The sequence below is a fragment of the Henriciella litoralis genome, from assembly GCF_002088935.1.
GTDB lineage: Bacteria > Pseudomonadota > Alphaproteobacteria > Caulobacterales > Hyphomonadaceae > Henriciella > Henriciella litoralis.
On the sequence record NZ_NCSS01000006.1, the window covers coordinates 714407 to 827400 of the forward strand.

At 58.9% G+C, this 112994-nt stretch carries 115 protein-coding genes, 1 tRNA gene and 1 pseudogene (1 of these 117 cut by a window edge); 36 read left to right on the top strand and 81 right to left on the bottom strand.

Annotated features, from left to right (window positions below; translation table 11 throughout):
• Positions 1–615: hypothetical protein (locus B8783_RS18475; RefSeq protein ID WP_169711729.1), on the top strand; the 615-nt coding region annotated here is incomplete at its 5' end.
• Positions 616–640: 25 nt separating this feature from the next.
• On the opposite strand, the gene B8783_RS07055 is transcribed toward B8783_RS18475, so the two are convergent.
• Complete coding sequence (locus B8783_RS07055) at positions 641–1876, bottom strand: acyl-CoA dehydrogenase family protein (protein ID WP_084419439.1); 1236 nt, start codon at positions 1874–1876, stop codon at positions 641–643.
• Between the two features lie 103 nt (positions 1877–1979).
• Here B8783_RS07055 and B8783_RS07060 point away from each other — a divergent pair, with 103 nt between their 5' ends.
• From B8783_RS07060 to B8783_RS07070, 3 genes are read left to right on the top strand one after another with little or no spacing between them, the layout of a single operon-like run.
• On the top strand, positions 1980–2999 hold the full coding sequence (locus B8783_RS07060; RefSeq protein WP_233355703.1) for a Kelch repeat-containing protein: 1020 nt from the start codon (positions 1980–1982) through the stop codon (positions 2997–2999).
• 30 nt (positions 3000–3029) lie between these two features.
• Positions 3030–3656 carry a YitT family protein gene (locus tag B8783_RS07065; protein ID WP_084419443.1) on the top strand — a complete coding sequence of 209 codons (627 nt, stop codon included), beginning with the start codon at positions 3030–3032 and terminating at the stop codon, positions 3654–3656.
• Between the two features lie 34 nt (positions 3657–3690).
• On the top strand, positions 3691–4209 hold the full coding sequence (locus tag B8783_RS07070) for a GrpB family protein (RefSeq protein WP_084419445.1): 519 nt from the start codon (positions 3691–3693) through the stop codon (positions 4207–4209).
• Positions 4210–4218: 9 nt separating this feature from the next.
• Here the strand turns inward: B8783_RS07070 and B8783_RS07075 are convergent, their stop codons facing one another.
• Positions 4219–4764, bottom strand: coding sequence for a hypothetical protein (locus tag B8783_RS07075; protein WP_084419447.1), 546 nt, complete (start codon positions 4762–4764; stop codon positions 4219–4221).
• Between the two features lie 76 nt (positions 4765–4840).
• Positions 4841–5335, bottom strand: coding sequence for a single-stranded DNA-binding protein (gene ssb, locus B8783_RS07080; protein WP_084421960.1), 495 nt, complete (start codon positions 5333–5335; stop codon positions 4841–4843).
• Positions 5336–5703: 368 nt separating this feature from the next.
• On the opposite strand from ssb, the gene uvrA reads away from it, so the two are divergent.
• A complete protein-coding gene (gene uvrA / locus B8783_RS07085; protein ID WP_084419449.1) occupies positions 5704–8631 on the top strand; it encodes an excinuclease ABC subunit UvrA in 2928 nt (975 codons plus the stop codon).
• Positions 8632–8652: 21 nt separating this feature from the next.
• Here the strand turns inward: uvrA and B8783_RS07090 are convergent, their stop codons facing one another.
• The 4 genes from B8783_RS07090 to B8783_RS07105 form a co-directional block, all read right to left on the bottom strand.
• Entirely contained in the window at positions 8653–9615 is a 963-nt protein-coding gene (locus tag B8783_RS07090) for a hypothetical protein (protein ID WP_084419451.1), read from the bottom strand.
• A 49-nt stretch (positions 9616–9664) separates the two neighbouring features.
• Positions 9665–10552, bottom strand: a complete 888-nt coding sequence (locus B8783_RS07095) for a hypothetical protein (RefSeq protein WP_084419453.1) — start codon at positions 10550–10552, stop codon at positions 9665–9667.
• A gap of 140 nt (positions 10553–10692) precedes the next feature.
• A complete protein-coding gene (locus B8783_RS07100) occupies positions 10693–10998 on the bottom strand; it encodes a hypothetical protein (RefSeq protein WP_084419455.1) in 306 nt (101 codons plus the stop codon).
• A gap of 74 nt (positions 10999–11072) precedes the next feature.
• Positions 11073–11789, bottom strand: a complete 717-nt coding sequence (locus B8783_RS07105) for a fused DSP-PTPase phosphatase/NAD kinase-like protein (protein ID WP_084419456.1) — start codon at positions 11787–11789, stop codon at positions 11073–11075.
• 143 nt (positions 11790–11932) lie between these two features.
• Between B8783_RS07105 and B8783_RS07110 the strand changes: the two genes are divergently transcribed.
• Positions 11933–12793 (top strand): fimbrial biogenesis chaperone, encoded by an 861-nt coding sequence (locus tag B8783_RS07110; protein ID WP_084419458.1) that lies wholly within the window; start codon positions 11933–11935, stop codon positions 12791–12793.
• A gap of 1 nt (position 12794) precedes the next feature.
• Here the strand turns inward: B8783_RS07110 and B8783_RS07115 are convergent, their stop codons facing one another.
• The gene (locus B8783_RS07115; RefSeq protein ID WP_084419460.1) at positions 12795–13382 is read right to left on the bottom strand and encodes a Maf family protein; all 588 of its coding nucleotides are present in this window, start codon (positions 13380–13382) and stop codon (positions 12795–12797) included.
• Positions 13383–13384: 2 nt separating this feature from the next.
• Positions 13385–13603, bottom strand: a complete 219-nt coding sequence (gene infA, locus B8783_RS07120) for a translation initiation factor IF-1 (RefSeq protein ID WP_084394245.1) — start codon at positions 13601–13603, stop codon at positions 13385–13387.
• A gap of 178 nt (positions 13604–13781) precedes the next feature.
• Here infA and B8783_RS07125 point away from each other — a divergent pair, with 178 nt between their 5' ends.
• The gene (locus tag B8783_RS07125) at positions 13782–14798 is read left to right on the top strand and encodes a sensor histidine kinase (protein ID WP_169711730.1); all 1017 of its coding nucleotides are present in this window, start codon (positions 13782–13784) and stop codon (positions 14796–14798) included.
• 1 nt (position 14799) lies between these two features.
• Here B8783_RS07125 and B8783_RS07130 read toward each other — a convergent pair whose 3' ends face one another.
• From B8783_RS07130 to B8783_RS18480, 5 genes are all read right to left on the bottom strand, one after another.
• Positions 14800–15288 carry a UPF0262 family protein gene (locus tag B8783_RS07130; protein ID WP_084419464.1) on the bottom strand — a complete coding sequence of 163 codons (489 nt, stop codon included), beginning with the start codon at positions 15286–15288 and terminating at the stop codon, positions 14800–14802.
• Complete coding sequence (gene hisD, locus B8783_RS07135) at positions 15278–16588, bottom strand: histidinol dehydrogenase (protein ID WP_084419466.1); 1311 nt, start codon at positions 16586–16588, stop codon at positions 15278–15280. Before hisD ends, B8783_RS07130 begins: the two co-directional genes overlap by 11 nt.
• The gene (locus B8783_RS07140) at positions 16588–17046 is read right to left on the bottom strand and encodes a DUF2948 family protein (protein ID WP_084419468.1); all 459 of its coding nucleotides are present in this window, start codon (positions 17044–17046) and stop codon (positions 16588–16590) included. Before B8783_RS07140 ends, hisD begins: the two co-directional genes overlap by 1 nt.
• A 12-nt stretch (positions 17047–17058) precedes the next feature.
• Positions 17059–18339 (bottom strand): UDP-N-acetylglucosamine 1-carboxyvinyltransferase, encoded by a 1281-nt coding sequence (gene murA / locus B8783_RS07145; RefSeq protein WP_084419471.1) that lies wholly within the window; start codon positions 18337–18339, stop codon positions 17059–17061.
• A 68-nt stretch (positions 18340–18407) separates the two neighbouring features.
• Positions 18408–18554: a hypothetical protein gene (locus B8783_RS18480; protein ID WP_169711731.1), complete on the bottom strand. Its 147-nt coding sequence runs from the start codon at positions 18552–18554 to the stop codon at positions 18408–18410.
• A 77-nt stretch (positions 18555–18631) separates the two neighbouring features.
• On the opposite strand from B8783_RS18480, the gene B8783_RS07150 reads away from it, so the two are divergent.
• Positions 18632–18706, top strand: a tRNA-Thr gene (locus B8783_RS07150).
• Between the two features lie 360 nt (positions 18707–19066).
• Here B8783_RS07150 and B8783_RS07155 read toward each other — a convergent pair.
• The 5 genes from B8783_RS07155 to B8783_RS07175 form a co-directional block, all read right to left on the bottom strand.
• Positions 19067–19717, bottom strand: a complete 651-nt coding sequence (locus B8783_RS07155) for a hypothetical protein (RefSeq protein ID WP_084419473.1) — start codon at positions 19715–19717, stop codon at positions 19067–19069.
• Positions 19718–20059: 342 nt separating this feature from the next.
• A complete protein-coding gene (locus tag B8783_RS07160; RefSeq protein ID WP_084419475.1) occupies positions 20060–20527 on the bottom strand; it encodes a hypothetical protein in 468 nt (155 codons plus the stop codon).
• Positions 20515–20946 carry a D-Ala-D-Ala carboxypeptidase family metallohydrolase gene (locus B8783_RS07165; protein ID WP_233355704.1) on the bottom strand — a complete coding sequence of 144 codons (432 nt, stop codon included), beginning with the start codon at positions 20944–20946 and terminating at the stop codon, positions 20515–20517. Before B8783_RS07165 ends, B8783_RS07160 begins: the two co-directional genes overlap by 13 nt.
• Before the next feature lie 137 nt (positions 20947–21083).
• Positions 21084–22067, bottom strand: a complete 984-nt coding sequence (locus B8783_RS07170) for an NAD(P)H-dependent flavin oxidoreductase (RefSeq protein ID WP_084419478.1) — start codon at positions 22065–22067, stop codon at positions 21084–21086.
• A gap of 154 nt (positions 22068–22221) precedes the next feature.
• Positions 22222–23520 (bottom strand): NADH:flavin oxidoreductase/NADH oxidase family protein, encoded by a 1299-nt coding sequence (locus B8783_RS07175; RefSeq protein ID WP_084421961.1) that lies wholly within the window; start codon positions 23518–23520, stop codon positions 22222–22224.
• Positions 23521–23718: 198 nt separating this feature from the next.
• On the opposite strand from B8783_RS07175, the gene B8783_RS07180 reads away from it, so the two are divergent.
• Positions 23719–25293, top strand: coding sequence for an ABC-F family ATP-binding cassette domain-containing protein (locus B8783_RS07180; protein ID WP_084419480.1), 1575 nt, complete (start codon positions 23719–23721; stop codon positions 25291–25293).
• A gap of 4 nt (positions 25294–25297) precedes the next feature.
• On the opposite strand, the gene B8783_RS07185 is transcribed toward B8783_RS07180, so the two are convergent.
• Positions 25298–26695: an alpha/beta hydrolase gene (locus B8783_RS07185; RefSeq protein WP_084419482.1), complete on the bottom strand. Its 1398-nt coding sequence runs from the start codon at positions 26693–26695 to the stop codon at positions 25298–25300.
• Between the two features lie 250 nt (positions 26696–26945).
• Here B8783_RS07185 and B8783_RS07190 point away from each other — a divergent pair, with 250 nt between their 5' ends.
• Positions 26946–28982 (top strand): TonB-dependent receptor, encoded by a 2037-nt coding sequence (locus B8783_RS07190; protein WP_084419484.1) that lies wholly within the window; start codon positions 26946–26948, stop codon positions 28980–28982.
• Between the two features lie 54 nt (positions 28983–29036).
• Here B8783_RS07190 and B8783_RS07195 read toward each other — a convergent pair whose 3' ends face one another.
• Positions 29037–29852, bottom strand: coding sequence for an SDR family NAD(P)-dependent oxidoreductase (locus B8783_RS07195; RefSeq protein ID WP_084419486.1), 816 nt, complete (start codon positions 29850–29852; stop codon positions 29037–29039).
• A complete protein-coding gene (locus B8783_RS07200) occupies positions 29849–30412 on the bottom strand; it encodes a carboxymuconolactone decarboxylase family protein (protein WP_084419488.1) in 564 nt (187 codons plus the stop codon). The genes B8783_RS07195 and B8783_RS07200 overlap by 4 nt, the downstream gene beginning before the upstream one ends.
• A 185-nt stretch (positions 30413–30597) precedes the next feature.
• Between B8783_RS07200 and B8783_RS07205 the strand changes: the two genes are divergently transcribed.
• Positions 30598–31338, top strand: a complete 741-nt coding sequence (locus B8783_RS07205) for a pyridoxine 5'-phosphate synthase (RefSeq protein WP_084419490.1) — start codon at positions 30598–30600, stop codon at positions 31336–31338.
• An 82-nt stretch (positions 31339–31420) separates the two neighbouring features.
• Here B8783_RS07205 and B8783_RS07210 read toward each other — a convergent pair whose 3' ends face one another.
• The 12 genes from B8783_RS07210 to B8783_RS07260 all read right to left on the bottom strand — a co-directional run bounded on the left by B8783_RS07210 (position 31421) and on the right by B8783_RS07260 (position 41665).
• Positions 31421–31783 (bottom strand): hypothetical protein, encoded by a 363-nt coding sequence (locus B8783_RS07210; protein ID WP_084419492.1) that lies wholly within the window; start codon positions 31781–31783, stop codon positions 31421–31423.
• A 98-nt stretch (positions 31784–31881) separates the two neighbouring features.
• Entirely contained in the window at positions 31882–32145 is a 264-nt protein-coding gene (locus tag B8783_RS07215; protein ID WP_084419494.1) for a hypothetical protein, read from the bottom strand.
• Positions 32146–32320: 175 nt separating this feature from the next.
• Complete coding sequence (locus B8783_RS07220; RefSeq protein ID WP_084419496.1) at positions 32321–33802, bottom strand: PepSY-associated TM helix domain-containing protein; 1482 nt, start codon at positions 33800–33802, stop codon at positions 32321–32323.
• Between the two features lie 12 nt (positions 33803–33814).
• Positions 33815–34396 (bottom strand): hypothetical protein, encoded by a 582-nt coding sequence (locus tag B8783_RS07225; RefSeq protein WP_084419497.1) that lies wholly within the window; start codon positions 34394–34396, stop codon positions 33815–33817.
• Between the two features lie 19 nt (positions 34397–34415).
• Entirely contained in the window at positions 34416–36599 is a 2184-nt protein-coding gene (locus B8783_RS07230) for a TonB-dependent siderophore receptor (RefSeq protein WP_084419499.1), read from the bottom strand.
• Between the two features lie 171 nt (positions 36600–36770).
• Positions 36771–37037, bottom strand: a complete 267-nt coding sequence (locus B8783_RS07235) for a hypothetical protein (protein WP_084419501.1) — start codon at positions 37035–37037, stop codon at positions 36771–36773.
• A 221-nt stretch (positions 37038–37258) separates the two neighbouring features.
• Positions 37259–37672: a hypothetical protein gene (locus tag B8783_RS07240; protein WP_084419503.1), complete on the bottom strand. Its 414-nt coding sequence runs from the start codon at positions 37670–37672 to the stop codon at positions 37259–37261.
• Entirely contained in the window at positions 37669–38181 is a 513-nt protein-coding gene (locus tag B8783_RS18325) for a hypothetical protein (RefSeq protein WP_139792276.1), read from the bottom strand. The genes B8783_RS07240 and B8783_RS18325 overlap by 4 nt, the downstream gene beginning before the upstream one ends.
• Before the next feature lie 468 nt (positions 38182–38649).
• Positions 38650–39069: a hypothetical protein gene (locus B8783_RS07245; RefSeq protein WP_233355705.1), complete on the bottom strand. Its 420-nt coding sequence runs from the start codon at positions 39067–39069 to the stop codon at positions 38650–38652.
• A 657-nt stretch (positions 39070–39726) separates the two neighbouring features.
• The gene (locus B8783_RS07250) at positions 39727–40245 is read right to left on the bottom strand and encodes a hypothetical protein (protein WP_139792278.1); all 519 of its coding nucleotides are present in this window, start codon (positions 40243–40245) and stop codon (positions 39727–39729) included.
• A gap of 596 nt (positions 40246–40841) precedes the next feature.
• The gene (locus B8783_RS07255) at positions 40842–41177 is read right to left on the bottom strand and encodes a hypothetical protein (protein WP_084419509.1); all 336 of its coding nucleotides are present in this window, start codon (positions 41175–41177) and stop codon (positions 40842–40844) included.
• Positions 41178–41227: 50 nt separating this feature from the next.
• Positions 41228–41665 (bottom strand): hypothetical protein, encoded by a 438-nt coding sequence (locus B8783_RS07260; RefSeq protein WP_139792279.1) that lies wholly within the window; start codon positions 41663–41665, stop codon positions 41228–41230.
• Positions 41666–43087: 1422 nt separating this feature from the next.
• Here B8783_RS07260 and B8783_RS18560 point away from each other — a divergent pair.
• The 3 genes from B8783_RS18560 to B8783_RS07280 all read left to right on the top strand — a co-directional run bounded on the left by B8783_RS18560 (position 43088) and on the right by B8783_RS07280 (position 45148).
• Entirely contained in the window at positions 43088–43507 is a 420-nt protein-coding gene (locus B8783_RS18560) for a hypothetical protein (protein WP_199288157.1), read from the top strand.
• 64 nt (positions 43508–43571) lie between these two features.
• Positions 43572–44204 carry a hypothetical protein gene (locus B8783_RS07275; protein ID WP_139792280.1) on the top strand — a complete coding sequence of 211 codons (633 nt, stop codon included), beginning with the start codon at positions 43572–43574 and terminating at the stop codon, positions 44202–44204.
• Positions 44205–44263: 59 nt separating this feature from the next.
• Positions 44264–45148: a DDE-type integrase/transposase/recombinase gene (locus tag B8783_RS07280; RefSeq protein WP_084419516.1), complete on the top strand. Its 885-nt coding sequence runs from the start codon at positions 44264–44266 to the stop codon at positions 45146–45148.
• Between the two features lie 1611 nt (positions 45149–46759).
• On the opposite strand, the gene B8783_RS18485 is transcribed toward B8783_RS07280, so the two are convergent.
• Positions 46760–47332, bottom strand: coding sequence for a hypothetical protein (locus B8783_RS18485; protein WP_169711693.1), 573 nt, complete (start codon positions 47330–47332; stop codon positions 46760–46762).
• A 141-nt stretch (positions 47333–47473) separates the two neighbouring features.
• On the opposite strand from B8783_RS18485, the pseudogene B8783_RS18840 reads away from it, so the two are divergent.
• Positions 47474–47575: pseudogene (locus B8783_RS18840) on the top strand (pyridoxine 5'-phosphate synthase); the annotation flags it as partial.
• Positions 47576–47581: 6 nt separating this feature from the next.
• Here B8783_RS18840 and B8783_RS07295 read toward each other — a convergent pair.
• The 4 genes from B8783_RS07295 to B8783_RS07310 all read right to left on the bottom strand — a co-directional run bounded on the left by B8783_RS07295 (position 47582) and on the right by B8783_RS07310 (position 49940).
• A complete protein-coding gene (locus tag B8783_RS07295; RefSeq protein ID WP_084419519.1) occupies positions 47582–48007 on the bottom strand; it encodes a hypothetical protein in 426 nt (141 codons plus the stop codon).
• Between the two features lie 314 nt (positions 48008–48321).
• Positions 48322–48747: a hypothetical protein gene (locus B8783_RS07300; RefSeq protein WP_084419520.1), complete on the bottom strand. Its 426-nt coding sequence runs from the start codon at positions 48745–48747 to the stop codon at positions 48322–48324.
• Positions 48748–48809: 62 nt separating this feature from the next.
• Positions 48810–49445, bottom strand: coding sequence for a hypothetical protein (locus B8783_RS07305; protein WP_084419521.1), 636 nt, complete (start codon positions 49443–49445; stop codon positions 48810–48812).
• Between the two features lie 216 nt (positions 49446–49661).
• Positions 49662–49940: a hypothetical protein gene (locus B8783_RS07310; protein ID WP_139792281.1), complete on the bottom strand. Its 279-nt coding sequence runs from the start codon at positions 49938–49940 to the stop codon at positions 49662–49664.
• Between the two features lie 179 nt (positions 49941–50119).
• Between B8783_RS07310 and B8783_RS07315 the strand changes: the two genes are divergently transcribed.
• The 10 genes from B8783_RS07315 (at position 50120) to B8783_RS07360 (ending at position 59242) form a co-directional block, all read left to right on the top strand.
• Entirely contained in the window at positions 50120–52060 is a 1941-nt protein-coding gene (locus B8783_RS07315) for a methylmalonyl-CoA mutase family protein (RefSeq protein ID WP_084419523.1), read from the top strand.
• Positions 52057–52521, top strand: a complete 465-nt coding sequence (locus tag B8783_RS07320; RefSeq protein ID WP_084419525.1) for a hypothetical protein — start codon at positions 52057–52059, stop codon at positions 52519–52521. Before B8783_RS07315 ends, B8783_RS07320 begins: the two co-directional genes overlap by 4 nt.
• A 17-nt stretch (positions 52522–52538) precedes the next feature.
• On the top strand, positions 52539–52721 hold the full coding sequence (locus tag B8783_RS07325) for a hypothetical protein (RefSeq protein ID WP_139792282.1): 183 nt from the start codon (positions 52539–52541) through the stop codon (positions 52719–52721).
• A 3-nt stretch (positions 52722–52724) separates the two neighbouring features.
• Positions 52725–53141, top strand: a complete 417-nt coding sequence (locus B8783_RS07330) for a hypothetical protein (protein WP_084419529.1) — start codon at positions 52725–52727, stop codon at positions 53139–53141.
• Positions 53138–55291, top strand: coding sequence for a methylmalonyl-CoA mutase (gene scpA / locus B8783_RS07335; RefSeq protein ID WP_084419531.1), 2154 nt, complete (start codon positions 53138–53140; stop codon positions 55289–55291). Before B8783_RS07330 ends, scpA begins: the two co-directional genes overlap by 4 nt.
• Positions 55292–55333: 42 nt before the next feature.
• Positions 55334–56296 carry an endonuclease/exonuclease/phosphatase family protein gene (locus B8783_RS07340; protein WP_084419533.1) on the top strand — a complete coding sequence of 321 codons (963 nt, stop codon included), beginning with the start codon at positions 55334–55336 and terminating at the stop codon, positions 56294–56296.
• Positions 56297–56380: 84 nt separating this feature from the next.
• Complete coding sequence (locus tag B8783_RS07345; RefSeq protein WP_084419535.1) at positions 56381–56869, top strand: hypothetical protein; 489 nt, start codon at positions 56381–56383, stop codon at positions 56867–56869.
• Positions 56870–56883: 14 nt separating this feature from the next.
• A complete protein-coding gene (locus tag B8783_RS07350) occupies positions 56884–57285 on the top strand; it encodes a metallopeptidase family protein (RefSeq protein ID WP_084419537.1) in 402 nt (133 codons plus the stop codon).
• 97 nt (positions 57286–57382) lie between these two features.
• Positions 57383–58816, top strand: a complete 1434-nt coding sequence (locus B8783_RS07355) for an amidase (RefSeq protein ID WP_084419539.1) — start codon at positions 57383–57385, stop codon at positions 58814–58816.
• A gap of 30 nt (positions 58817–58846) precedes the next feature.
• Positions 58847–59242 carry a GFA family protein gene (locus B8783_RS07360; protein ID WP_084419541.1) on the top strand — a complete coding sequence of 132 codons (396 nt, stop codon included), beginning with the start codon at positions 58847–58849 and terminating at the stop codon, positions 59240–59242.
• On the opposite strand, the gene B8783_RS07365 is transcribed toward B8783_RS07360, so the two are convergent.
• The 12 genes from B8783_RS07365 to B8783_RS07420 form a co-directional block, all read right to left on the bottom strand.
• Positions 59239–59805, bottom strand: coding sequence for a periplasmic heavy metal sensor (locus B8783_RS07365; protein ID WP_084419543.1), 567 nt, complete (start codon positions 59803–59805; stop codon positions 59239–59241). The two genes, B8783_RS07360 and B8783_RS07365, sit on opposite strands and share 4 nt — an antisense overlap.
• On the bottom strand, positions 59802–60278 hold the full coding sequence (locus tag B8783_RS07370; protein ID WP_084419545.1) for a hypothetical protein: 477 nt from the start codon (positions 60276–60278) through the stop codon (positions 59802–59804). The genes B8783_RS07365 and B8783_RS07370 overlap by 4 nt, the downstream gene beginning before the upstream one ends.
• Positions 60279–60280: 2 nt before the next feature.
• Positions 60281–60817 (bottom strand): sigma-70 family RNA polymerase sigma factor, encoded by a 537-nt coding sequence (locus B8783_RS07375; RefSeq protein ID WP_084419546.1) that lies wholly within the window; start codon positions 60815–60817, stop codon positions 60281–60283.
• Positions 60818–60900: 83 nt separating this feature from the next.
• Entirely contained in the window at positions 60901–61389 is a 489-nt protein-coding gene (locus B8783_RS07380; RefSeq protein WP_084419548.1) for an EF-hand domain-containing protein, read from the bottom strand.
• Positions 61390–61436: 47 nt separating this feature from the next.
• Positions 61437–64166, bottom strand: coding sequence for a bifunctional [glutamine synthetase] adenylyltransferase/[glutamine synthetase]-adenylyl-L-tyrosine phosphorylase (locus B8783_RS07385; RefSeq protein WP_084419549.1), 2730 nt, complete (start codon positions 64164–64166; stop codon positions 61437–61439).
• 13 nt (positions 64167–64179) lie between these two features.
• Complete coding sequence (locus tag B8783_RS07390; RefSeq protein ID WP_084419550.1) at positions 64180–65583, bottom strand: sensor histidine kinase; 1404 nt, start codon at positions 65581–65583, stop codon at positions 64180–64182.
• Entirely contained in the window at positions 65580–66254 is a 675-nt protein-coding gene (locus B8783_RS07395) for a winged helix-turn-helix domain-containing protein (protein WP_084419551.1), read from the bottom strand. The genes B8783_RS07390 and B8783_RS07395 overlap by 4 nt, the downstream gene beginning before the upstream one ends.
• Positions 66255–66275: 21 nt before the next feature.
• Positions 66276–67811, bottom strand: coding sequence for a Do family serine endopeptidase (locus tag B8783_RS07400; RefSeq protein WP_084419552.1), 1536 nt, complete (start codon positions 67809–67811; stop codon positions 66276–66278).
• 121 nt (positions 67812–67932) lie between these two features.
• Positions 67933–69165 carry a bifunctional alpha/beta hydrolase/OsmC family protein gene (locus tag B8783_RS07405; RefSeq protein WP_084419553.1) on the bottom strand — a complete coding sequence of 411 codons (1233 nt, stop codon included), beginning with the start codon at positions 69163–69165 and terminating at the stop codon, positions 67933–67935.
• Between the two features lie 82 nt (positions 69166–69247).
• Entirely contained in the window at positions 69248–69673 is a 426-nt protein-coding gene (locus B8783_RS07410) for a cytochrome c-type biogenesis protein (RefSeq protein WP_084419554.1), read from the bottom strand.
• Positions 69670–71571 carry a heme lyase CcmF/NrfE family subunit gene (locus B8783_RS07415; protein WP_084419555.1) on the bottom strand — a complete coding sequence of 634 codons (1902 nt, stop codon included), beginning with the start codon at positions 71569–71571 and terminating at the stop codon, positions 69670–69672. The genes B8783_RS07410 and B8783_RS07415 overlap by 4 nt, the downstream gene beginning before the upstream one ends.
• Complete coding sequence (locus B8783_RS07420; protein ID WP_233355706.1) at positions 71568–71996, bottom strand: cytochrome c maturation protein CcmE; 429 nt, start codon at positions 71994–71996, stop codon at positions 71568–71570. Before B8783_RS07420 ends, B8783_RS07415 begins: the two co-directional genes overlap by 4 nt.
• 107 nt (positions 71997–72103) lie before the next feature.
• Here B8783_RS07420 and B8783_RS07425 point away from each other — a divergent pair, with 107 nt between their 5' ends.
• Positions 72104–72448: a nuclear transport factor 2 family protein gene (locus tag B8783_RS07425; protein WP_084419557.1), complete on the top strand. Its 345-nt coding sequence runs from the start codon at positions 72104–72106 to the stop codon at positions 72446–72448.
• Here the strand turns inward: B8783_RS07425 and B8783_RS07430 are convergent.
• The 18 genes from B8783_RS07430 to B8783_RS07515 form a co-directional block, all read right to left on the bottom strand.
• Positions 72445–73077, bottom strand: coding sequence for a tetratricopeptide repeat protein (locus B8783_RS07430; RefSeq protein ID WP_084419558.1), 633 nt, complete (start codon positions 73075–73077; stop codon positions 72445–72447). The two genes, B8783_RS07425 and B8783_RS07430, sit on opposite strands and share 4 nt — an antisense overlap.
• Positions 73074–74513, bottom strand: a complete 1440-nt coding sequence (locus B8783_RS07435; protein ID WP_233355707.1) for an ATP-binding protein — start codon at positions 74511–74513, stop codon at positions 73074–73076. Before B8783_RS07435 ends, B8783_RS07430 begins: the two co-directional genes overlap by 4 nt.
• A complete protein-coding gene (locus B8783_RS07440) occupies positions 74506–75189 on the bottom strand; it encodes a response regulator transcription factor (RefSeq protein ID WP_084419559.1) in 684 nt (227 codons plus the stop codon). The genes B8783_RS07435 and B8783_RS07440 overlap by 8 nt, the downstream gene beginning before the upstream one ends.
• Before the next feature lie 10 nt (positions 75190–75199).
• Positions 75200–75511, bottom strand: coding sequence for a PepSY domain-containing protein (locus tag B8783_RS07445; protein ID WP_084419560.1), 312 nt, complete (start codon positions 75509–75511; stop codon positions 75200–75202).
• A 78-nt stretch (positions 75512–75589) separates the two neighbouring features.
• Positions 75590–76450, bottom strand: coding sequence for a DnaJ C-terminal domain-containing protein (locus B8783_RS07450; RefSeq protein WP_084419561.1), 861 nt, complete (start codon positions 76448–76450; stop codon positions 75590–75592).
• A 40-nt stretch (positions 76451–76490) separates the two neighbouring features.
• The gene (locus tag B8783_RS07455; RefSeq protein ID WP_084419562.1) at positions 76491–80171 is read right to left on the bottom strand and encodes a baseplate multidomain protein megatron; all 3681 of its coding nucleotides are present in this window, start codon (positions 80169–80171) and stop codon (positions 76491–76493) included.
• Between the two features lie 5 nt (positions 80172–80176).
• A complete protein-coding gene (locus B8783_RS07460; RefSeq protein WP_084419563.1) occupies positions 80177–80608 on the bottom strand; it encodes an NlpC/P60 family protein in 432 nt (143 codons plus the stop codon).
• Entirely contained in the window at positions 80605–81246 is a 642-nt protein-coding gene (locus tag B8783_RS07465; protein WP_084419564.1) for a DUF2163 domain-containing protein, read from the bottom strand. Before B8783_RS07465 ends, B8783_RS07460 begins: the two co-directional genes overlap by 4 nt.
• Before the next feature lie 11 nt (positions 81247–81257).
• Positions 81258–81878, bottom strand: coding sequence for a DUF2460 domain-containing protein (locus B8783_RS07470; RefSeq protein ID WP_084419565.1), 621 nt, complete (start codon positions 81876–81878; stop codon positions 81258–81260).
• Positions 81875–82252 (bottom strand): phage tail tape measure C-terminal domain-containing protein, encoded by a 378-nt coding sequence (locus B8783_RS07475; RefSeq protein WP_084419566.1) that lies wholly within the window; start codon positions 82250–82252, stop codon positions 81875–81877. The genes B8783_RS07470 and B8783_RS07475 overlap by 4 nt, the downstream gene beginning before the upstream one ends.
• Positions 82253–82254: 2 nt before the next feature.
• Positions 82255–82431, bottom strand: a complete 177-nt coding sequence (locus B8783_RS07480; protein ID WP_233355708.1) for a phage tail assembly chaperone — start codon at positions 82429–82431, stop codon at positions 82255–82257.
• Positions 82415–82705 (bottom strand): GTA-gp10 family protein, encoded by a 291-nt coding sequence (locus B8783_RS07485; RefSeq protein ID WP_084419568.1) that lies wholly within the window; start codon positions 82703–82705, stop codon positions 82415–82417. Before B8783_RS07485 ends, B8783_RS07480 begins: the two co-directional genes overlap by 17 nt.
• Positions 82702–83121: a phage major tail protein, TP901-1 family gene (locus B8783_RS07490; protein ID WP_084419569.1), complete on the bottom strand. Its 420-nt coding sequence runs from the start codon at positions 83119–83121 to the stop codon at positions 82702–82704. The genes B8783_RS07485 and B8783_RS07490 overlap by 4 nt, the downstream gene beginning before the upstream one ends.
• Positions 83121–83552, bottom strand: a complete 432-nt coding sequence (locus tag B8783_RS07495; protein WP_084419570.1) for a DUF3168 domain-containing protein — start codon at positions 83550–83552, stop codon at positions 83121–83123. The genes B8783_RS07490 and B8783_RS07495 overlap by 1 nt, the downstream gene beginning before the upstream one ends.
• Positions 83549–84094 carry a head-tail connector protein gene (locus B8783_RS07500; RefSeq protein ID WP_084419571.1) on the bottom strand — a complete coding sequence of 182 codons (546 nt, stop codon included), beginning with the start codon at positions 84092–84094 and terminating at the stop codon, positions 83549–83551. Before B8783_RS07500 ends, B8783_RS07495 begins: the two co-directional genes overlap by 4 nt.
• 76 nt (positions 84095–84170) lie before the next feature.
• Positions 84171–85346: a phage major capsid protein gene (locus tag B8783_RS07505; RefSeq protein ID WP_084421965.1), complete on the bottom strand. Its 1176-nt coding sequence runs from the start codon at positions 85344–85346 to the stop codon at positions 84171–84173.
• Between the two features lie 13 nt (positions 85347–85359).
• Complete coding sequence (locus B8783_RS07510; RefSeq protein WP_084419572.1) at positions 85360–85767, bottom strand: HK97 family phage prohead protease; 408 nt, start codon at positions 85765–85767, stop codon at positions 85360–85362.
• Positions 85760–85987 (bottom strand): hypothetical protein, encoded by a 228-nt coding sequence (locus B8783_RS07515; RefSeq protein ID WP_084419573.1) that lies wholly within the window; start codon positions 85985–85987, stop codon positions 85760–85762. The genes B8783_RS07510 and B8783_RS07515 overlap by 8 nt, the downstream gene beginning before the upstream one ends.
• 82 nt (positions 85988–86069) lie before the next feature.
• Between B8783_RS07515 and B8783_RS07520 the strand changes: the two genes are divergently transcribed.
• Positions 86070–86582 (top strand): hypothetical protein, encoded by a 513-nt coding sequence (locus B8783_RS07520; RefSeq protein ID WP_084419574.1) that lies wholly within the window; start codon positions 86070–86072, stop codon positions 86580–86582.
• 41 nt (positions 86583–86623) lie between these two features.
• Here the strand turns inward: B8783_RS07520 and B8783_RS07525 are convergent, their stop codons facing one another.
• Positions 86624–87736 (bottom strand): phage portal protein, encoded by a 1113-nt coding sequence (locus tag B8783_RS07525; protein WP_084419575.1) that lies wholly within the window; start codon positions 87734–87736, stop codon positions 86624–86626.
• A 167-nt stretch (positions 87737–87903) separates the two neighbouring features.
• Positions 87904–89142: a DNA-packaging protein gene (locus tag B8783_RS07530; RefSeq protein WP_084419576.1), complete on the bottom strand. Its 1239-nt coding sequence runs from the start codon at positions 89140–89142 to the stop codon at positions 87904–87906.
• Positions 89143–89312: 170 nt separating this feature from the next.
• Here B8783_RS07530 and B8783_RS07535 point away from each other — a divergent pair, with 170 nt between their 5' ends.
• Positions 89313–89933 (top strand): 1-acyl-sn-glycerol-3-phosphate acyltransferase, encoded by a 621-nt coding sequence (locus tag B8783_RS07535; RefSeq protein WP_084419577.1) that lies wholly within the window; start codon positions 89313–89315, stop codon positions 89931–89933.
• 9 nt (positions 89934–89942) lie between these two features.
• On the opposite strand, the gene B8783_RS07540 is transcribed toward B8783_RS07535, so the two are convergent.
• Entirely contained in the window at positions 89943–90962 is a 1020-nt protein-coding gene (locus tag B8783_RS07540; RefSeq protein ID WP_084421967.1) for an NADP-dependent oxidoreductase, read from the bottom strand.
• Between the two features lie 442 nt (positions 90963–91404).
• Complete coding sequence (gene hslO, locus B8783_RS07545) at positions 91405–92325, bottom strand: Hsp33 family molecular chaperone HslO (protein ID WP_084419578.1); 921 nt, start codon at positions 92323–92325, stop codon at positions 91405–91407.
• A gap of 211 nt (positions 92326–92536) precedes the next feature.
• On the opposite strand from hslO, the gene B8783_RS07550 reads away from it, so the two are divergent.
• On the top strand, positions 92537–94492 hold the full coding sequence (locus tag B8783_RS07550; protein ID WP_169711732.1) for a putative bifunctional diguanylate cyclase/phosphodiesterase: 1956 nt from the start codon (positions 92537–92539) through the stop codon (positions 94490–94492).
• 5 nt (positions 94493–94497) lie between these two features.
• Here B8783_RS07550 and B8783_RS07555 read toward each other — a convergent pair whose 3' ends face one another.
• Both B8783_RS07555 and B8783_RS07560 read right to left on the bottom strand, forming a co-directional pair.
• Positions 94498–95700 (bottom strand): serine hydrolase domain-containing protein, encoded by a 1203-nt coding sequence (locus B8783_RS07555; protein ID WP_084419580.1) that lies wholly within the window; start codon positions 95698–95700, stop codon positions 94498–94500.
• Positions 95701–95783: 83 nt separating this feature from the next.
• On the bottom strand, positions 95784–96383 hold the full coding sequence (locus B8783_RS07560) for a YqaA family protein (RefSeq protein ID WP_084419581.1): 600 nt from the start codon (positions 96381–96383) through the stop codon (positions 95784–95786).
• A gap of 146 nt (positions 96384–96529) precedes the next feature.
• Here B8783_RS07560 and B8783_RS07565 point away from each other — a divergent pair, with 146 nt between their 5' ends.
• Complete coding sequence (locus B8783_RS07565; protein WP_139792284.1) at positions 96530–97858, top strand: MFS transporter; 1329 nt, start codon at positions 96530–96532, stop codon at positions 97856–97858.
• On the opposite strand, the gene B8783_RS07570 is transcribed toward B8783_RS07565, so the two are convergent.
• Positions 97855–99084: an AI-2E family transporter gene (locus B8783_RS07570; RefSeq protein WP_084419583.1), complete on the bottom strand. Its 1230-nt coding sequence runs from the start codon at positions 99082–99084 to the stop codon at positions 97855–97857. The genes B8783_RS07565 and B8783_RS07570 overlap by 4 nt on opposite strands.
• 171 nt (positions 99085–99255) lie before the next feature.
• Here B8783_RS07570 and B8783_RS07575 point away from each other — a divergent pair, with 171 nt between their 5' ends.
• The gene (locus B8783_RS07575; RefSeq protein ID WP_139792285.1) at positions 99256–100125 is read left to right on the top strand and encodes a hypothetical protein; all 870 of its coding nucleotides are present in this window, start codon (positions 99256–99258) and stop codon (positions 100123–100125) included.
• On the opposite strand, the gene B8783_RS07580 is transcribed toward B8783_RS07575, so the two are convergent.
• From B8783_RS07580 to B8783_RS07590, 3 genes are all read right to left on the bottom strand, one after another.
• The gene (locus B8783_RS07580) at positions 100122–100664 is read right to left on the bottom strand and encodes a RidA family protein (protein WP_084419585.1); all 543 of its coding nucleotides are present in this window, start codon (positions 100662–100664) and stop codon (positions 100122–100124) included. The genes B8783_RS07575 and B8783_RS07580 overlap by 4 nt on opposite strands.
• Positions 100665–100684: 20 nt before the next feature.
• Positions 100685–102268, bottom strand: a complete 1584-nt coding sequence (locus tag B8783_RS07585) for a flavin monoamine oxidase family protein (RefSeq protein WP_169711733.1) — start codon at positions 102266–102268, stop codon at positions 100685–100687.
• A gap of 114 nt (positions 102269–102382) precedes the next feature.
• Positions 102383–103483, bottom strand: a complete 1101-nt coding sequence (locus tag B8783_RS07590; protein WP_084419587.1) for a Zn-dependent alcohol dehydrogenase — start codon at positions 103481–103483, stop codon at positions 102383–102385.
• Between the two features lie 167 nt (positions 103484–103650).
• Here B8783_RS07590 and B8783_RS07595 point away from each other — a divergent pair, with 167 nt between their 5' ends.
• Positions 103651–105957, top strand: a complete 2307-nt coding sequence (locus tag B8783_RS07595; protein WP_084419588.1) for a pentapeptide repeat-containing protein — start codon at positions 103651–103653, stop codon at positions 105955–105957.
• Between the two features lie 5 nt (positions 105958–105962).
• Here B8783_RS07595 and B8783_RS07600 read toward each other — a convergent pair whose 3' ends face one another.
• On the bottom strand, positions 105963–106817 hold the full coding sequence (locus B8783_RS07600; protein WP_169711734.1) for an SIMPL domain-containing protein: 855 nt from the start codon (positions 106815–106817) through the stop codon (positions 105963–105965).
• Between the two features lie 123 nt (positions 106818–106940).
• Positions 106941–107867 (bottom strand): ornithine carbamoyltransferase, encoded by a 927-nt coding sequence (gene argF, locus B8783_RS07605; RefSeq protein ID WP_084419590.1) that lies wholly within the window; start codon positions 107865–107867, stop codon positions 106941–106943.
• A 223-nt stretch (positions 107868–108090) separates the two neighbouring features.
• Here argF and B8783_RS07610 point away from each other — a divergent pair, with 223 nt between their 5' ends.
• The 4 genes from B8783_RS07610 to B8783_RS07625 form a co-directional block, all read left to right on the top strand.
• Entirely contained in the window at positions 108091–108672 is a 582-nt protein-coding gene (locus tag B8783_RS07610; RefSeq protein ID WP_084419591.1) for a biliverdin-producing heme oxygenase, read from the top strand.
• Positions 108647–111217 carry an HWE histidine kinase domain-containing protein gene (locus tag B8783_RS07615; RefSeq protein WP_084419592.1) on the top strand — a complete coding sequence of 857 codons (2571 nt, stop codon included), beginning with the start codon at positions 108647–108649 and terminating at the stop codon, positions 111215–111217. Before B8783_RS07610 ends, B8783_RS07615 begins: the two co-directional genes overlap by 26 nt.
• Before the next feature lie 161 nt (positions 111218–111378).
• The gene (locus B8783_RS07620) at positions 111379–112293 is read left to right on the top strand and encodes a zinc transporter ZntB (protein WP_233355710.1); all 915 of its coding nucleotides are present in this window, start codon (positions 111379–111381) and stop codon (positions 112291–112293) included.
• Positions 112284–112994: the 5' portion of a mechanosensitive ion channel family protein gene (locus tag B8783_RS07625; RefSeq protein WP_084419594.1), read on the top strand. It continues 810 nt past the right edge of the window; 711 of the gene's 1521 nt are visible here — the first part of the coding sequence; it begins with the start codon at positions 112284–112286; its stop codon lies off the right edge, out of view. Before B8783_RS07620 ends, B8783_RS07625 begins: the two co-directional genes overlap by 10 nt.

The following is a 112994-nucleotide window of genomic DNA, read 5'->3' on the forward strand; positions in this document are numbered from 1 at the left end:
CCCGACAACGAAGCCCTCGCACTTGAAGAGCTGCAAGTGCTCTCATTTGCTATCCGCACCCTCGGAGCGCACCAGAAATGGCCCGACATTCAAAGTTGTCTGAACCGCGTCGCCACACTGCAATCAAACTTCCCCGACAACGAAGCCCTCGCACTTGAAGAGCTGCAAGTGCTCTCATTTGCTATCCACACCCTCGGAGCGCACCAGAAATGGCCCGACATTCAAAGTTGTCTGAACCGCGTCGCCACACTGCAATCAAACTTCCCCGACAACGAAGCCCTCGCACTTGAGGAAGCGACATTGCTTTCAATCAACGTTGTCAGCCTTGGCTTGCACCAGAAATGGTCTGAAATGAAAGACTGTCTAGACCGGATTGCCAAACTACAATCGAAATTCCCCGAACACGGCAAAATCGCAGAAAGGCGGCTGATCGCACTCATAGTTGCTTGCGGCGTTCACTTTAAGGCCGAACACGACAGGAAAGCTTGTACTGAATACGTGCAAAGAACACGCCAGCTTATGTTGAAAATTGGATTAATCGCCGGTGAACACGAAACGCTCTCCGCGTTCGAAGCGGCGTTCGAAGCATTGCAACTTCGCCTTGAAGGCGATTGAGAATGTAAACTAATCGCCGCTTTCCCTAGAGCAAGTCACCGCCCGCGGCTGCGGCTGTCGTGCCATCCTTCTTGAAGGCTTTGATGACGTTCTTGCCGGTGATCCATTTGTGGACCTCATCCGGGCCGTCGACGAGGCGTTGTGAGCGGATATGGGTGTACCAGGCGGCCAGCGGCGTATCGAGGCTGTAGCCGAGCGCGCCGTGCAGCTGGATCGCCGTATCGACCACTTTGTGGACCATGTTCGCGAGGAAGACCTTAGCGATGCCATTCTCCTGACGAAGGTCCATGCCATTCTCGGCCTTGTAGGCGATGTGCATCAGCATGAGGCGGGCGATGTAGAGCTCGCTCGCGCATTCTGCCAGCATGAACTGGACGCCCTGACGGTCTTCGAGGCCCTTGCCGAAGGTGGAGCGGCTCGTGACACGCTCCGTCGCAAGATCGAGCGCCCGCTGCGCCATGGCGACATTGTGCATGCCGTGGCGCAGGCGCCCATAGGCGAGCCGGTGCTGGCCCATCGCAAAGCCCTTGCCTTCTCCGCCCAGCAGATTGTCGGCTGGCACACGCAGATTGTCGATCTTCACCTCAGCATGCCCGCCGCCCATAATCTCGTAGAGGGGGCCGTGGACAGCCATTGTCGGGATATCGCGGACGATGTTGTAGCCGGGGTCTGGCAGCTCGACGATGAAGGTCGAGTATTGCTCGTGACGCGGCGCGTCCGGATTGGTCTTCGCCATCACGACAGCAATATCGGCCACGGACGCGGCAGACGAGAACCACTTCTCACCATTGAGGACATAGTGGCTGTTGCCGTCTTTCTCGGCGACGGTCTGCATGCCTGTCGCATCGGCGCCAGCCGCCTTCTCCGTCATCGAATAACAGACGCGTTTTTCGCCGTTCAGGATCGGCTTGAGGAAGCGTTCCTTCTGGTCCTCGGTGCCATGCGCCAGCAGCGTCAGCATCGTTGCATCATCCGGGCCCTGCGAGTTCATCGAGAGCGCGCCGAGATGGCTCTGTCCGAGCTCCATCTGCACGAGCGCATTGGCCAGCGGCCCAAGCCCCATACCGCCATGCTCTTGCGGGATGAAGGGCAGCCAGAGCCCCTGGGCGCGCGCCTTGCCGCGCAGCTCATTCAGGACGGTCTTGTAGTCTTCGCCAGCCTCAAGGCGCTTTTCGGCTGGAATACACTCGTCCTGCACCCATTGGCGCACACGCTCACGAATTTTCTTGGCGTCTTCCGGAATCGTAAAATCAATCGACATCTCGTCTCTCCCTGTGTTTTCTTGATTGGTAACGGCCAATGATCGGCCTGCACAGCGCCGATCCCCTTAGGTGACGCGCGGTCAGGTCGCGACCGGAGACAAAATGACGATGAATCCATCCCGCAGAATGGCTTTGCAGCTTGTCGGTGCTGGCCTCCTTGCCGCGTGCACCGAGACGCGCGCTGTGGGGACGATCAGCTCAAACACCGACTGGCGCGACGGCCCTTCGCTGCCTGAACCCGTACAGGAAATCTATCCGTGCGCTCATAAGGGAATGATCCATCAGGCCGGGGGCTTCGTCGCCGCAAATGGATCAATCACCGGGCCAACGGATGCGCATTGGGCGTTGGATCAGAGCGATGGCGTCTGGCGACCGCGCGCAGACCTTCCCTCCCCGCGTCATCACCCGCAACTCGTCAGTTTCGCAGGCGATCTTTATTGCATCGGCGGCTTCGAGAGCAGCAAAGACGGCATGTGGCAAATGCAAAGCAGCGTGTGGCGCTATGACGACGGCACCGACAGTTGGGTTTCGACGCCAGAGCTTCCTGCACCGAATGGCGAAAGCACCATCGGCGTCATCGGCAACTCGCTGCACGTGATCGGCGGCCGCCAGCCCAAGGCGGATCGCAATCTCGACTGGTCAGACCATGCCGATGTTGGCGCGCATTTCCGCTTCGACGGAGAAAGCTGGGAGACAGCCGCCCCGCTCCCGACACCCCGCAACAGCACGGCAGGAGGGGTGATAAACGGCAAGCTTCATATTGTCGGCGGGCGCACGGTTGGCGGCGGTAATCTGCCCACCCACGAACTCTATGACCCGGCCAGTGACAGCTGGCAGACCCTCGCCCCTATGCCGAAGGCGCAGGCCGGCCTCGCCGCAGCCGTCGTCGGCCAGAAACTCTACGCCTTTGGCGGGGAGTATTTCGAAAATGGCGGCGGCGTCTTCCCGAATGGCTGGGTGTATGACCCGGCCCACGATGAATGGTCGGCCCTGCCCGATATGCCAAAGCCCCGGCACGGCCTCGGCGGCGTGGCGCTGGACGGCTCCATCTACCTTATCGGCGGCGCGCTGAAAGCCAGCGGCAATGACACAAGCGCAGCCGTCGAAATCTTCACACCTTGACGATGCTCCCACGCCAAGCGAATAGCCCGCATGGCTGATCCCGACACGCAAACAGACACTCTCGAACATCACAAATGGTACGAAGACGTGCAGGCCCTCCTGCTGGGCACGCTGCTTTTGTCCTTTGGGGTGACGATCTATAGCGAAGCCATGCTGATCACTGGCGGCGTTGCGGGCACCAGCCTACTGGTGGAATTTGCCACGCCGCTCTCCTTCGGCCTCGTTTTCTTTGTTCTGAACCTGCCCTTCTACGTGCTGTCGATCATGCGGATGGGCTGGGGGTTCACGCTGCGCACCTTTGTCGCCGTCGCCATGATCTCAGCCGAGACCAGACTGCTGCCCTATCTGGTGGACTTCTCGCTACTTAATGAGATCTTCGCTGCCGTGGCAGGCGCAGCGATGATGGGGGTCGGACTTGTCATGCTATTGCGCCACCGCGCCGGTATTGGCGGCATCACGATCCTGTCGCAATTCCTTCAGGATAAGGGGATCATCCGGGCCGGTATTTTCCAGCTTGGCGTTGACCTCTGTATCCTTGTCGCGGCGCTGTTTATCCTGCCCCTGAAGCTGGTCATCCTGTCGATTGTCGGAGCGTTCGTGCTGAACCTGACGGTCGCGATCAATCACAAGCCGGGTCGCTATCGCGGGATGAGCTAGTCCGGACCAACCTCCGCTGCTAGGCTCGCGGTTCATGGATGAGATTGAAATCGCGCCATATGATCCGGACTGGCCAGCCGCTTTCGAGCGCGAACGAAGCCGCCTAGCCGCGGCCCTATCTGATGTCGCAATCCTCGATCTGGTCCATTTCGGCAGCACCGCAATTGCGGACATGCCAGCAAAACCCATCATCGACATGCTGATGATCGTGCCAGATCTGGCGACCGCCAGGGACGTACTGCCGGAGAGGCTGAACCCGCTTGGGTATGATTTCTGGGCGGACAATCCAAAGACGGACCGTCTCTTCTTCGTGCGGGGGATGCCGCCTCGCGGCGTGAAGCGCACGCACCACCTGCATGTCTGCGAACCCGATAGCGAATTGCATCAGCGCCTTGCCTTCCAGGACTACCTCAATGCACACCCCGGCGAAGCGGCCGCCTATGCCGATCTTAAGAAAGACCTCGCGGTACGCCATCGCATAGACCGGGAGGCCTATACGCGCGCCAAGCAGGGCTTTATCGACAGGATCATGCGCCTCGCGAGCAAAACCTGAAAGGTCAGCTTATTGCGCGTTCTCGCTCGTTTCATCGACGGGCACTGCACGCAGATCACTCGTGGCGATGTGCCATTTGCGCTGTTCGGTGGATGAGCCGGGCACATCATTGACGCGGCGGAGCACGACCGGACCTTCAAGCCGATAGGCATCGCCGTTCTCCAACTCGCCTTCCATCACGACCTGCGTCTCGTAATAGAGCGAGCCAGCGGCCCCTTCCGTGCGGCCTTCACCAACGGTGATCTTGATCGTCTTGTACTTGCTGTAGGCATCGGCGAACTCTTCGGCAGACATGCCGCTATCCTCGCCAGCATTGCCCCAGGCGAGGCGTGCTGCTTCCCAGTCGCGCGATTCAAGCCCGTGGGCCCAGCTCTGCAACACCTCTTCAGGCGTGCCCGGGTCGACAGGCGGCATGCTCTCGTCGAGAGGCGCCTCATCGGACACCGCTGCCGCATCATCGCTTGTCGTTGCTGCCTGGTCCGAGGGCTGAGCGTCCGGTGCGCCGCACGCTGCAAGCCCAAGCACAAAAGCTGGAAAGAGTATTTTCTTGATCATGAGAGATCTCCCGTCGAGGCATAATAACGGCGTTGATCTCAGGTCCGTTCCAGACGGGTGATCAATCCAGTGATTCCTAGAACGGAATCTCGTCTTCGAAATCCTGATTGAAGTCCTGTGGGGGACCATCGAGCTGACGTGGACCGCCGCTACCGCCGCCGCCATAACCACCACCGGACCGGCCGCCGCCGCCCTGACCGCCGCCACCACCAGCACCGCCGGGGCTGTCCAGCATCGTCAGCGTGCCGTCAAAGCCCTGCAGGACGACTTCGGTCGAATAGCGGTCATTGCCGGACTGGTCCTGCCACTTACGGGTCTGAAGCTTGCCTTCGATGTAAACTTTCGAGCCCTTCTTGAGGTAGCTCTGCGCGATCCGGATCAGACCTTCGGAAAAGATCGCAACCGAATGCCATTCGGTCTTTTCGCGGCGCTCGCCGGTATTCTTGTCTTTCCAGGTTTCCGACGTCGCGATGCGCAGATTGCAGACCTGGCCGCCATTCTGGAACTGGCGCACTTCAGGGTCTGCCCCGAGATTGCCGATGAGAATTACCTTGTTCACTGAGCCAGCCATGTCGCGCTCCAATCATTTCGCAGTCGAATCCAGTTGGTATCTCTAGCGCGTGACTGACCCCCTGTCGCCCATGAGGCACATTTTTCCACACGTGCGCGCTGATACCGCTGAGAGAGCGAATATGTTCCTCTTATGTTCCCTTCGTCAAGTCGGAAATCTGACTTTTGACCGCTCGAAGCGGCTGAATGAGGGATACAAAAGGGCGTAAGGCGAACTGAGGCTGATCCCTTGAGCTACATCCTCCCTCGACCCATCTCTGCGGAATTCCGGGACTTCCGATAATGTTCATGATACGTTCTTGTCGAAAGACTGGACTCCCGGCACACATGTTACTTCATAGACGTCATAATCTCCGTAAGGCCCCTCCAATGAGCCCACTTGATCTCCGCATGATCCGCGTTCGCGGCGCAAAAGAGCACAATCTGAAGAATGTCGATGTCGATATTCCGCGAGACAAGCTCGTCGTGCTGACGGGGCTGTCCGGGTCCGGCAAGTCATCTCTGGCGTTCGACACGATCTACGCCGAGGGCCAGCGCCGCTATGTCGAGAGCCTTTCGGCCTATGCGCGCCAGTTCCTGGAGCTCATGCAGAAGCCCGACGTCGAGAGCATTGAGGGCCTCTCGCCTGCAATCTCAATCGAGCAGAAGACCACCAGCCGTAACCCGCGCTCGACCGTCGGCACGGTCACCGAAATTTACGACTATATGCGCCTCCTCTGGGCGCGCGTCGGCATCCCCTATTCGCCCGCAACGGGGCTTCCTATCCAAAGCCAGACCGTCTCTGAAATGGTCGACCGCACGATGGATTTGCCTGAGAGAACGCGTCTCTACATGCTCGCGCCGATGATCCGCGGGCGTAAGGGCGAGTACCGCAAGGAGTTCGCCGAACTGCTCAAAAATGGCTTTCAGCGCGTGAAGGTCGATGGCGAATTCCATGATCTTGAGAGCCCGCCAACGCTCGACAAGAAGTTCAAGCACGACATCGACGTCGTGGTTGACCGGATCGTCATCCGCGAAGGCATGGAACAGCGCCTCGCCGAGAGCTTTGAGACCGCGCTCGGCCTCGCCAATGGCATCGCTGTGCTCGAATATGCTGACCTTGAAGAGGGCGAAACCGAAGCCAAGCGGATCACCTACTCGGCCAATTTCGCCTGCCCCGTCTCCGGCTTCACCATTCCGGAAATTGAGCCGCGCCTCTTCTCATTCAACAATCCGTTCGGCGCCTGTCCGGCCTGTGACGGCCTTGGCGAACAGTTGAAAGTCGACCCGGAACTCGTCGTGCCGGACAAGGATCTGACGCTGGCAAAAGGCGCGATTGCGCCGTGGGCGCGCTCAGCCTCTCCCTACCAGACGCAGACTCTGCAGGCCCTCGCCGACCATTACGATTTTGACCTCGACACGCCCTGGAACAAGCTATCCGAGGATGTGCGCGAAGTTATTCTCCACGGCACCGGCAAGGAAGAAATCGATTTTGTCTATGATGATGGCCTGCGCCGCTATGAAGTGAAGAAGACGTTCGAAGGCGTCATTCCCAACCTCAACCGCCGCTACCGCGAGACAGACAGCCAGTGGTCACGTGACGAGATCGCCAAGTTCCAGTCGGCTGCCCCCTGCCCGTCCTGCAATGGCAAGCGGCTGAAGCCCGAAGCCCTCGCCGTCAAGATTGATGGGCTGGACATCTCCGACAGCGCCGAATTCTCGATCAAGGAAGCCGGCAACTGGTTCGGCAAGGTCGAAGACTCACTGTCAGACCAGCACAAGGAAATCGCGGCGCGTATCCTGAAGGAAATCAATGATCGTCTCATCTTCCTGAATGCGGTCGGCCTTGAATATCTCTCGCTGTCGCGCGCATCCGGGACGCTTTCGGGCGGCGAAAGCCAGCGCATCCGCCTCGCCAGCCAGATCGGCTCTGGCCTTCAGGGCGTGCTCTACGTGCTGGACGAACCGAGCATCGGCCTGCACCAGCGCGACAATGAACGTCTTCTGGAGACGCTGAAACGCCTGCGCGATCTCGGCAATTCCGTCCTCGTTGTTGAGCACGACGAAGACGCCATCCTCACGGCAGACCATGTCATCGATATGGGCCCGCGCGCCGGTGTCCATGGCGGCGAAATCATTGCGGAGGGCACGCCCGAGGAGGTGATTTCCAACCCTAAAAGCCTCACCGGCGCGTTCCTTTCGGGCAAAGAAGAGATTGCCATTCCGGCCAAGCGCCGGCTGGCGAAAAAGAACCGCTCGCTGACCATCAAGGGCGCGACCGGCAACAATCTGAAGAATGTCGACGCCAGCATTCCGCTGGGCACCTTCACCGCGATCACCGGGGTGTCCGGCGGCGGCAAGTCCACGCTGATCATCGAGACGCTTTACAAGGCACTCGCGCGCAAGCTGAACGGCGCGTCCTCTGCGCCTGCGCCCTATCAAAGCCTTGAAGGCCTCAATCATCTCGACAAGGTCATCGATATTGACCAGTCGCCGATCGGGCGCACCCCGCGGTCGAACCCGGCGACCTATACCGGCGCCTTCGGCCCGATCCGGGACTGGTTTGCCGGCCTGCCAGAAGCCAAGGCACGCGGCTACAAGCCGGGCCGCTTCTCGTTCAACGTCAAAGGCGGACGCTGCGAAGCCTGTCAGGGCGACGGCGTCATCAAGATCGAGATGCACTTCCTGCCGGACGTCTATGTGACCTGCGAGACCTGTAATGGAAAGCGCTACAACCGCGAGACGCTGGAAGTCCTCTACAAGGGCAAGTCCATCGCTGACGTGCTCGATATGACGGTTGAAGAAGCGGAAAAGTTCTTCTCGGCCGTGCCGTCGATCCAGTCGAAGATGGAGACGCTGAACCGTGTTGGCCTCACCTATATCAAGGTCGGCCAGCAAGCGACCACGCTATCGGGCGGTGAAGCCCAGCGCGTGAAACTCGCCAAGGAGCTGTCAAAACGCGCAACGGGCCGCACACTCTACATCCTCGACGAGCCCACCACGGGCCTGCATTTCGAGGACGTCCGCAAACTGCTCGAAGTGCTGCATGAGCTGGTCGAACAGGGCAATACGGTCGTCGTGATCGAGCACAATCTCGATGTCATCAAGACCGCTGACCACATCATCGACATCGGCCCCGAAGGCGGCGATGGCGGTGGACGGGTCGTTGCCACCGGCACGCCAGAAGATGTCGCCGCCGACAAGGAAAGCTGGACCGGACGGTTTCTCGCCGAAACCTTCCGCCGTCAGGATGAACGCCGCGCAGCCCGCAACAAGGTCAAACGCAAGGATGCGAAAGCAAAACAGGCAGCTGAATAGCCGCCTTCATTTCGCGCCAGATCAGAGAAAGACGTCCGGGGCCTGGGCAACGCCGCCGCCGCGCGGATCTGTCTTGGCCGCGAGCGCAGCCGGTCCTGACCAGACATAGGCGAACAAGCCGTGCATGACGATCGTGGCCGCAACACTGACCATGATTGGCGCCAGAATATTGAAGCCAAACAGGATATTCAGCAGCTCCGCCGGGTTATTCTCGAATTGCTCAATGCGCGGGATCTGACTCATGATCGACGCCACCAGTGTCATTCCGAAGACGCTCGACACGATTGAACTGACCAGCCAGAAGGCCAGCGCCAGAAGAATATAGCTGAGCAGCAATTTCCAGAACCGCCCGGAGGTCGCGCCCCACCCGCGAAAGAAGGTGATGCTGCCATCGCGGATTGTCATCGCGGCGGCTGGTGCGAGACGGACCGCGAAATAGGACCATAAGAGGCCAGCCGACCCAAATCCGATGAACGCGGCGATCCCTATCACTGCGGCCTCGTCTGTTATGCCAACAACCAGGCCCGTCACGAATGCGCCCAAAATTAATGCCAGGAAAGTCGTGACCAAATAGAAAACGAACCACATCAGGCCGATCGCCATCAGCCTGAACTCATCACTCCCAAGTCGCAGACTGAAGCCTTCCTCGCGCACATAACGGCGTTGAACAGCAGCCTCGAAGACGGCCCACATCATGACAAAAAGTGCGATCATGGCGATGACGCCCAAGACGACCCGGCCTACGACTTGGGTCAGCCGCCGTGTCACGATCCGCTCAATCTCGGTCTCGCTCGCCCCGCCCAAGGCCTCCAACATGATGTCGTACCAGACGGTAAAAACGGGGCGGAATATCAGATAGCCGATGCACGCCATCAGGATCGCAGCGAGCAGATAGCTAATCGCGTATTTCCAGATAAACCCGCGCGGGCCGTCTGCATTTGCAAAATGCAGGCACGCATTGCCGAATGTGAAACGCTGCGCCAACCGCCCTCCCCGGACTTCTGATTATCGTTCGCTCGCCCCGGCCCCGACTTCAACCGAATGTCGTCTCGGCGTCAACTCGATTGGGCGCAAGCCGTCGATAGAGCGCGACTGCCAATCCATGTCCCACCCAGTAGAAGGGCGCGAAGAGCAGCGTTGAGATGGCGCTCAGAAGCGCGAAAGTGAGGTCGCTGGCTGCGGACCCGTCCGGCTGTGGTCCGACATAGAATGAGAACACCGTGTCAAACCCGCCAGCGTGAAGAACGCCGGACGCAACAAGCGAAAGAATGAGCCACGGCACCAGCTGCAAGCTGACCCATAAGAGCGCAATCCGGGCCACATGTTTGGCAGTCCATGGCCAGCTGCGAAAGATCGTCAGATGTCGCTCGGCAATAGACGCAACGCCGAAGAGAAACAGTCTCAGGCCCAACCAGACGAGCGCGCACACCGCAATGATCAGCAAGGCATACAGCACCATTGCGCCGCCGGAATCAGAGAGCGCCTCGACCGAGCGCCAAACTTCATCGGGAGACCCTGTTTCGCTCGGGTCATAACCTGATGCCGCGATCAGGACCCCCGAAAACAGCGAAAAGAAAAGCGTCAGCAGGAAGCCGATAATGAAGAAAAGCCCATACACGGCTGTATTTGCGAGGAAAAGCCGTATCGCATCGGCCATCACCGAGCGCGTCCCCGCTTCCGGAAGCAAGTGCCGGTACATCGTCGCTGACCAGAAGCAGCCGACGAAGATGGTCACTGTCCCCATCGCCATCCAGTAAAAGACAGTCTGCCCGCCCTGCGTCGCAAGGCGATTGATCCAGCTTTGCCCGGCGACTGCGGCGGCAAACAGCAAGAGGCCCGGCAATGTCGGCAGGATGACGGCCTGCGCATTGGCAAGCGATTCCTTGGCGATGGAGCCGGTGCGAAGTGAAGTCGAACTCATGGATGCGTGCTTAGCACCAGATGCCTCAAGAATGCACCGCCCTCTCGGCGATAGATAAGAAAAATGCCAGCGCGAGGCTTAAGACCTCGAGCTGGCATCCTCATTTCATCTTGAAGCAAGTCTGAAATCTGGGGCGCGACCTATTCAGGCGCGCCGCAGGTCATCGCTGCCTGCATGGCGAACGCCATGAACTGGCCTTTATCTTCTGCCGACAGATCATCCATCAACGCATTCGCAGCATTCTCGTCGCCTTTGCGCGCTGCATCTGCCAGCTTTCCATAAAGCTTGTCGTTGAGATTCTTTTCTGCCGCATCGGCCATACATTCGCAGGTCTTCTTATCGCTGCCGCCATCGGCCATGCAGGAATCGACAATTGCTGCGCGGTCATTGCCGCCGCATGCCGTCAGCAGCATCAGACCGCCGACCGCGAATAGGAATTTTTTCATAGGGGTGCCCCTCTCCAGTCAAGTTGAGCCGCAAGTTTCCATGAAACTTGAAAGCTGACCAGACCAAAAATCGGTTATTCGCGGCGTAAAAGTCGATCCAGCGCAAACCGGTTGTTGAAATTTTCCATGAAGTCACTTTTGACCTTGGCCGGATCATAGTCTTCCCGCACCCAGTCGATAAAAGCTTTCCCGCTTGTCACGGTGTCACGAAGATAGGCCTCGAAGAATGCATCCAGCATCCCGGTCTTGCCGGACTTCACATGCAGGTATTTGCCGGACAGTTGCTCTACCGCTTTTTTGACCGGCATGTTCTGGCGGAAGATCATGTAAAGCGCGCTCATCAGGCCAGCGCGATCAGCCCCTGATTTGCAGTGCATGAGGGCTGGGTATTCGATCGTCTCGAACAGCTCACGCGCCGCCTCGATCGTCTCTACCTTCGGCGTGTCGCGCGAGAAAACCTGGAAGTCGATCAGCTTGATGCCCTCTTCGGCGCAAGCTTCCTTTTCCAGCAGATAGTAGCCCTTGGTACTCTCGCCGCGCAGATTGATGATCGTGCGAATACGGCGATGGACGGCATGGGCCCGGATCTGGCGCGGATTCGGCTGATTGGAGCGCCACATCTCAGGGCTGATCTGATGCAGATTCTGGAACGCTTCGCGAAGAAAGCCATGATCGCCCATGACAAGCTCACGCTCGGCGCGCTTGCGCCCCTCATCGGTGCTGAGGTCAGCCGCAATATGGGGCGGCTTGCGCTTTTTTTTCTTTTTCTTCGGCTCTGGCGTCTCGGTCATGATGCTTGCGGGTATCCGAGGCCGCAGGCGCGCGCAAGCAGACGATGTGCTTTTCGCACAGCCCTAAACCAAGCGGTAACCGGCGCGACCTAGCCTCCCCGGCTCGATCTGCATGCGCTTGCAAAGATCAGGACCTGGCGAAAATGACATTGAAAATGACCTGCCGCAGATGCTTCTTCGCCTTCGCGGCAGCGATTGCCGTGGCGCTGCCCGTGCAGGCGTTCGGCATTGGCCTACAGCCAACGACTGTCGAAATGGACGCCGAGCCGGGCACACGCCAGCGCCAGGTCATGACAATCGCAAATACGCATCCGGAAGACACCATCTCGCTGACGCTCGGCCTCGCTGACTGGTCGCTCGACCGGAATGGACAGATCAACCTTCAGCCCCCAGGCGAACGCTCAGACTCAGCGGCCGAATGGGTACGTTTCAGCCCTTCTTTCGTGACCCTCAAACCCGGCCAGTCCCAGCAGATCATCGTCGATATCATCACACCAGAGAGCCTCGAAAGATCAGGCGACCATCGCTTTGCCTTGCTCGCCTCCGCCATTCTCCCGGAAACGCGCGGCGGCCAATCCGGCGTCTGGCGTAAACACGATATTGCCAGTCTTTTCTATCTGACGACCGACCCGGCCACCAGCGACCCAGCTGTGCGCGATGCCCGTCTCTCCATAGGTGCGGACGGCACGCAGGAAGTCGACCTTCTGGTGGAAAATACCGGTACTGCGCATGCCCGGCTTGAGGGAACGGTCACCATTTCCGGTGAGGGCGATGACATCTCGATCCCTATCGCGAACCTCGTCGTCCTGAACGGAGGCTCGCGTGAGTTCACTGCGCCGATACCGGAAGATCTGCCGTCCAATCCGCAGGTGACTGTCGATTTCGAAAATGTCTTCGCGCCGCAAAACCCGTCAAAGTCAGCGCGCGTAAAAACCTATTCCGCGCCACTCATCCTTCGGGATGCTGTGTTGGATGCAGGCGAAGCGATCACAACAGATCAGTAGGCTACGACCGCTCCGCCTGATATCCGAGGCCGCCCAGCATGGACACAGCTTCATAGAGAGGCAGCCCAACAATCGCCGTGTAAGAGCCATTGATCCGCTTGATGAACGGTGCCGCCTTGCCCTGGATCGCATAGCCGCCAGCTTTGCCAACGCCGTCACCGCTTTCGGCATAGTGACTGATCTCGGTCTCGGTCAGTCGCTTAAAGACGACGCGGGAGACAACAACCCGCACAGCCTCGCGGCCATCCGGGGCCACGACCGCTATTCCTGTCAGGACCTGATGCGCCCGGCCAGAAAGCAGTCGTAGACACTCCTCAACCTCTGCCGGGTCAGCCGCCTTGGGCAACATGCGCCGTCCCATCGCCACAACGGTATCGCCGCCCAGCGTGAACTGGCCAGCCGCATGCACATGGCGCGCCTTGGAGATCGCCAGCCGCTCAGCCAGCGCTGAGGGCGATTCATTTTTTAGGGGGGCTTCGTCAATCTCTGACGGCCTGACCTCATCGGGCACGAGGCCAGCCTGAGCCAGAAGATCAAGGCGCCGCGGGCTTGCGCTCGCCAGCACGAAAGGCGTGCGCGTCGCAGACATACCTATTTGAAGCGGTAAGTGATCCGGCCCTTGGTCAGGTCGTAGGGCGTCATTTCGACGAGCACTTTGTCGCCTGTAAGGATACGAATGCGGTTCTTGCGCATCTTGCCGGCCGTGTAGCCGATGATTTCATGGTCATTTTCAAGCTTTACGCGAAACGTCGCGTTTGGAAGCAATTCCATGATTGTTCCATTGAACTCGATTAGTTCTTCCTTTGCCATTGGCACTCCTGTTTTGGCTACGGGATGAGGCCCCGCACCGTTGCATATGGGGCGGTTCGTATCTTTCGTCACCTGTCAGGGCAAGCAGAATGCGCTGCAACTGCCTTTAAACACAGTCCCGGTAACCGATCACTTACCCATAAATGTCGTAAATGTTCCTTTAGAGATAGGGAACTGTATGCCGCATCGACTGAAGACTCCTACTGCCTGGCCTGCAGAAACAAACGCGCTGGACTTCCGGCATCTGGTCGACAGCATGATCACGCCCTACATGGTGCTCGATCGAAATCTGTCCCTGGTCTATGGCAATGACGCCTATCTGCGGGCAACCGACCTCGAGCTAGAAGAGATCGTCGGCAAGTATGTCTTCGATGTCTTTCCCGACAGCCCGGATCGCGTCGCCGAGATTCGAAGAGAATTCCTGAAGACGCTGGACGGCGAGGTGACGCGCCTCGACAAGCATTATGTCAATCTCCAGCATGAAGACGGAACATCAAGCGTCCGTTGCTGGCACTGTATTCAGACCCCCTATTTCAACGATAAGGGTGAGGTCACTCACATCGTTCAGTATGCCGAAGACATTACAAGGGCGGACGCCCTGACCCGCCGAAATGACGTGATCGCCAAGGAACTCGATCACCGCGTAAAGAACATGTTTGCCGTCATTCAGGCCGTCGCAGCCCTGGCTGGCCACGCGACTGAAACGGCTGATGAGTTCCGGGCGGACTTTTCCGCGCGCATCCTGTCCATGAGCCGAACATACAGCAAGCTCTCGAACGGCGAATGGCAAGGGCTATCCCTCAACGAGATTATTGAAGGCGAGCTCGAGCAGTATGGTGGCTCCACGTCGCCGCGGATTTCATTCAACGGCCCCTCAATTCAGCTTGGACTGAAGGCGACGCAGGACGCCTCCATGATCATTCACGAATCTGCGACGAATGCCGCGAAATATGGAGCGTTGAAAAGCCCGGACGGGCGCCTTGATATCGATTGGGAGATCAAGGACGGAGAGCTTGTGGTGAACTGGCGGGAGTCCGGCCTGACAGGCATCAAGGAACCAGACCGGGTGGGCTTTGGAAGCCAGCTGACCCAATTCATGCCAAATGTTCGCGAAACGCGGGACTATCGTGATGATGGCTTGCGCATCACGGTGTGGGTTCCCCTGAGCGTGGCGATACGTGATCAATCCGGTTGATCTATGCTCCCGGTCCGCGCATCTGCCCTGCATGCAGGGCGCAAATCAGCGTGAACAAGCGGCGCGCCGTATCGAAATCGACGTCGATCTTGCCCTCCAGCCGTTCAGCCAGCAGCGTCGAGCCTTCATTGTGAATGCCGCGGCGCGCCATATCTATCGCTTCGATCTGGTGCGGCGACTGGGTCTTGATCGCTGAGTAATAGCTCTCGCAGATCATGAAATAGTCGCGGATCAGGCCTCGGAACGGCGAGATCGACAGGATAAAAGCGTGCACCTTTGTCTGGTCTTCAAGGCGAATGTCGAACACCAGCTTTCGCTCGATCATCGAGAGGTGAAGCACATACGGCCCACCCTCATGCTCATTGATACCGAACGTATTTTCCTCGATGAGGTCGAATATGGCGACACGGCGCTCATGCTCAGCGTCGGGACCACTGGACGACAGGGTCTCCTCATCAATCTCGACGGCAACGAGGCGCTTATCCGACATCGCCTCCACCCTGATTGCTACGAATTGAAACTGACCGGGCGTGGGCCGGCAGGCCCTCTGCCGTGGCCAGACGGAGCGCGGCCGGCGCAAGCGCATTGAACCCCTCAGGGCTCGCGCGCTGGACGCTCATGCGCTTGAGGAAGTCAAAGAGGCCAAGACCAGAGCTGAACCGCGCCGCCCGGCTGGTCGGCAGCACATGGTTGGACCCGGTCACATAATCACCGAGCGCTTCAGGCGTGTGGTGGCCGAGAAACACTGCACCGGCGTGCCGGATCTGCGGCAACAGCATGTCCGGGTCAGCAATGGCGAGCTCCAGATGCTCAGCCGCAATCTCATTGGCGATGTCTGCAGCCTGATCGAGAGAGCCTGCGTGAATGATCGCACCATGGCTATCCCACGCAGCCCGGGCGCGGGTTTCTGTGGACAGAGTTTTCAACTGTTTTTCCACAGCGTTTTCCACAGCCTTTCCCACAGCCTTGTTCACAGTAATCAAGATAGATTGTGAAGACGTATCATGTTCTGACTGGCTTAACAGGTCCGCTGCGATCCAGTCTGCATTCGCGCTGTCATCCGCGATCACCAGAATCTCTGACGGACCGGCAATCGTGTCGATGCCAACCTTGCCGAAGACCTGCCGCTTGGCCTCGGCCACATAGGCATTGCCAGGCCCGACAATCTTGTCGACAGCTTTCAGATGCCCGGCCCCAAAGGCCAGCGCAGCAACTGCCTGCGCGCCGCCAATCGGGTAAAACTCATCCACGCCCGCCTTCAGCGCGGCGTAAGCCACAGCCGGAGACAGCCTTCCCAGCGGCGCCGGCGCCGTCATCACAACACGCTGCACCCCGGCAATCTTGGCCGGAACAGCGTTCATCAGCACAGAACTTGGATAGGAAGCGAGCCCGCCCGGCACGTAGAGGCCGACGCTGTCCAGCGGCGTCCAACGCCAGCCAAGCTCGACGCCTGCCGCATCCGTAAACTGGTGGTCTGAGGGGCGCTGTTTCTCGTGATAGGCCGCGATCCGGTCGGCTGCAAAATCGATGGCCTCGCGCAGATCCTCCGGGCATTCCGCCGCCAGTTCGTAGAGGTCGACATTGTCGGACTGCAACGTCACCGGGTCCAGCGTCACGCCATCGAACTTCGCCGTGTAGCGCGCAACCGCCTCGCCGCCATTCTTGCGCACATCTGCGATAACCTCGCGCACGGTTGAGGCGACATCCTCAACCTGGCCGCGGGGTTCATTGAGGAAATCTGCAAATATCGCCTCAAACCCGGCAGATGTGGCATCAAGCCAGCGGGCCATCAGCGACGCCTCCGCTCATGGCTCGGCACATGCCGCGTCGCCCACTCATAGTCGCTATCCAGCAGCGTGACGTCGATGGCTTCAACGGTAAGCGCGAGCTCTCCATCGCCAGCAAACATCAGCGTAATGACGCCGCCCGGCGGCTCTGCGTCTGGCGTAAAGGAAATGCTGAGCAGCGAATACACCATGTCCGGATCCGCTTTGGTCACGCCGCGCGTCTTGACCGAGAGAATACCATCAAACGCCAGCAGGGACCGGACGCGTGATTTCGGCTGCGACTTGCGCTTTCCAACAGCCTCCTCCCAGCGAAACCGGTTCAGCTCTATGGAAAAGCGACGCTGGCGCGTCTCATAGCGGAAGTTTTCGGCTTTCGTGACAGCATCCTGCACGGCAGCCGAAATCACGGTCAGATCATCGCTGTCTTCAGCAAACAGTCGGAGCGGATTGATGTCGGCCATATCGGTTAGCCCTTATTCCTCTTCTTCGCTGACGCGGCGCACATTTGCGCCGACATTTGTCAGCTTTTCTTCCAGCCGCTCAAACCCACGATCCAGGTGGTAGATACGGCTGACATCGGTTTCACCTTGGGCAGCAAGCGCAGCAATGACAAGAGAGACAGACGCCCGCAAGTCAGTCGCCATGACAGGGGCGCCTCTCAAGGCATCAACACCGGTCACAATCGCCTCATGAGCGCGCACCGTAATGTTGGCGCCAAGCCGCGAAAGCTCAGGCGCATGCATGAACCGGTTCTCGAAAATATTCTCTCGAATGACCGATGTCCCGTTCGCCAGCGACATCAGCGCCATGAACTGGGCCTGCAAATCTGTCGGAAAACCCGGATGCGGCGCGGTGTCGATATTGACCGGATTGAGCTTGCCGCCATTGCGCTGAATGCGGATCGTGCCCTTCTCGACATCTGCATCGACTTGCACGCCGGCATTACGCAGCGCGTGATTGATCGAACTCATCGCGGCAACCGGCGCATTGGTGAGCGTGACGTCGCCGCCAGCGGCCGCAACGGCCATGGCGTAAGTTCCCGCCTCGATCCGGTCAGCCATGACATCATGCGTGGTGCCATGGAGCTGTTTGACGCCCTGAATGGTGATCGTTGACGTGCCTGCTCCGCTCACCTTGGCGCCCATCGCATTCAGACAATCTGCAAGGTCTGCAATTTCCGGCTCACGGGCCGCATTTTCCAGCACGGTTTCGCCATCTGCGAGCGTCGCGGCCAGCATCGCATGTTCGGTCGCGCCAACCGAAACCATCGGAAACACGATCTGCGCGCCCTTCAGGCCGTGAATGGCGGCGGCTTTCACATAGCCTTCCTCGACCAGCAGGTCCGCGCCCATCGCCTCAAAGGCTTTCAGGTGCAGGTCCACAGGCCGCGCGCCAATCGCACAACCGCCTGGCAGCGACACGGTCGCATGGCCATAGCGCGCCAGAAGCGGACCAAGCACGTTGAAGCTCGCCCGCATTTTCCGCACCTGCTCATAAGGCGCGATGGTGGATTTGAGCTCAGCCGCGTTCAAATGGCAGGTCGATTCGCCCTTCGGCCAATAGACTTCCACGCCCAGCGTATCCAGCAATTGCGAGAGAAACCGCGTATCGGCCAGATTCGGCGTATTCTTCAGCGTAACCGGCTCTGGCGTCAGCAAGGCCGCCGCCATCAGCTTGAGCGCAGAGTTCTTCGCACCCGAAATCGGGATGGTGCCGGAAAGCGGTTGTCCGCCGGTGATTTTTAGTTTGTCCATGGCGAGCGGTTATAGAGCGCTTGTCGTTGCGGGAAAGGCGAGAATGCGGCAATTGCAGCACACAGGCCTTATTCTTCCCCGGCTGCCGGTTTGTTTTCGTCCGACGTCGCCTGGTCTCGCGTTTTGCGCGACGCCTGCTTGCGGCGCTTCAGATTATCGCGAAGCGCCGCCTTCAGACGCGCATCCCGGTCCTTGTTGTCATCTTTAGCTGCCATTTGTTCAGCTAACCTCCTGAAACGGTCTTTTCATATTTCGCAGCTTAAGCTAAGGCCCACCCACGCTAGCTTCAAATGCCGCGGTAGCTCAGTGGTAGAGCGCGTCATTGGTAATGACGAGGTCGACAGTTCAATTCTGTCTCGCGGCACCAGCATTTTCCCCACCATCGACAGGTTTCATGGGCCGATCCACAGGATCGGTCCGAACCTCGATGAATGCGGCTAAGCGCGGAACGAGTCAGAAAAGTACCGACTTAGACGGCAATTCGGAGCTTCTATGCCGGAGAGGCCGTTCAAAGTCGATCAAGTACTTGCGACCTATCCATAAGCCGCATCGTTCGTGATGGCATGAGCTTCTACAGTTTTGAGGGCGAGCTGCTAGTCAAACTAAGTCAATGGGATCAAGAATCCAAAGACGTCATCGTGAAGTCGGACAATCCAGTGTGAGTGTGGAAGATAAGCATAACGTAATCGTTAGGATCATTTGTATCGACATTTCGTCAGGCTAGAAGCTAACCACCCTGGATACACTCATTTAGGCGAGCGACGTTTGACTTGATTGCGGAAATGTCCCGACTGACCGATGACCCCTCCCAGGCTCCAACTGGTGCAAATCCGCGATTTTGATACCCTTGTGTTTCAAGTGATGCCCTCTGGATGTTGCTCACCGTTAGAGAATAAACGTCTCCCAATAGCTTAGCTTCAATGTCGTATTGTAGAGCATCCTTAAAAAGGTCCTGCTGGCCAGTCAGCGCTGAAAGAGCGGTAGACTCGTCGATAATCTCGCGATTTGCCAATAGCACAGTGTCCTCCGCTTCAGATACATAGCGAACGATATTGCTTTCACTCACCTGCTTCGAACCTGCTGTCGATTTGTATAGCGTGCCCGTCGCCGGACCAACCCAGTTCTGAGTCGTTTTCGCCTCGAAGCCGTCCATCGCAAGCGTCTTCTCACCACAAAGCGCGACCCGGTCTGTAAAGCTCGCCGCTTCCGGCGCGCTAAAAGTGTACACGCCCTCGTCAAGAAACGGTTGGTCGTAGCCATCGCGTGTCACTGTGTAATTGTCTGGAATGGCGGCTAGCTCAGTTTTTGGCCCCATTGCAGAACAACCTGCAAGTGCCATGAACACTATGGCGCTACCAGTAATAAGTATCTTCATCATCAGCCCTCTATTTATAAGTGAAATAACTAAACCTCATCATGCCCCATACGACAATGTACGAAATTATAATTGCGTGTCGTACTACGCACTCCTGCAGTCTTCTCATGCAGAACATGGAGAGAACACATGAGACTTCACAGCGACACGATATTTCTAAGCGCCTCGTAAGTTGCGCACCGCAATCCCGAGGATGAGGCAAGCGCCGCGACAAGGGGCGAGTATGCAGATTTGATTGCTGTCCAGCCCAGAGCCTGGACGCGCGCTCCGGCCCACTTCTCATATCCCAAATGCGGAAAAGGCGAGCCATTGGCCCGCCTTCCCGGTTTGTCTGGAGCCCCTCCGCTACAGCGCGCCGCGTCTTGGTGCGCGGTCTCCAAACCACCAGAGGGTCGCCGCTGTGGCCGCAAAGGTCGCGGTTTCGGTGATCGACAGGCGGGCTGTTTCATCGGCACCGACCCAGATCCCCGCCGCAATCATCCAGAGCAAGAGGGTCAACGCCGGCCGCGTGACGCCGCGCACCGCATTCACCCATGGATAACTCTCGCCGATAGCGGCTTCCGCCTCCATCGATGCCTGCAGTCCGGCCCAGCTGCCGGAGATGTCCGCCAGCGCGGTCTCGGCCTCTGTTTCCTGAGCCCGGGCGGCCTGCTGCATCTCTAGCAGCCGCGTCTCGTGCCCCCATCGCTCAGTCTCATGTTTCTGCGCCTGGCGCGTTTCGAAATAGCCCGCGACGCGGCCAAGCGCCGTCCCGATCAGTCCGAACACACCGCCTCCAGCGGCACTCGCCGCCAGGCCCGCTATGTCTGCCATAGACCCTCACTTCTCTTGTAATACCAGCGCGCTGGCCGCGCCCGCCTGTCGACGTGAAGGAAGCTCCGCGCGAGGCCCAAACCGGTGAATCCAGCCTGCCGCGCCGCCTGCAGCAGCCCATGCCGGTCATGCCCGATGAGCGAGATGTCCGCTGCGATCTGCTTGTGTTGGGAGAGCGGCGCTCCGCCTACCGCCGCATTCCAGCCAGCGCAACGATGGCCGGAAGTAATGACCAGCGCCCGCCCACCCGCAAAGGCCCGCATCTGCTCAAGCGCATCGAGAAACAGCGGCGCGTGCCAATAGGCCCCGTCGCAGAACCGCCCGCCACACTTGCAGGCAAGCTCTGCAGCCCGAAAGTGTGGCCAGCGCCAATGGCGCGACAGGGCCGCTTCGGCTTGGGCAGTGCATGAATACAGCAAGGGTCGGCGTCCTTCTCTTTCGACAAAGGACACCATGACAAGAAAAGACCCTCGGTCTGACACAGCAGGCCGAGGGTCAATCAAACTTTTATTATTTCAGCGTGTTACCGGCACATCTTCAGGCGGATAGATGCGCCCTATCCCGCTGGCGAGAACGCCTCGTGGCGCTGCAGCGCGGCAATTGCGTCGAGATATTCGCGTTCCAGCTTGTCCACGAATTCTGCCGTTGTCATCCGCTTCTGCACCGCGCCAATGCCCTGCCCGCAGCCCCAGATATCTTTCCAGGCCTTGGACTTCTGATTACCGCCAGAGCCGAAATTCATCTTGCTCGGATCGCTTTCAGGCAGGTCATTCACATCAAGGCCCGCCGCCGCTATGGACGGGGCAAGATAATTGCCATGCACGCCGGTAAAGAGGTTGGAATAGACAATGTCGCCTGCCTTGCTGTCGACGATCATGTCCTTGTAGCCATCCACGGCATTGGCTTCGTCACACGCGATGAAGGCTGAGCCCATATAGCCAAAGTCGGCGCCCATAGCCTGCGCAGCGGCAATGGCCCCGCCATTTGCAATTGCGCCGGATAGCGCCAGCGGCCCGTCAAAGAACTGGCGAATCTCCTGAATCAGCGCGAAAGGCGACAGCGTCCCCGCATGTCCACCAGCGCCCGAACACACAGCGATCAGGCCATCGGCTCCCTTCTCCAGCGCCTTATGCGCGAAGACGACATTGATGATGTCGTGCATGACGATGCCGCCATAGGAATGGACCGCATCATTCACCTCAGTGCGCGCACCAAGCGAGGTGATCACCAGCGGCGCCTTGTACTTTACGCACAGCTCAAGATCTTCCTCGAGGCGGTTATTCGTCTTGTGGACGATCTGGTTGACCGCAAAAGGCGCGGCCGGACGGTCCGGATTGGCCTTGTTATGGCTGTCGAGTTCAGACGTGATCTGGTCCAGCCATTCATCGAGCTGCGACAGAGGCCGCGCATTCAGAGACGGGAAAGACCCGACCACGCCGGCCTTACACTGAGCAATCACCAGTTCCGGGTTCGAGATGATGAAAAGCGGCGAGCCGATCAGCGGCAGGCGCAGGTTTGATAGCGCAGCAGGTACGGACATGTGATGACCCCTCAGTCTGGTCTGATTCTTATGGCGAAAGACCTAAAGCACGCCCCAATAGAGGCAAGCGGTTACGTTGGGATACGCCGTATCATCGCCGGCAAATACCCGGGCCATTGTGACGCGTTCACTTGCCCGCGCGGCAGGTCAGCCCTCAGCCTTTATTCAACGCTGCAGCCTGCTCTTTCAGCCGTTTCTGATGCGCCATATAGAGGCTCAGCAGGCCGCGGCTTCGGGCCGGTTTGCGGCCCTCGGAGATCGCCAGGATCGCCATATAGTTCCACGCCATCTGGCCCAGCGCATTGATCATTTTGATCATGCCAACCTTGCTTTGCGGCCCCATGAAACCGGGGCCAAGGCGCAGCGTCTTGGCGTAGCTCTCGACACCATCGGTCTCGCCAGCAAGCATTTTGGCAGGCCCCTGCGGATCGGTGCATAGCGGCGCGCCAATCCCGATCATATCGGCAAGTCCCGCCTCCAGCGCCTCCTCCATAGCGACTTTTGAGCGGAAGCCGCCCGTTGCCATAACCGGCATATTGGCGACGCCGCGCACCTCGCCGGCATAATCAACGAAATAGGCCTCGCGCGCCTTGGTGCTTTCACGCACCGGCTCTTTCTCCGCGCGCTCCAGCCCATCAATGCCGAGCAGCTTTGGCTGCTCATAATTGCCGCCCGAAATCTCAAGCAGGTCGACCTTCAGTTCTGACAACCATTTCACCACCTGGCGGCACTCTTCAAAACTGAAGCCGCCTTTCTGGAAATCGGCAGAATTGAGCTTCACGCTGACCGGAAAGTCGTCACCGACAGCGGCGCGCACCGCAAACACGACAGCGAGCAACAGGCGCGCCCGGTTCTCCAGCGGCCCGCCCCATTCATCCTCACGGATATTGGCGCGCGGATTGAGGAACTGGCTGAGCAGATAGCCATGTGCGGCATGCACCTGCACGCCATCAAAGCCCGCCGCCTTCGCCACGCGCGCGCATCGCGCGAAGCCTTCAATCACCTTGCGGATATCAGTTTCAGTCATCGCGCGCGGCTTGCCGAAATTGTCACCCGGAAGCCCAAGCGGCACAGCCGAGGGCGCCAGCGGTTCCGCGTTCACATTCTTTGGCGTCTGCCGGCCGGCATGACTGATCTGCATCCACATTTTCGCGCCGTCTGACTGCCCGGCTTCAGCCCATGCTTTCAGCGCGGCAAGTTGGTGCTCGTCAGGCTCGGCATCGATGACGACATTGCCGGGCGATTCCAGATGCTGGCGGTCGATAATGACATTGCCTGTCAGCAGGACGCCGCACCCGCTTTTACCCCAGGCCTTATAGAGCCGCTGATGCCCGGCATGAGGAAGGTGCTCACCCGGTTTTGCAATCTGCTCGGTCATCGCCGCCTTGCAGAGACGGTTTGGCAGCTCCGCGCCGCACGGCAATTTTAGCGTCTGTTCCAGTGGACTTGTCATGAATGTGGCTCCCTCCCCGCGATATCTATAGTTAATGCCCGCTTCGTGCCCAGGCGGCAAGAAATCCTTGAGGCGGGTTGCGCATTCCATGCCGCTGCCCATATCCTCGAAGGACGTTTTACAGACCCAGGGAGAGACCAATGGATTTCGCACGCACCCACATCGCGCTGCCTGTCCATCTGACCGAAGAGGTCCTCCATGTCTGCCTTTCTCACACTCGATTCTGTTTCCCTCACCACGCCTGAGGGCCGCCCGCTTTTCGAAAATCTGACCCTTTCTGTCGGCGCTGAACGCACCGGCCTTGTTGGGCGAAATGGAAGTGGCAAGACCACTTTGCTCGGCGCGATTGAGGGCAGCCTTGCCCCTGCCTGCGGCTCAATCCTCCGCTCGGGCACGATCGGCCGCCTTCAGCAGAGCCTCGATGAAGAGATCACGGTTGTGGACGCCCTTGGCGTCGCGCCCGAACTTGACCGGCTGGCGCGCATCACAAACGGCGATGGCACCCCGGATGACCTGGAGCATGCCGACTGGACGCTTGAAACACGGCTGGAAAAGGCGCTTGCTGAGACCGGACTTGAAGGCGTGGACATCACCCGGAAGATCGCGAGATTCAGTGGCGGCGAGCGCACCCGGATCGCCATTGCGCGGCTACTGCTCGAAGCCCCCGACATCCTCCTGCTGGACGAACCGACGAATAATCTCGACGCCGAGGGCCGCGCCCTCGTCATGGCCCTGATGGACAGCTGGCCGGGCGGCATCCTTGTCGCCAGCCATGACCGCGCGCTGCTGCAACATGTCGACCGGATTGTTGAGCTATCGCCTGTCGGCTGCACCGTCTTCGGCGGGGCGTGGAGTGACTATGTCGCTGCGCGTGATGCCGCCCGCGCCCGCGCGGAGGGCGCCGCCGATAGCGCCGCCAATCAACTGAAGTCAACGCGTCGCAAGACCCAGCAGGCCCGCGAGCGCCAGGATAAATCCGACGCCAGAGGTCGCGCCACAAGAGCGCGCCGAGACCAGCCAAAAATGCTGCTCGACATGCGACAGGAGCGGGCCGAGCACTCGGCTGCCAAAGGCGGACACCTCGCGGCCCGCCAGCTTGGGGAGGCAGAAGCCGCACTGGAGGCCGCGGAGGCTGAGCTCGAGATTATCACGCCGCTTCACATTGATTTACCGCCGGCAGACTTACCCGCCTCACGGCTTGTTCTGAAGCTGGAAGGAGTCTCGCTGAGGTTTGGAGAACGGCACCTTTTCGACCCGCTCGACTTCGAAATGCGCGGTCCTGAACGGGTCGCAATTTCAGGCCCGAACGGATCGGGCAAGACCAGCCTGCTGAAGCTCATCACTGGCGAAATTCCGCCAAGCTCTGGAGAGGTTTCTTTCGTCACGCCAAAGCGCGCCCTGGTCGATCAGCATATCGGCCTGCTCGACCCGTCGCTTTCTTTGCTGGAGGGCCTCCGCAAAGCTGCCCCGGACTTGAATGACCATGACGCCCGCGCCCATCTCGCCCGCTTCGCCTTTCGCGGGGATGCCGCGCTACAGCAGATCGCCACCCTCTCCGGCGGCGAGCGTCTTCGCGCCGGTCTCGCCGCAGCTTTCGCCGGCGATCCACCTGATCTCCTCATCCTCGATGAGCCGACCAATCACCTCGATATCGAAAGCATCGAGCTTCTCGAGACCACGTTGAAGAACTGGGACGGCGCCATCCTGCTGATCAGTCATGATGGAGCATTTCAGGAACATATCGGCGTGTCCCGTAGAATTTCGCTCCGCTAATATGTCAATCCAGCTCTATTGTCAGGCCAGGTGTTTGGCATCCCTGTCGCACGCCGCCGGGTATTTTTGTCTCTGCGTCTTCTGCAACCGACCAATATCCTCCAACCGCTTCAATCGCACCAAAGCTGCGCTCTTGCGGCAAACGCATTGAGTCATCGCGACTGGAAGAACACATCAAGACAAGCATATCGTCGGTCAGGAGCACCTTTCTCGCATAGCTGGAATGGTTTCTGGTGTAGGCTTCGATGTCGAACATGCCCCACCACGACCGCTCTGCAAGAGAACTGATGTCAATGACATCGGCCCGAAAATCTCCAAAGTCGTAGACGACCGGTCCCTGTTCAATCTCGAAAAATCCGATCCGTTCTTTGCGAGGTTTTGTCTGCCCGAACATGCCGTTAATGTTTCGCAACGCAGTGCTCAATTTAACAGGCCCATCATATCTCGACGTATATATCGTCGCGCCTCTGACAAGGTCTCGGGATGCGTTCATCCACTCCTGAAACAAGGTCGTATCGAGGTCGCCCCCAGCCAGAATAAGTTCATCAAATATTGGCGGCGATTCCAGATACTGCAGACGCGCCAGAGCCTGCATGGTCACACGCGTGCCCATTGAGTGAGCCACGATATGGATCTTCGCGTCTGGATCGCTCGCTTTCACCGTATCATGATAAAATCGCAGAAATTCGGCGAGCGCATCGACGCTCATGTCGCCATCTATCTGATCATCAAGGTAGTCTTTAACGGCGTTATTGGCAGGCCAGGAATAAAAGGTGACCGGACCATCGAATGCCATGTCGTATTTTAGTTGCGCGGCTGAAAATGCAGCATTTCTGAACTTTACATTAAACCCGTGAATGAACACCACGGCGTGGCCTTTGGTATTTTGGCTCTCGCCCAAAAGTTCGCCAACGCGCTTGGCAAACGCCCGTTGGTCTTCGAAATGCTGATGATCAAGTAACGCCTTTTTGCTTCTCAGGTCAGCAGGCCTGACACGGCTTCCGGACCGCACAGCTTCTGTAGCACCTCCGCCAGCCCTGAGATCGTCCTGCCGCGTATCCGGAATCGAGATCCAGACGCGCCCCAGATGGCACGTATTAAAAGTTTTCTGCTCGCCGCGGACGAGCTGAACCGCCGGCTCGCACTGGGTGTCATGAAATTTGGAGTACAAATCCCCAAGATCAAAAACCTTGGACGCATCGTCCGATTTTTCAAATCCGATCCATGCTCGGTTGGTTCCGTACAATACTTCGACACACGTCATGTCAAACTGTTCGGAAAGTGCTTCGCACTGTTGGACCGTGGTATAACCAATACCCGCTGGAACTTCGGAGTATGGTTGCGCACACGCGCCAACAATTATCGCAAGACAGCTCGATATCGTAAAATACAGATTGCGCATGAAGTACCCCCGAGAAGAGTGATCGGGCGATTTCTTCACCTAGAGATTTAAAATAGCACCATAAAAGAAAGGAGTCGAGGAAAGTTCATTGAGCCACAATCAACTTAAGTGGTGACAGACAATCTTGGTCACGCGCACCTGCGGCCGACACTGCAACGTATAATACAGGACTGGCCAACCGCCACCTTAATGATAGTACACTATCTGCAAGTTACGTTGCCCACGCCTCATATCGCTCCGGGAGGAAACCATGCGAGTTTGTCTTTTGCTGGCTGCAGGCCTTGCAGCCCTTCCGGCCTATGCGCACGACGAAGAGATCGAGCGCAAACTGGATTCAGTCACCGTCCACGGTCGCGGCCTTGAACTTATCGGCGAAGCGAAAGCCGCCTCCGAAGGCGTCGTCGGCTATGATGATTTCAAGGACAGGCCGATGTCGCGCGCCGGTGAGCTGGTCGAAGTCATCCCCGGCGCCGTCGCCACACAGCACTCAGGCGAAGGCAAAGCCAACCAGTATTTCCTGCGCGGTTTCAATCTGGACCATGGCACAGACTTCTCTGCCAGCGTCGATGGCGTCCCGGTCAATCTGCGCACGCATGGCCACGGTCAGGGCTATCTGGACCTCAATTTCGTGATCCCTGAAATCGTTGAACGGGTCGATTATCGCAAAGGCCCCTACTCGGCCCAGGTGGGCGACTTCTCAGCTGCCGGATCAGCCCGCTACAAGACCTATGACCGGCTGGATGACAATTTCGTTGAGCTCGGCATCGGCGAAGGCAATCTTCGGCGTCTGATTGCGGCGGCAAGCTTCGACCTCACGGACAAGACATCCCTCCTCGTCGCGGGCGAGGCGCAATCCTATGACGGCCCCTGGGTGCTCGAACAGGACGTTCAGAAGATCAACGGCCTCGCAAAGCTCACCCATGAAGGCTGGACCAACCGGTTCGAGCTTCTCGCGACCGCCTACGACACCGAATACACCTCGACCGATCAGGTCCCCCGCCGCGCAATCCAGAGCGGGCAGATCGACCGCTTCGGCTTCATCGATGAAGATCTTGGCGGCGAGACAAGCCGCTATTCCATCGCGGGGTCTGCAAGCTTCTTCCACGAAGATGGCGGCGAAACGCGCCTGGAGGCCTTTGCCGTCGACTATGATTTCTCACTCTTCTCCAACTTCACCTATTTCCTCGATGACCCGGTCAATGGCGACGAGTTCGAACAAATCGACGAGCGCACCTATTACGGCGCCACGGTCCGCCATAGTCAGCCTGTCTCCGACAAGCTCACCCTTCGCGTGGGCGGCGAGGTGCGCTTCGATGACATCTCCGACATTGGCCTCTTCAAGACCGCTGACCGCGTTCGCCTCTCCACCACGCGCCGCGACAAGGTCGAAGAGCTGAGCTTCGCCGCCTGGGCCGAAGGCGAATATGCGCTGACCGACACGCTCCGCGCCACGCTCGGCCTCCGCGCAGACTATTACGATGCCGACGTGACAGCCATCAGCCTGCCCGCCAATGGCGGCAGCGCCAATGATTCCATCCTGTCTCCCAGCGTCGCGCTCGCTTGGGAAGCAAAGCCCGGCCTCGAGCTCTACGCAAACTATGGCGAAGGCTTTCACTCCAATGATGTGCGCGGCGCGACGATCTCCATCGACCCGGCCAGCGGCGCAGCCGCAACGCCGGTCCCGATCCTGGTCAAGGCGCGCGGCAGTGAGCTTGGCGCCCGTTGGGAAACCGATCACATCAAGGCGACCCTCGCCGTCTTCCATCTGGAGCTCGACTCAGAGCTCGTCTTCGTCGGCGATGCCGGCACGACCGAAGTCAACGACTCCACCACGCGCAACGGCCTCGAAGCCAGCCTCTTCTGGACACCGGTCGACTGGCTCGTGCTGGATGCAGGCGGCGCGGTCACCGACGCAGAGTTCGACATTGGCGGGCCGGAGACCGACATTCCGGGCGCGGTCGAAAATGTGCTCTCTGCGGGCGCCCTTATCCGCCTCGACAATCTCTCGCTCAGTGCCCGCCTGCGCCATTTCGGCGAGGCCCCGCTGATCGAGGATGGCAGCGTTACATCAGAGCCGACCAGCCTCGTAAACCTCGGCGCGACCTATGACTGGAACCAGATATCCTTCGGTCTGGAAGTGCTGAACGCCTTCGACTCTCAGGACGCCGACATCACCTATTTCTTCGCCTCCCGCTTGCCGGGCGAACCAGCCGGCGGCGTCGAAGACATCCACTTCCACCCGGTGGAACCACGGCAGGTGCGCGCGTCCATTCGGTATCGGTTTTAGCGGACGCTAGACTTCAGAGGGGCGTGCGGATGAACGCCCTTCATGGCACGACGACTAACCCGTCCGCGCGCCCTGCCCGCCATCAACTGAGAGGCAGACGCCCGTGATGAACTTCGCCTCATCGCTCGCGAGGAACAGCGCGGCATGCGCCGTGTCCCAGCCGGTCCCCATATGGCCCATCGGCACGCGCGCGGCCCGCTGGGCACGCAGCTCGTCCGGCTCAACGCCGAGCCGTTCGGAGATGCCGACAATCGCCATTGGCGTATCCATCAGGCCCGGCAGGATCGCATTACAGCGCACGCCCTTCTTCGCCATCGACAGCGCTGTCGACACGGTCAGCCGGTTCATCCCCGCCTTGGAGACCTCATAGGCCAGCATGTTCGCGCCCGCGATTGAGGCGAGCGACGAGATATTTATGATCGAGCCGTTTCCGCCCGTCTCCATGATCGGCAGGCACGCCTTGGTGACCAGCATTGCGGCCTTCAGATTGACGTTCATGATCCGGTCAAAGGCCTCTTCGGTGATGTGCTTGGGCGGGCCATCGCCGCCCCCACCAATTCCGACATTATTGACCAGCACATCAATGCGCCCGAACGTCTCCAGCGCGACATTTGCGATGTTTTGCGCGTCATCCGGCTTCGACACATCTGCCGCGAGCGCCAGCGCATCACCGCCCTCCTCGCGCACCGCCCCCACCGTCGCCTCGGCCCGCTCAAGATCGCGGTCGACGCAGATGACGCTCGCCCCGGCGCGCGCAAATAACAGTGCCATCGCCTTGCCATTGCCGACCGTCGGCCCCGGCGTCTGCCCGGCCCCGCAGACAATCGCGACCTTGTCTTTCAGGCGCCCCGAAACGTCGATATCGCTCATTTTGCGAGGTCTGGATCAAGCGTCAGATCATCATCGAGCTGAATACCGAACGAGTTCAGCATCATCGACACCTGCGTGTACTGGCCGACCGTCATGACGAGATCCATCTTCTGCTTCTCGCTAAGCTCTGACAGCCGCGCCCAGGTCGCATCCGTGATAAATGCATCGGAGGTCAGCTCATCGGTCGCCTGCAGCATGGCCGCGTCGAGCGCGCTCCAGCCATCCGCCTCCGGCCCGGCCTTGATCCGCTCGATCTCTTCATCGGTCAGGCCGCACTGCTTGCCGATGCGCACATGTTGGGCCCACTCATAGCCGGACTTCCAGTTGAAGCCTGCCCGCAAGATCACAAGCTCACGGTCACGCGGGCTGAGGTCATTATAGTCCGACAGGATATAGCCGCCCCAGCGCATGAAGCCCTTATAGGCCTTCGGCGACTTGGACAGCGTGCGGAAGATGTTGAACACCTTGCCCGTCTTGAACCGCTCACCCAGTATCTCGCGCTGGTCGGCGTCCATCTCCTCATCTTTCAGCGGGGCAATCCGTGGCTGTTTCAATCTCATCTGGTCGTCCTCCAAAACGTCGTCGCTGCCTGTCGGACAATCGCCCCGGCAGCCTGGTTGTGACGCCATAGAGGCCCAATCGCAGGCGGCTTGCAAGGCCGATCCGGAAACCTGCCTATGGTCATTCGCCGCGCGCACGCCTACATCGGCCCTAGACGGTAAACGCCAGACGGGATGAGACGGCGATGACAGACCTTTCAGTGAACCTCAACGTGGTCGCACTCCTGCGCAACCGGCGCGATCTCCCCTGGCCGAGCGTCACCGGTCTCGGCCGTATCGCACTGAAAGCTGGCGCGGCGGGCCTCACCGTTCACCCGCGCCCCGATGAGCGCCACACCCGTTTCTCAGACCTGCCAGACCTGAAAGCCCTGATCGAGACCGAATTCCCGGACCGCGAATTCAACATTGAGGGCAACCCGACCGAGGACTTCATGTCCATGGTCGAGGCCATCAAACCGCACCAGATCACTCTCGTCCCGGATGACCCGTCCCAGGCGACCTCCGATCATGGCTATGACTTCATCCGCGATGGAGAGTTGCTCAAGACGATCATCACCCGATTGAAGAAGACCGGCGCGCGCCTCTCGGTCTTTTCAGACGCAGACCCGTCCCAGATGGACGCCGCCGCCGCCACAGGCCTCGACCGGATCGAGCTCTACACCGGCCCCTATGGCGCTGCCCATGACGACCCTGCGGCCGCCACGCGCGAACTCGAAAAGCTCGCCGCCACGGCAGAAGCTGCCCACGCCCTCGGCCTCGGCATCAATGCCGGCCATGACCTCACGGTCGAAAACCTCAAACCCCTCATCGCCCGCATCCCCACCATCGCCGAAGTCTCCATCGGCCACGGCCTCGCTGCCGACGCGCTGATCCATGGCATGGCCGAAAGCGTCCGGCGGTTCAGAGCAGCTTGTGGAGCGGCGTAAGCCACTCCCTCAACCGGTAGCCCCGCATGGTGAGCGAAGTCGAACCACAGGGGCGGGACCAGGCAAATTAGTACTCAGCCAATCAAGAACCTACGTCGTCATCGTTCGCGTGATCGCGAAGAGAGTTTTCAGTAGATGCAGCCTTATCCCGGCTTCTTCCTTTTCCACTTTTCGTCAAACGCCAAGCTGCATACCCAACGAGCACAGCCAATGGCAGAAACCAGTCATGGCCATCAGGATAGGCTTTCTTGTCGGCATCATAGGACGTCCAGATAACTAGAAATGGCGTGCCAACAATCACGACAAGCTCAATGCAAACCTCAATGATGGTCAGCAGGGTTGAACCCTCAACGCTGGCTGGACCGAATTTGCCGAAAAACACCCATGCGCTCCCAGCGGACAATAGTCCGGTGAACACGATAGAGATGATGAATATAGCGGCCATTTAGTTTTCGCGTTCGTTCAAGTGCGTGGCCCGCAAAAAGAAACTCGTTTGTCCGGCTTTCCACTGTCAGCAGTCAACGCAGCTCCCCCGCTCCACCCTCACGACGACTGGTCCGATTTGAAAACTTCCTTCCAGGGCAGTTTCGCATTCATCGTTCCCTCCAGATCGTCAGGATGTCTGGCGACCCAGACAGCAAGAATGATCTGGAAGATAATCGCCATCAGAAAGACCAGCCCGACAAACATCACAAGTCCCCATACCCCTCCAACAAGGACAGCGACAAATCCAACGTTCCAGACCGACCCAACCAGGAAGCTAATGAAGCTCTTAAAGAGGACATCCAGGCGCAAAAGAACCATCATTGCGCCTTTGAGGGGACTAACGGGCGGGTTCATTCCGGCTAACCTGTCGTTTAGTGCAGTAATCATTGATCTGGCAGGTTGCCCCCATCTCCGCAAGGGCGGCGTAAGCCACTCAAACTCCAGCCCCCGCATGGTGAGCGATGTCGAACCACAGGGGCGGGCAGCCGGTCCCGCCCTACTCCGCACTCACCAGAGACGAGACCCGCCGCCCGTGCACACGCTTCAAGCTCATACCGAGGAACGCAGCCGATAGCGCAGCCAGTCCAGCGCTTGTGAGCCAGACATACGGGTTGCCATAATATCCCGCATAAAGCGCCAGATGCACCACAACCGCGACGGCCAGCCCTACGCCCAGCAGCAGGCGCATGCGCCGCCCGGTCACAATCGCATCCGCCCACACAAGAGCCACACCGGCCAGCCCAAGCGTGCCCAGCCAGTAGACCGCCGTCAGCATGCCACTTCCGATGCCGAGCACGCCCAGTACCAGCGTTACCGCCAGAAGCGCTGGCGCGCCCCAGATCAGCGATGCCCAGGCCGCTGACAGGCGCGGCATTTCGCGGCCCGCTTCTGCCCGTTTCAGGAAATAGATATTCAGCCCAGCCGCAATCGTCATGCAGAGCGAAATGCCGAACACGCCATAGGCGAGCTTCATGGCGAGGCCGCCAAAATCACCGAAATGCAACCGATAGGTCGACATGGCGATCTGCTGGCCGAGCTCTCCATCGGCAAAGCCAGCATGACCCGTATAATTGCCGTCTGCATCGAACTCATACATTTCGCCATAGGTCAGCCGGTCATGATGCTCGCCATAAATGCTGACATGCTGGCCTGCCGTCTCCGGATCATGCACGATCACCATGAAGGGGTCTGCCTCCGGCGCCATCTCCCGAAGGGTCGTGAGCGCCGCGCCGACATTGGCAAGCTCAGCTGGCGTCTCATCGGCCGCCGGCTCATCCCCGAAGATCGATTGCGAAAGCGCGCGTGGATCGCCGTCAAAACTCGTCTGCGCCAGCACAAGTGCGACGACGGTGAAGAGGCCGATCATCGCCCCCGTCAGTGCGACCGCCAAGGTGAAGGGCGACGTCCAGACACTGAGGCGGTTGTGCAGATCTGCCTGAACCAGCCGCGCCTGTCCCTTCCGCCGAAAGCGGAAAGCGTCGCGGAACACACGCGGATGCGCCAGAAACCCGGAGATCACCATTGCGACCAGCATCACGCCGAGAATGGCCACCACGATCATGCCGAAGCTGGTCGGGAGGCTCAGATAGTAATGCAGATGGATGAGAAAGTCGTTCCACGGCGTCTCATACTCGCCCGTCAACTCACCGTTCGTATCGGCCGTTTCGAGGCCGTCATCGCCGCCAACGACAAATCGCGGCCAGTTCTGGCGCGGCATGTAGAGATAGAGATGTGACGTGCCCGGCTGCTGCGCGATGACGCTCTCAGCCGTTGTCTGCGCGAGCTGCGGCGAGACCGTCTCAACCGCCCCGGCGACCGGCTTCTCCCACCAGCCAAGCTCATCCTCGAAGACGGCCACTGTCCCGCTGAGGCAGACGATGAATAGCGCGGCGCTGATCACAAGCCCCATCACCGAATGCGCGGACAACGACCGGTCGACCCGTGCCTTGCTGGACTTTGGCCAGATTGAAGATGCCATCGAGATTGCCTCTTAGATAAATGCCGAGAGCGCTGCAGCCACGAGCGCCAGTGCGGCATAGACTGCCCGGCGCCAGCCGCGCGGCTCGATCAGCAACAGAACTGAAATCACAGCCCATAGAAGGACCGCCGCGATAATCGCAATTGCCCCGGCTGTGGCCGGGCTGCCGTCAGCCGGACGGAGCAGCTTGAACAGGCCCGCCGATGCAAGGAGGGCGATGATCCCCGCGACCGGGCCGGTAATCATGAATGTGCAAAGGCCCGACAGCCCGGCCATCACTGGATGGCCTCCCGCCATCGGCCTACGCGGCGCGCGCCCGCGCGAACGCGCCGCTGGAACCGGCGCCGCGATCCCGGCAAACATCGGCACCGCGAACAGTGCCGTGGCGCCTGCCATGATGACCACGCTAACCTGCGCCACACCGCGATCGCCATTCGCGACGAGCGCCACCAGGACGGCGCCCATCAGCAAAGCCCATCCCGCCGACAGCATCAGCGCATGTCCCGGGCGTTTCCAGGCGAGATAAAGCGCACCAAGCCCCCCGAGACCGAGGGCGCCCGCCATCGACAGCATGATCCAGTCAGACATCGTCATCGTGCGCCGCCCCTACTGATCAGAATTTGTAACGAAGGTTTGCCACGACGGTGCGCCGCAGGCCGGGGAAGCAATCGCCGCGCGTCAGACAGCCGGTGAGGTATTCCTCATCAGTGACGTTGCGGGCGTTCAAAGCGAGGTCCCAATGATCCCACTCATATCCGACCATCAAATCCGCCAGCGTATAGTCCGGCGTCGTATAAGAGAGCGTCCCATTCTCCGACACGGTCTCGCCGACATAGCGGACGCCGACGCCGGCCTTGAAGCCTTCCAGCGCGCCACTTGGCCGCCAGGTCGTCCAGAAGGACGCTTGCGTCTCAGGGATAGCGGCCAGTTGGAAGCCGTTCGGGTCGTCCGCATCAACGGTTGAGGCAGCCGCCTGCAGGTAGATGTCGTCAAACTGCAGCCGCGCTTCGGCTTCGAAGCCTTTCAGCGTCGCAACGCCCTGCTGCTGCGCCGCCGTGCCCGGCAGCGAGTTGGGGTTCGGCAGATTCGAAATCTCGATGTCGTAATAGGCAACCGTGACGAGGCCTGGCAGGCCACGCGGTTCATATTTCACACCGGCTTCGTACTGGCGCGCCTCCTGCGGATCGAGCTGGTTGCCTTGATTATCCGTGCCGACCACCGTCTCGAAGCTTTCCGAATAGCTCGCATAGGGCGCGAACCCATTATCGAAGCGGTAGAGGACGCCAAAGCTGGTCGAGATGGCGTCATCGTCCTGCGTGACGGCACCGGCCTCGTTCTCCACGCTGTCGGCGCGCACGCCGATGGTGAACCGCCATTTGTCGAGCGAGATCTGGTCGGAGACGTAAAGCCCGAGATCCTTGACCTTATTCGTCGGCGTATCGGTCAGTAGCGCGTCGAACACGCTCTGGTCAGGATAGTTACCATAGACCGGGTTCTTCAGGTCCAGCACATAGCGGAAATCGCCCGCCAGTGCGCCGCCGCCATAGAGATTGGCCGTGTCGCTGTCGGTCTCGACATCCTGATACTGCACCCCGGCGAGGAGGTCGTGCTCCAGCGCGCCAGTGGTGAAGCCGCCGCGCAAGCGAATGTCGCCGGCCAGCTGATCGAACGTATTGTCGCCCTGATAGAAGCTGCGCGGTACGGTGGTGTCGGTAAAGGTCAGGCCTTGCGCCGCAGCTGCTGCAGCGAGCGCTGGCTGGGCCGCAAGGATATCATTGAGATAGCGGCTCTGGCCTGCGCCCGTGAAGGTCGCCCAGGCCTGGTGATAGTCCGCCTCGCCGGAGCGCCAGAGCGCCGTGCCCTCGACCATCCAGTTATCATTGATGCGGTGCTCACCCAGCAGGGTCACCTGCTGACTCTCGGTATTGTAGCGATTAAAGCCCGGCTCACCGACATAGACATCCGTGTCGAGATACGTGCCATCCTTGAGCGGAAAGAGCGTGCCTTCAACCGGGATGAACTGCGCAGCCGCGTCGCTATCGGTGTCCTGCACGAGGCCGATCAGCGTAAACTTCGTGTCCGGCGTCGCCTGCCATGACAGAGACGGCATGAAGACCGTGGTTTGCTCGTCCACCTGATCGATCTGCGTGCCTGTATCGCGGTAGAGCCCGACCAGACGGAAGGCGAACGGGCTGTCGTCCCCACCAATCGGGCCGGTCACATCGCCAGCGATCTGGTAGCGATCAAAATTGCCGACTTCGGCCACAAGCTCGCCGCCAAACGTCTCGCGCGGCGTCTTCGACACATAGTTGACGATGCCGCCCGGAGAGCCCTGCCCGTAAAGCACAGAGGCCGGACCTTTCAGCACCTCGATCTGCTCGATCGTATAGGTGTCGGCGCGGGTCGAATTATAGCTGCCGAACAGCTCCTGAATGGAATCGCGATAGCGCGGCAACTCAAGCCCACGCGATTGCGGGAAATCCCCGCGCGTGGAAAAGCCATAGGGCTCTGCCGTCACGCCAGACACATAGGCCAGCGCCGAGGCAAGGTTCAGCGCGCCCTTGTCGATGAACATGTCATCGGTCTCGACAGACAGCGACCGCGCCGTTTCGACAATCGGCGTGCTCGTCTTCGTCGCCCCGAAGGGTGTGGAGCCAGTGACGATCACCGTCTCCTGACGCGTCTCTGCGTCCTCCCCCTGTGTGGGCGCCGACTGGGCACTCGCCTGCTGCGCAAAGGTAAGCGCTGCAAGGCTGACGGAAACGGACAAAAACGCGATGGATCGGGAGGAAGACATACGGAACTCTTACTTGAGAATGATTTTCATTAAAGACGCACCTACGCGCGTCAAAATTGCGAGTCAATCGCATTCTCAATAAAATGTCATGTCAGGTTTGTGGAGCTGTCGGCGAGTTCGTTGGCAGGCATTGATCCGAGCCTCCGCCCCGCCAGAGCGATCCCGTAGTCCCTACTTGTCGCTACGCCGTTCAATTGCAACGACCACAACGACCGCGGCGATGACGCCGCAAAAAATTGCTACCAGCACAGATGCCACTGTCTCAACGGGGGTTGAGATCGCGAAATCAAGCCTGGAGCTTGCGGAGCAATCCTTGAGCCGCTGGTCCAGCATGATCTCGCAGGTCAAATCTGAAAAGAAAATGTCGTATGCGAATCTCCCAAACGACACCGCGAGCGCGACGGCGAGGAAAACAATGGTTCTTTTGGCGTCGGACATAAGCTTGATTACCAAGTGCGGTAACGATTGGAAGAGAAGATCGGGCTCGTATTTCAACACCTATCTGCGGAGGCGCTCAAGCATGGACACCGCCCCGCATGGTGAGCGAAGTCGACCCACGGGGCGAAATGGAGCTGGAACACCGACGGACCGTACCAACGTGATCTACCAACCATTCCAAGGCCCGAGCCTCAAACCGCATGCATCTATCAACGGGATAGCTATTCTGAACCATTCCTCCAGAATCCGATCACAATATCTCCATAGCCTTCGTCTTTTTCCACGAAAACACTATGCGACGCCTCTAGTCCTTCCGCTCTCAACCTTCTTCCGAGCAAACTGGAAATAGTAGCAATCATTTCTTCGAAACGCTTTTCGACTTCGAAGAATTTTTCATTGTCCAATTCTTCAAATAAGCCGGTGATTAGAAGCCCGTTGGCATAATATTGTTTCTCTCTTGCCGTTCCACCAAACTCACCGTCCAACGAAATATCGTCTCTGTCCAGAAATGCGTGGTTATCTCTAATCACGATCTCTTGATCGAGATATTTAAGGACATCATCAATGCCCTCTATCAATAAGTAAGGGGATGGCTTCGAAAAATTAAACGGCTGCACACCCATTGTACTAATCATTCTAATGGCTCTCTCACTTCTTCAGGCTCAGTTGGTCTCTTCTGTGCTTTACCGGGATGGCGTGCTCCATCAGGAGACGGATGTCCTGTCCATTCCTTCACTTCCGTACCGGGACTCTTCGGATTTGGTCGATATTGTTTACCCTCAATTGATCGTCCATCGGCGTCGATTTCTTCATGTGTGGTGTAGCCACCGTCCCCTCCTAGGACTGAATGGGGGCGTCCTTCTGCCTCTGGAAGCGGCCCCGGCGGGCGACTTCTAGCTTCAGAAATCATCGCATCGTCATCGGATCCAGCAACAATGGAAGTGACAGCACAGGCTACGCCAAATATTGTGGGGCTGTAAGTTACCATTGATGAAGCTAATTCAGGATTTTTTGCTGCGAGATAACCTCCACCAATAGCTACACCCGTCGCATTGCCAGCTGCGGCAGCTTCGCGCCCTCCACCCGCGCACGCCGCCGGAATCAAGAACATTGCGAACTCCCCCGTCGGATCCGTCTTGTTCATCGGATCATTGCCGACATACGCACACAGATTGAACTGGTCGCGTTAGAACCGCCCGGCCACGGGGTCATCCAACGCCCGCTCCAAAACATCGACCTTAAGCCCCGCAAGGTGAGCGAAGTCGAACCACAGGGGCGGGCGAGGCAATACTACCGCCGACGCCACGTCTGAAACCCTTGAACGACAAATTGCGACCCCACCAGCCCGCCGAGCAGGACGCTAAAGAACAGACGATCCTCAGCGGCACGGCGATCATTTTATCTAGTGGATAAATTGAAGACGAAGAAGGGCCCAATAGGGGTGGGCTAGAAGCCACCTGACACCCTACCTACAGAGGGTTGCAAATTGGGTCCAATCTAGAGCCTGAGGCACCAATCTGACACCAACAAAAACATAATGTTTTTCAGCACGTTAGTGTCGAATTCGCACACAGTGCGAAGTTCGCTTTATCTTGCCGAACCGCCCTCCTCCTCAATAGCAAGTGCTCACCATGGGATCATATCGAATTTCTTCTGTGCCAACCCATTCGGAAATGCCGAAAAAAGTGCTTAGCGGAACCGAGCCTGAGATTTTTTCGCCCGCCCGAACCTTGATTGTTTTGCCAAAGCCGCCGTCCACCCGGATTTCATCGATTTTATAGATCTCATCACCCCTGGATATCGTTAAGGGATCGCTTAGCGAAGACATCATCCCGGTATCTGACGGCCAATCCTCTGGGTTCACACAAACCGGTGCTTCATTTGCCTGAATGGACACCATGATTGCCTGACTGTCCTCGTTGAACGACGTCGAGACCTGATAATCCTCGCCTTTAGTCAGAAGCTGAGAAGGTGCCTTGGTGGTCTCGCAAGCCACTAAAGACATTAGAGAAAGTCCGACTAAAATCCTCATCAACACGCCAATTTAATCATGTGATCGCGGCTCCTCAGAGGTCCAGGGAAAGGTCGGCTTCCACAAGCATTTTGCTGTACTTCGCTACCTTTTCTGTAGGCAGCGTCTCCGTCAACCTACTCCATGCCCAAAGTTCGATCTTGCGGCGTGAACGCCTTCATCTCCAATTTGGAGTTTGCCGAAATGGCGTCATCAATCACACAGCTACGGCTATCAGCGTTACTTCTCGTCTGATTGGGCTTTCCTTTTCGTCCCCGTTCAGGATTCCCAATGTAGCCAGAAGTCTTCGGGCAACAGCGAAAACAAAAACAGCAATGCCCGCTTGTCGTCCAAGGGAACAGCGCTTGGCTCAGCCTACTCAAAACTGAACTTGTCGAATTCCTCTGCGAGATCGGTCAAAATCTCGAAGTACGGAACCAAGTGTGCCGCGATGGGGCGCTTCAAATTGCTATGGCGAACAATCAGTTCATGGTCCGCTTCCTCAATTTATTCGGAAAAGCACTCGTCGAATGAATCCCAATTGTCGGTAAGGTACCACGGCAATAAAATCTGGCGCTTGTACTGGTCGATCAGGTCCTGTTTCGCCAACATGCCTGATTCTCCAAAATCAATTGCAATCACCACAACATCAGCCCCGGCACGCTTCGAAGTCATCACCTATTGCACAATAACAGCGGTCGCGGGCACAAAGACTTCAAAGCTCGCAAGAGGGCCGGTTTCATCGCCAAAGCCGATCTCATAAGCTGGGTCAGCATGCTTAGCGAAAAGCGCGCAATCAAACCCAGTCATGCTGATGCTGTAATCAAAAACCGGCGCTACATAATTGAGCATCAGCTGGTAGCTCCCACTCCGCGAGATCACAAAATACCGGCTTTGAACGCGGTCATAGACATAATCCGGCGAAGGCCGAGATTCATATACCAGCGGATGGTCTCCCCCCGAACTCAGATGATCTGCCAGGAAGCAAAAATTTTTTCCGGTGGGGTTTTCAATATCTAGTATAAGCCAAAGTTGACTGGCGTCGTAAACCGCCCGCGAAAGCTCAACGTCCAACGCAACAGGTTCGGCCAATGGCGCGCGATCGTCCGCCTCTTTCACTTCGGTGTTTGCGCACCCCTGACATAATATGGCGACCAAAACGGGCAGAACCACGCTCCCCACTGAATTGAATGACATGACAGGCTCCATCTCAACAGTCGTCTGGATACACCATACAGGTGTAGCCGTCTGTATTTAAGAAAGGATCGCCTACGCCTTGACGACGATACACATCTAGCCATCCCCGCAGGATCCGTCTTGTTCATGGGGTCATCCACCGCCCACTCCCCAACATTCACCTTGAGCGCCGCAGGGTGAGCGAAGCCGAACCACGGGGTGAGATGGCGAACTGTCGTGGCGTTTGTGGCAAGCTCATTAATAACGCGATATGAATATTTTTTTCTCTTCTTGAGACATATTTGAAAATTCACTTCTATGGCGCAGCAAAAAATAACCAAACCGAACTGTTGTAATCATCACAGAAATAACAACTGCATAAACAAAAATATACCAATCACGATACCCAAACCAAAAAATACAAGTTACGAAAATGCATTGAAATAAGCTTGAGACAAATATGCTCCTAAGCACCGTAAACATTCAGGATACCTTCAATATTTATCTTATCTATATTATGGTCTTACTTATGTAAGTTACCTTATAACTCTCGGGATGTCGTTCATCGGCCGCAATCATCGAAGGTCGGTCCGAGATCCAACGGCTAGCCAGGACCTCTAGCCATCCTCTAGTTTCAGTATTTTCTCATGTCGAACCAGACTGAGATGCCCGCCCTCCAGTACGTAATAATTAGCATATATTTCAATTCGGTCGCCGTCCTTGATATCCGGAAACATGGCGAGATTAATGCCCGCCATCGTTCCGTCAGGCATCTGCAATAGCGTGAAAGCGCGGTCAAAATCCCGCCTGACGATGCCAGTGGTTTCGCAATACCCGGTCGATTCAGCTGTTAGGTCTATATCGGCACAGTCCGTCACGGTCCCTGATTTACAGGAAGCTAATGCCAAAACAATCGCGCTCAGCGTCAACAGCACGCTCAAATTTTTGGGCATTTTCAATCTCCATGTTGAGCCAAAGCAAACCTGCGCACGTCGAAGAGGCATCATTGATCGTAAGGCTGATCGGGATAGGCTCCAACCCGATTGCCCCACCAGGACAGCGTGCGCTTATCGACGACCTTGAAGTCCGGCGTGACCCTGAAAATAGCCGACAGGTCAGACACCCCAAGCAATTCAAGCTCGATCCAGCAGTCCGACGATGCGTTGACAAGCATTCGGCCGGGGAATGGCACATAGTCCATGCTATGAAGCGGAAACCTCGCGTAATGTTCGATAACGGCCGGCACGCGCGCGTAACACGTCTCATCGAAACCAACGAGGTCCCACGCCTCGCCATCAATCGTGACAGATTGCGCGGGTCGCTCAGCGGCGCCCTTCTCCCCCGACGCGCGAGGGACGGTCAGAGCAGTTGCCAGAACGCCAGACAGCGCCGCGAAGACAATGCCAAATAGGGTCGCGTCCATCAAACGAGCGAGCCTCACGCTGTAGCCTCCAGTTAAAAACTTATCTCAATTTTAAAAATGCGTAGAATAGCAAGTAAGCGATGGCCGTAAGGACCAGGAACTTTACAAAGTGTCCAAGGTGGCGGTTGTTCATATCAGCATGTTTAGTCGTTTGCGCAAATCTCGACGCTAACTTTTGCGGCGATACGGCTTCCTGTCTTACTGACTGTACGGGAAGCGATCTGTTATTCATGAATGCGGGGGGCGTGTTTGCCGCAAAAGAGGACATCCGGCACGATAGGCAGTTGCCCACAAATACCTGTACATCATTATGCGCGGACTGTGACACCTAGTTGAGTAGGCGCACTGTTGAGTTGCAAGCCGCGAGATGTGCTTATGGGTTGGACGCCGTTATTCTCGTTAGATTGGACCTTTGCTTGATTTCCCAAGGAACCCGCTTAATCAGCATTGCACAAATTCCGTCGGATTCCTTCGCGGCCTCTACTTCGAGTTCTTGAACCTTATCCCTCGAAAACACTGCCCAGATTGATCTCTCGTCACCGGCCCCGGAGATATTCTGTACTTCGCTGGGAAAGTAGACAGCCGATCTCGGAGCATAATTTTGAGATGCCCCTCGGCACAAGCGGATTTCAATCCACAAGAATGTGCCCATGTCTTCGGATGTAAGGCCGGGCTCCAAACTGAATGCCAGTCCGACGAGATCATCTTCCTTCTTGCTATACGGCGGCGGCTTACTGTCGGGAAGCTTTTCGACTCTTGAGACGTCATCGCGGCTCGCGACATAGTCGAGCGTGTACCTCTCGCAAGCACCAACAAAAGAAACAATTGCGATGACCAAAGCGCGTTTGAAAAGCGAGACAGCTAGCATATTCTCGTCCGAGTACAGTAAGATTTATAGACACGAATCTTCATCTCTCATCCTCATTTTAAGGTTGATCGGGATAAACTGCCAGCTCATTTCTTCTCATCTTCATTGAAGTATTCGTAAAACCAGACGGTAGTGTCTCAGTTTGAAATTAGAGAAGCCCTTGCGGGCTAGGTTGTGGAAAAGTGCTTTTTGCTCCGTCTTTTGATGGCTTCGCAACATCATTCTTAGAATCATTTCGAGACTGCCCCCCGAATCGTTCGGAGTCACATTTTTGCACTCAGCGCGAAAATTCGCTCTATTTCACGAAATGCCTTGTGCGAAAAAATCGCAATGGCATCACGGCTGTAGCTCGGATTCGCCGTAGCAGAAGGGCAATGCGCCGCATGCTTGCCGCTTGACGGCCCAGTGAATAGCTGTCAAGGCAAATATGAAAATGGGAACAAATCGGCCGCTGCAACTTTTATGCTTATAAGTCAACCCTTGTTAACGGGGCGTGCCTTATAAAGGCCAGAAAGCGTTCCTATATAGGTATTAGGGCAAGGAAGCCCAGCGGAGAAAGCGGACAGGTTCACATGCCCAAAGGACCTAACGGAGAAAAAAGACCAGCCGACACCACAGCGGCAGCTATGATGGTTGGAAAGATTGCCACGGGCGAGGTTGAGGAGAAGTCAACCGCTGATCGTGGCTCACAAGGTGGCAAAGCGCGCGCTCGGAAGCTCGACGCCGCTAGCCGTAAGGACATCGCTAAAAAGGGCGCTACTGCCCGATGGAAGGAAAGGAGACTGGAAATGAACACCACTGAATGTCAAAAACTGGTCGCCAACTATGCTGAGAAGCGAAAAAATGGCCTTTTGGATGTCAAGTTTTTCCTTCTTAACACCGACGAGGCTCTGAAAGAGGAACTTTGCGCAGAAGTTAATCGTCTTGATGATGCGCTTGATAGGGGCGATTACGTTGAGCTAATATTCCACGACAAACACCCTGTTGCATAATACAAAGAATGTATTCTAAGTTAAAGCTCGCTTCGGCGAGCTTTTTTCTTTGGAGCGTTTTATTTTGACTGAGCTGTCAGACGACCTTGTAGCGAACGCTGTCCTTGTTGCTAACGAGGTAGTTAATCAGCCGGGCGTTTACGGCCCCTCCAAACAATGGGACGGCCCCGTTTCGGTTGACGCGCTAAGGGAGTATGTGATCGCTAAAACTGGCATTCCGCTATCGATAAAAGATGTTTCATTTGAGGGTAAGTTCACCTGCTCACGGATTGAGCGTTACAAGGATCGGAACGAAATAACAGTTCGTTTTGATTTGGACCAAGACATGAAGCGTTTTGGGTGCGTGAAGGAATTAGCTCATATTTTGATTGATACAGACGAAAGCATGCAGCCCTACGGAGATCATCGCATAGATGATCTTGTGGATCGGGGGATTATTGGCCTCGCCAGCGGCGATGGTCCGACCGGAATGGCGACCCAGTCAGAGTACTTGGCTGAGATAGCAGCTATGGAAATAATGTATCCATTAGAGCGACGAAATATTGATATGAGCGCTAGTCAGGAGAGCGGTGTCCTGCCAATTCGGCGTGTTGCCCTGGAGCGCGAAATGCCGCCCGTTTATGTCGCGGCGTCTATTAATGAGCATTATCTTCGGTATATCAAAACGGCATGCAAGCAGGCGGTGTCTAAGGGCTAGAAATTTCAAAGTGAAACAAAATGCTTGCTAAAGCGGTTTGTGTCAGTTAGACATCCCGCATGGCAAACGTACTCCCAACTGAAAAGCGCGCGATGATCCTCTCCATGCTGGTTGAGGGCAGTTCTATGCGCTCAATCAGCCGGGTAGTGGGCTGCTCAATCAACACCATCACAAAATTGCTTGTGAGCGCTGGTGAGGCGTGCCTCGACTTCCATGATGAGAATGTCCGCAACCTCAACAGCAAGCGCATCGAGTGCGATGAAATCTGGTCATTCTGCTACGCCAAGCAAAAGAACGCCGACGGCGCGGATATGCCGGATTTTGCGGGCGACGTCTGGACGTGGACCTCCATCGATGCCGATAGCAAGCTGATCTGCAACTGGTTTGTTGGCGGTCGTGATGCCGAGTTTGCCAATCACTTCATGCATGATCTGGCATCGCGCCTCGCCAATCGCGTACAAATGACCACCGATGGCCACAAGGCGTATCTGAGCGCGATTGACGGTGCGTTCGGCAATGACATCGACTATGCCCAGCTCGTGAAGCTGTACGGCAACCAGCCGCAAGGCAAGACGGCGCGCTACAGCCCTGCCGAATGCACCGGCATCAAGAAGAAGGTCCAGACTGGCGCACCAGACAAGAGCAAGATTTCGACGTCCTACGTTGAGCGCCAGAACCTCACCATGCGCATGTCCATGCGTCGTTTCACGCGCCTGACGAATGCCTTCTCAAAGAAGTTCGACAATCACTGCCACGCGCTGGCGCTCTATTTCGTGTTTTACAATTTCTGCCGTAAGCATAAGACGCTAGGCACGACACCTGCGGTTGCGGCGGGTGTCACTGATCAACAGCGAGACATGGCTTGGATTGTTGGCTTGATCGATGCGGCAAACCCAGCGCCAACAAAGCGCGGCCCATACAAGAAGAAAGAAATTTCAAACTGAGACACTACCAACCAGACAAACCATACAAGAACAAAAAGCTAAATAATGCCGTCGGAAACAAGACAAACAAACTTGTCCAGGAAAACAGCATTCCAAGCGCACTGCTCCAGACGTTCTCACAACCATCCGGACAGACGCTATTAGCGATTTCTGAAGGCACCAAAGACCCAAATCGCATACGCAAGAAAAAGCCAATAAACACTGGCAGCACTATAAATATAATGGCGTTTTTGTTCTTATAGTGATCTAGCATTTACACCTCATGGGCGATCTTGCCCATTTCTTGCAGCCTTGATGGCTCTAGGACTACTGGCATTTCCCATGTCCTATCGCATCAAGATATACACCGCAGAATGCCCCTACGTCGCTCTACCGTCGGCGCCGAAGCCCTGAAGTCTATATGGCTGACTGCAATTGGGACAGACTTGAAGCTCGCACCCGTTTCTAGCCATCCAGGCTTCAGAACACGCCTCGCAAAGCAGCCAATTACCTTCAAACGGAGCGATCTCTCGCTGAACAGAAGGCGGTGCGAATTCAGCCTCCAGAATATCCTGCCATCTTCGCCAGATCGGCCTGACCGCATCATCGCCGTCGACTAACTTGTCATAGAAGTGCGGGTCATTTGCCCAAGCTTCAACGGCGAAAAGATATGAAGCCGGAACAGCCGTGCGCTTACCAGGCAACGGTTCCCGAACGCGCCAATGGCTCGATATTCTCGCGTCCAGTACATCGTAAGATGACGCTTCGACGAATGACGGAGCTGAGGGGAGCGATGGCTTTTGCAGGATGAGTTGAAGCTCTGCCCCAACTGACATGCCAAGAACCAGCAGCTCACCGTTGTCACACTCGGCCCCCGTCGTGGCGTGCAGCTTCTTTAACTTAACATACATCGATAACTACTCTGCAACGCGACCGCGACGTTTTGCGCAGCCGGCATCTTCAAACTTTAAGTCAGACAACTCACTCGTCCCCCCTAGAAAAAGGTCTTCACCCGACACAAAGAAAGCCCTGCAAGCCCTGTTCCGACAGCGAATTTAAAAGCGTTTGACAGTGTGCGTACAAGGGGCACAATTTTAGGCCGAGTTTACAGCCGGGGGGCCAAAATGGTGCCACCTGACCTATCGTTATTACAAGGCGCTAGCCGCGAGTTCGTCGATCAGGCGAAGCTCGCTTTATCTTGCCTAACTAATGGCGAGCATCTCTTATAGATCCAAGAACCGTCGTGCGAACTTAATTTCGACGACTCTATTTTCGCGAAACTCAACATAGATGGTTTCTTGTTGCCAGCCGCTTAAAGCTAAAATCCACGTGTCTGAATCCCCGATTCTCGGCGAATGTTCACTATCAAGTGCGGGAGAGAAATAGTGATTGCCTTCTACAACATACGAACTCAATTTTAGAGAATTGTTCGGATCCCGAATAATTGTCAGCACGCGCGCCTTTGTGACGCCAACTTCTATGCCGCGATATTTACCATCTGAAATCGTACCACTGCTCTGGCTGAAATTTATAAGCACGCTAAAGGAAAACCAACACACACATACAAACCCGATAACCGCGAGAATGCTTTTGAGCCATATAAGTGGGCGATTTAGCTGAACCATTGGGGAATTAGCATCCTGGTTTTATTCTACTAGCGGCACACGACACTCTGTATCGGGTTCTAATTTGGTCTGACTGATTTGCTCCCGGCACTTTTGCGCCGCTTGGTACCGTGAAAGCATTTCCTTCAGACGCAGCAGCTCGTTGTGCGATAGATACAGCAGCGGAGTTACTGTTAGCAGAACCACTCCTATCCCTGCCAGTATATTTGGGAGCACCGTGCTTCATTCGCGCGTAAAATGTATGCTCAACCGGCCCCGCATCCGATGGCAAAATGCTATAATTGTCATGGCCGATAGTTGCGTCTCCTGCTGCAATCACTGCTTCATCAGATGCATTGATAACTGAGATCGTTAGACCATCCATATTGCCCTCAATAGCTTGTTGCAGATAGCGCTGATCGCCCTCATCGATTCCTAGCGCGTTTCTGGACAGTCCTCCGTTCTCGTTCGCCCCAAAAGAATACTGCTCGCGCACCAGATCACTTAGTTTGTCACCATCCGCCACCACGATGAATGCATGGTCCTGTCCTGTGTCAACACCTTTGAAGATGATTGGGCGAGCGATAAAGAACGCCTTCATCCCACTTGGATCGGTCGCATTGATCGGATCATCGTGGACATACGCATACAGATTGAACTGGTCGCGGTAGCCGACCCTAGTCGGTCGACAGGAACCGTCCGGCCAAAGGGGTATCAGCCTTTACCGGGAGAAGCACGGCACCTCGCCGAGGTCTCCATCGGCCACGGCCTCTCCGCCGACGCGCTGATCTACGGCATGGCAGCGAAGGTGAAGCGATTCAGGGGTCTGTGGGGTCGGCGCTGAGACTCTTTAGTCCGGCGCTACAGGAGGCGCCTCACATGGAATAAGCTGCCTGTTGACGACTCTGGAGCATCGCCAGGCCTCAGTTTCATTTTCGCGAAAAAAGTGAAAGTTTCCGAATGCGCTGCACTCTTCTAGAAAGTTGGGATTGCGAGCGCCGAACGTGATCACCGTGCCACCCTCAGTCTCATAGCGCGAATGGTAGAAGCACTGCGGGAGTATGGTGTAACCGATGGCCTCAAACGGCTCTCGATGCGACTCCAGAATTGCCCATGTGTCCATCAGGTCAGCGAGTTCTCCACCCATGAGATGATAGGATCGAATAATCTCTAATTCTTTTAAGTCAGCGGGATCGGCGGCTTCTTGGGCGGCGCCCGTCGCGGTGCAGGCCTGCATCAAAAAGCTGAGAAGCACAGTTATCAATATCGCTCGCATCGAAGTCGCTTCCTCTCGGCTATGGCAGAATATATTCGCCCGAACGCTTATCTCGGCTTGCGATAGGACGGCCTCTAAACATGGACTTGCCATCCGCGTCTATCAATGCGGGAACACCTGGAAAGCGCTGTTTATCGAGCGCGCTTATCAATCTTGTTCACTGGATCATTTGCGACATACGCATAAAGATTGAACTGGTTGCGGTAGCCGACCCAAGTCGGTCGACAGGAACCGCCCGGCCACGGGGGCATGAGACAGCGCCTTTTATATTTTCGGAGCCGGTCGCGCCTGTCAGGGGCGGTGAGGCTTATGCATCAAACGGCGAAGAGCTCTGCATCCTCGAGCACGGCATCTCGGCCGCATACGGATTTTAGATCACTTTCGATCTGCGCCAGAATTGCGTGATGGAGTTGTCTACCTTCTTCGTCCGAGACCCGGAATGACCTTGCTGAGCATGAGTTCAGGTCAAAAACGTGGAGCAGAATGCCATCATCGCTTCTCTCGGCAGCGAAATACTCGCCACTCAAAGAAAGATGTACCCGAAAACTATCGGACTCCGATTTGAGGAACTTTGTATAAGCTCTCAACCATTCCGATGGCTGGATTGTGAAGGAGCAGGATTTTACCTCTGTTTCCAAATGTACGGTGTAGGAAGCTTGCGAAAACATGATGTCCGAATGCACGGAGTTGCTTGGAGCGTAGAAGCTGAAGCCCTCACTTTGGACGCTTATCTTGGTCATCGAATGTCCCGCTGCTCCTCATGGATTGGATTTTGCGCCACCGCCACCGGCAACGCTACCCCTCAAAACATCACCAGCGCGTCTCCCGCTGTTTCGGCCCAGGCAGCTTCGTCCTTTACCTCCCAGGGGTTGCAGGGGAGCCAGGTGGGGCATTTGGGGAGCCGGCGTGGGAGTGGCTGACCAGCCGGCCAGCTTACCTGTCCGTCCGGCGCGATAATCGCGCCGCGATGGCGCAGGCGTTGATAATAGGCGGCGATGCGGCGCCAGGCTTCCAGCGGGTCAGGATTTGCGCTGGTGGCCATGACGCGCTCGAAGAGGTCTAATGAGGCCGCGTTGTAGGGCGGCCTGTCAGTGTCCTTGGCGATGCGCCGCGCCAGCCGATCACGCAGCAATTCGAGCTTGCGGGTCTCGGCCTCAATGGCGCCCGCCTCTTCCAGCCGGCCAAGCCCGGCGAGGCTGACCGTCCATTTCGCCAGCCGCGCAATCCGCGCATTGAGCGTTTCAACGGCCATGTCGCATTTTCGGAAGCCAAGAAGCGCGGCCCATTTTTTGGCGGTCGTGTCGGAGAGGCTGACGGCGGCGCCAGCGGCCTCATAGGTCTCCCCGGCGCGCAGTTTCGCTTCGATGGTCCGCACCGCCAGCATCCGGCCGAGCGGGATGAGTTCAATCGGGTCGGCGGGGTCGGGTGGTTCACTCATACTGGGGAGAGTGCCCCGTAAAGAGATCTCGGCGGACGAAATTGCCAGATCAGGCGTAGCGATGGACAGCTTTTCCGGGAAACGCGTTTTCCAGGCCGAAAACCGGATCACACCGGCCGAAACGGGCCTGAAAATACACCCTCTATGGGGGACACCGCTACGACACCGTCCCTGACGCTCCAAGCGGGGCGGCTATCCCCAAAAGGTCCGACCGGATTAGTCGCCCGTGTCCGACAATCGTGACCGCATCAGATCCAGCCAGGCGGCCTGGCGATGGATGAGGCTGATCAGGTCATTCGGGTCCCCCTCGGCGATCAGCTGGTCGAGCCAGAGTTTCGTGACATTGGCCTGACTGTCGATCCAGTCGAGCACCCGCGCAGGCGGCTCAGCGCGATGGTCACGGTGGGTGCATCCCTGCGCCGTTGGTGTGTCGACGCCCATTTGCCGATCTGTTGTCACCCTTGAATATTCGCTTTGTTGCAGTGCGTAGGCCATATCCGATCTCTCCTTGTCTAGTTGCGACTCATTCTCATTTGCAAGGAAGTCGCTGGCGTCGTCAAGTGTCGATTTCGCCATATGGCGCGCTTTGCCGCTCCTGACGCAATGGAAAGGCTTGACCTTCTACCCGGCTCAAACCCTATACAGACCAGCACAGAGCGATGTACGGGTAAGGTATGGCAGACGGTTTTCTTGAACTCAGCGGCGCATTCGACGATGCGACCGAGGCAGAATGGCTTGCAGCGGTCGAAAAGGCCCTGAAAGGCGGCGGGCTGGAACGCATCACGCGCAGCAGCGACGATGGAATCGCCATTCGTCCGCTGTATCGTGAGAGCGACTTTCAAAGTGCGACAGACCCGCGCGGGCTGCCCGGCGCTGAACCGTTTCTGCGCGGCGCCGAGGCCGAGCCGGACCCGTTCCTGCCTTGGGATATCCGACAGGTCTTTACGCACCCCGATCCGGAAGTGACCAATCAGGAAGTCCTGCGCGACCTTGAGCGCGGCGTCTCTTCTCTTGAAATATCGGTCGACTGCACCGGACAGGAAGGCGTCGCCATCCATGATGCAGACACGCTGGCCACGGCGCTTTCCGGGATTGATGCCAGCATTGCGACCATCGCTCTTGATCATCGCGGCAAAGGCTCCGGCACCTCGGTTGCCGGACTGCTCGCGCTCTGGGGCGAAGATCACGGAAAAGCGGAAGCTTTGAAGTTTTCCTTCAATATTGACCCTATCGGCCTTCTCATGCGGACTGGCGAAGTTGAAGGCGGAATCGACTCTGCATTCGAGCGAACAGCAGAGCTCTCACGCCTGCTTTGCCTGCGCTATCCGAACTCCACCACGCTTCGCGTCGATTCCCGTCCTGTGCACGAAGCTGGCGGCTCTGAGGCCCAGGAACTTGGCGCGCTGATGGCCCACGCGGTCGACACGATGCGCCGCCTCGACGCCACGGGGTATGACGTCAACGCCCTGCCCTCGCAGACCGTTTTCACGGTCGCGACCGGCGCCAATTACGGCCTCGAAATCGCCAAGCTGCGGGCGGCCCGCCGTCTCTGGGCACGGGTACAGGACGCCATGGAGATCGACGTTGAGCCGATGCTTCTCCAGTCGGTCAGCTCAGCGCGCATGCTGACGCGTTATGATGCGTGGACGAACATGCTGCGCAATACGGCGGCCTGTTTTGCAGGGTCTGCTGGCGGCGCTGATATCGTCACCGTCCGCGCTTTCAACGAAGCGCTCGGCGTGCCTGAAGAGCTGGGCCGGCGCACCGCCCGCAACACGCAGATTATCGCGATGGAAGAGTCCGGCCTTGGCCGCGTCGCAGACCCGGCAGGCGGCTCATGGTTTGAGGAAACGCTGGCCAGCGATCTGGCTGAAGCGGCCTGGAAGGAATTCCAGCAGATTGAGGCCGAAGGCGGGCTTGTGAAAAGCCTCGAAGCAGGCGCCCTCCAAGGCCGTATCGCGGACATGCGCGATGCCCGGTTCAAGGCCATCGCCAAGCGCAAAATCCCGCTGACCGGCGTCAGCGAGTTTCCGCTTCTGGACGGCGAAGACGCCCCGACGGCTGAGATCAAGTTTGAGAGCAAAGCCGCTGCCGTCTCAAGCGAAGGGCTTCGTTCCTTCCTGAAAGACCTGCCCGATAAATCAGGATCCGCCACCACGGCGGACGCACTAACAACCATTCATCTGGCGCGTGACTTCGAAACCCTGAGGGACCGCGCCGCAGCGCATGAACAGGCCAAAGGCGCCCTGCCCGCGATCTACATCGCGACGCTCGGTCCGCTCGCCGAACACAATGCCCGCGTCGACTTTGCCCGCAACCTCTTCGCCGCTGGCGGTATCGTCGCCAAGGAGCCGACCGTTCCGCCAGAAAGCCCCGAAGACATTGCGGCTGGCTTCAAGGCCTCTGGCTGCCGCATCGCCGTCATTTGCGGCGCTGACAAACGCTATGAGGCCGAAGCGGGCGACGCGGCACGCACGCTCAAAGAGGCGGGTGCCCAGCGCGTCTTCATCGCAGGCAAGGCCGAAGCGCCCAATGTCGACACGCCTATTTTCATGGGCTGCGATGCCGTCGATGTTCTGGAACTGGCCCAGGCCGAACTGGGAGTTGCGAAATGAACCGCATCGCAATGGCCGCCATTGCATCCGGCGCAGGTTTGCTGAGCGCCTGCTCAACCGGATCGGCTGATCCTCGCATTGTCGGCAAGTGGAATTGCCGGGGGGTGAACACGGCGGAGCGGCTCGAATACAATACCGCCATCCACTTCAAGTCCAGCGGGTCTTACGAAGCGACCTCGACCATTGAAGGCGACGAGAAGGGCCAAAAGGTCCGGATTCAGATGATTGAAAAGGGCAAGTGGTCTGTCGACGGCAACACTTTTACCGACAGCCCATCCGGCAAGTCGAAAATCACGTCCGTCACGGTTGGATCGAACAGTTTGCCTGAAGAATTCTACGAGCAGATTGCCAATGAATATTACGCAAAACAGGACGCCTCGGACAGCGTTTCGCAGATCGTGACACTGACAGAGACCGATTTGACGCTCGACGATGGCATGAAGCTGTTCTGCGAACGATGAGCCAAGGAGCGAAACCGATGACTACACTCCCCGATTTCACCAAAGTCGACCTTGGCACGCTTAAAGGCGCTGGCGCCCAGCGCGTCTTCATCGCCGGCAAGACCGAAGCGCCTTATGTCGACACGCCGATCTTCATGGGATGCAACGCCGTCGAAGTGCTGGAACTCGCCCAGGCTGAACTCGGAGTTGCGAAGGGCTAGCACGTGGAACGCGACTACGATCATCTCTCCAAGGCCGAACGCAAACAGGCTATTGAAATTGAGGAGCGGCTGCGTGGGCCTTCCGGGCGCATGCCACTTGCATGGGAGCTGAAGCGTCGAAAAGAGCATCTCGAGAAAGTCAAACCAAGACTTGAGAAACGTTTCCGTCTGCTTCTTCTGGTTTCGGCGCCTACCGGCGCCATTGCATTCATCATCTGTATCGCATCCAGGCTTGGCTGGCTGAATTTCTCCAATGACTGGGCATTGGTCGCGCTTCTGGCTGTCGTTTTGCTTCCGGCAGGGCTTGTTGAACTTTGGGCCCGGTGGCCATTGATGAACATGCCGGGCAACATCGACGAACTGAACACTGAACTGATGATACTGGACACCTACATCGAGCGAAAGGAACCGTCTCAATGACATTCCCCGATTTCACTAAAGTCGACCTTGGCACGCTTGATGGCAAGGCGCCTTCTGGCCCCCGTAAACGGACGCTGGAAACGCCGGAAGGCATTGATCTGGCGACCGCCTATTCGGCTGAGGACACCCAAGGCCTCGACTTTCTCGACGACTTTCCGGGCCTCGCGCCATTTGGCCGTGGCCCCTACCCGACCATGTATACGCAGCGCCCCTGGACCGTGCGCCAATATGCCGGCTTCTCCACCGCTGAGGACTCCAACGCCTTCTACCGGCGCAATCTCGCGGCGGGCCAAAAAGGCCTCTCAGTTGCCTTCGATCTTGCAACCCACAGGGGATATGACTCTGACCATGTTCGCGTGACAGGCGATGTTGGGATGGCCGGTGTGGCCATCGACAGCATCTATGACATGCGCACGCTCTTCTCAGGCATCCCGCTCGACCAAATGTCGGTGTCGATGACGATGAACGGCGCCGTGCTGCCAATTCTGGCGCTCTATATTGCAGCGGCTGAGGAACAGGGCGTCACGCCAGACAAGCTCGCCGGGACGATCCAGAACGACATCCTCAAAGAGTTCATGGTGCGGAACACCTATATCTACCCGCCCAAGCCAAGCATGCGCATAATTTCGGACATCTTCGCCTACACGTCTGAAAACATGCCAAAATATAACTCCATCTCGATCTCCGGCTACCACATGCAGGAAGCTGGCGCGACGGCGGACCTGGAGCTTGCCTACACGCTCGCCGATGGCATCGAATATATTCGCGCCGGCATCGCAGCGGGCCTCGACGTCGACAAGTTCGCGCCGCGCCTCTCCTTCTTCTGGGCGATTGGCATGAACACCTTCATGGAAGTCGCCAAAATGCGCGCGGCCCGCCTTCTCTGGGCAAAACTGGTGGCAAAGGAGTTCTCTCCGAAGAATTCGAAGTCGCTCTCGCTGCGCACACACAGCCAGACCTCTGGTTGGTCGCTGACGGCGCAGGACGTCTATAACAATGTCATCCGCACCTGCCTCGAAGGCATCGCGGCTGTCGGCGGACAGACCCAGTCGCTGCACACAAACAGCTTCGACGAAGCGCTCGCCCTACCAACCGATTTCTCGGCCCGCATTTCGCGTAACACGCAGCTCTTCCTGCAACAGGAAGGCGGCGCGGCCCAGACAATCGACCCATGGGGCGGCTCTTACTATGTCGAGCGCCTGACGCATGACCTCGCGGCCAAGGCGCTCGAACATATCGAGGAAGTCGAGAAGCTCGGCGGCATGCGTAAGGCCATCGAAGAAGGCGTGCCGAAGCTGCGCATTGAGGAAGCCGCCGCCCGCACGCAGGCGCGTATCGATAGCGGCGAACAGACCGTCGTCGGCGTCAACAAATTCCTGCTTGATCAGGATGAGGATGTGCCGGTTCTGAAAGTGGATAATGCCACCGTCCGCCGCATGCAGCTTGATAAGCTGAAACGCCTCAAGGCTGACCGGGATCAGGCCGAAGTCGACGCCAAGCTGGACGCCATTGCTGCGGCCGCTGCCGGCACAGAAGGCAATTTGCTTGCCCTCGCCGTCGATGCCGCCCGCGCCAAGGCGACCGTCGGTGAAATCTCCGAAGCGGTTGAACGCAGCCAGGGTCGCCATCAGGCGGTTATCCGCTCGATCAAGGGCGTCTATGGCGGCTCCATCGGTAAGGATGAAAAGGCTGAAATGGCCCGCTCGCTCGCCATTGCCTTCGAAAACCAGAAAGGCCGCAAGCCGAAGATCTACATCGCAAAGATGGGACAGGACGGGCATGACCGCGGCCAGAAAGTCGTTGCGTCGGCCCTGATGGACCTTGGCTGGGACGTCGAAATCGGCCCCCTCTTCCAGACCCCGGAAGAAGCCGCCAAGAGCGCACGCGAAGCTGGCGTCGATATCGTTGCCGCCTCCTCGCTCGCGGCCGGGCACCTGACCCTCGTACCAGAGCTTCGCCGGGCGCTGGGCAATGAGGGCGCGGTGAAGACGCAGATCATGGTGGGCGGCGTTATTCCGCCCGGTGATTTCGATGCGCTGCGCACGGCAGGTGCCACCGCCATCTTCCCGCCAGGCACCGTCATCGCAGACGCCGCCCGCGCCATGCTGGAAGCCCTCGAAGACGGTCCCGTCGATACGGCTGCGGAGTAGACGCTGAGCAAGCTGATCGACATTGCGGGCGCGCTATTGGTGATGCTCGTTATCGGCTTTGCGGCGATCATCATCGCCGCGCAGCGGTCCGAGACTTTCTGGCTGTTTGACCTTCTCGGTCAGTTTCAGCTCGCCGCGCTGTGGGGCCTGCTGGGCGCGACGGCGTTTATGCTTGTGCCGGCATTTTTCAGCTCGTCACAGCGTAGCTATGGTCTTGTTATCGGGTTTGGTCTGATCATTCTGGCGATTGGCTGGCTCTCTGTGCGTGCGCCTCTCGATGCCCCGTCGCTTAAGGACGGACCAGCCATCAAAGTGTTTCAACACAATGTCTGGGCCAGTAATCCTGATCCCTCGCAGGTCGTGACTGCAGCCTTAGGCAGCGGCGCGGATATCGCCGCCCTCATTGAATATGAGAATGAGAGCTACGCCCCGTTTGAAGACAGGCTGTCAGCCCGCTGGCCCAGCAGCATTCAGGGCGACGCGCGTGACCGGGGCAACATTCGATTGCGGCTGATGACACGTTTTCCTGTGGTGGATAGCGAGACGCGCAGACCCGATCAGGGGCCAGCCTATTTGCGCGCGCGCCTCGCGACGCCTGACGGCGAGTTGACGGTGATCGTGGTGCATTTTACGCGGCCCTGGCCGTTCGCGCCGCGTTACGCGCAGATCAGCCAGCTGGAAAGCCTGCAGACTGAACTCGCCCGCATCAAAGGGCCGGTTGTCCTTCTGGGGGACTTCAACTCGGCGGCATGGGGACGGATTGCCAAACCGCTAAAGGGTGAAAGCAAGTTCCAGCTGATCAATAATCCTGCTGTCGGAACCTGGCCCGGCCGCCTGCGAGACCGCCAGACTGCGGACACGCTGGACTGGCCGAGGGCGCTCTCGATCCCGATTGATCTCACCTTCTGCCGCGGCCCGGTGATCTGCGCCAATCACAAGGTCGGCTCGGCAAATGGCTCGGACCACAGAGCGGTGACCTTTGAGTTGCAGCTCACCGACAGGTAATTTTGAACCGAATGTTCGCCCGTTGCGGCCTGATGCCCTAGATGTAAAAATACCCATTGTTCAGGTTCAGACAGGCGACAAATCATGAAACGTTTCTCAACGCTGGCGACAGCTTCAGCCCTTACTGCAATGGCAGCTGCCGCTGCGCCTGTGACCCCTGATCAGGCCGAAGCGCTGCTCGTCGAAAACGGCGCGACCGATATCGATGTTCAGGCCCCAAAACCTGGCTCCGTCACGATCGCCGCCACGCTGGACTCCGGGTATGACATCATCCTGAGACTGGGCGGTTGTGACGAGGAAGGTGGCTGTGATTATGCCCTGTTCTTCGTCAACTTTACGCCTGAAAGCACGTCAACGGACGACATGATCTACAAGACGATCATGTATAATGACAGCTTCCCGTTCGGTCGGGCCTTCGCTATTTTCGATAAGGCCGAAGAGCAGACCACCGTGACGGCTGTCGGGGTCGATTATACGCTGGACCTGACAGAAGAAACGACGCTCGACGCTGGTGATATCGCCACCTTCGAGACAATCATTGAGACTTATATCGGCTACTGGACGTCTAACTGAGCGGACTCCGTTTCATGACCGATGAGCCTGACCTCGATGAATTTCGCGAGATGACGGAAGCGGCCTATCTCGGCCTACCTGAAGCTTTCCGGCGCGCGGCAGGCCGCATCTCGATCCATGTGCGCGACCTGGCGGAACCTGACGTGCTCGCCGAGCTTGGAATCGGCAATCCGATGGGCCTCACGGGGCTCTATCAGGGCATTCCACTGATCCATGACAGCGTAAGCCATCCTAGCCCCGATGAGGCGAAGATCTTTCTCTATCGCAAGCCCCTGCTCGCCGAAATCCGGACGCGGCCAGGCACCAGCCTGCAGGAATTGATCGAACATGTCGTCATCCATGAGCTTGGCCATCATTTCGGGTGGTCCGATGAAGAGATGCATGACCTGCTGGATGAAGAGGGTCACGAGCACTAACGGACTTGCCTCGGGACATGCTTGCGAAGGGCCGTCTGGACGCCGATAACAGACAAGCACTGGCAGGCAGATATCTGCAACCAACAGGGAGAGACACGTGAAGGGTTTTGGAGAGTATGACGCCACGGGGCTTGCCGCCCTCGTCAAAAGCAAAGACGTGTCGCCGACAGAGCTGCTGGATGCCGCGCTGGAAAGTGCCGGCGAGGCCGGTGACAAGCTGAACTGCTTCTCCAAGATCTTTGAGGACCATGCCCGCGCGCAGCTGAAATCAGGCCTGCCTGATGGCCCGTTTACGGGCGTTCCGTTTGCGGTGAAAGACCTTGGTGCGCGGCTGAAAGGCCTGCCGATCACTAATGGGTCACGCGCCTTCAAGGACAATGTCGCCGACATGGACGCAACGCTAGTGAAGCGCCAGCGTGAGGCCGGCTTGGTGATCTTCGCGCAAACGACCAGCCCGGAATTTGGCCTCACCACCTCGACGGAGAGCGCCCTTTACGGACAGACGCGCAATCCGTGGGATACGTCGCGAACGTCTGGCGGCTCGTCTGGCGGGGCGTCGGCCACGGTCGCCTCAGGCGTCATCCCGATGGCGCATGCGAGCGACGGCGGCGGCTCTATCCGTATTCCAGCGGCCTGCACGGGCCTCGTCGGTCTGAAGCCGTCGCGTGGCCGGGTGCCGATGGGCCCGCCCATTTCCGAAAACTGGTTTGGCCTCTCGACCAATCACTGCGTCTCAAGGTCCGTGCGCGACAGCGCCGCCCTGCTGGATGCGACGCATGGTATGGAGCCAGGTGCCCGCTATGTTGCGCCGCCGCCAGAGCGACCGTTTCTCAGCGCGCTGGACGCTGATCCGAAACCATTGCGCATCGCGCTCTGGCAGACCGCGCCAAACGGCATGACGCCCGACAATGAAGCGCAGGCCGGGCTGGAGAGTACGCGCAAACTGCTCGAGAGCCTCGGCCACACCGTTATAGAGGCAGGCCCGACGCTGGACGGTGAAGCGCTCGGCAAAGGCATGATGATGATGGTCTCATCCTCCATGGCCTCTATTGCCGACGAGCGGGAAGCCCATTTCGGCCGCAAGATCGGGCCGGAAGATTTCGAGCCGGTGTCCCTGCGCTTTGTCGAGCTTGGACGGACCATCCCGATGGGTGAGCTGGTGAAGACGAATAATGCCTTCTCCGAAGCGGCCTATGCCCTCGAGACATTCATGGATGGGGGCAAGTTTGACCTGTTGCTGGCCCCAACGCTCTCGCAGCCCCCCGTCGAACTTGGCCTGCTAAGTCTCGATCCGGCGGATTTTGACGCCTATGGCGAGCTGATCGGCAACTTTGCGGCCTGGTGTCCTGTCTTCAACCAGACAGGCTGGCCGGCCATCTCATTGCCGCTGCACTGGACCAAGTCCGGCCTGCCACTCGGCATGATGTTCGGCGCGCGTCTCGGCCGGGAAGACTTGTTGTATGCCCTCGCCGGGCAGATCGAACGGGCCGCCCCTTGGGCTGATAGACGGCCCCCTAACTGGTTTGCATAAGGCTTTGAGAGAACGGAAAAGCGAGGCGGCATGACGGCGCTAAAATCAGAAGAAGGCGGTTGCCATTGCGGCGCCGTGCGGTTTCGCGTGGACCTGCCAGCCCATGTCGAGGTTGAGGACTGCAATTGCTCGATCTGCGCGATGAGTGGCAATGATCACATCATCGTGCCGGCCAGCCGGTTTGAACTCATCAAAGGCGCCGATGACCTGACCGAATACCGGTTCAATAGCCGAACCGCGCGGCATCTGTTCTGTCGCGTCTGCGGCGTCAAAAGCTTCTACGTTCCGCGTTCAAATCCGGACGGATATGCCGTGACATGGCGATGCCTGGATAACTGGCGGGCGCTGGACGCCACGGTGACCCGATTTGATGGCCAGAACTGGGAAGCCAATGCCGCCGCTTTGGCCCACAAATCGAAAGACTAGCGCTCTAACGGGGGCGATGGCCGGTCCCGCATCGGCCCGTCTGGAGACTCGCGGCGACCATTCCCGTCCCAGTGCCCGCGACGTTCGCGCCGTTCCTGGCGGCGGCTTTCTACCTCTTCCAGCCAAGTGACCAGTTCGGCGCGCTGGGCATCAGACAGACCTGAAAGCTGCTCTGACAACACCGTCTGGAAAGACCGCGTCAGCTCCGTATCGGTCCTCCGCATACGCTCGAACGCCTGGTCGACGGCGGTTTTGTTGTAAGGCGTCTGGGCCAGCGCTTCGGTGAGCGCATCGCGCGCCTCCCGTTTGTCCTGAAAGCGTTCACGGGAGTCCATAAAGGCGCTGCGGAAGGCCTGTCGGATTTCATTGCGTTCGCCTTCGGGAACGATCTGATCAATGCCTCTGGCGATCGTGAAATCACCTCCCCCGCCCCTGGGCGGACCGCGGTGATCGCTACGTGGTGCGAGCCGGTCTCCCAGAACGAGACCGACCAGGAGCGCATTTGCAATGAGCGACACCGCCAAAGCGATCGCTAGCGGTGAGAGACGTTTCAAAGCACTCATCCAACTACCTCATCATCCATATAGGTTTCAAACGCATCATAGCCGAGGGCGCCATAGATGACCTCCTCCGCCTCCGTTTGATAATCATAAACTGGGGATGCTGCAGCTGTCGTGTAGCCAACAAAAAGCCCCATAACGAGGCTGGCAAGCGCCGCGCCTGCCGGCCAGCGAATGCCATTTGGCATGATGAGACCCGCCAGAGACTGCAGAATGCCACCTCGTTGCTGAGGCGCGGCAGGCGCATCGGCGAGGAGACGTTCTGCAAGCCCGGCTGGCGGTTCGACGAACGCATCCTGTTCGATGACAAGATCCAGCGCGCGTGCGTCTTCGAGAGCGGAGGCAAACCGCGACGGATCGGAGGCCAGCAGGCGCTCTGCGGCGGCGCGCTCATCCTCAGGCCAGGCCCCCGGTTCTGCGCCATAGGCTTCGATCAATACGAAAAGCCGATCATCGGTCATGTTTTCTTTGGTCATTCCTATTGTCCTTCCGCCAGCATTTGCCTGAGCTTTCTTCGCGCTCTTGCAAGCAGGCTTTCCAGTGCCTCGACGCTGACATCCATGGCGGCGGCAGCTTCAATATTTCCCATTCCCTCGAACGCGCAAAGCGTAATCGCTTCTTTCTGGCGTTCGGGCAGCCCATCAATCATCGCCGAGATTTGAGACCCAGCCTGTCTGGACTGCAAGGCCTGGTCCGGCCTTTGTCCGGCATCGGCCTGCTCGGGTAGCTCTTCCATCAGAACGGGCGACTTTTTGCGTAATCGGTCCCGGCAGAGATTGATTGCCACGGTGCAGGCCCATGTCGAGAATTTCGCACGCTCTTGCCAGTCCGGAAGCATCTTCCAGGCCCTCAGAAAGGTCTCCTGGGTCACGTCTTCTGCCTCTTCCCGGTCTTTCAGCATGCGATAAGCCACACGCCAGATGACCGGCATGTGGCGATTGATCAACGCGGTCTGGGCCTGCCGGTCTCCGGCTGCAGCACGCGCGATCTGATCTCTTTCTGAAAAAGCTGACACAAGCGCAGATTAGTGACACCGGCGAAGGAAGCGAGGGAGGAAATCACTTCAAGCCCTCCACCGGTGTCAGCCATCGATCAGGCCTAGTCGCGCTTACCGTGATCGCCATGGTCGCCGCGATGATGCCAACCGTGCCGGCCGCCGCGATGGCGCTTCATCTTTTCCAGTTCATCGCTGGACAGGACCTCGTCGCCATTGGCATCGATGCTATCGAACATTGGCATGCCACGCGTTTCAAACTCGTCGATGGAGATGACGCCGTCACCGTTTGCGTCCTGAAGCTCAAACATACGCTGTTTCATCATTTCCATACGGCGCGTGCGTTCGGCTTCTCGCCAAGCTTCAAGTTCAGCCATGGACAGATTGCCATCCGAGTTGGTGTCGGCCTCAGAGAATTTTTCAGCTTTCACGGCCTCGATTTCGGCCTTTGAGATCGCACCGTCCGAATTGGCGTCAAACTTCTCGATCATATAAGCCTCGCGGCTACCTTCATTCTCGTCAGCAAGGGCGAAGCCGGCAACGCCGACAGCGGTTGAAGCAGCGAGGATCGTAGCGAATGCAAGTTTCTTCATTTCGGGTCTTCCTTTTTTTGTTACCCGAATGGTGAAACGAACCAGTGTCAGCTTTCCGTCGCGAGCGGCCCGATTTTTTTGCAGCGAATTTCTGAAACAGCTTTTCTGACTTCCGTGTAGCGGTGGTCCAAGACGTCAAAACCGGGACAATCGGCCGCCAGGGATAGCCTGTTGCGCAAGCCGCGCGAGAAGAGGTCCGATGTCGTCTCAGACCCGACGGCCACACGCTGGATCTGCTGCAGGGATTGAAGAAACCGGAAAGCGTGGGACAGCGTTTTCGCTTCATCGTCGGTCAGATAACCAGCATCCGACAAGCCTTCTATGGCGTCAGGTATGCGCGCTTCGACCAGCGTTTCATCTCCGCAGGTGAGCATACCGACCTGCAGGATGAACTCCAGATCAACGAGGCCGCCATCCTCCAGCTTCAGATCCCATCGCCCGCCCGGCGGACGTTCCCGCCAGAGGCGTTGGCGCATGTCTCGCGCATCGGCCAGCGCCGTTTCCGGCGGCTTTCCGGTGACGATGGCATGTCTTGCAATCGCCTCCATCTTCTCGCCCAACGCGTCTTCGCCGGCGACGAAGCGCAAGCGCGTCAGCGCCATCAGCTCCCACGTCCAGGCGTCCTCATGCTGGTATCGGTCAAAGGCTTTCAATGACACTGCCACAGGCCCGGCGCGGCCAGACGGGCGAAGCCGCATATCGACCTCGTAGAGGCTGCCTTCAGCCGTCTCAGCTGAGAGCGCCGTAATCAGGCGTTGGGCAAACTTGGTGAACCAGTGACCGGCTTCGGCAACGAGCTCCTCGTCGGCTTCATAGACGATGATGAGATCAAGGTCGGAGCCTGCCGTCAGCTCTCGCCCGCCTAGCTTGCCGAGGGCGCCGACGGCCCATTGACCCGGCTGCGGTCCGTATTTTCTGGCGGTCTCGATCGCGGCAGCATCGGCCATCAGGCTGATGCAGGTATCGGCAAGGTCGGTCCAGGCGAGCGCCGCCTCTGAGGCTGGCAGTAAGGAGTGAAGCAGCCTGTGGCCGATCAGGAAGGCCCGCTCATTCTGCCAGCGACGCACGTCATCCATCTGCCCTTCAAAATCAGCGCCCCGGTTAAGCGAGGGCGGAAACTCCTGCCAGTTGCTGGACAGAAGCGCCTCCAACAAGCCGGGCCTCCGTGCCAACATCTGGGAGAGGCGCGGCGCGATGGCCAGCGTGGTGACAAGATCATCCAGCAGATCAGGTTCAGCGACCAGCATGGAAAGCGTCTGGATGCCCGCCCGCAAGCCTTCAAAGAACTGGCTGAACCGCGTGAAGGCAATGTCCGGCTCACCTGTCTTGCTCATCGCGACCAGCATGTCCGGCAAAAGGGCTGTCAGAAGGCCACGGCCGCGTTCGGTGCGGGTCGCGGGCGTCTTGCCGCGGTGCCATGACTGGATCGAGGCAATGACGCGCGAGGGATTCGAGAAGCCGAGCGAGGACAAAGTGTGAAGCGTGCCCGGGTCATCATCGACGCCGGTAAAGACGAGATTGCCTTGCGCCGCGGAGTCCGCCATCCGCTCCTCGCCTGCAAACAGATCACGGTAATGACGACTGACCAGCTGGCGGGTCGCCTGTAGCTCGCTATCAAACGCATCGAGGTCGTCGAAGCCGCAGAGTTTGGCGAGGCGGGTGCGTTTGCCCTGGTCGGCCGGCACGAGATGGGTCTGCTCGTCTTCCATCATCTGGATGCGGTGTTCGACATGTCGCAGCACGCGGTAGGCGCCGGCAAGATCATCTGCGACGGACTGCTCAACCGCGTTTGCCGCGACCAGCGCATCGAGGCTTCGGAGCGTCTTGCGGTCACGCAGGAAGTCATTGCGGCCGCCCATGATGATCTGCTGGGTCTGGACGAAGAATTCGATCTCACGGATGCCGCCCGGCCCGAGTTTGACGTCAGGTGCCTTGTCGTGGAGGTCATCCTTGCCGGACTTCGCATTGATCATGCGCTTGATCGCCTGAACGTCGGCAATCGCCCAATAGTCCATGTGGCGGCGCCAGACGAAGGGTTTGAGGCTGTCGAGGAAATGGGCAGCGGCATTGCGGTCACCAGCGACATGCCGCGCCTTGATCCAGACCATTCGCTCCCAGTTCTGGCCAACGCTCTCATAGTAAATCTCAGCCATGCGCGTTGAAACGGCAGGCGGGGTTGAGGACGGGTCGGGGCGCAAACGAAGGTCCGTGCGGAAAACATATCCGTCACCGGTCGTCTCCTGCAGGATACGCATGGTGTCCTTGATGACCTTGTTCGCCAGATCCTGAGCGGCGATGTCGCCCTCGGCAAACACAGCTGGATCAAAGAAGGCCGCCATGTCGATATCGGACGAATAGTTGAGCTCAAATGCCCCCATCTTTCCGAGCGCGATCATGAAAATGCCGGCGTCGCTGAGCTGGCGCTTGCGCAGGGCTGCTTTGAGCGCGGCAGCCGTGGCGGCGTTCGCAAAATCCGTGAGGTGGCCCGTAATCTCCGTAACGCCGGCCGAGGCGGAGAGGTCCAGCGCGGCGACCGCGATATGGTTGGAGAGCTTGGCGCGGCGCAGCGCCGTCATCACCTCGTCGATGTCTTCAAGCTCGCCCGCCGCCTTTGCAGCGGCCATAGCGGCCGCCTGCAGCGCATACCCACCTTGCGAGCGCAAGATTTCCATCGCATCTGGCGCACGTTTGGCCGCACGGGCAAGATAAGGCGCTAGCTCGCAGCCTTTGTCGAAGGCCGCGGCAGCCGTCTCTGAAAGAGGTTTGATATTTAGCATTTCGCCTGACGTCTTAGCGCTCTCGCGGCAAAGACAAAACAGCTTTCAGGCCCTGAGCTTCCGGCGGCCCGTTTGTCCACAGGAGATCAAGGTGTCCTTTATGGAGTTCGGCCACCGAATCCACAAGCGCCAGCCCCAATCCGGACCCCGATTGCGTTCGCGCCTCATCGAGCCGGAAGAAGCGTTCCTTAGCACGCTCGCGCATATGTTCGGGTATACCGGGCCCGGTATCGGCAACCGTGATGACGATATTGTCCGACGTCCGTTTGGCCGAGAACCAGATCCGTCCGCCTTCGGGCGTGTATTTGATGCCATTGTCGAGAAGGTTCGAGACAGCCTGGGCGATCAGCTCCCGGTCCCCGAGCACGGTCAGGCTGGCGGCGATATCGCTCTCGAAGGTCAGACCGGCAAACTCGCAGGCCGGCTCATAAAGCTCTGCAAGCTCGGCCAGAACAGCGCCAAGATCGAAGCGGACCAGCCGACCCTCAGCGCCGGCATCGAGCCGGGAAAGGCGCAAAATGGCATTGAAGGTCGTGAGGATGCTGTCGACCTCCTCCACCGTATGGGCGAGGGTCTCGCGGGCGCCCTCTTCTCCCATATCGCTGATCAGCGCGCTCTCCAGCCGATTGCGCAGGCGCGACAGGGGCGAGCGAAGGTCATGCGCGATGGCATCGCCGGCATGGCGGCTGGAGGCCATCAGGCGTTCAAGCTTTTCGAGCATGGTATTGAGATGGGTCGCCAATCGGTCGAACTCATCTCCCGACCCGGCCACGGGCGCCCGGATGGAAAGGTTGCCTGCGACGATCTCTTCGGTCGTGCGGGTGAGCTGTTCAGCCCGGCGTGCCGCGTACCGTGAGATCAGAATCCCGCCGATAAGCGCGAGCAAGACCACAATGGGCGCTGCGGTCGTCACGGCTTGCGTAATGCGCCGGACAATTCGGCCCCGCTCCCCTGTCTCGATCGCAACGAGCAGCACATTGCCATTGGTCAGCCGGACGATCCGGCCTTCAGCTTCTGTGACCGTCTGGCCACCATCGGCGCGGGGCATCTCAATGGAGAGGCTGACAATAGAAACCTCGCCTACCGTCTCTGGCGGCGAGACCGGCAGGTTTGGAAAATCGCCAATGATACGTTCGCCATCAGGCGTTTCCAGCTGATAGCGAAAAGGCGCCCCTGGTACGAGCGCCCTTTCTATAACTGATTGCTCAAGACGTTCGAGGCCGCCTGTCCGGAAAGCCAGTTCGAGCGCGCCCATTTCCGCCTGTAGCCGTTCATCGGCCTCGGCCCGCAAGGAGCCGACTGTCGCCTGATACAAATAGGCGAGCAGCAGGAAGGAAAACAGCCCGAACAGGACTGAGTAGACGAGCGCCAGCCGGAACGTTGTCGTCCTGACGAAGGCAAACGGTCCAGACTTCATGCCTGAAGGCAGTAACCCGCACCGCGCACCGTCTGAAGCAGCGCCTCATCGAAATCCTTGTCGATCTTGGCCCGCAGGCGCGAGACATGGACGTCGATGACATTGGTCTGGGGGTCAAAATGATAATCCCAGACCTTCTCGAGCAACATGGTGCGTGTGACCACCTGGCCAGCATGACGCATCAGGAATTCGAGCAATCTGAACTCACGCGGCTGAAGATCAATTTTCTGCCCATCGCGCCAGACCTTGCGGGACAGAAGGTCCATTTCAAGATCCGCGACTTTCAGCTTCGTGACCGGCGGCTCGCCATTTGCCTGGCGTCGGCCAAGCGCTTCAACGCGTGCCGCCAGCTCGGACGGCGCAAACGGCTTGGCGAGATAGTCGTCAGCGCCGACTTTCAGGCCTTCGACCCGATTGTCGACATCCGACAGCGCCGAGAGAAAGAGGGCCGGCGTCTGCCCGCCCCCATTCCGGTATTCCTCAACCAGCTTCAGCCCGTCTTTCTGGGGCAGCATGCGGTCCACAACGAGGGCATCGAAGTCCCCGTCGCGGGCGTCGGCAAGGCCGTCTGCTCCATTCGTCGCAATCTTCACCTCATGACCTGCATCAGACAGGACCTTGTTGATGAAAGTCGCATGCTCGCTATCGTCTTCTATGACCAGTACGCGCATGTGCGAGAACTCCTCTAAAGATCAATCTTTGGCTTTGTCGCCGATATCGGCAGTAACGAACATTGTCCGTTGACCGTTCCGCACCGCGAGCAGGATCTTGTCCCGGCCCTTTGCACGAACGTCTTCAATCGCCGATTTCAGGTCATCCACCGAGTTAAGCGGTGTGCCGGCAGCTGACAGAAGCGCCATCCCGGCCCGAACACCAATTTCACCCAGCGCACTGTCTTCTTTGATATCACCAACGATGAGACCCGGCTCATTTGCATCAAGTCCAAGCAGCTCACGCGCTTCGTTATCGAGCGGACGCACTGAAACACCGAGTGGGGCTTCTTCAGTTTTGCCATCATCCTTGGATGAGTCGCTGGAAGGCGCCTGAATAAGGGCGTTTGGATCTGCTGGACGCTCACCGACGGTCACGTCGATCGTCTGCATCTTGCCGCCGCGAAGCACCTCGAACTCATTCTCGGACCCGGCGAGAAGACCGCCAACCATCCGCGTAACGGACGTCGCATCGGTCGATTCCTTGCCGTTGACCGCAAGGATAATGTCGCCGCGTTTCAGGCCACCCTTCATGGCAGGGCTCTCATCGGTAACATCAGCGATGATCGCACCGCGCGCCTCGTCGAGGCCCTGGGCTTCAGCCATATCCTCGGTCACGTCCTGAATGGTAACGCCGAGCCAGCCGCGAGAGACCTTGCCATCCTTGATGAGCGCGTCTGTGACTTCGATCGCCAGTTCCGCCGGAATGGCAAAACCGATCCCGACAGAGCCACCTGTCGGTGAGAAAATGGCTGTGTTGACGCCGATCACACGGCCTTGAAGGTCAAAGGTCGGCCCGCCGGAATTGCCACGGTTGATGGCCGCATCGATTTGCAGGAAGTCCGTATATGGGCTGTCTCCGCCCAGCTCACGGCCATCGGCCGATAGAATGCCAGCTGTGGCCGTACCGCCAAGACCAAAGGGGTTACCGAGCGCGACAACCCAGTCACCCTTGCGCAGCGGTGTGTGGGATTCAAACTCGACATAAGGATAGGAGCCAGACTCAGTCACCTTGATCACGGCAAGGTCCGTCTGTGGATCGGTGCCGATCAGGGTCGCCTCAAGCTCGCGGCCATCTTCCATGACGACTTCAATCTCGGTTGCACTATCAACCACGTGATTGTTCGTGACGATGTAGCCCTCTTCGGAAATGAAGAAGCCTGATCCGAGCGACCGCGACTCACGGGTCCGCGGCGCTTCTTCTTCCTGCTCCTCTTGCCGCTCACGCATGTAATCGTCAAAGCCGGGCAGACCACGGAAGCGTTCGAAGAACTCTTCCATGTCATTCATGCCGCCAACTTCTCGCTCAGAAACCACATTGACGCTGACAACCGCAGGGCTGACTTCTTCGATGAGGTCCGCAAAGCTCATCGGCGCGCCCATTGGCGGCTCTATGGTGATGGGCTGCTTGGCATCTGCCTGCTGAAATGTCTGAGGAAGGAAGAAGACAGCGCCGGTCGCGCCTGCCCCCACGATTGCTGCCGCGAATGCCTGTTTCGAAATACCGAACGCTTTCATATTGCTCTCTCAAACTCCTCACAAAACTTTGTAAGCTGGATATTGTGCCTATTGTTCTACATGTGCCAGTGCTTGCACGAATTAAACATCATTTAGACATGAAAGTGGCAGGCGCTGCTTTTCACACATCTTGATCGGCTGCCGGTTTCATCGTGGTCCGGATCACTGACTGGCTTTCAAGCGTCCGATGGACCGGGCATTTGTCCGCAATCTCGATCAGGCGGGACCGCTGCTCGGAAGATAGCTGACCGTCGAGATCAATTTCCCGCGAAAATATATCAACCTTGTCGCCCGGCGCGCAGGTCTCGCAATCATCGATATGCGACCTTTCATGATTGACGCGGACGGTGACGCGCTCCAGCGGCCATGCCTTACGGGCCGCGTACATTCTGAGCGTGATGGACGTACACCCGCCGAGCCCCGCAGAGACCAGCGCATAAGGATCAGGCCCCGTCCCGGTGCCACCAAGGCTGGAAGGCTCATCCAGCATGAATGACCGGCCGTCGACAAAAACCTCGTTCTGATACGGCCCTGACTTCAGCGTCTCGCGGACGATCACATCATGGGTCTGGCGCACATGCTCATCTGTCGCCGCGTTCATCAGGTAGCGGCTGGCCCAGGCTTCGATGACACCTGCCGCATAGTCGGCAATTTCCGGCGCGTGCAGGAAATGGTCTGCATCATCGAGACTGACAAAGCTCTTGGGATGACGCGCCGCTGTGAACAGCTCCGACGCATTTTCGATAGCCACCGTTTCGTCGCCTGGGGCGTGCAGGAATAAGGTTGGCAGATGCAATTTGCCGACAAGCTCTGTGAGACGTGAGCGCCTGAGGTCATCAACGAGGCGTCGTGTGATGGTGAACGCGCGTCCGGCGAGCTGAACCTCGGCCTGGCCGTTTTGCTCAATCTCCGTCAGTTGATCGTCGAAATGGGCGAAGACGTGCGCTGGATCGGCCGGCGCAGCTATGGTGGCCACCGCCTTGATACTGTCGATCATTCCGGCGCCAACAAGCGCTGCAGCCCCGCCCAGCGAATGACCGACGAGCAGACCGACATCCCGCCCCTGCTCCTTCATCCATTCGGCGGCGGCGACCAGATCAGCCACATTGCTTGAGAAGGTTGTCTCTTCAAACTCGCCGCCAGACTCGCCGAGGCCGGTGAAGTCAAATCTAAGAACGCCGATCCCCCGCGCGGCCAAACCGCGAGAAACGCGCAGCGCCGCATGCGACTGTTTTGAACAGGTGAAACAATGCGCGAAAATCGCCCAGCCGAGCACGTCTCCAAATGGAAGCTCAAGTCGGCCGGAAATGATGTTGCCGCCATCACCGGCAAATTCAACGCTTTGGCTTTCCATGGTTTTATCTCCCGCCGACAGGTCTGCTAGAGATATGAACGCGAATGCCGACTTGCCAACTTTTAAAGGCGCGGGTTGCGCATCAATCAGACGACGGGACGCTCGCATCTTCCGGAGCCACCGGTTCGATGCCTCTGTCTGACCGGCGTCCGCGCGCAACCATGAAAAAGCCAAACAGGCCGCCGGCTACGAGCAAAAGGAAAGGTAGGCCCCACAAGATGAAGCCGCCAATTCCGCGAGAAGGCGGGCGGAAGAGAACAAAGTCCCCATAACGCTCGGCGAACCAGCTCCGGATTTCAGCATCGCTCTGGCCTTCGGCGACCATGGCACGGACCCGCTCGCGCATATCCGCCGCAATGTCGGACCCGGAATTGGAGATCGGCTCATTCTCGCAGGCAACGCAGCGGATCTCGCGCATCAGATCTTGAGCACGGGCCTCATCTTTCGGATCAGCCAGCTGTCCCTCGGCTGCAAACATCACAAGCAAGGCGGCGAGAATGAACTTCATGCGGCCTCCGTCTTTCGCTTTTTGCGGGGCCACATGCAAAGCCCTGCGCCCAGGCCAATGAGAATGACGCCGAGATAGACGAAGTCGATCAGCGGGTTGAGAAACACCTCAAACGTCCAACGTGTTTCGCCTGCCGCGTTACGCCGTCCATCGCCAAGCGCGACATAGAGATCGGCCGTGCCTGTCTTGTGGATCGCGGTTTCTGTGGTGGGCATGCGGGCGGCTGGATAATAGCGCTTCGACGGCTCAAGCGTCTGGACCGATCCGCCGCGCCGCGCGGTCAGGGTCGCGCGCTCGGCGTACCAGTTCGGCCCCTCAATGCTGGACACATCATCGAGTGTCATCTGCCAGCCAGCAACATTCGCTGCCTCCCCCTGCTGGAGGGCGATGGTCGTCTGCGTGCGACCGGACGTCTGAAGCACGGCGCCAATAACGAAGAGACCGAGCCCGGCATGGGCGATGGTCATGCCCCAGATGCGGGGGCTCATACTGCCGAGGCGGCTAAACGTCTTGGCGCGTCGCCAGATTTCCAGTCCGGCGCCGATGATGAGCCAGACACCGATTGCGAGGCCGACACCTGCCAGAAGCGGGATATCAAGCGGTCCGATCCCGGCGAGCCAGAAGAGCGCGACGATACCGGCAAAACCGGCCGCCCACTTCCAGAGCGATGAAAGATCCGCCCTGCCCCAGCTCCAGGCCTGGACAACCGGAAGCGCGATCAAGGCGAGCGCCATGATCGGCGTGAAAGTCAGATTGAAATAAGGTTCACCGACGGAGATCGTCTCCCCCAGCGCTTCGGCAATCAGCGGGAATAGCGTGCCGAGCATCACGGTCGCCGTCGCAACCGTCAGCACCAGATTATTGCCCATCAACGCGCCTTCGCGGCTCGTCGCCGTCCAGGACGGGCCGCTAGAAAGCTTGGTTGCGCGGATCAGGAAGAGGACCAGCGCCGCCCCCCCGAACACAAGCAATCCGCCAAGCAGCATCGAGCCACGGAAAGAGTCGACGGCAAAGGCATGCACCGAGGTCAGAACGCCGGAGCGCACAAGGAACGCGCCGAGCATGGAGAAACAGAAAGCCAGCACAGCAAGAAGCGCCGTCCACGCGCTGAAGCTTCCGCGCTTCTCTGTCACCGTGATCGAGTGCATCAAGGCCGCGCCGATCAGCCACGGCATAAGGCTGGCATTCTCAACCGGGTCCCAGAACCACCAGCCGCCCCAGCCAAGCTCATAATAGGCCCAGTAGCTGCCAAGCGCGATGCCGAGCGAAAGCGGCACGAAGGCTGCGAGCGCCCAGTTTCTGACGGTCTTTGCCCACGCCGAATCGACGCGTCCTTCAATCAGTCCAGCCGCAGCCAGTGCGAACACGAAGGAATAGCCGACATAGCCAAGATAAAGCATGGGCGGATGGATCGCGAGCGCCGGGTCCTGCAAAAGCGGGTTCAGGCCAGTGCCTTGAAGCGGCGCCGGATCGAGACGCGTAAAAGGCGAAGAGGCGAGCAGCAGATAAAGCAGAGACCCAAAGTTCAGCAGCCCCTGAACACCGAGCGCACGGGCCTCGAACTTCGGCCGACCTGTCCGCAACAGCCAGGCGCCTGCCGCCGCAAAGCCAAGCCCGACAAGGCACCACATCGCCATGGAGCCTTCATGGTTCCCCCATGTGCCGGCGATTTTGTAGATGAAGGGCTTCAACGTGTGGGAGTTGTTCGCAACAAGCTGCACAGAGAAATCAGAGCGCGCAAACGCATAGACGATCGTCGCAAATGAGAACGCCATCAGGAAGAAAGCGATGATGGAGAACAGGCCGGAATTTGACCGGTCTCCCGCCAGCCCTCGCCAGGCCTGGAAGCCGCTAAGGACCAGCGCGATGATCGCGGCAAAGTGGCCTGCCTCGATCATGAGGTGGCCTGATCGACGTTTTTCAACTCGCGCGGCTGGTAGTTCTCATCATGCTTGGCAAGAATGTTCTCAGCCTCAAAGGCGCCCTGCGCATCGAACACGCCGGTTGCGACAACGCCTTCACCCTCGCGGAAGAGGTCCGGCGTGATGCCTGTATAGCTGACATTGACGGTCTCACCCGACCCGTCCTCGATAATGAACGTCATGTCTGCAGCGTCGCCATACTCGATTGAGCCGATCTGCACCCAGCCGCCAATACGCACGCGCTTGCCCTCATCAGGCAGGCCGCGTTCAGCAATCAGTCCGGGTGTGTAGAACAGATCAGCATGCTGGCGCAGTGCTGTTACCGCGAGTGCAGCCGCGCCGATCAGCAGCACGGCAGCGATACCCACACCCCATAGTCTTTTGGCTCTTGCTCTCATCATCGCTGCCCTTCTAAAGGAAGCCAGCTATATTGGCACTGCGACCGAAACAACAGCCCTGTTGCCGCGTTGTCCCGGCGGTCGGCCAATACGCCGCTGAAAGGAATGATATGACGGACTTCGAGCCCATCTGGAACATCGAAAAACAGCTCTGGACAGCTGATGCCTCCATTTACGAGGACGTCATGGCGCCCAATTGCGTCATGGTTTTCCCGCTTCCGGCCGGCATCCTGAGGTATGACCGCATCCTGAGTGTCGTGAAGGAAGCCCCGCGCTGGGAAGACGTCGAGATCGATCAGAAGACCGCACACGCCCATGGCGACGACACCGTTACCCTGTCCTATGTCGGCCGCGGCCTGAAAGGCACCGATGGCTATGAAGCGTTCTGCAGCTCAACCTATGTGAAGAAAGATGGTGCCTGGAAAATCGTCCAGCACCAGCAGACGCCTAGCTAATCTTCAGCAGGCGATTCGGATTCATCGGCAGGCGGGACAGTTTCATCTTCAGGTGCATCCGGCGGCACAACCGCGTCACCGCGCAACGCGTCCATCATCGCCAGTCGGGGATCGCCGGGTTCAAGGTCTTTTGCGACCTTTGCCCAATGCGCTTCCGCAGCTTCTGTGTCGCCAGCTTCGTAGGCTGGGACAGCCGACAAAATTCCGGCCCTGATCTGGGTTGGATCGAGGCGCCAGGCCCGGTCGTAAAGCCGCGCGGATGGTTCGGTCACAACCCCGCCATCTCGAATCACGACGGCATCTGCAAGCCCCATCAGCGACGGCACATGGTCCGGGTTTCGTCGAAGCGCTGACTGGAAGGCCCGCAACGCATCCTCGGTTTGCCCCTGCGTCTTCATCAGCACGCCGATATAATATTGCGGTTCAGCCGCGTCAGGCTGCTCGCGAGCCGTCATCTGCAAGCGGGCCAGCATTTCTGGCGGCGAAAGCTCGGAGGCTGGCTTGGCAGCGATTTCAGCCTCACGAGAGGCGTAGGGTTGTTCTTCGAGAAACGGGCTGCCGAGCCAGAGATAGGCGCCCACAGAGAGCACAAGCGCGCAGGCCAGCATAATGATCGTTGGTCTGGTCATGCCGCCCTCAACGCAATCGTTGCCCGAAGCCCACCAAGCGGACTGTCCGCCAAGACAAGTCTGCCGCCGTTCATTTCAGCGATATCGGCCACAATAGAGAGGCCAAGACCGGTGCCGGGCGCGGTTTCGTCCAGACGAACGCCGCGCTTGACCGCAGCCGTCCGTTCTTCTGGCGACAACCCACTTCCATCATCATCAACATGAATTTCCATGAGCCCGTTGTCGCCGCGTTGGACAGAGACTTCAACGCGCGAATTGGCCCACTTGCAGGCGTTCTCCATGATGTTGCCCATCATCTCTTCCAGGTCTTGCTGTTCGACCCGCATATAGCTGCCAGCCTTGACCTTCGAAACGACCTCGACGCCATCACGCTCGAACAGACGGTTGAGCAGCCGGACCAGCCCGTCCAGCACAGGACTGATCTCAGTACGAACGCCCAGGGCCTCGGAGCGCGCAGCAGCCTGGGCACGTTTCAAGTAATGCTCGACATTGGTGCGCATGCTTTCGGACTGGCGACGTACAACGTCATCGAGTGGCGTATTACCGCTCGCCTCATTGCGTAGAACCGCGAGCGGCGTTTTCAGGGCATGCGCCAGATTGCCGACATGCGTCTGTGCGCGCTCCACCACCGCTCGATTGTTGTCGAGCAATTTGTTGAGCTCATCCGTCAGCGGCAGGACTTCGACCGGATAGTTGCCGTCGAGACGGGCGCGTCGACCCTCACGAACATCGGTAATATGGGTACGCACACGGGCGAACGGTCGCAAGGCGACCTGAAGGCCAATCCAGAGCGCCAGCAACGTCCCGGCTGCCAATGTTGTCATGGTCACGACGAGAATAAAGCGCAGCTGATTTGCCCCCTCATCGGTCGCCTCGCGGTCAGCGGCGGCGACGAGCAGGATCGGATTTTCACGGTTCGGCACTGTGATCGAGCGAACGGCAGAGCGCAGATGCTCGTCATTCGGCCCTTGATAGTTGCCGTACTGCGTGATCCCCGGATTGGCGAGTGCAGCATCTGCAAGCTCGCGCGATATGGGAAGCGGCCCGTCCCAGACGCTCTGGGAGCGAATATCATTGCCAAGTTCACCGTCTTCCTCGACGGCGATCATGGCCCAGTAACGGCCAGAAAGTGGAAGATTGAAGCGCGCATCACTTGGCAAGCGCTCTTCAATATCAACGACACGTCCATCCGGCAGGATATCCAGCGCTCGCGGCAAGGTGACCAGCGTCGAATCAAGTTCCTGTTGAAGCAACCGCAATGTCTGCGCCCGGTACGTCACCGTCATGGCAATGACGCCGCCGACCACGACAATAAGGCTCCAGATAACCGCGCCGATGAACAGCCGGCGAGAGAGGGACATGCGCGGCTTTTCAGTCGCCAATGCCTGTTCACTCACCGGGTCTGCCGGAATGGACGCGGCAGGTTGATCAGGCAAGGCCCGCCGTCTCACCTTCCGGAACGACTAGTCTGTAGCCGAGGCCACGTTCAGTCTGGATACGGTCGGTGCCGATCTTTTTGCGCAAACGTCCGATGAAGACCTCGATCGTGTTGGAATCGCGGTCGAAGTCCTGATCGTAGATGTGCTCAACCAATTCGGTACGTGGCACGACCCGGCCCTGATGGTGCATCAGGTAGGACAGCACGCGGTATTCATGGGCTGTCAGCTTCACAGGACGGCCATTCACCGTGGCGCGGGCGGCGCGAGTATCAACCCGCAAATTGCCAGCCTCAAGCGCAGCTGCTGAATGTCCGGTTGCCCGGCGCAGAAGCGCTCTCAGACGTGCCAACAGCTCTTCAGTGTAGAAAGGCTTGGTCAGATAATCGTCGGCGCCCGCATCGAAGCCAGCGACCTTTTCGCTCCAGCGATCGCGCGCTGTGAGGATCATCACCGGGAAGTCCTTGCCGTCATTACGCCAGCGCTCGAGGATGGTCACACCATCCATTTTCGGCAGGCCGAGATCGAGAACAACGGCGTCATAAGGCTCAGTATCGCCCAGGAAGTGGCCGTCCTCGCCATCAGCGGCAAGATCTACGGCATAGCCTGATTGGGTAAGGGCGTCGGCAAGCTGCCGGCGCAGGTCCGCATCGTCTTCAACAACAAGAATTCGCATAAATTTCTACCTAGCTGACGCTGATAATCTGGCCTGTCTTGGCATTGATGGTGAACTGTACGAGTTCGCCATGCCTTGTCACCCAGTCAATGATATAGACCTTGCGGCCATTCTCTTCAAAGAGGCCCACGAAGTAGCGCATATTGCCGCCATACTGAGCCGAGATCGGTCGCAGAATTTCCTTCAGCGGACGGATTTCACCGCGCTCGCGCGCCGAGCGGGCATCGTCCGCGCTAAACGAACTTCCCCATTGGCCCTGTGCAAGAGCCGATGGCGAAACAACGAGTACGCTGAGCGCGAGAGAGGCAAGAATCCGTTTCATGTCGCCCTATATGCCTGAACCGCGCTGAACGGCCCGTGAATGAAGACAGCCGGTTTTAGTCAGAAACCACAGACACGCTCAACGTTTGGCCGCCCAGTCTTTAAGCCCCTCATCAGACGGGTCTTCCAGGACAATTTCAAGGCGCGCATAGAGATGTCCGGGCGTATCCTTGAACTGGACGCCCTTGTCGCGCAAGCGCAGCACGGTGCCCGTATTCGATCCCGCTGGCACTTTCAGCGTCACCGGACCGCCCGGCGTTGCCACATCGACCGTGCCACCGAGCACCGCCGTTTCCAGCGAGACCGGTACACCCATGCGCAGATTGGCGCCGTCACGTGTCCACGTCTTTGTCGGACGCACATGAATTTCAAGCAGCGCATCGCCCGGAGGCCCACCGGTCTGCGAGGCCTGCCCCTGGCTTTTGAGACGCAGGACCTGACCCGTTTCGATGCCGGGCGGAATGGAAACGTTGAGCGCCTTGCCATCGGCCATGGTCATCTGGCGTTTGGCGCCCTGAACAGCATCTTCGAATGAGATGTCGACACGGTATCTGAGGTCAGCGCCCTTGCGCGGACCGGGCCTGCGCCGCTGGCCGCCAAACATGCCGGAGAGGATATCCTCAAACGGATCACCCTGAAATGAGCCAGCACGCCCTGGGTTGCCACCGAAGCCGCCGCCAAATCCACCCCCGCCTGCATTGGCATATCCGGTGGGATTGCCATCGGCATCAATTTCGCCGCGGTCATACTGGGCGCGCTTGCCCTCATCGCTAAGAATTTCAAACGCCGCAGATGAGGCTTTGAACGCGTCGGACTTTGCCTCATCGCCCGGATGAAGATCAGGATGCAACTCCTTGGCTTTCTTGCGATACGCCTTCCGGATCTCGTCCGTAGACGCGGTCTTGGTCACGCCGAGTATCTGGTAAAGATCACGAGTCAAAGCAGGAAGTCTCTTTCTGTTGGGTTCTGTCAGCTTCTAATTAGGAAGGCGGCACAAGGATTGAAACCCATCGTCCGCGCCGACCATCAGTTCCGATTTGCGAAACGCGCACAAGCTCGCATGGCTCTGTCGCTGTAAACTGGGGTTCGCTGACCGTTTCCGACCATGCCACCTGCCCGGAAACAAGCCCCTCTACCAGATAGTTTCGGGGATTGGTCGGGTCTGGCAGGTCCCAATTGTCCGGGATATCGCGGCCACGCGGCAGCCATGACAGGGCGACATTATTTTCGCTCAATCGCTTTGCCCGCAACTGCGCAACTAGCCATGGCAGAGAGGCAAGATTCTCGTGCGTGTAGGCGACGCCGGGCGCGTCCCCTGCCTGCCAGATAAGAGACAGACCCGTTTCATCACGCCCGAAATCGGCCTCGATCAGCGCGTCATCGACAATAACACATGCCGCGCCAGCCGAAGCGCTCGTCACAACTGACCCGCCCTGCCCGCGCAAAAGGCCGGTAAGCCTCCACGAATTTTCAGACAGGAGCTCTGCTGAGCGATACCCGACACACTCCCAGCCTTCGTCGCCAGCGACCACCACCCGCGTTTGCCCGGCCAGGGCGGCGAGATTTGCGACGCTGGAAAAGTCGGCATCTTCAATCTCGATCACCAGTTCACCGGCTTCGTCCCAGCGGCTCTCTGGCCCAAGGTTCAGCGGCGCAAGCAATTGACCGATTTTCGCAGGCGATTGAACGGCCCCGCGAACCGTCGCTGTCGCCGCGTCCGGTCCTGCCGTCACGTTCAGCCTACCCGGCCAAGGCGTGCTCGTCGCGGCGAGGATCGGGCCAACGCCCTGCTCGGGATGCAGCACCGGGCCGTCGATGAAGACTAGCTCTGCATCTGGCGTCTGCTCAGCTGTGGTTCCAGCAGATGGAACGCCGCCCGCCAGCAGGGTCTGCTGATCCCTTGGTCGTTGTAAGGACAGCTCACGAAGCAGGCCGCTATCGACGATTTCATCGACCGTCCAGACACCCTCCAGCTCAGGCAGCATGATATCGTCGCCCGGCTCAAGCGCACTCCAGGCAGGTGAAAGCGCAACTTGCGCCGTGTCCGAATTGCCCATCGTCTCCAGCAGATCCGCCGCCACCGATCGCGCGACGCTTTCCGACATCAACACTGGTAGCGCGGCATCGACCGAATGAGATGGATCACCCGCCTCATCGCGGGCATCGACCATCGCCGGCTCATAACTTCCATCCGCGTCGATATAGGCCAGCACCAACCGGCCCGGTCGTTTATCGAGCAGATGCCACGTCAATTCGGGTTCAGGCATGGCGATATCGTCTTGCGCGATAGCGACGGGAGAGGTTTCCCCCGGCACGCCAATCACAAGCCCCTCTCCGCGCTCCATTGCAAACAGCCCATGCATCGCCCGAAATGGCTCGAGCGCCGCTCTTAGCGTTGTCGGCCCCTCCAGCAGATAGCCTTCAACCAGACCATCCAGACGGCTGGTCTCTAATGGAACGCCAGCCCGCAAGCCCAGATCAGCGACTGTCTCATCGAGGCTGATAAGCCCTGTCCGCCCGTTCAGCCAATGCCCACGCGCCCAGTTTGCCCCGTCGCTCCATATATCTTCGCGCGCAGGAAAATCCGGCCACGGCCGCCCATCCCACGCCCAGACAAAGCTGTGTTCGACAAAGGATTGCCCCTCCCAGAACGCCAGGGCCGCCTCCAGCGCGCGGCGTTGAAGGACATCGTTTCGTGCCCCGCTCGAATAGGGCGGCAGCGCGCTCTCGGCGCTTTTCGGATCAATAAACAGGTTCGGCGCATTCGCGCCCTTGTCGACAGCCGGAAAGCCGATCTCCATGAGGCGGACCGGCTTCATGCCTGCCTGCCAGCCCGTCGATGTCGTTACCCGCACACCGCCTGGCCGCTCAAAATGAGCATTCTGCCACCATCCGGCGAGATCTTTCTGGCGGAACACCCAATGCTCTCCATGGGCCGTGTCGGTAATCGGCGTCCGTAATTGAGCGTCGCGATCTGCGTCGCTGGCATAATACCAGTCAAACGCTTCGCCGCCCTGCATCTGGCTTGCGAGATAGGCCGGATCATCCGCCGACGCGTAGCCTGCCAGCGCATCGAGATGCGTGTCGCCATCGCGCCAGTCGCCCGACGGCGGATACCAGTCCACACCAACGAAATCGACATGAGGTGACGCCCAGAACGCGTCGAGCGGGAAGAGGACATCGCCAGACCCATCCGGCGGCACGTACGCCCCGTATTCGGTCCAGTCGGCCGCGTAGGAGACCTTTGTTTCGGGCCCAACAATCGCCTTCACGTCGGCGGCCAGCTGGACCAGCCCTTCGACAAACGGGAACGCGCCGGTCTCATCGCGCAAACACGTCAGGCCTTTCATCTCGCTGCCAATCAGAATGGCCTCAACGCCGCCCGCCTCAACAGCAAGCCGGGCGTGATGCAGGATGAAATGACGAAACCCGTAATCATTGTCATTGCCCAGAAACGCGTCGATGTCAGCGCGCACCGCTGCCGTCCCATCTGGGGCACTCGTCATCCGGCCACGCCATGGGAACGCCGCCTGCTCAGCGGCGCCATAGGGGTCGGCAAGCCCGTTTCCGGGCGGCACATCCATTAACAGGAAGGGCGATAGTGTCACCGAGAGGCCGCGCGCCTTCATCTCCTGAATGCCCTCGATGACAGCCGCGTCGCTTGGCGTGCCGCCATAATTGGCGTTCGCGCCATCCTGGCTGATCAGCTTGGCAGTGTCGCGCGTCTTGCCCGCTACGCCCCAGCCTATCGGGACGCTGGCGCGCTCACGCGTCTCCACGCCCGTGCTGACCGAGCATTGTCCAACCCGCAAATCGTCGCCAAACCAGGCCACTGTCAGCGCAGCTGAATTGGCGGATGGCAACTCATCTTCAAGCTGATCGAGCGACAGGGAGAAATCCGCAATCCCGTTGCCATTATTCATGTTGAGCGGGCGCTCAATCCCCGGAAAGCGCCGCTCGCGCACCACGGTCGCCGCATAGACGAACTCGCCCGAAGCCGGGATGATGTTCACACCTTTCACAAGGCTTTTCAGGCCGTCGGCAGCATCGCTGGCGCGGATCACTTCAAAGCTGAGCTGCGGGAGGCGATTGCCATAGGCATCCAGCGGCAGATCCTCGAACACGATATAGGCGGTCCCGCGATAGGCTGGCGCTTTTTCAGCCCCTTCAATCGCTTCGATGAGCGGGTCTGGCAGCTGGTCTTCCTCTCCCTTATAGAGGCGCCAGTTAACCTCGCCGAGCGCCATCACCTCGCCATTCGCCCAGACCCGGCCAATCCGCGTGATCGGTCCTTCGCAAATCGCGACGGCAAGGCTGACCGAATAGCTGTAATCGGTGATCTTGGGGCCGCCCTTGCCGGCAGATCGCTCACGGCGGCGCTCTCTGAAGCGGGATGCCCAGATCAGCTGCCCACCAACGCGCATCCGTCCATAGACATTCGCAATCCCGGCGCCCTCACGGCTCTCCATGATGTGCAGCGATTTCAGCCGCGGGCCATTTATCGGCGAGGCCAGCGAGGCGTCGATCGCCGAGCCTGCAAGTGAGCCGATCGCGCCGCCAATGGCTGCGCCGGAGATGTTCGCCCCGAACACGCTCAGGCCATTGGGCAGGAAAGCGGACCCGGCCGCCTGCCCCACCTGCGAAAGAATGATCTGTCCCATCTTGCCTAATCCTCCAGTCCCGGAAAGCTGAACGCCCCGGCGATCCGCCGCTCCCACCACGGCACCAGCCGCGTGGTGCAGACATTTCGGCCCCAATATGCGTGGATAATTTGCCCTGGCCCCGTCAGCACTGCGCAGTGCTTGGCCGCGCAGCCAAGGCCCATTCGAAACAGTAAGACGTCGCCTGCTCGCGCCTCGCCAATCGGCACCTCGACAAGATGACGCCGGGCGACATCCAGCAGCGTGTCTTGCGCGGAAACATCAGCCCAGTCTGGCGTATAGGGCGGGGTCTCTTGCGGCTCCGCGCCGACCAGTTCACGCCAGATGCCGCGCAGCAGCCCCAGACAATCGGTCCCGGCGCCCTTCCGGCTTGCTTGATGCTGATACGGCGTGCCGAGCCAGCCCTCCGCCGCCGCAATGATGTCGGCGCGCTTCATCGCCGCCCCCCATCATTGCCGCTGCCGGATGGGCCGGCGAGCAGGAAGTCCTGTCCCGGCATATGCGGAAACCCGCGAAAGTTCTCGGCGTTGGCGAAGACGTCTCGGCAAGTCTCAAACCGCTTGTCGCAACGCTCGCCCTCAACGCCCGTCAGACCGCAGCGCGCATCACCAAGGCGCGCATCGCAGCCACGCGAATAACTGCGGCCAAGACGCCGCTCCAGATCGGCTTTTAGAGAGATGAGGCTCGCCTCGAACCCAGCGCCCGTCTGCGAAATCTCAGTGAAGTATCCCGTCCAGATGAGCTCACCGAGAGAAGGCGCCTCCCAGTCCACGCGGTACACATCCACGCGTGCGCCGTCCCAGAGACCAGCGGCGAGATCCGCGTCGCTGATCGCATCGGCTGACAGCGCGCCTGCGGCAGAGGCGCGGCCAGGACGAAGCCCGCCAGCCGTCTCAAACCGCCCCGCCGCAACCGACGCGCCCGGCTCATAATCGAGCCCGTCATACTGAACCGTCCGATCATGATCGGTCAGCCCGATGACGACGGCGTCCCGGCGCTCCAGACGCCAGCAGAGACATGTCGTGAGCACATCGGCCGACAGGCGCATAGCAAAAGCGTTATCGATCAGTTTCATCTCGAATGCCCTCAGCGAAGCTCAACGAGAGGCAGCGTGACCACGCGCCCCACGCCGGGCTGTTCAAAGCTCGTTTCCAGAAAGTCGGTGTCGAAGCGCACGGGCCAGTCGAATTCAAACCCAGCCGTCACAACGACGCCGCCCGCCGGGGGCGCCTCAAACGTCACCAGCCCAGTCGCTGTGTCGACGCTCCAACCAGATGTCTGAAGCACCCCGTCCAGCCCGACCAAAATGCTGCCCGAGACCGGCTTTCGAACAATTTGCAGGTCGCCGCTTTCGGTAGACCGAACGAGTTGAAACACCGTCTGCGTCCCATCGCCCACGCCGATCGCCTCATCCTCATGGCTCACACTCTCCCCCGGCGCAGCCGTCGAAAATTCCGTCAAATCGGCGAACCGGAAGCCCTGAAGCCGCCCCCGACGCGCATTGAAGAAGCCCTGCAACGCCGCAAAGCCACTGCGCGACAGAGGCGGCGTCACCACATCCCAGCGCCGGCGCGCCTCGCTCCAGCTCGCACTGCGCACCTCGCGCCCGCTCGCCAGCGTGATCGTTTCAGTCCGCCACTCTGGTCCGCCGCTCGCGCCGAGGCCCACAGGCACGGGCAAGCGCCCTTCAAAGAAGTCCTCGCTCATCGGTAGCGCCCTCCCATCGCTGCGGCCTTGGCGACAGCCTTGGAGATATCCCCTCGCGCACCGACCGGCAGACTGCCAGCGCCGGAGCCGCTCCCATTGATATTCACCGTGAACGCCTGTGACGCCTGACCAATCCCCGCCCGCGCCAGGGCCGCTTCAGCGGCAATCCGGGCGAGATCGGCAATCACCGACTGCGCCATCTGCGCGAAGTCGAGCTCGCCTGACCGGGCCGCTCTTGAAAGCGCGGCCTCTATGCCATCACCCGCGCGGGCAAAGGCTTGCTCAAGCGAACGCGCGGCCACTGCGCCCGGCCCCTCGACCAGCGCTGAGACGGCATCGCCTGCACGCGTCAGACTGTCCTGAAACTCGTCCATTCTCACGATCCTTCCTTGTCGGGGTGTTGGTCCATCAGGCGCGCCAGATCAGTCCGGCCGATGACGCCGCCAGCGTCGCCAAACAGCGCGCGCCACTCTTTCAGAGACAGCTGCCAGAATGATCGGGGCATAACTCCGCGAAGCGCGGCCGCCTTCATCATCTCAGTCCAGGGCAGCACGAAACGCCTCCGCGACCGCCTTGGCCGCCGCCCCGGCACCGACCGCTGAGGCTTGCAAAGCAGCCGCCGCATCACTCTCACCTGCCCCGCGCAGCAGCGCCGACAGCACCTGCATCAGTTCACTCGCCGACAGACGCCGCATTCGCGCCTCAAGCTCACCGAGCGTTTGGCAGCCAAACGCGGTCTCGATCTCAGCCAGCGCCCCTAAAGTCAGGCAAAGCCGCCGCTCAACGCCGTCCACGACAATGCTGGTTTCGCCCCGCGCGCCGTTCATGCCGCCACCTCAAAAGCAAGCTCGCCGGCGCTTTGCAGCTCGACCGCAAGCGTCGCTTCGCCATCATGCGTGCCACCCCAGGAGAGCTGGGCGATCTGGAATGGTCCGACAAAAGACCCAAGCCCCGGAACGACCAGCGTCCATCGCGCTATTTCGCCTGCAAAGAACACGCTCCGCATGCGCGCATCGCTGGCCGCATCCTTGAAGAGGCCCCGCCCTCGTACCCGCATCGCGCGCAGACCCACGCCCGCCAGCAATTCGCGCCAGCCATCCGGGCTATCCGCACTCGTCGCATCGACGGGTCGCTGGTTCAGCTCAATCTCGGTGGTCCGCACACCGGCCAGCGTCGTGAATGCTTCCGGTGACCCACCATCGGAAATCTTGATCAGGACATCGCGTCCTTTCTGGCCAGCCATCAGCTCGCCTCCTCTGTCAGAAGTCGCACGCGTACGATGCCGCGAAATTCGCGCAGATCGCTGGTCCGCATCACGTCGCAATAGACCGTCTGGACCAGCACAATGCGCTGCCCGCTCAGCGACACCTCCAGCCTGTCCGTCGCCGCCCTCAGCGTGCCAACAATCTCCTGCGCCGCTGCCCGCCCACCAAAGCGGGACCGCACACCAAGCGTGATCGTATGGGCTTGCCCGGCGCTCCCCGCGCTGCCGCGATCAGCGACTTCGTGGCGCTCTAATTGCGCACACGGAAAGACAGGTTCGGGCGTCTCGTCATCATAGATGCGGGCCGGTGTCCCGAGCAGCGCCTGGACGTCGCTATCGGCTCGCAGAGCCATCAGAAATGCACGCTGGAGGTCTGCTCCGGCAGACCAGATCATGCCGTCGGCGCTCATATTCGCACCTCCCGGCGAGCCGCGATAATCGCGCGGGCCTCATCAGGAATGCCATCATCGCTGCCCCGTCGATAGGCCGAAGCGAGAATAGACTTAAGTGCCTGAACAAGGTCAGCCGGAATGTCGGTATCCGCTCCAAACCCCGCCTCAAACGTCACCTCAACCCGCCCCCCCAATGGAATGGGCGGCAGCCAGCTCGATGGCTTGAGGCAAAGCCTATCACCGACCAGCTCAAAAAGGCTGGAGAGATCCGTTTCGCTGTCAGCCTCATCAATCAGCGTCACACTTGTCAGAGCTCTGGCCGGGCCAGGTCGCAGCAAGGCGCCGGAAGCGCCAAACCCTGTAGGCCAACAGCGCCAGCTTTGGCGCAGGACCCGGCTTACAAGCGCAAGGCCTGTCGCCGTCTCCAGCTGCGCCGTCGCACTGGCGACAAGATCCGCAACCAGCGTGTCTTCGCCATCATGCCCGATCCGCAGGAATGCTTTTGCCGCAGCCAGAGGCAAAGCCGTCTCGCCCGGCGGTGAAATCACCGTCAGTGTCATGGTCAGTTATCCAATTGAAAGAGAGCCAGGTCGCCTCCCCGGCCCGTTCCGGGGAGGCGCGATCAGATGCCGGTGACTAGAACTCCATCACCTTGATGGCATCGAAGTTCTGGACGCCGCCGCCGACCCGTTTGGTCGTGTAGAAGAGCACATATGGCTTGGCCGAATATGGGTCGCGCAGCACTTGTGCGCCCTGCCTGTCGGCAATGAGATAGCCCCGGCGGAAGTCGCCAAACGCAATTGCGGCATTGCCCGTGCCAATGTCCGGCATGTCTTCCAGCTCGGTCACTGGATAGCCAAAGATGGTTTGCGCCTCGCCATTGAGGCCCGGCTGCCAGAGATAGCGGCCATCGGCGTCTTTCAGCTTGCGGACAGCCGCCACCGTGCGGCGGTTCATCACGAAGCGGCCATTTGCCCGGTACTGGCTCTTTGGCGCCTGAATGAGATCGATCAGCTGGTCGCCCGCATCATCGACCGTAAAGTCACCTGCCACCGAGCCAATCTGCCCCCAGGCGTGAGAGGCATCAGCCACGATGGTATAGTCGAGAAAGCCGCGCGGCTTGCCCGCCCCATCGCCCGTGACAAAGGCTGCGCTTTCCTGAACTGAGAACGCCGCCTCAACCTCATCCGCCAGCCATTCATCGACGTCAGCATAGCTATCGTTGAGCAGAGTCTGCGTGGCCGCCGGCATGGCGTAGAGTTCACCGGCCGGAAATTCCAGAAGGCTGAGCCCAGCTGTCGTGGTTTCCGGACGCGCTGCCGTTTCACCGGCCCAGGCCGCGCCAACACCGAGGCTCACCGGCTTGCGATAGATGCCAGCAGAGGTCTGCCGAACGCTTGCAATCTGGCGCATGGGCGAGGCCTGCATCAGACGCGCCTCAATCAGACGGTCCAGCTCAGCCGGCGCGGTATAGCCACCCTGATCGTCCGTACCCGCAGACAGCGACTTCACATCGAGCCGCGCCAGGCCGCTTTCATCGCCGCTGCGCATATAGCGCGACCATGCATCCGCGCGGGCCGTGTCGGCCTCTACAGCTGGCGCATCCGTGTCGGGCCGCGCCGCCTTCAGGCTCAGCTGGTCCAGCCGGCGGTCCAGCTTCTTCAGCTTGTCATCGATCAGCGGATCACTGGCGCCCTTCGCTTCAATTTCGGTAAGGCGGGCCTCATTGGCTTGTTTGTAGGCTTCGAACGCCGACATCACGTCTTCGGTCGATACCTTTTCAGGCGCCGCCATCTTGGTTTCCTTGGTCATCTTCTCTCCTTCATCAGGCTGCCCGCGCAGCCCCTCCAACTGTTGAAAATCTTGCGCGCGGCTGCATGGGCTGGCCCACCAGCGACACTTCGACGAGATCGACATCGATCAGCTCTCGCCCACCTTCTGCGCGTGGCCGCCACAGCCGGGCGCGAAAGCCGATGGACAGGCCATTCAACCCCGCATTCAGCATCGCTTTGGAGCCATCAGCCTCGACTAGGCCGCGCACGAAAAGCCCGCGCCCATCTTCGGTGAGCCGCGTCCACCGTCCCGCCAGCGCACCGCTCTTGTGTTGCATCAGCATCGGCACGCCGCCGCGCCGCAGGCTTCGAGCGAACGCCCCGGCCCTAACGACATCGCCTGACAGGTCCGGCGCACCAAACAGCGCGGCATAGCCTTCGATCAGCACAGCCCTATTCATCGCGCTGCCCCAACCGGGTCTCGATCCGGTCCAGCTGTGTCTCGATGGCCTCAAGGTGCGTTTCCACGCGTGCCAGTCGTTCGGCGACAGGCCGTGATAGCTCGACGCGCTGTTCCAGTGTCTGGATGCGTTGCGCTGCCGCGCCCGCCCAGAGAAGAGCGCTGCTGGTCTGCACGCCAAGCGCCAGCAAAAACCCAGCGGCCAGTTTGCGCTCAAACATCGCTATCCCCCCTCAGGGGTATTGCCGAGGACGCGGCCCCGATGGCAGTTTTAGCCGACGATATTTCAGGGAACGAAAGCACATGAAAATCAGATCCATCGCGCTCGCCGCACTCTTTGTTGTGGCCGCTTGCGAAACGACCGCCAGCGATGCCCCCGTCGTCGAAGCCGCGCCGCCGACACTGTCGGATGCAGAGTTCAAGTCGCTCTACGAAGCTGCCTACAACGCCAACCCGAAGCCTGGATCCGAGCGCGCTTATGCAGATCTGCTGGCCCGCGACGATCTTTCGCCAGAACAACGCGGCACCGCTCACCTCTACCGCGCGCTCACACGCGGCGTCTGGGTGCGCGACTGGACTGAGGCTTATCCCCAATGTGCGCTTGGTGACCTGATGATCGCGGACACCTATCCGGTGTCTCCGCCGCGAAAGGCTCAGATCCTCAAGGAGATGGTCTACCAGTACTATCGCAGTCACTATTTTCCCAACGCGCCCGCGTCCTGCATGGAAAACCTCGAACCGGCGAAAGCCTGGCTTGACGCGAACGATCCGTGCAGCGTGCGTGACGGTGGCGGCAACTGCGTCTCCGGCGAATAGCCGGGGCCGCGCGGCCACTGTCTGAGGGCTGACCGGCCAGATCATTGCAGACCCGCCAGTTTGCGCTTCTCATCCACGCTGAGGAATGACGCGTTTTCCAGACGCGTCCACATCGCCTCACGCTCCGCTGCGAAAGCTGGCACCTCATCAAGGTCCGGGCGGATCGCGACATCGTCGAAGCGCGCTGACAGCCAGATCGCCAGAGCGTCTGACACCTTGTGAACCAGTGGCAAAACCGTGAGCCGCCAGAAGGCCAGATTGGCCTCCTTATAGGTCGCGTAAGTATTGTCGCCCGGAATGCCGAGCAGCATGGGCGGCACGCCAAACGCCAGCGCAATTTCGCGCGCGGCGGCATTGCGTGTGCCAGCAAAATCCATCTCCGCTGGCGACAGGGACATCGGCTTCCAGTCGAGGCCGCCATCCAACAGCAATGGCCGACCCGCATTCGCTGCGCCCGTATGTGCACTATCAAGCTCGTCTTTCAGGCGGTCGAACTGGTCAGGCGTCAGCGTTGCGCCATCGCGCCCATAGACCAGCGCGCCCGACGGACGGGCCGCATTGTCGATCAGCGCCTTCGCCCAGGCGGCTGCCCCATTGTGAATATCAAGCGCCTTGCGCGCGGCCGCCAGCGGCGACAGGCCAAGGACACTATCGGATGGGTGGTAGAGCTTCAGATGAAGCACAGGGATCCACCCATCAGACTCGCGCGCAATAGAGCGCTCGCCGCGGCGCTGGCGCACCGTCCAGCCGATCAGTCCGCCCTGCGCATTCGTCATCGGGCGGACGGTATCGGCACGGAGTGCGAAGAGACCTTTCGGCGTCTCATCTCCGGCGAGCGTAACCGCTTCAGCCCAGGCATTTCCGGTAATCTGAAGGTCGCCATAAAGGCGCTCCAGAAAGACCCGGCCTGCCTCATCCGGCGAAGGCTGCGACAGCAATTCACCAGCCGTCTCATCACTGCATTTCAGCGGAATGGAAGCGGCGGCTTCTGCGATCATGCGCACGCATCGATAGACAATTGCGTTGCCGATATAGCCGTCACGCATCAAGGTGCCGGCATCGACACCGCCCCATCCATTCGATGGCAAATTCGCCAGCGCAACCAGCGATGTTCTGGCAGAACGCGTCTCGATTTTAGTCCAGGGCCATCTCATGCGCGGCGGTCTCCTTATGCCCGGAAGCAAACGACTGTTTCGTTCGCCGCCTTCAGCTCTTCGTCGATTTGAGAAGCCTAGACGGGCGGGCCATCCGGTCGGACGCTTTGTGAAAACGCTGCATCACCGGGCGATTTCGGGATGGACGGCGCACTTTCTTCCGCCGCTCAAAGCCGCCGGACCCGCGGCCGACGGCCGATCTGCTCAGTAATCGTCGTCACAGCCCAAACGAGGGCATCGACCCTGTCAGGCGAATGGCCAGGCTCAATGGAGCCGAAGCTCAGCATCTCTTCTTCCAACTCGGCAAACCGGCCTGCATGCGAAACACCACCCTGCTCATAAAGCGTGATGACCGGCGCCGCGCGCTCCGTCTTTGACAGGCGGGCATGCACCAACCGGATAGGCAGCTTGCATCCAGCAGACTGCAGGACGCTTCGCACCATTTCCCCGCCCTGATTGGCCTCCGCGACGATCTGGCCAGCTCCCACTCGCACAGCAAGATTGATCGCCCGCTGCGCCCAGACAAGCGGCGTGACGCCCTGAACCGTCTCATCCGCCAGCACCCAGACATGGTCTCGGCGCTCCGGCGAGCGGGCCGCGCCAGCCGCGATGATCCCGCACGCATCCGCCTTTGGACCAACGCTCGCTGGAGGATCGATCGCGACGATAACTTCGGAGAACGTCTCTGGAGGCGCGCTCGCTCGCGCTAGCTCCAGCATCGCTGTCGTCCAAAGCGCGCCTTCATCGGCGTCCAGCAACTCACCGTCCAGCTCCTGCCGGCCAAGCCGCGAGCCGCCATAGCGCGCCTGCATATGCGCCAGGAAAGCTGGAGACAGATGCTCACTGTTCTCGACCGTCTTCGAGCGCGTCACCGCGACGCTCGCATCACTCATAAGTTTTCGGATCAAAGGTCGCCGCCGGGGCGTCGTCGTCAGGAGCGCACGCGGACGCTCACCAAGACGCAGCCCCATTTGAAGCATGTCCCAGACAGGCTCTGCATCACTCCAGGCGGCAATTTCATCGCACCAGGCAAGTTCAAACTGCGGCCCGCGAAGACTATCGGCGTCTTCGGCCGAGAACACCTGCGCCTGCGCCCCGTTCGGCCAGATGAGACGCCGCCTTGAGGCTTCATAGTCAGGCATTATCTCACCGGCGCGGCAGATGCGGCGCAAGCCAGACTCCCCGTCGATCATGACTTCGCGCGCGTCATGCATGGTCGGTGCAACCAGCGCGATCCGCGAGATGCCGCCATAAAGGACAGCAAACCGCACCCATTCGGAACCTGTCCGCGTTTTGCCTGCGCCGCGTCCGCCGAGCGCCAGCCAGGTCCGCCAGCTCCCGCGCGGCGGGCACTGCGCGGCCCGCGCCGTCAACATCAGCGAAGTCGTTTGGTGATTGTATGTCATCCAGCGCGCTTTTAACCGGTAGCAAAAAGCATCGGACGTTCGCCCCGCATCCCCCTAAGCGTCCTCGGCACCTGAAATACGGACCAGACTAGCGCCCTGCGGGAATCAATGCAGCGTTTTCCCGCCCTGATTGCTGGCGCGGGTAGCCCAATTGCCCCCAGTGTGCGCCGATGACCGCAACCTCCCCCCTTGCCACCAAGCGCCCGTCCCCTTCCGATCGGCGCGGGCCTTTTGGCTGGCTTTGGCGACAGTTTTGCGCGCTTTATCTCGGCCTTGGCGGGTGGAAAGTCGAAGGCGACTGGCCCGCGCCGCATAAGGCAGTGCTGATTGCCGCCCCGCACACCTCCAATTGGGATGGGATGTGGATGCTCGCCGCTGCTGGCTTCTACCGCATCAAGCTGCGCTGGATCGGCAAGCAGGCGCTCGTCGATCACCCGTTCGGCTGGCTGATCCGCTGGCTCGGCTGCGTCCCCGTAGACCGCAAGGCTGCGCGAGACATGGTCGACCAGATGGCCGTGGCGTTTGCGCAGGAAGACAGGTTGATCCTTGCGGTTGCGCCTGAAGGCACACGTTCAGCCACGCGCGAGTGGAAGAGCGGATTCTACCGGATCGCGCGGCGCGCAGATGTACCGCTCATCATCAGCGTACTCGACTATGGTGCCCGCACCATCCGTATAGCAGGCATCTACGAAACAACGGGCGACTATGAAGCTGACCTCGCAGGCGTGCGGGCTTATTATTCCGGCGCAAAAGGCCGGTACGCCGAAAAGTTCGATATGACAGAGCGTTAGACGCACCCTTTAAGGCGCGTCAGAGACTTTCACGACCAGCTTTCCAAGGTTTTTCCCCGTGAAAAGCCGCTCCAGCGATGTCGGCGCATTTTCAAGGCCTTCGACAACATCGGTCGCGAATTTGAGCTTGCCTTCCAACAACCAGCTGGCCATCGCCTGCCTGCCTTCAGCAAAGTGCTCCATGAAGTCGGTGACGATGAAGCCTTTCAGCGTCACATGGCGCATCAGCAGCATCGAGAAATTGTAAGGCCCCGGCACAGGCTCGGTCGCGTTATAGCTTGAGATCAGCCCACAGAGCGGCATGCGTGCGAAGTCATTGAGGCGCAGGATTACCTCATCCATGATCTCGCCGCCGACATTCTCAAAATTGATGTCGATGCCATCCGGGCAATGCTTGTCGAGCGCCGCGCCGACATCTTCTTTCTTGTAGTTTATGGCGGCATCGAAGCCGGCGGTTTTCGTCAGCCACTCACATTTCTCGTCAGACCCCGCGATACCAACGACCCGGCACCCTTGTATCTTCGCGATCTGTCCAACCATCGATCCGACCGCACCCGCAGCGGCGGAGACGACAACCGTTTCACCGGGCTTCGGCTGCCCAATATACATCAGGCCACAATAAGCCGTCATGCCGGTCATCCCGATCGGTCCCATATATGCGGTCAGCGGCACGCCTGGCAGAACCGGGAGCTTGTTGACCTCTTTGCCAGGCTTGACCTGATAGAGTGACCACTGGCCGAGCCCGGTATTGACGATATCGCCCGGCTCCAGTCCATCGAAACGGCTTTCTTCAACAACAGCGATACCGCCACCGCGCATCGGATCGCCAATGGCGACCGGCGGCATGTATTGTTCGCGGTCGGACATCCAGATGCGGTTTGTCGGGTCGAGCGACAGGTAAAGCGTGCGAAGGCAGACTTCGCCTTCTTCGAGTGCCCGCACAGGCCCTTCGACCAGTTCAAGGTCTCCGTCGCTGACTTCACCCTCCGGACGCCTTCTCAGAATCCATGTCTTGTTGATGCGTTCCATGATGCGTTTTCCCTTGTCTTGATTTGTTTCCGCAACCCTAGGAACCGCGCGCACAGCTGGCGAGAGATAATCAGCCATTCCGCGGCGGCAGAGCGCGAGATATGTCAGTTAAATCTGCATTCGCATGGAACGATAGGGCTCGTTAAGCATATTATCTTGTGAAGGTCCAAGAATTGGACGCCCGTACAGACATCTAAAGTGCGCAGAATGCGCGCCGTCTGGCCCCATCGGGAAAAGCTCAAAATAGCTTCAATATATTTTGGAACGGTTTGCGTCGGGCGCGCATATACTCTTTGCAAACGCCAGGATGGCAATGCACTGAGGCCTTCGATATTGTCAGCAGAATGCTGGCAAGTTCGGCCCAATATTTTCAGCTGCAGCAGCTGACCAATAGGCGCATCTCCACTTCCCCCCGGAGATGCGCCTTTTTTGAGTCCAGGCTCTAATTCGTCGAACCGGTAACCGCTTCGATCGGAATATCGTAGTGGCGCGCACAGAATTGACAGTCGACCTTCAGCGTCCCGTCCGGCTCTACCATCTCACGCAATGACTCGTCGGGCATTCCGCCCAGAGTTTCGCGAAGGCGCTCCTCATTGCACGTGCATTGATCGATAAGCGCTTCGGGAGCCTGCATCCGCACGCCCCCTTCATGGAACAGACGATATAACAGGTCAGGCGCAGCAACTTCTTCTGATCTGAGTTCCTCTGGTGACAGGGTTCCAAACAGGGCTTCGGCCTCGCGCCAGCCGTCTGCGGTATCGCCGCGGGCATCATCACTGGCCATTTTCTGGATCATCAGGCCACCGCCATGCCAGTCTCCGGCAACGTCTCTGGCGACCGAAATGGCAAGGTGCGTCTCAATTTGCTGCGACTGCCTGAAATAATCAGTGGCGCATTCAGCGAGCGAGCCTTTCATCATCGGCACGATACCTTGATAGGGCTGAACATTGTGCCGGTCCTGAATGATAATCAGCGCCAGGGCACCCTGCGGACCAAACAATTGCGGCATGTGGGGTTTGGCGCCCTTGTTGACCTTTTCCAGATAGGCCCAGCGCTCCTGCTCGAATTTGGCATAGGCGCGCACGCCGCCATCCTTGCGATATTCCCCGACCAGCATCGAAATCGGCCCGTCGCCCTCAGCCTGCGTCAGCACACGTCCTTCAAACTTCATCGCAGATCCGACCAGGGTCGACAGGATCAGCGCCTCGCCCAGTATCTCAGCGAGATGATCGGGATAGGCGTGCCGATGCAGCACAGGTGATAGAGACCCTGCGCCCATGCGCACGATCCGGCCGCTGATCGGCAGGCTCTCTGACGTAAAGCCTGCGACGAAATCTTCAGAGTGGGATGAAAGCGAACTCAATTGACAATCCTGACCTCAGTTTTTCGCCACCCATGTGGCGGTGCGGCCCATGCCATGCAAGCCGTCGCCTGCAAGCGCTCAACGCTGAACTAATATCTAAAATAGATGAAATCTGCTGTATCCGTGAAAGAGCCATTTAAATTTCCCGTAATATACAACAGGCTGAGCCAGTATGGAGGATCAACTATTGCTGCGGACATTGCAGAGTTTCATGCGTATCGACGCAGAGCAAGCTGACCTGAACAGGGCTCGGTACAGGGCGTTGAGCAAGCAATTGCCCCTGATGTACGGCATTGTGACGATCAATATGATCGGCCTTTCGGCCACGCATGCCACCACTGCGCCCCTCTTCCTGACGGTCATATTCCCGATTTTCCTGTTCGCAATCACCGTGGCGCGCACGACCAAATATATTCGCAGCCGACACAAGGTGTTCTCTGACGAGCAGATACATGCCAGCCTCACCCGCACGACCTGGCTCGTTGTGCCTTTGGCATTGGCGTTCAGCATCTGGGGAATCTCTTTCCTCCCATATGGCACACCGGATCAGAACGCTCAGGCCCTCTTTTTCAACTCTGTCTCCGTAATCGCCTGCGCGTTCTGCCTCATGCACATACGCGCAGCCGCGATGCTCGTGCTGGCAACGGTCATCCCAGTGACCTGCATCTTCCTGTTTATGCAGAACTCATTCGCCTACTCCAATGTCGCCATTAATCTGACACTGGTCGCGCTTGTTCTGGCGTCTATTCTCTCCAGCAGTGAGCGCGACTTCACCCAGATGATCCTGCAAAAGCGCGAGCAGCGAGAACAACATCTTCGCCTTCAGGCGCTTTACGAAGAAAATAAGCGCCTCGCCAATACTGACAGTCTTACGACACTTGCCAACCGCCGTCAGTTTCTCGCGGATATCGATGACCTCGTTGAGAAAAGCGAAACGGCCAGTAACAGTTTCGTGGTCGCGCTTCTCGATCTGGATGGGTTCAAACAGGTCAATGACGTGTTTGGCCATCCTGCTGGCGACCAGGTGCTGGTGGAAACAGCTCACCGACTGAACGAAACGTTCCAGGACCAAAACGTCCTCATTGCGCGGCTGGGCGGAGACGAATTCGGTCTGCTGTTCCGCGAACCAGGCTCTGATGAAGAGGTGAAAGTCGCGGCGCGCCGGGCCTGCATGGCGTTGCGCAAGTCCTATCAGTTCGACGAGGGGTCAGCCAATCTGGGGGCGACCATCGGCATGGCCCGGTATCCGAGCGCTGCCGACACCCGAAGCCTGCTCTTTGATCGCGCAGATTATGCGCTGTACTACGCCAAACAGAACGCAAAATCGGAACCGGTGTTCTTCACCGTCGAACATGAGCGGATGGTGTTCGCGAACAGTGCCCTCGAACAGGCCCTGCGCCACGCAGACCTTGAAGCCGAAATGAGCGTCGAGTTTCAACCCGTTCTGGACCTTGACCGCGGTCATTCGCGCGGTCTGGAAGCGCTTGCAAGATGGTTCTCGCCAACCCTTGGCAGCGTGCGCCCCGACATCTTCATCAAGGCCGCCGAGAATATTGGCATGATCGGCCGGTTGACCGAAGTGCTATTCCGCAAGGCGGTCTCCGAAGCGCGCCTTTGGCCCGGAGACCTCACGCTCAGCTTCAACCTGTCTGCTGTCAGCCTGACATCAGTCGAACCGCTTATGCGTCTGTTCTCTATCGCCCAGAAACAGGGCTTCCCGGCCAACCGCCTGGTCTTCGAGATCACCGAGTCCGCCGTGATGAAAGATTTCGAGAGCGCGAATGTGGTGTTGAACTATATTCGCGAGTCCGGCGCTCATGTGGCCATCGATGACTTTGGCACCGGCTTTTCCAGCCTCGCCTATGTCCATCGCCTGCCAATCGACACGCTGAAGGTCGACCGTAGCTTTATCCGGGACCTTCTGCGCAACGAAAAGAGCTCAAACGTCCTGCGCTCAATCCTCAGCCTGTGTGAGAACCTCGAAATCGGCTGCATCATTGAAGGCGTGGAAACGCAGGAGCAGTTTGACCTCGTCTGCGAACTCGGTGGCCGCAATATCCAGGGCTACTATTACAGCAAGCCACTATCGGCCGGCGACGCGCATATGGTGCTACAGATCGAATTCGGCGACGACCACATCGAAAGCCATATCCGCCAAGCCGTCTGACCGCACTAACGGACCCAGGCGCCAGGTTGGTTCGTCTTGTAGCCGAGCGCGCGATAAGCTGCATCGATGAGCGACTGGCCGCGATCATTCATCAGAAGGCCCTGCCCCATCTGGCTCATCGTGTAGCTGAAGGCGAGGCCGCATTCCGGGTCCGCAAACCCGATATGACCGCCGGCGCCAACATGGCCGAACGCCTTCTCACCGATAATCGCGGACTGGTCCTGGCCTGAACGCAGGGCCCGGTTGTCCATTGACTTCATGAAGCCTGAGGCAAACCGCGTCGGCACCAGAAGCGTCGCGTCCCGCTGTGTCGCCGTTGACACCATCGACATACCCGCCAGCCGCTCTGACGAGACAAGCTTGCCATCATTGCAGGCGAGCGGCGTATACATCGCCACTTGCCCACGCGCATTCGAGATACCGCCGGCCCCGCCAATCTCGGCATGGTGCGCATCGGCATCGTTCGCGCCCCAGCCCCCATTGTTCAGGAATGACAGCGCCTGAATGGACTTCGGATCGCTAAGCAGCAGCTTCATGAAGTCCGACACCGGGTCTTCAGGGCTTGGAATGTGAGGCAGAATGCCGGCAATGTTCAGATCGGCGTCCTCAGGGATACCGATCCAGAAATTAGCGCCAGTCGGCCCGGCCACTTCGTCGGCAAAGAACTGCCCAAGCGATTTGCCTGAAACGCGTCGTACAAGCTCGCCAACCGTCCAGCCAAAGTTGACCATGTGATAGCCATTACGCGTCCCCGGTTCCCACCAGGCTGGCTCATCTTCCATCCGCTTGATCATGTAGTCCCAGTCGAGGAAGCCACCTTCCTTGACCGGCTCACGAAGCGCCGGAATCGCGCTTTCATGATTGAGCATCATCTGGACCGTCGTGTTTTCCTTGCCGTTCTTGGCGTATTCCGGCCAGTACTTCGAGACCGGCGCCTGCAGCTCCATCTGTCCACGGTCAATCAGGATATGCGCACAGAGCGCCGTCGCTGCCTTGGTACAGGAAAAGATGATTGAAACCGTGTCTTCGGTCCAGGCGTCCCCGGTTTTTGTGTTGGCAACACCGCCCCAAAGATCGACCTTGGTTTCGCCATTGACGCTCAGACAGACGCTTGCGCCCTTCTCGCCGCGCTCGGCAAAACTGCGTTCAAACTCTTCGCGAACTTCTGCGAATTTTGGGTCACTATGCCCTTTGACCGTGTCCGTCATATTGCGGCCTCCCTCTGGCTCTCTAGGCCGCTGGTATGGCGCATCAAGGCAGAGCCGCGCAAGCCAGCCCCAACGGCAATCTCCTAGAAGAAGATCATGTAAATGACGAAACCTGCAAACAGCGCACCGCCCACCAAGAGGATCTCCAACTGGTGCTTTTTCAGCACCTCTTCGGCCCGCTCACCGACCAGCATGACCAGTCCCGCCAGCGCAAAATAGCGAATGGAGCGCGACAGCGCGACAGCCAGAATAAACAACGGCAGGGAGTATCCGGCCGCCCCGGCAGCGGCCACACCTACCTGGAACGGAAAGGGCGTTACGCCGATCATGAACAGGGTTGCAAAGCCATCATTATCGAACGTCTTGAGCGTTTGCTCATACGTGTCCGTCGCATCCAGCATCCTCATCAGCGGCGCGATAGCCTCTTCGGCGAACACCGCGCCCAGCCCGTACATGGCCAGACCGCCCAGCACATTGCCGAGAAGAAGGGCCGCCGCGACCATCCACGCACGTTTGGGGCGCAAGACCATTAGCGGCATGAAGACCGGCTCCATCGGCGCAAGTATAAATGTGTTCTCGATAAATCCGATAAGCGTTGCGACGGGCAGCAACCACGGTCCACGCGCCCATTCCTTTACCCTGTCTCTCAAGGGCGAGCGCTTTGTCGTGTCGGTGTCGGACATAGCAACTTAACGGATCGAGGCGACAGAGCGTTCCCGATCTCCCGCCAGCCGGACACGTCGCACAGCTCACAAACGACAATTGATTGACCGTGCTTGAAGGCGCTCTATCTGCGCAGAGCTGAAGGATTTGAAGGAAAGACGAGCAAGTGGCGGAGACATCCCTCGACAAGGCTTACAGGATGCTGACCTCCGATGATGAAGGCCGCGTGTGCCGCGATATCCCGGAAAGCGCCTGCAATCATCAACCTCGCAACTTTTTCACCCATATCGTCTCGCTCGCGGCCACAAAGATGGCGGACGGGCTGATCGATCCTAAGCTCGTTCTGTCCTGGCTTCTCACGCAGCTCGGCTCGCCGGCGCTCTTCATCGGCCTGCTCGTACCCGTAAGGGAGTCTGGTGCGCTCCTGCCGCAACTGTTCACGGCCGCAAGCCTGAGGCACCTTCCTTTACGCAAGTGGGCCTGGACGGTCGGAAGCATCGTCCAGGGCATCGCGGCCATCTCCATCGCCATTGCCGCCCTGACGCTTGAAGGCGAAGCTGCAGGCCTTGCCATCATTCTTGCACTCGGTGTGCTTGCAATTGCGCGCAGCGTTTGTTCGGTGACCTATAAGGACGTGCTCGGCAAAACCGTTTCAAAATCCCGGCGCGGAACGGCAACGGGCACTGCGAGCTCTGTTTCGGCGCTCTTCGTGATTGTCTTCGGTGCGTTGCTGGCAACAGGGTTTATCGGGCGGATGCCCATCGTGCTGGCCGGGATTTTTCTGGCTGGTGCGCTCTGGGTTTTCGCTGCCGCTCTGTTCTCCACACTCGAGGAAGAACCCGGTGCCACTGAAGGCGGCGCCAATCCGCTGGCCGCGGCATTCGACAATTTCAAATTGCTGGCGACAGACGCCCAGCTGCGCCGCTTCATCGCAACACGCGGCCTGCTCATCTCAACCGCCCTGGCGCCGCCTTTCATGGTGACGCTCGGCACATCCCAGCAATCTGGCAATGCGTGGGGCGGCCTTGGTCTATTGGTCGTTGCGTCAGCAACCGCGACGCTGCTCAGCGCCTATGTGTGGGGCCGGCTCGCGGACCGCTCCAGCCGCAAGGTTCTTATTTTCTCAGCTCTTGCAGCCACCATCGCTCTGGTCGGCACGCTTATCCTCAACGAGATGGGCCTGCTTAACGAGTCGTGGTCGCTACCGCTCATGATCTTCGCGCTGATGATCGCCTATCAGGGCGTCCGGCTGGGGCGCTCGACGCATCTTGTCGATATGGCGACACCAGAAACGCGGGCGGCTTACACAGCCTTGTCGAATACGATTATCGGTATTCTGCTGGCGCTCGGCGGCGCGTTCAGCATCATGGCAGAGCTGACGGGTGTTCCGGCGGTTTTGGCAACGCTCGCCGGGATGAGCGCGCTCGCAATTCTCGTCGCCATTGGCCTCAGCGAGGTTCAAGACGAAGCGGATGACACCGCGTCTGACGCCTAGCTCAGCGCAGGCGCAACCCGGTCATCGTCCTCGCCCGGCTTTTCCGGATCCTCTGCCTCTTCCTCAGCCGGAACATCCATATCCTTATCGTCCAGATCGCACGCATCGGAATCGTCCATCACATCTTGCACGATCGCGGTGTCTTCATCGGTGCAAGGCCGTCGTCCTTCGAGGAAGGTATTCAACCAGCCAAGTTGCGGCGTACGCTCTGCAAACGCTGCAAGCGCGATCAACATCGGCGTCGAGAGGAACATGCCAACAAACGACCAGAGCCAGGCCCAGAAGGCGAGAGACAGGAACACGGCTACAGCGTTAAGTTTCAGGCGCCGTCCCACCGCCACAGGCGTAATAAACTGGCCCTCAATCGTGTTGATAAGCCAATATGCAAAAGGCGGTGCCAACGACATCCAGATATTATCATAAGTCACGATCCCCATCATGAAGGCGAAGAAAATCCCGACAATGGAGCCAACATAAGGGATGTAGTTCAGCGCAAAGGCTGCGACACCGAAGAAGACTGGATCGGGCATACCAAGCACCCACATCGCCATCCCGACGACGAAGCCCAGCACCAGATTGATCGCCGTAATCGTCAGGAAATAGCGTGAGAGCTGATGCTCCATTTCCCGCGCAATCCGCACAGAATTGCGCTTGCTGGCGAGGTTCGGCATCACCTGCACCAGCTTTTCATAAAACATGTCGCCCGACGCGATCAGGAATGTTGCCAGCACCACGATCAACATGACCTGACCGGCCACATAAGGCGTTGTCTCTGCCCAGAGGCTGAATATGCCTTCCTCACGCACAACGACCCGCTCCGGCGCATCCGGCGAGCCTTGCATCTTTTCCAGCTGCTTGCCGGCTTCGCGCACCGGGTCCAGCACACCCGTCATCTCATTGATGCGCTGCTGCAGCTTGTTCATGATCTGCGGCTCGTCACTCAATATTGTCGAGAGCGAATTCGAGATGACAAAAAGCGTGAACACGGCGCTCAGGCAGAACGCCGTCATGATTATACCGGCAGCAATGCCCGGGCCGATCCCCATCCGGCCAAGAAACCGGCGGATCGGGCTCAGGATCAGGGCCAGCAACACTGCAAACACGACCGGTATGAAAAAAGCCTGCGCGAACGATAGCGCACCGACGGCCATCATCACAAAAAGACCAATAATGGCCCAATGCGTATAGGCACTGTCAGGCTGGCCTGATAAAAAACCCTTTTTCAATCCAGTCCACCCGGTCGTCTTTGAATTATATCGACAGCGTCACTTCGTCATGAAATGCCTGCTTCGCTCATCAACGAGGGGCGAGCGCGTCGGTTCCGGCTATTGGTGACGAAGTCAATCGGTGGCCTGAATGACCGGTCCCTGGACCAACTCACAGGGGACCCCTCTCGCATGGCCGCGCCTTTCCGATGGAGCTTTGCAAAACGCGAACAGCTTGGCCGCTGGCTGGAGCAGCCAACCGCAGCTTTTCGTTTGCACCGCGAGGATCTGAATGAGTTGAGAGAGACCGCCGCCCGCATCCTGGCATTCAGTGATGGTGCGGACCTCGCCTTCATCGGCCGCACACCTGAGAACTTCTATGATTATCTCTCCGGCTGTTTTGATGGCCACCTCGGCACCCCTGCCCTCTACCTCGTCCCGTTTTCCACTCGCAGCCTGATCAACTCAGACGTCGACACGATCCCGCAGCCCGCCTTCGATGGTCTCGCAGCCACACTTCGTCAGAATGGACTTGACCCTCAGGCCCTCGCCATCTCTGAGCGTCCGCTCGCGCTGGTGGATATGGTGGCCTATGGCGGAACGATGGAAACGCTGGTGCATGTCCTTCACCGCATGGCGCGTGAGAGCGGGACAGACTGGCGCGCGGTGCAACGCCGCCTTCGCATCATTGGCCTGCGCGCGCGCACCAAGAACAGCCCGAACACCCATCGCTGGCAACAGAAGCAGAAATGGCTGGGCCTCATCCCCGATGTCATGATCAAGAATGTTTCGGCCGCGCCGGGCTTCATCTTCCTCATCGCGAACGCCGCCGACAAGGTCACGCCAACCTACGACACGCCCCGCTGGGATGCCCCCACCGAAGGCGCGTTCACACCGAATGAAGAGCAGCTGCGCGCCATGAAGCTCGCTGCCTGGCTGTATGACCTCGGGGCGACCCGCGAGGAGCGAAACAGGCTCTCACGGCTGATCACCGCCCGGCCTGAAATGAAACAGCCCGCCACCCGCGCGCTTGTCGCCGCCCTGCGCGGCAAGCGGGCCTAGTCTGGAATTCGCGCCGCTTGCGCTTCGATCTCGACGCGCCAGCCCGGCCGGATCAATCCAGCAACCTCGACCACCGCCCGTGCAGGTTTGTTCGGCTGTTCTTGCGTCCCGAAGAATTGCGAATAGCCCTGCATGAAGCCGCCAAAATCCAGCCGCCCGCCGGTCGCTTCATCGCCGACCAGATAGACCCGCATCATGACGATATCGCCCAGCGACCAGCCAGCATCTTCCATCCGGGCCTGCATCTCTTTCAGCACGGTTTCGGTCTGCGCTTTGGTATCGCCATAGGCCTCGCGGCTATTGGGGTCGGCTTCGGCATCAATCGCCTGCGGAACGATGCCGCTGACATAATAGATCTCGGCGCCGGGCGGGATCACCACGCCCATGGAAATTGGAAAGTCTGAATTCGGGATCGCGATCCGGTTGATTTCTTCTGCCGCAGCTGGCGCCGTCGCATCCGCGTCCTGTGCCACGGATTCCGTCGCGCACGCGACAAGCGCGAGTGTCGATACGATAGCGCCAAGGCCTGCCTTGCTCATTTTTCTCATATGGTTTCCTCCTAGATTGCTCTTGTTCTTTCATGGATCTGCCCGACTGCCACGTGGGCGGACCGCACTGCCGCTTCCATCCATGCGCCAATCGGGCTGAGATGCTGTCCGGCAAAGACAACCGGGCCGTCGCCCGCCTGCACAGCCCTGATCTCTGGCGTGTCATGCTCGACCGGATCATCCGGGCCCCAGCTTTCATGCGCCCACGCCCCCTTTGAGTGCGGGACGTGCTTCCAGTTGATGGCGACAGGCCGTTGCAACTGCGCTGACTTGCCGGGATGGATCCGCTCGACCGATGCGCGCGAGGCCTCAAACTGGCCCGCCCAGGGCATGGCTGCATACCGTTCGGCCTGATCGACAAAATTGTAAGCGCCGATGATGATGCCCTCTGGCGACTGGAAGTTCTGGCTTGGATACCAGGCAAGGTTCGCGTCCGTGTCGGCATAGGAAATGCCGCCATAAATCTGCTCATCGGTTTCCCAGAACCGTTTTGATTGCCAGGCTACCTTCCCGGCAGACTCGTAATCGAAGGACTTGATCCCGTCCTCGACAAGCTGCGAGAAATCGGTCTCGATAGACTCAATCACCGGGCAAGGCAGCGCGCAGACGCAATAGTCGGCATCGATCACCCCGCTTGCGCCTTCCTTATGCTTGTAAGTGACGCGAACGCCCTGTTCCGTCCGCTGAATCTGGCTCACCTCCACGCCATAGCTCACATCATCGCGCAGGCGCCCGGCAAAGGCGTAAGGGATGGCATCCATCCCATCGACCGGCTGCAGCATGGTCGCCTGCTGGAACATGGTCTGGCTGAACAGCATGTTCCAGGCGAGCGCCGGATCATTCAGCAATTCAGACAGAGGGATCGGCGCACGTGCGTTGTACGGCACGTTCAGGACGGTCGGCTCAACCTCATATCCGCTCCTGTTGGACCCGGCATACGTCCCGCCATTCCCAAGCGCGCCATAGCCATTGAGAAACTCAAGCAATCGCGATTTGTCATCGGCGGTCATCTGCTGGTCCAGCGCGCCGCCCTTCGTCGCCTTAGCGAGCAGTTCACTCACCCCGCCGCGCACATCATTATCGATCTGCCGACGCTCAATCGGCTGGCCATTGCGAATTTTCGAATGCGTGAACTTCGCACTTCCGCTCTCATTCACATGGGTTTCAAGCGGAATGGAAAATTCGCGGCAATAGGCAAGCACGCCGTGATGCACCGACGGGATACGCGCTGCGCCAGCATTGAAATACTGGCCTTGCGAGAACTCGCAGCGCTGCGCTGGCAGATGGTCATGCTCCAGCAGCGTGCCGCGCCGCACCGTCCAGACCCGGCCACCCGGCCGGTTCCGGGCTTCGAGGATCGTCACCGCATAGCCCGCCTTCTTCAGCTCCCAGGCTGAAACAAGCCCCGAGATACCGCCGCCCAGAATGACAACTCGCTTCCCCGCGCCAAGTTTCGTGTCGGCCTTGGGCGGGCCGGTATATCCCCCGGCACTTGCCACAAAGCCCAGCGCCTCCATAGCCGCATAGGCCCCGGCCACGCCCAGCACTCTGGAAAAATTCCAGATAAGATCGCGTCTTGATAAGTGTCCCGTCATGATCGCCCCCGGCCTCTTCGAAGAGACGGTGGACCTCCGGGACCAAAAGCACCAGCAAAATCGGGCCAGCGGAACAATCATGCCCGCCATGCCCATAAATCAGGCAAGGACGGCCTAATCGAAAACGACGACCTGCCGGGCAACATTGCCCTTATTGTCCTTCAGATTCTGCAAGGCACCCGTCAGCCCCTCCATCCCGATCCGGTCGGAGACCAGATCATCGAGATGCAGCTTGTCCTGTTTGTAGAGCTCAATCAGCCGCGGGAAGTCGACCCGGAACCGGTTGGAGCCCATCACCGCGCCCTGAAGACGCTTCTCCGTCACCAGCAGCTCGATGCCCGGCACTTCAATGTTCACGCCCGGCGGGATCATCCCGATAATCGTCGAGACACCGCGCGGCCGCAGCATCATGTAGGACTGCTCAGCCGTCTGCTTCAGGCCGATACACTCAAAGGAATAGTGGACCCCGCCGCCCGTCAGCTCTTTGACCTGCTCAATCGGGTCACCATTCTTGGGATTGACGAAATCGGTCGCGCCGAACTTCTTCGCCATGGCGAGCTTCTCGTCCGAGAGGTCCACCGCGATAATCCGCGAGGCCCCGGCAATCGCCGCGCCATTGATCGTCGAGAGGCCAACCCCGCCGCACCCGATCACCGCGACGGTCGAGCCCGGCTCAACCTTCGCCGCATGAAAGACAGACCCGACGCCCGTAATCACACCGCACCCGATCAGCGCGGCCCGGTCCATCGGCATCTCCGGGTCAATCGCGCAGAGCGTGTTTTCATGCACGAGGATCTGCTCGGCAAAGGAGGACAGGTTCAGGAACTGGTTGACCTTTTCCTTGCCAATCGACAGGCGCGGCGCCTCGGTCGCCTGGCGCTTGAACTGCTCGCCATTCACCGTGTGGCAGACCGACATATGCCCCGTCAGGCAGTATTCGCACGTTCCGCAAAACGGCGAGAGGATCGACACGACATGGTCGCCCGGCTTCACCGCCGACACCATGCTGCCCACCTCTTCGACGATACCTGCGCTCTCATGGCCGAGGATCACCGGCATCTCCGCCGGGAACGCCCCATCCCAGAAATGAACGTCCGAATGACAGACCCCCACCGCCTTCAGCCGCACAAGAACCTCGCGCGGGCCCGGCTTGGAAATCGTCACCTCTTCAATCGACAGAGGCTTGTTCGCCTCCCGCATCACGGCAGCTTTCATGGGGTCTTCCTCCTGTTGCGGCGCGCTCTTTTCGGCGCGTCCTTCCCTTGAACATTGGCGCACAGCCTTTGCCCTGACTAGGGGGTGCGCGAGGGAAACCATCTTTCAACTTCCGCGCAAACCGGGCTAAGGTTTGGGGCACGGGGTTCGGGCTGGAGGGACACATCATGGCAGGCGGCGTGAGAGGCATCAGCCAGGAATGGTGGGACCGCTGGTGGGCGGAAGACTGGTCTTGGGAGGGACTGGCGGATCATAAATGGCAGGGCTGGGTCGTCCGTAAAAAAGGTGCCGAGCCGGAACCAGATGATCAGTATACAGGATCCGACCATCCTAATTTAGAAGAACGTTTCGGTCCGAGTGCTCGACCAGCAACGCTTCAGGATTACTGGCGCGATCAAAAGGATCAGTTGAAGGTCTGGCAAGACGCGAATGGCAAGCCCGTAAAGTATAAAGGTCGGAATTGGCGCTTTACGCCGCTACATCTTCCTTTCCTTTGGCCGGATGGAACTTGTTCGACACGGAACACCGACGATCCGCTCAATACGCTAGACAAGCTGATCGAAAACAAACTTTGCAATGTCGATAGTCGGGCATTTGCAAGAGGCTGGGACGACAAAATCGACTGGCGCGCTCAGCTCCAAGGCGGCATTTTCACGGACTTTGAGATTCAACGCCTATCAGTACAGAAGCAGACAAGAACGCTGCGCTCGAAACTCGCCATCTGCTGTGACTCTTGTGCGTTTGTTGGTCTTGCCTCCTTCAATTCTGCTGATTTTTTCGGACTGACCTCTTTCGACGATGCAACTTTTGCCCAGAACGCCGAATTCAGCGAGGCTTCATTCGCAGGTCCTGCTTGGTTCACCAACGCTGCATTTGCTGGCAGCGCCGTTTTCAGCAAAGCAACATTTTCCGGTGGGGCTTGGTTTGCCAGCACCACTATCTCGGGAAGCGCATGGTTCGACGCTTCAACGTTTGCCTCGCGCGCCACATTCGACTCTGCTGTATTCGCCGGAGACGCCTTTTTTAGTGAAGCTTACTTTGCCCGGGATGCATGGTTTGAAGACACCAAGTTTGGCGACGACGGATGGTTCATCGACGCCTTCTTTGGAGGGGAAGCCTCTTTTGATAGAGCTAGGTTTGCCGGTAGCGCCGGATTCAACAAGGCCGCCTTTAGAGGGGAGGCCTCGTTCGACCAAACAAATTTCACTTGGGACGCTTGGTTTATTGAGGCCGCTTTCGCCCAACTTTCGTGGTTCACAGATGCCACCTTTGCAAAGGATACATCGTTTAGCGAAGCCACCTTTCTCAGAGAAGTATGGTTCGAAGAGGCCGCCTTCATTGGCGATACTTCGTTCGAAGATGCGCAGTTTGTCGGCCCCGCATATTTCAATGGCAAGAGCGCTAGCGTCATAACAGACAGCGCTATCGGTACTGTTACAACTGATGCATCAACCGGCAATTTTGATATCAACTTTCCTTCACAGCCTAGCTGGGTTTCAAAGCGGTCTTTTACAAATGTCAGCTTCGCAAGCACACTTTTCCTTGAAGAGGTTTTTTTCGATAATCGCGACTTTCATTCGCAAACTTCATTTGAAAACAGTGTCTTTCTGCGACCTGTAGCCTTTCACGACAGTAAACTTCATCGCGGCATTTCGTTTCGAAGTAGTTATCTGCGCGGCGCCATGAACCGCGAGTTGGAGCCGGACAAAAAATTATCGAAAGCGTTGACGAACAGCTGGCATCAGGGACTACGCCGCTTACACGCAGCGGAACAAAAAGCTGCGGTAGGAAAAGGTAATGACAAAGACGAGCCGTTCCCGAAGTTCGAAAGCTGGAAGCAGAAATTCCTTAAAGTCCGCCAAGAAAAAAACGTCGAATTCGAAGCCAAAGCCGATTCCGAGCGCTCGGAATATTATGGCGAACTGGAAGACTGCTACCGCACACTGAAGCAAATCATGGAAGAACGGCGAGATCGCTCGCAAGAGGCGCGCTTCTTCAAGCTTGAGCTGAAAGCCCGTCGCAAGCGGCGCGACGAACACGTCCTTATGTGGGAACGTATATTCTCAGACGTCTACGGCGCAATCTCGGATTTCGGCACATCGATCATCCGGCCCGTCATCTGGATCGCAGGATCAGTCCTCACCTTCGCTATCCTCTACTGGTGCATGGGCAACGCCTATTCCCTGCCGCCAACGGCTTCGAGCTGGGGCGAGGCTTTGTCGTATTCCTTTGGCCGCGTGCTGCCCTTTGGCCCATGGGCCGGGGCGGAGCCGTGCACCCTGCCCGGTCGGCTGATGGAACTTACCCCGCCGCATGATGCCCCGTCCTGCGCGCTGCAGAACGGGGTCGATTACACTTTGCGGCCGGGCACACCGATCATCTTCCAGCTTATCGCCTCGGCTCAGTCGCTCTTCGCGCTCATTCTGGTCTTCCTCTCCGGTCTCGCCGTGCGCCGGAAGTTCCAGATCAACTAGGCCCCCTACCCCTTCAACTCATACACCAGGCATGCGCTGCCGCGGACAGTGACGGTGGGTGGGGTGTTGGGCAGGTCGAGGGCGTCCATGTCTTCCTGGCTCACCGTTTTGGCTGCGCCAGCGCCCGGCCGTGGCGGCGGGGGTGGAGGTGGTGGCGGAGGCGGCGGTGGAGAGGCGGCGTAATTGTAATAACCGGAGTCCCCATCGGTCCATTCGCCAAGGCATGGGCCGGAGCCTTCCTGCACTACCAAAAGCCGGCCGAGCGAGACGCCAGCCGCCGCGGCCATCTTCTCAGCGCGCTGGCGGCCATCCTTGATCGCGGCCATCTGCGCGGCCTGCAGGATCTCTGTGTCGCGCTCCAGCGAATTGTTGAAATAGCTTGAATATTCCGGGCCGAGCGCCAGGGCCGCCGCGCGCGTCCGGCTCGCCTTGGACATGTCCTTGACGTTCACCGACAGCTGAACCGAGGCCTCATAGGCTCGGATCTTGTCCAGCGAATAGTCGGTGATGAGATTGCCCTCATCATCGCGCGTCTGATTGTAGATCGGCGTGACGGAGACGGCGCTCGTCACGTTCAGCGCGTCGCCCGCAACGCCTTCCATGGCGGCATAGGCGGCCTTGGCCCGGTCAGAGGCTGCGCGCGTTGCCGCAGATGCCGTCTCACCGGTTTCCTTATAGGCGACGGAGAAAGATGTCCGGTTCGGCAGGACCTGAAGGTCTGCCCGCCCCAGCGCCTCAATCACCGGCTTGTTGATCCAGTAAGGCTGCTCGAACACGCCAGCGGCCTGCCCCTGCGCGGTTAGCCCTTGCGTCCCCAGTCCGATGGCGAAAGCCGTTACGCCGACAAATAAAGTCCTCATAGGTTTCATTCCCCTGTTGCTGAGGAGAAGCTATGACGCCTTTTCAGACAGCGCCAGAGGAATTTTGAAGGTTATCTCAAGGCGCATTTATGGCGGCTTGGCGCTCGGTTCCCCAAAGACTGCCTACTTGTTCAGACACCACCGCATGATGGCTTTTTGCGCGTGCAGCCGGTTTTCCGCCTCATCGAAGACCAGCGAGTTCGGCCCGTCGATCACTTCGGTGTCGACTTCCTCGCCCCGGTGCGCTGGCAGACAGTGCAGGAATTTCGCGCCGGGCTGGGCAAGCTCCATCAGCTCTTCGGTGACGGCGAACGGTTCCAGCTCTTCCAGCCGCTCATCGGCGTCGGTATCGCCCATCGACACGAACGTATCGGCAATCACGACATCGGCGCCCTCAACTGCATCTTCAGCCGAGCTGTAAAGTTCAACGCGGGCCTGCATCTCCTGGGCGAGCTCAACATCGTCATCGTCCGGTGCGTAGCGGTCAGGCGTCCCGATCGCGAGCGTGAAGCCGAACTTCGCCGCCGCATGGATGAAGCTTGAGCAGACATTGTTGCCATCGCCCACCCAGGCGAGCCGCGCGCCGCGCAATTGCAGGCCGCTTTCTTCCAGCGTCAACAGGTCCGCCATGATCTGGCAGGGGTGCGAGCGGTCCGTCAGGCCATTGATGACTGGCACAGACGCAGAGTCCGCAAAATCCTCAACATCGCCATGATTGTTCGCGCGGATCATCACCATGTCGACATAGCGCGACAGAACCCGCGCCGTATCGCCGATGCTCTCGCCGCGGCCAAGCTGCATATCATTGGCATTAAGCACGATGGACGTCCCGCCGAGCTGGCGAATGCCAACATCAAAACTGGTGCGGGTCCGCGTCGAGGACTTTTCGAAAATCATCGCCAGGATATGCCCATCGAGAGGCGCGCCCGCATCAACCTTTCCCTTCGGCCAGCCGGCGCGCGCCTGCTTCATGGCATGCGCTTCGTCGAGCATTTCGCGCAGTTCGCCTGCCTCATGCTGCCACAGATCAAGAAAATGCCGGATCGCCATAACAATCCCTCCGGGGGCTGGTGCCATCTCAAAACCAAAGCGCGCGACTTAAAGGAAAATCGCCTTTCTGCATAGGTCGCTACAAAAAACAGCCCCTTTCGGAACTTTCGACACAACTGTGAGTTCTCAACAACTTGGATTACGCATCCGGCCGTTGTGTAAGGGCCAGAGCATAAGAGGCTCCTGCAGTGGGTCGGGCAATTGAGGGAGCCTTCTGATCAGCATGACAAATCTGAGGATGCGCCTGCGCGCAGAGACTCGCGAAGAGCACGCCCTCATTGACGACCTATATGGACAGCATGACCTGTCAGGCCGCGAAGGCCTGGCCGTCTTTCTGCGCGCCCAGGCCCTTGCCCTGTCCTGGTGCCTGTCCGCCCTCCCCTACGCCATGGCGGATCGTGCGCGCAATCTGAACGGCATGATCTGCGCTATCGCAGATGATCTCGCCGGTTTGGGCGCCCCCGCCCAGACTGATCGCCGGTCGCCGCCAGCCCGTTTCGAGCTTGAGCCGCTTGGCCTTATTTATGTTGTGGCCGGATCACGTCTTGGTGCCCGTTTGCTGGTGCGCGACGTACTCCGTTCAGAAGACGCAACAGTACGAACCGCAACCCGTTTTCTAACTTGCCCGGAAGGCGACGCGCTATGGCGCGACGTGCTGGAAGAGCTGAGTGAATGGAGCGGTTCACAGGATGAAGAAGAACGGATAATTGCCGCCGCGCGCGCAGGCTTTGGCTGGTTCGCCATCGCACATCAAGATACACACAGGACGCTTCCGCAACATGACAAACACTACCGTATCGCCTGATACGAAGATCGACCTGACAAACTGCGATCGCGAACCGATCCACATCCTCGGGCATGTGCAGCAGTTCGGCTGCCTGATTGCGATCAATCCGGACTGGCTGATCTGCCACGCCTCTGACAATGTCCGCGACTATCTCGGTTCCAAATCAGCTGACATGATTGGCGAGCCGATCCGGAACTATTTCGACGGTGCGGGCCTTAACGCCATTCGCACCCGCGTCCAGCATCTGGATGGCGATGATGCCATTGAACGCCTTTTCGGTGTGCAGCTGATTTCGGGATCAGACACGCTCTACAATGTTGCGGTTCACAGCTCTGGTCAGAATATCATTATCGAGATCGAGCCGCGCCGCGAAGGCGAGCGCACCGACTACACATCTTATGTCCGCCCGATGATTGAGCGGGTCCGTCGGGCGCGAAACGTTGAAGAGCTCTGCAAGATCGCGGCACGCCAGATGAAGGCGCTGACCGGCTTTGACCGGGTGATGGTGTACCGGTTCGCAGAAGACCAGTCCGGCGAGGTGATCGCCGAAGCTGTCAGCCCGAATATCGATTCCTTTCTGGGGCTGCATTATCCCGCAAGCGATATCCCGCAGCAGGCGCGAGAGCTTTATCGCCGTAACCTGATCCGCATCATTTCCGACGTCGGCGAAAAAGTCTCGCCGATCATTCCGGAGCGCGGACCGGAAGGCAAACCGCTTGACCTGTCGATGAGCGGCCTTCGCGCCGTGTCACCGATCCACATCGAATACCTTAAAAATATGGGGATCGGGGCATCCCTTTCAGTCTCTATTCTCAGCCGTGAAAACTTGTGGGGGCTGTTTGCCTGCCACCATTATTCGCCTCGAATTCTGTCATACGAGGTCCGCTCTGCGGCCGAGCTTTTCGCCCAGATGTTCAGCTTTGTGCTCGATCAGCTTCTCGCCGATGGGGCTCGCGCGCAGACGGCTAAAATCCAGATGCTGCATGATCAGCTCATGTCACAGCTGGCGGGCGGGCGTTCGGTGCGCGAACACTTCTCAACCATTGCAGACGCGCTCAGCTCGGTCATTCCGAATGATGGCATTGCAGCCTGGGTAGATGGCGAGTTTCTGACGCTCGGCAAAACTCCGCCGCAGGAGGAATTTGCTCGCATTGTGCGCTTCCTCAATACCGCCGCGAGCAGCCGGATTTATGCGACCCATAAACTCAGCGATGTCTTGCCCGCTGCCGAGGACTATACCGACACGGCGGCCGGCTTGCTCGCCGTTCCGGTCTCCAGGCGCCCGCGGGACTATATTGTGCTGTTCCGTCAGGAAATAACGAAGAAGGTCAGCTGGGCCGGCAACCCTGAAAAGCCCGTCACGCTCGGCCCCAACGGGGCCCGTTTGACGCCGCGCAAGAGCTTCGATCTGTGGCAACAGACAGTCCACGGCCAAAGCGAGCCTTGGACCAGCGCCGAAATCAGCGCCGCCGATCAGCTGCGCGTCACGCTGATCGAGGTCGTTCTTCGCATGTCGGACGCGGCTAATGATGAGCGCATTCGGTCCAATGAACGCCAGGAATTGCTGATCGCGGAGCTTAACCACCGTGTCCGCAACATTCTCAACCTGATCCGCGGCCTGGTGATCCAGAGTTCACGCGATGCCTCATCGGTGCCGGAATTGACGGCAACGATCGGCGACCGGGTGCAAGCGCTTGCCCGGGCCCACGATCAACTGACTCAGGCCAATTGGGCCCCTTCTTCGCTGGCAGACCTCATCCACACCGAAGTCAATGCCTTCCTCGGCGCCAAAGCCTCGCGCGTCAGCATTTCCGGCCCGGACGCGCTTCTGGTGCCAACTGCTCTCAATACGCTGGCGCTCGTCATCCACGAGCTGACGACAAACTCAGCGAAATACGGTGCACTCTCTGACTCCAGCGGTGAAATCCGGATTGAGTTCGAACGCCTGGAAGATGACTGTCTTTCCCTGCACTGGCGCGAATCTGGCGGCCCGGCTGTGCAGGCTCCCTCAAGGGTTGGGTTCGGCACAACCATCATCCAGAAATCGATCCCGCATGAACTGTCCGGTGAGGCGAATGTAAAATACCAGCTAACCGGGCTGGTCGCCGACTTCCTTATTCCTGCCCGCAGTGTGGCGAGCTATGCCGACGTTGAATCTGAACTGAGCGAAGAACGCCAATCATCCAGCGCCTCAACCGACACGGTTGGTGGCATCTCTGGAAACATGCTGATCGTAGAAGACAACATGATTATCGCGCTTGATGCCGAAGATATCGCCATCTCAGCCGGGGCAGACAAAGTCTTCGTTTGCAGCTCAGTCTCCGAGGCAAAGACCAAGATTGAATCAGACGATATTTCATTCGCGCTGCTCGATGTTAACCTCGGAAGTGAAACCAGCGAGCCGATTGCAGAGATGTTGAGCGAGAGAGGCACGCCTTTCATTTTCGCGACGGGGTATGGCGACTCAACGTCACTGGCGACGAAGTTTCCAGACGCTCCGATCCTGAAAAAACCGTATGACGAAGCCGATTTCCGCCAAGCAATTGAGGAAATGTCCAGCTAAGTTGCGATTATCCGAGAGTTTTCTTGTCATGTCTGACGGGTCACCTAAACTCGCCAGATATGACAACTGCGCTCGTTCCAACCGCGCCTCCAGCTGACGCTCCGCAGGATGGCCCTCTTCTCTTTGGCTGTGTGCTTGATGGGCAAGGCGGCTGCACCCTCTTGAACTGGTCAGATGCGATGGTCTGGAAACCCAGTCGCACAGGTGAAGTCCTCTGGCTTCATCTCGACAGGGTTTTCACGGGCCTCGACGATTGGCTCCAGAAAAGCCTCAATCTGAACGAGGCGACCGCAGAGCTCCTGCTATCGAATGAGACCCGGCCCCGGGCCTTCCGTGAGGGCGAAAGCCTCATCACGGTCTTGCGTGGGATCAACTTTAATCCAGGCGCCGAACCTGAAGACATGATCGCCATGCAGATCTGGTGTGACGGCAATCGTCTGATCACCTTGCGCCGGCGTCGGCTTCAGACACCCCGGGACGTTTTTGCCGAGTTGCAGGCCGGCAACGGGCCGACATCAGCGGGCGAGCTATTCACCCTTCTTGCCGAGCAGCTCGTGGTGAAGATGAACTATTCCATCGTCGATATGAATGATCGTATCGACGAGATGGAAGAAGATGAGGATACCGACACGGACGAATTGCTGTCGGAGATCGCCACGATCCGGCGCAACTGCCTCGGTCTCAAACGCTATATGTCACCGCAGCATGAGGCGATGCTCACCATACAAAAATCGCCGCCCGGCTGGCTGTCTGAGGCGGATCTGTCAGAAATCCGCGAGACCGGCGAACGGCTAAGGCGCTATCTGGATGACCTTGATGTCTCGAAGGAAAGCGCGCTCGTCTTGCAGGATGATCTGAACAATCGCGCTGCCGCAAAAATGAACCAGACGATGTACATGCTGTCGCTGGTCGCCGCGATCTTTCTACCCCTTGGCTTCATTACCGGTTTACTTGGAATTAATGTTGGTGGCATGCCCGGCGTTAATTCTGGTAGCGCGTTCTGGATCACTTGCGCTGCACTCGTAGTCCTGATGGGACTTCTCTTCATGGTCTTCAGGAAACTTAAATGGCTCTAATCAGCATCAATTCGCTTTTCGCCCATCAGGCATCTCAACCGGCAGAGGAAATCGCCGAGGAGTTGCCGACGTCCGACACGTCTGGAAATGGCGCGCAGGACACAGGTGGTGGCGGTGATGGTGCAGGCGCAGCCGGCAGCGATGGCTCGGACGGAGACCTTCTCCAAAGCCATATGGACCTGGACGAAATCCAGGACCAAGTCATGGGCGGTTTGCAGAGCTTCCAGGAGAACTTCATTTCCTGGGAGTCGCTATGGCAGCTCTGCGCCGTCATTGCTGCGCTGGCGCTCGGTTACATCTGTTCGCGCTATCCGGCCAAGCGGCTGCGCGCCTATGCCGACAGCCGGGAGAGCCGGGATGTCCTCACACGCCTCTCAAAATCGATCGCCAAGATTATCTGGCCGGCCTTTTCCGTGGCCTTTCTGTGGATCGCCACAGCCGGTTTCGAGGCCATTGGCCTGCGAAATGAAGGGCTCCGCGTCGCGGCCAGTCTGCTGAATGCCTGGATCGTGGTGCGGTTCGTCACCTCAAACCTCAAGCCGGGCTTCTGGCAGACATTTATCGCGGTCATCGCATGGACGATCGCCGCCCTCTATATCCTGCATTTGCTTGGGCCGGTTACAAACGCGCTTAATGCTGCAGCCTTCTCTGTCGCCGGCGTGAAGATCACCGTCCTTCGTGTGATCACCAGCGTCTTTATC

Excerpts from the sequence above, each read along its gene's own strand:
- B8783_RS07305 (WP_084419521.1), bottom strand. The coding sequence starts at position 49,445 with ATGAGTGAACCACCCGACCCCGCCGACCCGATTGAACTCATCCCGCTC.
- uvrA (WP_084419449.1), top strand. The coding sequence starts at position 5,704 with ATGAGCCCACTTGATCTCCGCATGATCCGCGTTCGCGGCGCAAAAGAG.
- B8783_RS07575 (WP_139792285.1), top strand. The coding sequence starts at position 99,256 with ATGGCCGCGCCTTTCCGATGGAGCTTTGCAAAACGCGAACAGCTTGGC.
- B8783_RS18325 (WP_139792276.1), bottom strand. The coding sequence starts at position 38,181 with ATGAACAAGACGGATCCGACGGGGGAGTTCGCAATGTTCTTGATTCCG.
- B8783_RS07515 (WP_084419573.1), bottom strand. The coding sequence starts at position 85,987 with ATGTTTGAGCGCAAACTGGCCGCTGGGTTTTTGCTGGCGCTTGGCGTG.
- B8783_RS07160 (WP_084419475.1), bottom strand. The coding sequence starts at position 20,527 with ATGGCAGACATAGCGGGCCTGGCGGCGAGTGCCGCTGGAGGCGGTGTG.
- B8783_RS07175 (WP_084421961.1), bottom strand. The coding sequence starts at position 23,520 with ATGACAAGTCCACTGGAACAGACGCTAAAATTGCCGTGCGGCGCGGAG.
- B8783_RS07340 (WP_084419533.1), top strand. The coding sequence starts at position 55,334 with ATGCTCGTTATCGGCTTTGCGGCGATCATCATCGCCGCGCAGCGGTCC.
- B8783_RS07240 (WP_084419503.1), bottom strand. The coding sequence starts at position 37,672 with ATGATTAGTACAATGGGTGTGCAGCCGTTTAATTTTTCGAAGCCATCC.
- B8783_RS07155 (WP_084419473.1), bottom strand. The coding sequence starts at position 19,717 with ATGATGAAGATACTTATTACTGGTAGCGCCATAGTGTTCATGGCACTT.
- B8783_RS07295 (WP_084419519.1), bottom strand. The coding sequence starts at position 48,007 with ATGCGAGCGATATTGATAACTGTGCTTCTCAGCTTTTTGATGCAGGCC.
- B8783_RS07440 (WP_084419559.1), bottom strand. The coding sequence starts at position 75,189 with ATGCGAATTCTTGTTGTTGAAGACGATGCGGACCTGCGCCGGCAGCTT.
- murA (WP_084419471.1), bottom strand. The coding sequence starts at position 18,339 with ATGGACAAACTAAAAATCACCGGCGGACAACCGCTTTCCGGCACCATC.
- B8783_RS07300 (WP_084419520.1), bottom strand. The coding sequence starts at position 48,747 with ATGACCAAGATAAGCGTCCAAAGTGAGGGCTTCAGCTTCTACGCTCCA.
- B8783_RS07505 (WP_084421965.1), bottom strand. The coding sequence starts at position 85,346 with ATGACCAAGGAAACCAAGATGGCGGCGCCTGAAAAGGTATCGACCGAA.
- B8783_RS07560 (WP_084419581.1), bottom strand. The coding sequence starts at position 96,383 with ATGTCCGACACCGACACGACAAAGCGCTCGCCCTTGAGAGACAGGGTA.
- B8783_RS07405 (WP_084419553.1), bottom strand. The coding sequence starts at position 69,165 with ATGGAAAGCCAAAGCGTTGAATTTGCCGGTGATGGCGGCAACATCATT.
- B8783_RS07615 (WP_084419592.1), top strand. The coding sequence starts at position 108,647 with ATGACAAACACTACCGTATCGCCTGATACGAAGATCGACCTGACAAAC.
- B8783_RS07185 (WP_084419482.1), bottom strand. The coding sequence starts at position 26,695 with ATGCGCAATCTGTATTTTACGATATCGAGCTGTCTTGCGATAATTGTT.
- B8783_RS07345 (WP_084419535.1), top strand. The coding sequence starts at position 56,381 with ATGAAACGTTTCTCAACGCTGGCGACAGCTTCAGCCCTTACTGCAATG.
- B8783_RS07205 (WP_084419490.1), top strand. The coding sequence starts at position 30,598 with ATGACAGACCTTTCAGTGAACCTCAACGTGGTCGCACTCCTGCGCAAC.
- B8783_RS07220 (WP_084419496.1), bottom strand. The coding sequence starts at position 33,802 with ATGGCATCTTCAATCTGGCCAAAGTCCAGCAAGGCACGGGTCGACCGG.
- B8783_RS07465 (WP_084419564.1), bottom strand. The coding sequence starts at position 81,246 with ATGAAACTGATCGATAACGCTTTTGCTATGCGCCTGTCGGCCGATGTG.
- B8783_RS07325 (WP_139792282.1), top strand. The coding sequence starts at position 52,539 with ATGACTACACTCCCCGATTTCACCAAAGTCGACCTTGGCACGCTTAAA.
- hisD (WP_084419466.1), bottom strand. The coding sequence starts at position 16,588 with ATGGCCCGCTGGCTTGATGCCACATCTGCCGGGTTTGAGGCGATATTT.
- B8783_RS07075 (WP_084419447.1), bottom strand. The coding sequence starts at position 4,764 with ATGATCAAGAAAATACTCTTTCCAGCTTTTGTGCTTGGGCTTGCAGCG.
- B8783_RS07525 (WP_084419575.1), bottom strand. The coding sequence starts at position 87,736 with ATGAGATGGCCCTGGACTAAAATCGAGACGCGTTCTGCCAGAACATCG.
- B8783_RS07350 (WP_084419537.1), top strand. The coding sequence starts at position 56,884 with ATGACCGATGAGCCTGACCTCGATGAATTTCGCGAGATGACGGAAGCG.
- B8783_RS07395 (WP_084419551.1), bottom strand. The coding sequence starts at position 66,254 with ATGCGCGTACTGGTCATAGAAGACGATAGCGAGCATGCGACTTTCATC.
- B8783_RS07555 (WP_084419580.1), bottom strand. The coding sequence starts at position 95,700 with ATGACGGACACGGTCAAAGGGCATAGTGACCCAAAATTCGCAGAAGTT.
- B8783_RS07130 (WP_084419464.1), bottom strand. The coding sequence starts at position 15,288 with ATGTCGGATAAGCGCCTCGTTGCCGTCGAGATTGATGAGGAGACCCTG.
- B8783_RS07590 (WP_084419587.1), bottom strand. The coding sequence starts at position 103,483 with ATGAAAGCTGCCGTGATGCGGGAGGCGAACAAGCCTCTGTCGATTGAA.
- B8783_RS07225 (WP_084419497.1), bottom strand. The coding sequence starts at position 34,396 with ATGACGATGTCTGACTGGATCATGCTGTCGATGGCGGGCGCCCTCGGT.
- B8783_RS07610 (WP_084419591.1), top strand. The coding sequence starts at position 108,091 with ATGACAAATCTGAGGATGCGCCTGCGCGCAGAGACTCGCGAAGAGCAC.
- B8783_RS07420 (WP_233355706.1), bottom strand. The coding sequence starts at position 71,996 with ATGATGAGAGCAAGAGCCAAAAGACTATGGGGTGTGGGTATCGCTGCC.
- B8783_RS18480 (WP_169711731.1), bottom strand. The coding sequence starts at position 18,554 with ATGGCAGCTAAAGATGACAACAAGGACCGGGATGCGCGTCTGAAGGCG.
- B8783_RS07105 (WP_084419456.1), bottom strand. The coding sequence starts at position 11,789 with ATGACCGAGACGCCAGAGCCGAAGAAAAAGAAAAAAAAGCGCAAGCCG.
- B8783_RS07445 (WP_084419560.1), bottom strand. The coding sequence starts at position 75,511 with ATGAAACGGATTCTTGCCTCTCTCGCGCTCAGCGTACTCGTTGTTTCG.
- B8783_RS07385 (WP_084419549.1), bottom strand. The coding sequence starts at position 64,166 with ATGCTAAATATCAAACCTCTTTCAGAGACGGCTGCCGCGGCCTTCGAC.
- B8783_RS07390 (WP_084419550.1), bottom strand. The coding sequence starts at position 65,583 with ATGAAGTCTGGACCGTTTGCCTTCGTCAGGACGACAACGTTCCGGCTG.
- B8783_RS07535 (WP_084419577.1), top strand. The coding sequence starts at position 89,313 with ATGACCGCAACCTCCCCCCTTGCCACCAAGCGCCCGTCCCCTTCCGAT.
- ssb (WP_084421960.1), bottom strand. The coding sequence starts at position 5,335 with ATGGCTGGCTCAGTGAACAAGGTAATTCTCATCGGCAATCTCGGGGCA.
- B8783_RS07255 (WP_084419509.1), bottom strand. The coding sequence starts at position 41,177 with ATGCCCAAAAATTTGAGCGTGCTGTTGACGCTGAGCGCGATTGTTTTG.
- B8783_RS07070 (WP_084419445.1), top strand. The coding sequence starts at position 3,691 with ATGGATGAGATTGAAATCGCGCCATATGATCCGGACTGGCCAGCCGCT.
- B8783_RS07600 (WP_169711734.1), bottom strand. The coding sequence starts at position 106,817 with ATGAGGACTTTATTTGTCGGCGTAACGGCTTTCGCCATCGGACTGGGG.
- B8783_RS07500 (WP_084419571.1), bottom strand. The coding sequence starts at position 84,094 with ATGACACTGACGGTGATTTCACCGCCGGGCGAGACGGCTTTGCCTCTG.
- B8783_RS07200 (WP_084419488.1), bottom strand. The coding sequence starts at position 30,412 with ATGAGATTGAAACAGCCACGGATTGCCCCGCTGAAAGATGAGGAGATG.
- B8783_RS07230 (WP_084419499.1), bottom strand. The coding sequence starts at position 36,599 with ATGTCTTCCTCCCGATCCATCGCGTTTTTGTCCGTTTCCGTCAGCCTT.
- B8783_RS07365 (WP_084419543.1), bottom strand. The coding sequence starts at position 59,805 with ATGAGTGCTTTGAAACGTCTCTCACCGCTAGCGATCGCTTTGGCGGTG.
- B8783_RS07360 (WP_084419541.1), top strand. The coding sequence starts at position 58,847 with ATGACGGCGCTAAAATCAGAAGAAGGCGGTTGCCATTGCGGCGCCGTG.
- B8783_RS07585 (WP_169711733.1), bottom strand. The coding sequence starts at position 102,268 with ATGACGGGACACTTATCAAGACGCGATCTTATCTGGAATTTTTCCAGA.
- B8783_RS07190 (WP_084419484.1), top strand. The coding sequence starts at position 26,946 with ATGCGAGTTTGTCTTTTGCTGGCTGCAGGCCTTGCAGCCCTTCCGGCC.
- B8783_RS07410 (WP_084419554.1), bottom strand. The coding sequence starts at position 69,673 with ATGAAGTTCATTCTCGCCGCCTTGCTTGTGATGTTTGCAGCCGAGGGA.
- B8783_RS07580 (WP_084419585.1), bottom strand. The coding sequence starts at position 100,664 with ATGAGCAAGGCAGGCCTTGGCGCTATCGTATCGACACTCGCGCTTGTC.
- B8783_RS07510 (WP_084419572.1), bottom strand. The coding sequence starts at position 85,767 with ATGAATAGGGCTGTGCTGATCGAAGGCTATGCCGCGCTGTTTGGTGCG.
- B8783_RS07310 (WP_139792281.1), bottom strand. The coding sequence starts at position 49,940 with ATGGCCTACGCACTGCAACAAAGCGAATATTCAAGGGTGACAACAGAT.
- B8783_RS07370 (WP_084419545.1), bottom strand. The coding sequence starts at position 60,278 with ATGACCAAAGAAAACATGACCGATGATCGGCTTTTCGTATTGATCGAA.
- B8783_RS07425 (WP_084419557.1), top strand. The coding sequence starts at position 72,104 with ATGACGGACTTCGAGCCCATCTGGAACATCGAAAAACAGCTCTGGACA.
- argF (WP_084419590.1), bottom strand. The coding sequence starts at position 107,867 with ATGGCGATCCGGCATTTTCTTGATCTGTGGCAGCATGAGGCAGGCGAA.
- B8783_RS07320 (WP_084419525.1), top strand. The coding sequence starts at position 52,057 with ATGAACCGCATCGCAATGGCCGCCATTGCATCCGGCGCAGGTTTGCTG.
- B8783_RS07170 (WP_084419478.1), bottom strand. The coding sequence starts at position 22,067 with ATGTCCGTACCTGCTGCGCTATCAAACCTGCGCCTGCCGCTGATCGGC.
- B8783_RS07415 (WP_084419555.1), bottom strand. The coding sequence starts at position 71,571 with ATGATCGAGGCAGGCCACTTTGCCGCGATCATCGCGCTGGTCCTTAGC.
- B8783_RS07530 (WP_084419576.1), bottom strand. The coding sequence starts at position 89,142 with ATGACATACAATCACCAAACGACTTCGCTGATGTTGACGGCGCGGGCC.
- B8783_RS07520 (WP_084419574.1), top strand. The coding sequence starts at position 86,070 with ATGAAAATCAGATCCATCGCGCTCGCCGCACTCTTTGTTGTGGCCGCT.
- B8783_RS07280 (WP_084419516.1), top strand. The coding sequence starts at position 44,264 with ATGGCAAACGTACTCCCAACTGAAAAGCGCGCGATGATCCTCTCCATG.
- B8783_RS07140 (WP_084419468.1), bottom strand. The coding sequence starts at position 17,046 with ATGGCCGACATCAATCCGCTCCGACTGTTTGCTGAAGACAGCGATGAT.
- B8783_RS07125 (WP_169711730.1), top strand. The coding sequence starts at position 13,782 with ATGCCGCATCGACTGAAGACTCCTACTGCCTGGCCTGCAGAAACAAAC.
- B8783_RS07215 (WP_084419494.1), bottom strand. The coding sequence starts at position 32,145 with ATGATGGTTCTTTTGCGCCTGGATGTCCTCTTTAAGAGCTTCATTAGC.
- B8783_RS07210 (WP_084419492.1), bottom strand. The coding sequence starts at position 31,783 with ATGGCCGCTATATTCATCATCTCTATCGTGTTCACCGGACTATTGTCC.
- B8783_RS07490 (WP_084419569.1), bottom strand. The coding sequence starts at position 83,121 with ATGGCTGGCCAGAAAGGACGCGATGTCCTGATCAAGATTTCCGATGGT.
- B8783_RS07235 (WP_084419501.1), bottom strand. The coding sequence starts at position 37,037 with ATGTCCGACGCCAAAAGAACCATTGTTTTCCTCGCCGTCGCGCTCGCG.
- B8783_RS07550 (WP_169711732.1), top strand. The coding sequence starts at position 92,537 with ATGCGTATCGACGCAGAGCAAGCTGACCTGAACAGGGCTCGGTACAGG.
- scpA (WP_084419531.1), top strand. The coding sequence starts at position 53,138 with ATGACATTCCCCGATTTCACTAAAGTCGACCTTGGCACGCTTGATGGC.
- infA (WP_084394245.1), bottom strand. The coding sequence starts at position 13,603 with ATGGCAAAGGAAGAACTAATCGAGTTCAATGGAACAATCATGGAATTG.
- B8783_RS07475 (WP_084419566.1), bottom strand. The coding sequence starts at position 82,252 with ATGGACGAGTTTCAGGACAGTCTGACGCGTGCAGGCGATGCCGTCTCA.
- B8783_RS07195 (WP_084419486.1), bottom strand. The coding sequence starts at position 29,852 with ATGAGCGATATCGACGTTTCGGGGCGCCTGAAAGACAAGGTCGCGATT.
- B8783_RS18485 (WP_169711693.1), bottom strand. The coding sequence starts at position 47,332 with ATGAAGGCGTTCTTTATCGCTCGCCCAATCATCTTCAAAGGTGTTGAC.
- B8783_RS07495 (WP_084419570.1), bottom strand. The coding sequence starts at position 83,552 with ATGAGCGCCGACGGCATGATCTGGTCTGCCGGAGCAGACCTCCAGCGT.
- B8783_RS07250 (WP_139792278.1), bottom strand. The coding sequence starts at position 40,245 with ATGTCATTCAATTCAGTGGGGAGCGTGGTTCTGCCCGTTTTGGTCGCC.
- B8783_RS07180 (WP_084419480.1), top strand. The coding sequence starts at position 23,719 with ATGTCTGCCTTTCTCACACTCGATTCTGTTTCCCTCACCACGCCTGAG.
- B8783_RS07095 (WP_084419453.1), bottom strand. The coding sequence starts at position 10,552 with ATGAGTTCGACTTCACTTCGCACCGGCTCCATCGCCAAGGAATCGCTT.
- B8783_RS07470 (WP_084419565.1), bottom strand. The coding sequence starts at position 81,878 with ATGAGCGAGGACTTCTTTGAAGGGCGCTTGCCCGTGCCTGTGGGCCTC.
- B8783_RS07595 (WP_084419588.1), top strand. The coding sequence starts at position 103,651 with ATGGCAGGCGGCGTGAGAGGCATCAGCCAGGAATGGTGGGACCGCTGG.
- B8783_RS07400 (WP_084419552.1), bottom strand. The coding sequence starts at position 67,811 with ATGAAAGCGTTCGGTATTTCGAAACAGGCATTCGCGGCAGCAATCGTG.
- B8783_RS18560 (WP_199288157.1), top strand. The coding sequence starts at position 43,088 with ATGCCCAAAGGACCTAACGGAGAAAAAAGACCAGCCGACACCACAGCG.
- B8783_RS07065 (WP_084419443.1), top strand. The coding sequence starts at position 3,030 with ATGGCTGATCCCGACACGCAAACAGACACTCTCGAACATCACAAATGG.
- B8783_RS07060 (WP_233355703.1), top strand. The coding sequence starts at position 1,980 with ATGACGATGAATCCATCCCGCAGAATGGCTTTGCAGCTTGTCGGTGCT.
- B8783_RS07455 (WP_084419562.1), bottom strand. The coding sequence starts at position 80,171 with ATGGGACAGATCATTCTTTCGCAGGTGGGGCAGGCGGCCGGGTCCGCT.
- B8783_RS07245 (WP_233355705.1), bottom strand. The coding sequence starts at position 39,069 with ATGAGGATTTTAGTCGGACTTTCTCTAATGTCTTTAGTGGCTTGCGAG.
- B8783_RS07315 (WP_084419523.1), top strand. The coding sequence starts at position 50,120 with ATGGCAGACGGTTTTCTTGAACTCAGCGGCGCATTCGACGATGCGACC.
- B8783_RS07115 (WP_084419460.1), bottom strand. The coding sequence starts at position 13,382 with ATGTCTGCGACGCGCACGCCTTTCGTGCTGGCGAGCGCAAGCCCGCGG.
- B8783_RS07485 (WP_084419568.1), bottom strand. The coding sequence starts at position 82,705 with ATGAACGGCGCGCGGGGCGAAACCAGCATTGTCGTGGACGGCGTTGAG.
- B8783_RS07430 (WP_084419558.1), bottom strand. The coding sequence starts at position 73,077 with ATGACCAGACCAACGATCATTATGCTGGCCTGCGCGCTTGTGCTCTCT.
- B8783_RS07055 (WP_084419439.1), bottom strand. The coding sequence starts at position 1,876 with ATGTCGATTGATTTTACGATTCCGGAAGACGCCAAGAAAATTCGTGAG.
- B8783_RS07380 (WP_084419548.1), bottom strand. The coding sequence starts at position 61,389 with ATGAAGAAACTTGCATTCGCTACGATCCTCGCTGCTTCAACCGCTGTC.
- B8783_RS07540 (WP_084421967.1), bottom strand. The coding sequence starts at position 90,962 with ATGGAACGCATCAACAAGACATGGATTCTGAGAAGGCGTCCGGAGGGT.
- B8783_RS07460 (WP_084419563.1), bottom strand. The coding sequence starts at position 80,608 with ATGAAGCGCGCCGACATCATTGCGGCGGCGGAGGGCTGGCTCGGCACG.
- B8783_RS07110 (WP_084419458.1), top strand. The coding sequence starts at position 11,933 with ATGACATTGAAAATGACCTGCCGCAGATGCTTCTTCGCCTTCGCGGCA.
- B8783_RS07100 (WP_084419455.1), bottom strand. The coding sequence starts at position 10,998 with ATGAAAAAATTCCTATTCGCGGTCGGCGGTCTGATGCTGCTGACGGCA.